This window comes from Alteromonas sp. G5_S2_22_S1 (assembly GCF_054968525.1).
In genome coordinates this window covers 1-115,343 of the sequence record NZ_JBQKUJ010000013.1, presented here as the reverse complement: position 1 = coordinate 115,343, position 115,343 = coordinate 1, and the positions used below count along the sequence as shown (strand labels likewise).

The 115,343-nt window shown below is 45.6% G+C and carries 101 protein-coding genes (1 of these 101 running past the window's edge); 57 read left to right on the top strand and 44 right to left on the bottom strand.

The features are described 5' to 3' along the window. From rnr to ACTRWF_RS14315, 3 genes are all read right to left on the bottom strand, one after another. On the bottom strand, positions 1 to 2,197 hold the 5' portion of the coding sequence (gene rnr / locus ACTRWF_RS14325; protein ID WP_024017082.1) for a ribonuclease R. 221 nt of this gene lie to the left of the window's left edge; only the first 2,197 of its 2,418 coding nucleotides appear in the window; it begins with the start codon at positions 2,195 to 2,197; its stop codon lies beyond the left edge, outside the window. Positions 2,198 to 2,636: 439 nt separating this feature from the next. Further along, complete coding sequence (locus ACTRWF_RS14320) at positions 2,637 to 2,996, bottom strand: HigA family addiction module antitoxin (protein ID WP_015068244.1); 360 nt, start codon at positions 2,994 to 2,996, stop codon at positions 2,637 to 2,639. Next, entirely contained in the window at positions 2,993 to 3,280 is a 288-nt protein-coding gene (locus tag ACTRWF_RS14315) for a hypothetical protein (protein ID WP_012519927.1), read from the bottom strand. Before ACTRWF_RS14315 ends, ACTRWF_RS14320 begins: the two co-directional genes overlap by 4 nt. A 237-nt stretch (positions 3,281 to 3,517) precedes the next feature. Here ACTRWF_RS14315 and ACTRWF_RS14310 point away from each other — a divergent pair, with 237 nt between their 5' ends. Continuing rightward, entirely contained in the window at positions 3,518 to 5,212 is a 1,695-nt protein-coding gene (locus ACTRWF_RS14310) for an alkaline phosphatase D family protein (RefSeq protein WP_462835752.1), read from the top strand. A 49-nt stretch (positions 5,213 to 5,261) separates the two neighbouring features. On the opposite strand, the gene ACTRWF_RS14305 is transcribed toward ACTRWF_RS14310, so the two are convergent. Continuing rightward, positions 5,262 to 5,501 carry a ribbon-helix-helix protein, CopG family gene (locus ACTRWF_RS14305; RefSeq protein ID WP_462835751.1) on the bottom strand — a complete coding sequence of 80 codons (240 nt, stop codon included), beginning with the start codon at positions 5,499 to 5,501 and terminating at the stop codon, positions 5,262 to 5,264. 232 nt (positions 5,502 to 5,733) lie between these two features. Beyond that, the gene (locus tag ACTRWF_RS14300; protein ID WP_462835750.1) at positions 5,734 to 8,097 is read right to left on the bottom strand and encodes a TonB-dependent receptor domain-containing protein; all 2,364 of its coding nucleotides are present in this window, start codon (positions 8,095 to 8,097) and stop codon (positions 5,734 to 5,736) included. A gap of 361 nt (positions 8,098 to 8,458) precedes the next feature. On the opposite strand from ACTRWF_RS14300, the gene ACTRWF_RS14295 reads away from it, so the two are divergent. Together ACTRWF_RS14295 and ACTRWF_RS14290 are read left to right on the top strand one after the other, a co-directional pair. Continuing rightward, the gene (locus ACTRWF_RS14295; RefSeq protein WP_012519922.1) at positions 8,459 to 8,740 is read left to right on the top strand and encodes a PepSY domain-containing protein; all 282 of its coding nucleotides are present in this window, start codon (positions 8,459 to 8,461) and stop codon (positions 8,738 to 8,740) included. 98 nt (positions 8,741 to 8,838) lie between these two features. Continuing rightward, on the top strand, positions 8,839 to 9,408 hold the full coding sequence (locus ACTRWF_RS14290) for a cytochrome b/b6 domain-containing protein (protein WP_020744403.1): 570 nt from the start codon (positions 8,839 to 8,841) through the stop codon (positions 9,406 to 9,408). A gap of 113 nt (positions 9,409 to 9,521) precedes the next feature. Here the strand turns inward: ACTRWF_RS14290 and ACTRWF_RS14285 are convergent, their stop codons facing one another. Next, a complete protein-coding gene (locus ACTRWF_RS14285) occupies positions 9,522 to 10,166 on the bottom strand; it encodes a tetratricopeptide repeat protein (protein ID WP_015068246.1) in 645 nt (214 codons plus the stop codon). 176 nt (positions 10,167 to 10,342) lie between these two features. Further along, the gene (locus ACTRWF_RS14280) at positions 10,343 to 10,594 is read right to left on the bottom strand and encodes a TIGR02647 family protein (protein WP_012519919.1); all 252 of its coding nucleotides are present in this window, start codon (positions 10,592 to 10,594) and stop codon (positions 10,343 to 10,345) included. 190 nt (positions 10,595 to 10,784) lie between these two features. Between ACTRWF_RS14280 and ubiD the strand changes: the two genes are divergently transcribed. Beyond that, complete coding sequence (gene ubiD, locus ACTRWF_RS14275; protein WP_012519918.1) at positions 10,785 to 12,251, top strand: 4-hydroxy-3-polyprenylbenzoate decarboxylase; 1,467 nt, start codon at positions 10,785 to 10,787, stop codon at positions 12,249 to 12,251. Positions 12,252 to 12,350: 99 nt separating this feature from the next. Next, positions 12,351 to 13,046, top strand: coding sequence for an NAD(P)H-flavin reductase (gene fre, locus ACTRWF_RS14270; protein WP_020744405.1), 696 nt, complete (start codon positions 12,351 to 12,353; stop codon positions 13,044 to 13,046). A gap of 62 nt (positions 13,047 to 13,108) precedes the next feature. Here the strand turns inward: fre and ACTRWF_RS14265 are convergent, their stop codons facing one another. Both ACTRWF_RS14265 and ACTRWF_RS14260 read right to left on the bottom strand, forming a co-directional pair. Then, positions 13,109 to 13,549, bottom strand: a complete 441-nt coding sequence (locus tag ACTRWF_RS14265) for a PIN domain-containing protein (protein WP_012519916.1) — start codon at positions 13,547 to 13,549, stop codon at positions 13,109 to 13,111. After that, the gene (locus ACTRWF_RS14260; protein WP_015068250.1) at positions 13,546 to 13,767 is read right to left on the bottom strand and encodes an AbrB/MazE/SpoVT family DNA-binding domain-containing protein; all 222 of its coding nucleotides are present in this window, start codon (positions 13,765 to 13,767) and stop codon (positions 13,546 to 13,548) included. Before ACTRWF_RS14260 ends, ACTRWF_RS14265 begins: the two co-directional genes overlap by 4 nt. A 182-nt stretch (positions 13,768 to 13,949) precedes the next feature. On the opposite strand from ACTRWF_RS14260, the gene ACTRWF_RS14255 reads away from it, so the two are divergent. Together ACTRWF_RS14255 and ACTRWF_RS14250 are read left to right on the top strand one after the other, a co-directional pair. After that, a complete protein-coding gene (locus ACTRWF_RS14255; RefSeq protein WP_020744406.1) occupies positions 13,950 to 15,356 on the top strand; it encodes a M28 family metallopeptidase in 1,407 nt (468 codons plus the stop codon). Positions 15,357 to 15,515: 159 nt separating this feature from the next. Further along, on the top strand, positions 15,516 to 16,541 hold the full coding sequence (locus tag ACTRWF_RS14250; protein ID WP_012519913.1) for a substrate-binding periplasmic protein: 1,026 nt from the start codon (positions 15,516 to 15,518) through the stop codon (positions 16,539 to 16,541). A 24-nt stretch (positions 16,542 to 16,565) separates the two neighbouring features. On the opposite strand, the gene ACTRWF_RS14245 is transcribed toward ACTRWF_RS14250, so the two are convergent. Further along, entirely contained in the window at positions 16,566 to 19,292 is a 2,727-nt protein-coding gene (locus tag ACTRWF_RS14245; protein WP_012519912.1) for an ATP-binding protein, read from the bottom strand. A 226-nt stretch (positions 19,293 to 19,518) separates the two neighbouring features. Between ACTRWF_RS14245 and ACTRWF_RS14240 the strand changes: the two genes are divergently transcribed. From ACTRWF_RS14240 to ACTRWF_RS14225, 4 genes are all read left to right on the top strand, one after another. Further along, positions 19,519 to 20,076, top strand: a complete 558-nt coding sequence (locus ACTRWF_RS14240; RefSeq protein WP_012519911.1) for a GbsR/MarR family transcriptional regulator — start codon at positions 19,519 to 19,521, stop codon at positions 20,074 to 20,076. A gap of 11 nt (positions 20,077 to 20,087) precedes the next feature. Then, the gene (locus ACTRWF_RS14235) at positions 20,088 to 21,461 is read left to right on the top strand and encodes a cytochrome ubiquinol oxidase subunit I (RefSeq protein WP_012519910.1); all 1,374 of its coding nucleotides are present in this window, start codon (positions 20,088 to 20,090) and stop codon (positions 21,459 to 21,461) included. A gap of 11 nt (positions 21,462 to 21,472) precedes the next feature. Next, complete coding sequence (locus tag ACTRWF_RS14230) at positions 21,473 to 22,480, top strand: cytochrome d ubiquinol oxidase subunit II (RefSeq protein WP_462835749.1); 1,008 nt, start codon at positions 21,473 to 21,475, stop codon at positions 22,478 to 22,480. 422 nt (positions 22,481 to 22,902) lie between these two features. Next, positions 22,903 to 23,067 carry a hypothetical protein gene (locus tag ACTRWF_RS14225; RefSeq protein WP_012519908.1) on the top strand — a complete coding sequence of 55 codons (165 nt, stop codon included), beginning with the start codon at positions 22,903 to 22,905 and terminating at the stop codon, positions 23,065 to 23,067. Positions 23,068 to 23,125: 58 nt separating this feature from the next. Here the strand turns inward: ACTRWF_RS14225 and ACTRWF_RS14220 are convergent, their stop codons facing one another. The 8 genes from ACTRWF_RS14220 to prlC all read right to left on the bottom strand — a co-directional run bounded on the left by ACTRWF_RS14220 (position 23,126) and on the right by prlC (position 31,069). After that, complete coding sequence (locus tag ACTRWF_RS14220) at positions 23,126 to 23,608, bottom strand: Lrp/AsnC ligand binding domain-containing protein (RefSeq protein WP_462835748.1); 483 nt, start codon at positions 23,606 to 23,608, stop codon at positions 23,126 to 23,128. A 117-nt stretch (positions 23,609 to 23,725) separates the two neighbouring features. Continuing rightward, positions 23,726 to 24,370, bottom strand: coding sequence for a hypothetical protein (locus ACTRWF_RS14215; RefSeq protein ID WP_015068254.1), 645 nt, complete (start codon positions 24,368 to 24,370; stop codon positions 23,726 to 23,728). Positions 24,371 to 24,633: 263 nt separating this feature from the next. Beyond that, entirely contained in the window at positions 24,634 to 24,843 is a 210-nt protein-coding gene (gene cspE, locus ACTRWF_RS14210; protein ID WP_012519905.1) for a transcription antiterminator/RNA stability regulator CspE, read from the bottom strand. A gap of 294 nt (positions 24,844 to 25,137) precedes the next feature. Further along, positions 25,138 to 26,766: a ubiquinone biosynthesis regulatory protein kinase UbiB gene (gene ubiB, locus ACTRWF_RS14205; protein ID WP_462835747.1), complete on the bottom strand. Its 1,629-nt coding sequence runs from the start codon at positions 26,764 to 26,766 to the stop codon at positions 25,138 to 25,140. A 23-nt stretch (positions 26,767 to 26,789) separates the two neighbouring features. Beyond that, positions 26,790 to 27,425: a ubiquinone biosynthesis accessory factor UbiJ gene (locus ACTRWF_RS14200; RefSeq protein ID WP_015068256.1), complete on the bottom strand. Its 636-nt coding sequence runs from the start codon at positions 27,423 to 27,425 to the stop codon at positions 26,790 to 26,792. Beyond that, positions 27,425 to 28,210 carry a bifunctional demethylmenaquinone methyltransferase/2-methoxy-6-polyprenyl-1,4-benzoquinol methylase UbiE gene (ubiE, locus tag ACTRWF_RS14195; protein WP_012519902.1) on the bottom strand — a complete coding sequence of 262 codons (786 nt, stop codon included), beginning with the start codon at positions 28,208 to 28,210 and terminating at the stop codon, positions 27,425 to 27,427. Before ubiE ends, ACTRWF_RS14200 begins: the two co-directional genes overlap by 1 nt. A gap of 114 nt (positions 28,211 to 28,324) precedes the next feature. After that, complete coding sequence (locus ACTRWF_RS14190) at positions 28,325 to 29,026, bottom strand: DNA-3-methyladenine glycosylase I (RefSeq protein WP_462835746.1); 702 nt, start codon at positions 29,024 to 29,026, stop codon at positions 28,325 to 28,327. Between the two features lie 6 nt (positions 29,027 to 29,032). Then, positions 29,033 to 31,069, bottom strand: a complete 2,037-nt coding sequence (gene prlC / locus ACTRWF_RS14185) for an oligopeptidase A (RefSeq protein WP_462835745.1) — start codon at positions 31,067 to 31,069, stop codon at positions 29,033 to 29,035. A gap of 303 nt (positions 31,070 to 31,372) precedes the next feature. Between prlC and ACTRWF_RS14180 the strand changes: the two genes are divergently transcribed. The 5 genes from ACTRWF_RS14180 (at position 31,373) to gorA (ending at position 37,443) form a co-directional block, all read left to right on the top strand. Further along, positions 31,373 to 31,933, top strand: a complete 561-nt coding sequence (locus tag ACTRWF_RS14180) for a response regulator (RefSeq protein WP_462835744.1) — start codon at positions 31,373 to 31,375, stop codon at positions 31,931 to 31,933. A gap of 21 nt (positions 31,934 to 31,954) precedes the next feature. Continuing rightward, the gene (locus ACTRWF_RS14175; RefSeq protein ID WP_012519898.1) at positions 31,955 to 32,779 is read left to right on the top strand and encodes a phosphate/phosphite/phosphonate ABC transporter substrate-binding protein; all 825 of its coding nucleotides are present in this window, start codon (positions 31,955 to 31,957) and stop codon (positions 32,777 to 32,779) included. Positions 32,780 to 32,790: 11 nt separating this feature from the next. Continuing rightward, on the top strand, positions 32,791 to 34,464 hold the full coding sequence (locus tag ACTRWF_RS14170; protein ID WP_462835743.1) for an ATP-binding protein: 1,674 nt from the start codon (positions 32,791 to 32,793) through the stop codon (positions 34,462 to 34,464). 73 nt (positions 34,465 to 34,537) lie between these two features. Next, positions 34,538 to 35,842, top strand: a complete 1,305-nt coding sequence (gene nosR, locus ACTRWF_RS14165) for a response regulator c-di-GMP phosphodiesterase, NosR family (protein ID WP_462835742.1) — start codon at positions 34,538 to 34,540, stop codon at positions 35,840 to 35,842. A 251-nt stretch (positions 35,843 to 36,093) separates the two neighbouring features. Further along, positions 36,094 to 37,443, top strand: coding sequence for a glutathione-disulfide reductase (gene gorA, locus ACTRWF_RS14160; protein ID WP_015068264.1), 1,350 nt, complete (start codon positions 36,094 to 36,096; stop codon positions 37,441 to 37,443). A 134-nt stretch (positions 37,444 to 37,577) separates the two neighbouring features. On the opposite strand, the gene ACTRWF_RS14155 is transcribed toward gorA, so the two are convergent. Continuing rightward, entirely contained in the window at positions 37,578 to 39,767 is a 2,190-nt protein-coding gene (locus ACTRWF_RS14155) for a molybdopterin-dependent oxidoreductase (RefSeq protein ID WP_462835741.1), read from the bottom strand. Between the two features lie 259 nt (positions 39,768 to 40,026). Between ACTRWF_RS14155 and ACTRWF_RS14150 the strand changes: the two genes are divergently transcribed. From ACTRWF_RS14150 to ACTRWF_RS14115, 8 genes are all read left to right on the top strand, one after another. Beyond that, positions 40,027 to 43,362, top strand: coding sequence for an amidohydrolase family protein (locus ACTRWF_RS14150; protein ID WP_462835740.1), 3,336 nt, complete (start codon positions 40,027 to 40,029; stop codon positions 43,360 to 43,362). Positions 43,363 to 43,585: 223 nt separating this feature from the next. After that, entirely contained in the window at positions 43,586 to 44,137 is a 552-nt protein-coding gene (locus ACTRWF_RS14145; protein WP_015068267.1) for a hypothetical protein, read from the top strand. Positions 44,138 to 44,158: 21 nt separating this feature from the next. Beyond that, positions 44,159 to 45,415 (top strand): hypothetical protein, encoded by a 1,257-nt coding sequence (locus ACTRWF_RS14140; protein ID WP_012519891.1) that lies wholly within the window; start codon positions 44,159 to 44,161, stop codon positions 45,413 to 45,415. A 63-nt stretch (positions 45,416 to 45,478) separates the two neighbouring features. Further along, complete coding sequence (locus tag ACTRWF_RS14135; protein ID WP_462835739.1) at positions 45,479 to 46,939, top strand: hypothetical protein; 1,461 nt, start codon at positions 45,479 to 45,481, stop codon at positions 46,937 to 46,939. A gap of 11 nt (positions 46,940 to 46,950) precedes the next feature. Then, positions 46,951 to 48,933: an SUMF1/EgtB/PvdO family nonheme iron enzyme gene (locus ACTRWF_RS14130; RefSeq protein WP_462835738.1), complete on the top strand. Its 1,983-nt coding sequence runs from the start codon at positions 46,951 to 46,953 to the stop codon at positions 48,931 to 48,933. A 125-nt stretch (positions 48,934 to 49,058) separates the two neighbouring features. Continuing rightward, positions 49,059 to 49,829: a MotA/TolQ/ExbB proton channel family protein gene (locus tag ACTRWF_RS14125; RefSeq protein WP_462835737.1), complete on the top strand. Its 771-nt coding sequence runs from the start codon at positions 49,059 to 49,061 to the stop codon at positions 49,827 to 49,829. A 15-nt stretch (positions 49,830 to 49,844) separates the two neighbouring features. Further along, complete coding sequence (locus tag ACTRWF_RS14120) at positions 49,845 to 50,903, top strand: VWA domain-containing protein (RefSeq protein ID WP_462835736.1); 1,059 nt, start codon at positions 49,845 to 49,847, stop codon at positions 50,901 to 50,903. Between the two features lie 13 nt (positions 50,904 to 50,916). Further along, positions 50,917 to 51,867 (top strand): VWA domain-containing protein, encoded by a 951-nt coding sequence (locus ACTRWF_RS14115; protein WP_012519885.1) that lies wholly within the window; start codon positions 50,917 to 50,919, stop codon positions 51,865 to 51,867. Between the two features lie 77 nt (positions 51,868 to 51,944). Here the strand turns inward: ACTRWF_RS14115 and ACTRWF_RS14110 are convergent, their stop codons facing one another. Then, entirely contained in the window at positions 51,945 to 53,489 is a 1,545-nt protein-coding gene (locus ACTRWF_RS14110; protein WP_462835735.1) for a hydroxymethylglutaryl-CoA reductase, read from the bottom strand. 454 nt (positions 53,490 to 53,943) lie between these two features. On the opposite strand from ACTRWF_RS14110, the gene ACTRWF_RS14105 reads away from it, so the two are divergent. The 7 genes from ACTRWF_RS14105 to ACTRWF_RS14075 all read left to right on the top strand — a co-directional run bounded on the left by ACTRWF_RS14105 (position 53,944) and on the right by ACTRWF_RS14075 (position 60,091). Further along, positions 53,944 to 55,197 carry an HlyD family efflux transporter periplasmic adaptor subunit gene (locus tag ACTRWF_RS14105; protein ID WP_462835734.1) on the top strand — a complete coding sequence of 418 codons (1,254 nt, stop codon included), beginning with the start codon at positions 53,944 to 53,946 and terminating at the stop codon, positions 55,195 to 55,197. 2 nt (positions 55,198 to 55,199) lie between these two features. Further along, complete coding sequence (locus ACTRWF_RS14100) at positions 55,200 to 57,371, top strand: peptidase domain-containing ABC transporter (RefSeq protein ID WP_041703625.1); 2,172 nt, start codon at positions 55,200 to 55,202, stop codon at positions 57,369 to 57,371. Further along, the gene (locus ACTRWF_RS14095; protein WP_012519881.1) at positions 57,368 to 57,679 is read left to right on the top strand and encodes a helix-turn-helix domain-containing protein; all 312 of its coding nucleotides are present in this window, start codon (positions 57,368 to 57,370) and stop codon (positions 57,677 to 57,679) included. Before ACTRWF_RS14100 ends, ACTRWF_RS14095 begins: the two co-directional genes overlap by 4 nt. 47 nt (positions 57,680 to 57,726) lie before the next feature. Then, positions 57,727 to 57,957: a hypothetical protein gene (locus ACTRWF_RS14090; protein WP_012519880.1), complete on the top strand. Its 231-nt coding sequence runs from the start codon at positions 57,727 to 57,729 to the stop codon at positions 57,955 to 57,957. Positions 57,958 to 58,075: 118 nt separating this feature from the next. Further along, positions 58,076 to 59,077 carry an ATP-grasp domain-containing protein gene (locus ACTRWF_RS14085; protein ID WP_012519879.1) on the top strand — a complete coding sequence of 334 codons (1,002 nt, stop codon included), beginning with the start codon at positions 58,076 to 58,078 and terminating at the stop codon, positions 59,075 to 59,077. Positions 59,078 to 59,285: 208 nt separating this feature from the next. Continuing rightward, positions 59,286 to 59,615 (top strand): type II toxin-antitoxin system PrlF family antitoxin, encoded by a 330-nt coding sequence (locus tag ACTRWF_RS14080; protein ID WP_012519878.1) that lies wholly within the window; start codon positions 59,286 to 59,288, stop codon positions 59,613 to 59,615. Between the two features lie 2 nt (positions 59,616 to 59,617). Then, a complete protein-coding gene (locus ACTRWF_RS14075; RefSeq protein WP_012519877.1) occupies positions 59,618 to 60,091 on the top strand; it encodes a type II toxin-antitoxin system YhaV family toxin in 474 nt (157 codons plus the stop codon). A gap of 192 nt (positions 60,092 to 60,283) precedes the next feature. On the opposite strand, the gene hslU is transcribed toward ACTRWF_RS14075, so the two are convergent. The 4 genes from hslU to priA all read right to left on the bottom strand — a co-directional run bounded on the left by hslU (position 60,284) and on the right by priA (position 65,447). Further along, entirely contained in the window at positions 60,284 to 61,612 is a 1,329-nt protein-coding gene (hslU, locus tag ACTRWF_RS14070) for an HslU--HslV peptidase ATPase subunit (protein ID WP_012519876.1), read from the bottom strand. Positions 61,613 to 61,694: 82 nt separating this feature from the next. Beyond that, positions 61,695 to 62,219 carry an ATP-dependent protease subunit HslV gene (gene hslV / locus ACTRWF_RS14065; RefSeq protein ID WP_012519875.1) on the bottom strand — a complete coding sequence of 175 codons (525 nt, stop codon included), beginning with the start codon at positions 62,217 to 62,219 and terminating at the stop codon, positions 61,695 to 61,697. A 327-nt stretch (positions 62,220 to 62,546) separates the two neighbouring features. After that, a complete protein-coding gene (locus tag ACTRWF_RS14060) occupies positions 62,547 to 63,125 on the bottom strand; it encodes an SPOR domain-containing protein (RefSeq protein ID WP_012519874.1) in 579 nt (192 codons plus the stop codon). A 132-nt stretch (positions 63,126 to 63,257) separates the two neighbouring features. After that, positions 63,258 to 65,447, bottom strand: coding sequence for a primosomal protein N' (gene priA, locus ACTRWF_RS14055; protein ID WP_462835733.1), 2,190 nt, complete (start codon positions 65,445 to 65,447; stop codon positions 63,258 to 63,260). Positions 65,448 to 65,801: 354 nt separating this feature from the next. Between priA and rpmE the strand changes: the two genes are divergently transcribed. After that, complete coding sequence (rpmE, locus tag ACTRWF_RS14050; RefSeq protein WP_012519872.1) at positions 65,802 to 66,014, top strand: 50S ribosomal protein L31; 213 nt, start codon at positions 65,802 to 65,804, stop codon at positions 66,012 to 66,014. Between the two features lie 167 nt (positions 66,015 to 66,181). Here rpmE and ACTRWF_RS14045 read toward each other — a convergent pair whose 3' ends face one another. Next, positions 66,182 to 66,499: a hypothetical protein gene (locus ACTRWF_RS14045; RefSeq protein WP_462835732.1), complete on the bottom strand. Its 318-nt coding sequence runs from the start codon at positions 66,497 to 66,499 to the stop codon at positions 66,182 to 66,184. Between the two features lie 550 nt (positions 66,500 to 67,049). Here ACTRWF_RS14045 and ACTRWF_RS14040 point away from each other — a divergent pair. Then, complete coding sequence (locus ACTRWF_RS14040) at positions 67,050 to 68,285, top strand: malic enzyme-like NAD(P)-binding protein (RefSeq protein ID WP_462835731.1); 1,236 nt, start codon at positions 67,050 to 67,052, stop codon at positions 68,283 to 68,285. A gap of 173 nt (positions 68,286 to 68,458) precedes the next feature. Here the strand turns inward: ACTRWF_RS14040 and metJ are convergent, their stop codons facing one another. After that, on the bottom strand, positions 68,459 to 68,791 hold the full coding sequence (gene metJ, locus ACTRWF_RS14035) for a met regulon transcriptional regulator MetJ (RefSeq protein ID WP_012519869.1): 333 nt from the start codon (positions 68,789 to 68,791) through the stop codon (positions 68,459 to 68,461). A 161-nt stretch (positions 68,792 to 68,952) separates the two neighbouring features. On the opposite strand from metJ, the gene metF reads away from it, so the two are divergent. Next, on the top strand, positions 68,953 to 69,840 hold the full coding sequence (gene metF / locus ACTRWF_RS14030; RefSeq protein ID WP_012519868.1) for a methylenetetrahydrofolate reductase: 888 nt from the start codon (positions 68,953 to 68,955) through the stop codon (positions 69,838 to 69,840). 238 nt (positions 69,841 to 70,078) lie between these two features. Further along, positions 70,079 to 70,963 carry a virulence factor BrkB family protein gene (locus ACTRWF_RS14025; protein ID WP_012519867.1) on the top strand — a complete coding sequence of 295 codons (885 nt, stop codon included), beginning with the start codon at positions 70,079 to 70,081 and terminating at the stop codon, positions 70,961 to 70,963. A gap of 210 nt (positions 70,964 to 71,173) precedes the next feature. On the opposite strand, the gene ACTRWF_RS14020 is transcribed toward ACTRWF_RS14025, so the two are convergent. Then, complete coding sequence (locus tag ACTRWF_RS14020) at positions 71,174 to 71,812, bottom strand: DUF2959 domain-containing protein (RefSeq protein ID WP_024017102.1); 639 nt, start codon at positions 71,810 to 71,812, stop codon at positions 71,174 to 71,176. Next, positions 71,809 to 72,051, bottom strand: coding sequence for a hypothetical protein (locus ACTRWF_RS14015; protein WP_014950983.1), 243 nt, complete (start codon positions 72,049 to 72,051; stop codon positions 71,809 to 71,811). The genes ACTRWF_RS14020 and ACTRWF_RS14015 overlap by 4 nt, the downstream gene beginning before the upstream one ends. A gap of 181 nt (positions 72,052 to 72,232) precedes the next feature. Here ACTRWF_RS14015 and pip point away from each other — a divergent pair, with 181 nt between their 5' ends. From pip to ACTRWF_RS14000, 3 genes are all read left to right on the top strand, one after another. Beyond that, the gene (gene pip / locus ACTRWF_RS14010) at positions 72,233 to 73,210 is read left to right on the top strand and encodes a prolyl aminopeptidase (protein WP_012519864.1); all 978 of its coding nucleotides are present in this window, start codon (positions 72,233 to 72,235) and stop codon (positions 73,208 to 73,210) included. Next, positions 73,207 to 73,644 (top strand): D-aminoacyl-tRNA deacylase, encoded by a 438-nt coding sequence (dtd, locus tag ACTRWF_RS14005; RefSeq protein WP_015068276.1) that lies wholly within the window; start codon positions 73,207 to 73,209, stop codon positions 73,642 to 73,644. Before pip ends, dtd begins: the two co-directional genes overlap by 4 nt. Before the next feature lie 205 nt (positions 73,645 to 73,849). Beyond that, complete coding sequence (locus ACTRWF_RS14000) at positions 73,850 to 74,764, top strand: bifunctional GNAT family N-acetyltransferase/hotdog fold thioesterase (protein WP_015068277.1); 915 nt, start codon at positions 73,850 to 73,852, stop codon at positions 74,762 to 74,764. Positions 74,765 to 74,862: 98 nt separating this feature from the next. Here ACTRWF_RS14000 and rpoH read toward each other — a convergent pair whose 3' ends face one another. Next, positions 74,863 to 75,717: an RNA polymerase sigma factor RpoH gene (rpoH, locus tag ACTRWF_RS13995; RefSeq protein WP_462835730.1), complete on the bottom strand. Its 855-nt coding sequence runs from the start codon at positions 75,715 to 75,717 to the stop codon at positions 74,863 to 74,865. 616 nt (positions 75,718 to 76,333) lie between these two features. On the opposite strand from rpoH, the gene ACTRWF_RS13990 reads away from it, so the two are divergent. Further along, on the top strand, positions 76,334 to 77,560 hold the full coding sequence (locus ACTRWF_RS13990; protein WP_015068278.1) for an EAL and HDOD domain-containing protein: 1,227 nt from the start codon (positions 76,334 to 76,336) through the stop codon (positions 77,558 to 77,560). 154 nt (positions 77,561 to 77,714) lie between these two features. Beyond that, positions 77,715 to 78,950 (top strand): EAL and HDOD domain-containing protein, encoded by a 1,236-nt coding sequence (locus ACTRWF_RS13985; RefSeq protein WP_015068279.1) that lies wholly within the window; start codon positions 77,715 to 77,717, stop codon positions 78,948 to 78,950. Between the two features lie 13 nt (positions 78,951 to 78,963). On the opposite strand, the gene ftsX is transcribed toward ACTRWF_RS13985, so the two are convergent. Genes ftsX through ftsY form a run of 3 tightly spaced genes read right to left on the bottom strand, consistent with a single transcriptional unit; the run spans position 78,964 to position 82,315 of the window. Then, positions 78,964 to 79,944, bottom strand: coding sequence for a permease-like cell division protein FtsX (ftsX, locus tag ACTRWF_RS13980; protein ID WP_015068280.1), 981 nt, complete (start codon positions 79,942 to 79,944; stop codon positions 78,964 to 78,966). After that, positions 79,941 to 80,645, bottom strand: coding sequence for a cell division ATP-binding protein FtsE (gene ftsE / locus ACTRWF_RS13975; protein ID WP_015068281.1), 705 nt, complete (start codon positions 80,643 to 80,645; stop codon positions 79,941 to 79,943). The genes ftsX and ftsE overlap by 4 nt, the downstream gene beginning before the upstream one ends. Before the next feature lie 26 nt (positions 80,646 to 80,671). Next, complete coding sequence (ftsY, locus tag ACTRWF_RS13970) at positions 80,672 to 82,315, bottom strand: signal recognition particle-docking protein FtsY (protein WP_462835729.1); 1,644 nt, start codon at positions 82,313 to 82,315, stop codon at positions 80,672 to 80,674. A gap of 66 nt (positions 82,316 to 82,381) precedes the next feature. Here ftsY and rsmD point away from each other — a divergent pair, with 66 nt between their 5' ends. Continuing rightward, entirely contained in the window at positions 82,382 to 83,053 is a 672-nt protein-coding gene (rsmD, locus tag ACTRWF_RS13965; RefSeq protein WP_020744952.1) for a 16S rRNA (guanine(966)-N(2))-methyltransferase RsmD, read from the top strand. Positions 83,054 to 83,141: 88 nt separating this feature from the next. Here the strand turns inward: rsmD and ACTRWF_RS13960 are convergent, their stop codons facing one another. Beyond that, complete coding sequence (locus ACTRWF_RS13960; RefSeq protein WP_015068284.1) at positions 83,142 to 83,720, bottom strand: YjaG family protein; 579 nt, start codon at positions 83,718 to 83,720, stop codon at positions 83,142 to 83,144. Then, positions 83,721 to 84,323 carry a YhgN family NAAT transporter gene (locus ACTRWF_RS13955; protein WP_012519853.1) on the bottom strand — a complete coding sequence of 201 codons (603 nt, stop codon included), beginning with the start codon at positions 84,321 to 84,323 and terminating at the stop codon, positions 83,721 to 83,723. It lies immediately after the preceding gene. A 456-nt stretch (positions 84,324 to 84,779) separates the two neighbouring features. Here ACTRWF_RS13955 and ACTRWF_RS13950 point away from each other — a divergent pair, with 456 nt between their 5' ends. Further along, positions 84,780 to 84,962, top strand: coding sequence for a hypothetical protein (locus tag ACTRWF_RS13950; RefSeq protein WP_012519852.1), 183 nt, complete (start codon positions 84,780 to 84,782; stop codon positions 84,960 to 84,962). 129 nt (positions 84,963 to 85,091) lie between these two features. On the opposite strand, the gene pepB is transcribed toward ACTRWF_RS13950, so the two are convergent. Further along, the gene (pepB, locus tag ACTRWF_RS13945; protein WP_462835728.1) at positions 85,092 to 86,375 is read right to left on the bottom strand and encodes an aminopeptidase PepB; all 1,284 of its coding nucleotides are present in this window, start codon (positions 86,373 to 86,375) and stop codon (positions 85,092 to 85,094) included. Between the two features lie 233 nt (positions 86,376 to 86,608). Here pepB and sfsA point away from each other — a divergent pair, with 233 nt between their 5' ends. The 7 genes from sfsA to panC all read left to right on the top strand — a co-directional run bounded on the left by sfsA (position 86,609) and on the right by panC (position 92,675). After that, the gene (gene sfsA / locus ACTRWF_RS13940) at positions 86,609 to 87,325 is read left to right on the top strand and encodes a DNA/RNA nuclease SfsA (RefSeq protein ID WP_015068286.1); all 717 of its coding nucleotides are present in this window, start codon (positions 86,609 to 86,611) and stop codon (positions 87,323 to 87,325) included. Positions 87,326 to 87,545: 220 nt separating this feature from the next. Further along, entirely contained in the window at positions 87,546 to 87,995 is a 450-nt protein-coding gene (gene dksA / locus ACTRWF_RS13935) for an RNA polymerase-binding protein DksA (protein WP_012519849.1), read from the top strand. 75 nt (positions 87,996 to 88,070) lie between these two features. Then, entirely contained in the window at positions 88,071 to 89,054 is a 984-nt protein-coding gene (gene gluQRS / locus ACTRWF_RS13930) for a tRNA glutamyl-Q(34) synthetase GluQRS (RefSeq protein WP_462835727.1), read from the top strand. A gap of 98 nt (positions 89,055 to 89,152) precedes the next feature. Beyond that, positions 89,153 to 90,472, top strand: coding sequence for a polynucleotide adenylyltransferase PcnB (gene pcnB, locus ACTRWF_RS13925; protein ID WP_287150788.1), 1,320 nt, complete (start codon positions 89,153 to 89,155; stop codon positions 90,470 to 90,472). Beyond that, a complete protein-coding gene (gene folK / locus ACTRWF_RS13920; protein WP_462835726.1) occupies positions 90,465 to 90,962 on the top strand; it encodes a 2-amino-4-hydroxy-6-hydroxymethyldihydropteridine diphosphokinase in 498 nt (165 codons plus the stop codon). Before pcnB ends, folK begins: the two co-directional genes overlap by 8 nt. A gap of 58 nt (positions 90,963 to 91,020) precedes the next feature. Then, the gene (panB, locus tag ACTRWF_RS13915) at positions 91,021 to 91,815 is read left to right on the top strand and encodes a 3-methyl-2-oxobutanoate hydroxymethyltransferase (protein WP_462835725.1); all 795 of its coding nucleotides are present in this window, start codon (positions 91,021 to 91,023) and stop codon (positions 91,813 to 91,815) included. A gap of 11 nt (positions 91,816 to 91,826) precedes the next feature. Next, on the top strand, positions 91,827 to 92,675 hold the full coding sequence (panC, locus tag ACTRWF_RS13910) for a pantoate--beta-alanine ligase (RefSeq protein ID WP_012519844.1): 849 nt from the start codon (positions 91,827 to 91,829) through the stop codon (positions 92,673 to 92,675). Positions 92,676 to 92,884: 209 nt separating this feature from the next. On the opposite strand, the gene panP is transcribed toward panC, so the two are convergent. Further along, complete coding sequence (gene panP, locus ACTRWF_RS13905) at positions 92,885 to 94,519, bottom strand: pyridoxal-dependent aspartate 1-decarboxylase PanP (RefSeq protein WP_012519843.1); 1,635 nt, start codon at positions 94,517 to 94,519, stop codon at positions 92,885 to 92,887. A gap of 548 nt (positions 94,520 to 95,067) precedes the next feature. On the opposite strand from panP, the gene ACTRWF_RS13900 reads away from it, so the two are divergent. Beyond that, entirely contained in the window at positions 95,068 to 95,799 is a 732-nt protein-coding gene (locus ACTRWF_RS13900; protein ID WP_012519842.1) for an EAL domain-containing protein, read from the top strand. A 93-nt stretch (positions 95,800 to 95,892) separates the two neighbouring features. On the opposite strand, the gene trmB is transcribed toward ACTRWF_RS13900, so the two are convergent. Genes trmB through ACTRWF_RS13885 form a run of 3 tightly spaced genes read right to left on the bottom strand, consistent with a single transcriptional unit; the run spans position 95,893 to position 98,335 of the window. Next, a complete protein-coding gene (gene trmB / locus ACTRWF_RS13895; protein WP_020746727.1) occupies positions 95,893 to 96,561 on the bottom strand; it encodes a tRNA (guanine(46)-N(7))-methyltransferase TrmB in 669 nt (222 codons plus the stop codon). Continuing rightward, positions 96,561 to 97,376 (bottom strand): ABC transporter permease, encoded by an 816-nt coding sequence (locus ACTRWF_RS13890; protein WP_015068290.1) that lies wholly within the window; start codon positions 97,374 to 97,376, stop codon positions 96,561 to 96,563. The genes trmB and ACTRWF_RS13890 overlap by 1 nt, the downstream gene beginning before the upstream one ends. Positions 97,377 to 97,402: 26 nt before the next feature. Beyond that, entirely contained in the window at positions 97,403 to 98,335 is a 933-nt protein-coding gene (locus tag ACTRWF_RS13885) for an ATP-binding cassette domain-containing protein (protein WP_462835724.1), read from the bottom strand. A gap of 661 nt (positions 98,336 to 98,996) precedes the next feature. Here ACTRWF_RS13885 and pdsR point away from each other — a divergent pair. The 5 genes from pdsR to ACTRWF_RS13860 all read left to right on the top strand — a co-directional run bounded on the left by pdsR (position 98,997) and on the right by ACTRWF_RS13860 (position 106,398). Further along, positions 98,997 to 99,686: a proteobacterial dedicated sortase system response regulator gene (gene pdsR, locus ACTRWF_RS13880; protein WP_012519838.1), complete on the top strand. Its 690-nt coding sequence runs from the start codon at positions 98,997 to 98,999 to the stop codon at positions 99,684 to 99,686. Positions 99,687 to 99,798: 112 nt separating this feature from the next. Further along, entirely contained in the window at positions 99,799 to 101,967 is a 2,169-nt protein-coding gene (pdsS, locus tag ACTRWF_RS13875; RefSeq protein WP_287151764.1) for a proteobacterial dedicated sortase system histidine kinase, read from the top strand. Between the two features lie 261 nt (positions 101,968 to 102,228). Next, complete coding sequence (locus tag ACTRWF_RS13870) at positions 102,229 to 104,535, top strand: TonB-dependent receptor (protein WP_024017111.1); 2,307 nt, start codon at positions 102,229 to 102,231, stop codon at positions 104,533 to 104,535. 72 nt (positions 104,536 to 104,607) lie between these two features. Then, on the top strand, positions 104,608 to 105,288 hold the full coding sequence (locus tag ACTRWF_RS13865) for a Fe2+-dependent dioxygenase (RefSeq protein ID WP_015068294.1): 681 nt from the start codon (positions 104,608 to 104,610) through the stop codon (positions 105,286 to 105,288). Between the two features lie 453 nt (positions 105,289 to 105,741). Then, on the top strand, positions 105,742 to 106,398 hold the full coding sequence (locus ACTRWF_RS13860; RefSeq protein WP_012519834.1) for a methylamine utilization protein: 657 nt from the start codon (positions 105,742 to 105,744) through the stop codon (positions 106,396 to 106,398). Between the two features lie 53 nt (positions 106,399 to 106,451). On the opposite strand, the gene ACTRWF_RS13855 is transcribed toward ACTRWF_RS13860, so the two are convergent. The 4 genes from ACTRWF_RS13855 to ACTRWF_RS13840 form a co-directional block, all read right to left on the bottom strand. Further along, positions 106,452 to 107,630 carry an energy transducer TonB gene (locus ACTRWF_RS13855; protein ID WP_020744424.1) on the bottom strand — a complete coding sequence of 393 codons (1,179 nt, stop codon included), beginning with the start codon at positions 107,628 to 107,630 and terminating at the stop codon, positions 106,452 to 106,454. A 52-nt stretch (positions 107,631 to 107,682) separates the two neighbouring features. Beyond that, complete coding sequence (locus tag ACTRWF_RS13850; protein ID WP_020744425.1) at positions 107,683 to 108,765, bottom strand: CNNM domain-containing protein; 1,083 nt, start codon at positions 108,763 to 108,765, stop codon at positions 107,683 to 107,685. A 149-nt stretch (positions 108,766 to 108,914) separates the two neighbouring features. Continuing rightward, positions 108,915 to 110,090, bottom strand: a complete 1,176-nt coding sequence (locus ACTRWF_RS13845) for an SO_0444 family Cu/Zn efflux transporter (protein ID WP_015068297.1) — start codon at positions 110,088 to 110,090, stop codon at positions 108,915 to 108,917. A gap of 254 nt (positions 110,091 to 110,344) precedes the next feature. After that, positions 110,345 to 112,030, bottom strand: coding sequence for a carbon starvation CstA family protein (locus tag ACTRWF_RS13840; RefSeq protein ID WP_012519830.1), 1,686 nt, complete (start codon positions 112,028 to 112,030; stop codon positions 110,345 to 110,347). A 277-nt stretch (positions 112,031 to 112,307) separates the two neighbouring features. Here ACTRWF_RS13840 and ACTRWF_RS13835 point away from each other — a divergent pair, with 277 nt between their 5' ends. Further along, complete coding sequence (locus ACTRWF_RS13835; RefSeq protein WP_012519829.1) at positions 112,308 to 112,826, top strand: membrane protein; 519 nt, start codon at positions 112,308 to 112,310, stop codon at positions 112,824 to 112,826. Positions 112,827 to 112,876: 50 nt separating this feature from the next. Here ACTRWF_RS13835 and ACTRWF_RS13830 read toward each other — a convergent pair whose 3' ends face one another. Continuing rightward, a complete protein-coding gene (locus ACTRWF_RS13830; protein WP_015068299.1) occupies positions 112,877 to 113,917 on the bottom strand; it encodes an alpha/beta hydrolase in 1,041 nt (346 codons plus the stop codon). A 316-nt stretch (positions 113,918 to 114,233) separates the two neighbouring features. On the opposite strand from ACTRWF_RS13830, the gene ACTRWF_RS13825 reads away from it, so the two are divergent. Next, positions 114,234 to 115,121: a TraB/GumN family protein gene (locus tag ACTRWF_RS13825; RefSeq protein WP_012519827.1), complete on the top strand. Its 888-nt coding sequence runs from the start codon at positions 114,234 to 114,236 to the stop codon at positions 115,119 to 115,121. The last annotated feature ends 222 nt before the right edge of the window (positions 115,122 to 115,343 follow it).

Sequence of the window (115,343 nt, the reverse complement as noted above, 5' to 3'; positions counted from 1 at the left end):
TCTTACCTTTAGTGCTGCGCAGCATAGACTTATCGAGTAATAAATCAATCTTTCTTTCATCAAGGTTTACTGCCGCAACGGTTACCTCGACTGTGTCGCCCAGTCTGAACTGACGATGGCCCGACTCGCCTACTAAGGCTTGTTTTACTTCGTCGTAATGATAGTAGTCGTCATCGAGTGACGTAATATGAACTAACCCGTCGATATGGTATTCCGTTAAGCGAATGAATAGTCCGAAATTAGTGACCGAGCTGACTACCCCTTCAAAGGTGTCGCCTACGTGATCGAGCATAAACTCACACTTGAGCCAGTCGGCCACATCGCGAGTCGCATCGTCGGCGCGGCGCTCGGTCATAGAGCACTGCTCGCCGAGTTGTTCAATTTCTTCTACCGTGTAGTTTTTAGCGCCGCTTACCGCTTTTTTACCTTTCTGCTTAGCAATGATGCCTTTTAACGCGCGATGCACCACTAAATCAGGGTAGCGACGAATAGGCGAGGTAAAGTGAGCATAAGCTTCGAGGGCCAAACCAAAGTGCCCTACGTTTTCACCGTCGTACACCGCTTGCTTCATAGAGCGAAGCAGCATGGTTTGTATAAGCTCTTCGTCTACCCGCCCGCGTGTTTTTAGTACTACATCGGTAAATGCGGCAGGCTCTGCATCTTCAACTATGCGGTGTGGAATACCAATTTCACTCAAATAGCTAGTGAAGGCGGTAAGCCTGTCAGCGTCTGGCTTATCGTGAACACGATAAAGCGCTGGCGCTTCGTGCTTTTCTAGCGTTAAAGCCGCACTTACGTTCGCCATGATCATGCATTCTTCAATCAGCTTGTGTGCGTCGTTACGCACCAAGGGCACAATGTTTTCTATTTTGCGCTGTGCATTGAACACGAATTTGACTTCTTGGGTTTCAAACTCAATGGCACCACGTTTAGCACGGGCTTTTTTAAGTGCTCGGTATAAATCGTGTAGATTGCGAAGATGGGGCACATGAGGTTCATAACGCTGATGCAGCTCTTTGTCGCCTTGTAATATGCCCCACACCTTGTTGTAGGTAAGACGGGCATGAGAGTTCATCACTGCTTCATAGAACTGAAACTCTTCTAGCTTCCCTTGGGCGCTGATCGTCATTTCACACACCATACAAAGCCGGTCGACTTCAGGGTTCAGTGAACACAGTCCGTTCGACAACACCTCAGGTAACATAGGGATAACTTGGTCGGGGAAATACACTGAGTTTCCGCGCTGCTGCGCTTCATCATCAAGGGCAGAGCCCGTTCTTACGTAATGGCTTACATCCGCAATGGCTACCCAGAGCTGCCAGCCGCCGTCATCGAGTGGTTCGCAATAAACCGCATCGTCAAAATCACGGGCGTCTTCACCATCAATGGTAACAAGAGGAAGCTGGCGTAAATCGATACGCCCTTCTTTGGCTTCATCTGGCACCTGATCGGTGAGTTTTTCCACCTGCTTGGTTACGCCGTTTGGCCACTGATGCGGAATATCAAAAGTGCGAAGGGCCATTTCTATTTCCATACCTGGCGCCATATGCTCACCGAGTACTTCAACAATTTTTCCCACGGGGTTCATTTTACGGCGGGGGCGTTGGGTAAGTTCTACCACCACCACCTGCCCCATGCGCGCACCGTTGGTACTTTCGGGCGGAATGACAATTTCATGCTGAAGGCGGCTATCGTCTGGCACAACCATGCCAAAACCTTGCTCTACGAAATAGCGCCCGACTATTGGCTCGCTTCTTGGCTCAATAACTTGGGTAATAAAGGCTTCTTTTCTACCGCGACGGTCGGTGCCGCTAATGCGCGCTTCAACCACGTCATCGTGTAAAAACAAATTCATTTGCCCGGCACTTATGAATAAGTCACCACTTTTATCTTCAGGACGCAGAAAGCCGTAACCATCTCGGTGGCCAATAATGCGGCCTTTTATGATTTCATCACGGTTTTGAAGTATGTATTTTTTCTGTTTGGTGAACTGTACTTGCCCTTCGCGCTCCATGGCGCGTAAGCGGCGCTGTATACCTATTCGGGCTTCTTCGTCGAACGCGTTCACCAAGTTACAAATATCAAGAAACGACAAAGGCTTGTCGTGTTCTTTTAGTAAACTCATTAAATATTCGCGGCTTGCTACCGGGTTGTCGTACTTCTCTTTCTCGCGCTGATAATGCGGATCGTCACTCATGTATTTATAAATTACCTTTTATTTTGTTTACTCAGTAAGCCTTAACCTGCCGCTGACGGGCGTTGCTCTGCTAGTTAATATTCAAACAACTCGTCGTCTGACATCTCAACTAACGTGCTCCTAAAGCTTACTTTATTTGTTCAAGACTTTTTTATTGTGGTACGCCTTAAAAAATACGTACAAGAAATTTTGATTCATAGATTGTTAGACACACTTACCAAATTTGGTTCATGTGGTTATTTGCTGCACAGTATAACAGTATTTACGGTAAAACATTGGGAGTAATTAAGGCGTGCTGAATTTTGCGGTTTATTGTAATGCAAGCGAAGTTATTACCGTGCTAGGCAATATCTTTTCTTCAATGTCTATAAGCTAATAAGGTTAAAGGGCGCAAGCTCACGTAAGTTATACATACACAGTATAAAAGTTGAAACACCCGCTAGTATATTGGTTTTAAGCTGGGTTTACTTTTTGCGGTTCGATACAAGTCGTAGGCAACCTGATAATGCATCCAAGCCTTGGCACTTATACCGCTTACCGCTTCAAGCTTGCGCGCGAACTCGACAGTTAAATTAGAATGCCCGTTAACAAATCGCGATAAATGTTTAGTCGAGACTTCTAAGCATTGCGCAACCTCTGATTGCTTCAAGGGTGACTTTGCCATGCATCTGCGTTTAAATACTTCGCCCGGATGGGGCCTCTTAAGATGCTCGGGCCGTGATGCTCGCTCTCCTGCTTCAATTAATGCGCAGCCCCTATCACCTTTAGATTCAATGCCTATGTGCATACTTTGTCTCATGGGTTGTACTCTCTATAATCCAGACTGAAACAGTCACCATCGTTGAAATAGCAAGTTACCGCTCCACAAGGCTCTACGCTATTAACTGTAATAGTCACGTACCAAAGTTCGCTTTCTTCGGATCGTACTGCACCGATATCTAGCAAATCAGATATTTGTGATGCAGCGTCTAAATCAAACAACGCATTCCAGACTTCATGACGATATGCTAACACAAGCCATTCATCGTAATCAGATAGCCACATTAAAAGTAGCTTTTGATGTAGGAAGCTTACAATTGCCATCTAACCACCCATAGAAGATTACCACAGAGGTAATCTCACCTCAAAAATATGTTTATATTTTAATCGAACAGGGTTGTGTAAACTTCGATCTAACGTCCAGTTATCGATTCAGTTCAGCCTGACATCTCGATGTCACAAACAATCAGTATAAAAATGGGTTTTCATTTTTGTTGTATGAGCGTTCAACAAAACAATTAATACACTATTTACCCTACCAACTTTATAAAGAGCAGGCATATGGATAGAAGAACGTTTATTAGGCTGTCGTCATTCGCGGGTGCGAGCGTGGCAGTATCTACTGGGCTAGCGGGGTGTACAGTTAGCACGTCAGCAAACAGTCAGCCTCAAACTAAATCGGAATTTACCCATGGCGTGGCCAGTGGCGACCCGTTAAAAGATGCAGTGATCATTTGGACTCGCGCGGTTCCTACATCAAGCTCGGCTTTAGTTAAAGCCGATATTTTGTGGGAAATGGCAAGCGATGCAGCATTTACCGACGTGGTAAGTAGCGGAGTCGTTGAGGCTAAAGCGACACATGACTTTACCGTAAAAGTAGATGTGTCAGGTCTTCAGCCTGCAAGCAAATACTTTTATCGCTTCAAAAGTGCGAATAATGTGAGCCCTGTTGGCGAAACTCGTACATTGCCGGAAGCAGACGTATCTAAGGTCACATTCGGCATATTTTCTTGCTCGAACTACCCTGCCGGCTTTTTCACGCCTTATATGGAAGCCGCCAAAGATGACAACATGGATTATGTGCTGCATTTAGGCGACTACATATATGAGTACGATGGAAAGGGTTACGCCACCGAACATGCCAAAGAGATTGGCCGAACCTATGCGCCAGATAACGATACCGAGCTTTATACGCTAACCGACTACCGAAACCGCTACGCGTTGTATCGCACCGACGAAGGGTTGCTTGCGCTGCATCAAAACAAGCCTTTTATTGTGGTTTGGGATGATCACGAAATTACTAACGACACTTACAAAGACGGTGCGGAAAATCACCAAGCAGACGAAGGTGGTTTTTATGAACGTCGCGCTGCGGCAGTGCAAGCCTATTATGAGTGGCTGCCTATACGGCCGCCATTTGGCACAGAGCGTTTAGAAATTTATCGCCAGTTTACCTTTGGTAAGCTTCTTGACTTATACATGCTTGATACCCGCGTTTTAGCCCGGGATAAGCAGCTTGAATACGCCAACTATCGCGACGCTGAAACTAAAGCTTTTGACCAAGCAGGCTTTATGAAAGATATCAGTAATCCTAATCGCGGTCTTTTAGGTGAAACCCAGCGCAACTGGCTGCATTCATCTATGCAGCAAAGTCAGGCAAAATGGCAGGTGTTAGGCCAGCAGCTATTAATAGGCCGCATGCTATTCCCTGTGTCTATTTTTAACGGCGTTGAGCGTAAAGAAATACCTGCTCATGTACATAGGCTTGCGAATATCAAACGCAAACAAAAGCAAGGTGCAGCACTCAGTGAGCAAGAGCTTGCACTTATCAATACGGTAATGCCCTACAATTTAGACGCATGGGACGGCTACCCCGTTGAACGGGAACAGGTGCTAATGCAGCTAAAATCCATCGGCAAACCCGTTATAGCTCTAGCAGGCGATACTCATAATGCATGGCACAATAAGTTAACCCTCAAAGACGGAACGGAAGTGGGTGTTGAACTTGCCACCCCTGGGGTGACGTCACCCGGCATGGAACATTATTTAAGTATGGATGATGAAATGGCAGAAACACTTGCTGATGACCTTCCCCTTCTTATTGATGATTTACAGTATTGTAATCTTCACCAGCGCGGCTTTATGACATTGACCGTTAGCGAGGATGAAGCTAAAGCGACCTGGCACTATGTGGATGCGATTTTGACCAAGGCAGGAAAAGTAGTTAATACGCATAGCTATGAGATTAAGGCATAGCTTTCTACAATTTTATAAGCGTGTATAGGCTTGAGTCTATGCACGTTATTTATACTGCACGCTTAGCCTCCCATTTAGCTTTGAGATCATTATGGTCGGTCAAGCGTCCCTCATCAGCGGCTTTCACTCCTTTTTCCACCTCTTGGATAAACCACTCTTCGCGAGCAACAAACTGCTTGATAGCTTCGGCCATCAGCCACGCCCTAGGTCTATCCATCGCCTTAGCCATTTCGCCTACACGTGCAAGTGTTTCATCATCTAATCTTACAGAAGTAGCTTTTAAAGGCATGCAGATTCTCCGAGGTTCTTAAAGAATCTTTATTGTAACTGCACTAGCATTAAATGTCTTCTTTCGCTTTTCATCAACAAAGACAGAGTGAAAGACATTATAGTTAAATTGCACCAACTAAAAACAGAGTCTCTGATACTCCTTCTTGTAATCCATATAATTTAAATTACGTCCTATTCCCATCAAAATAGGGGCATATTGACGGGAATAGGTACTCTCTTATTCTTTACTTCTAGAACGCGTAATAAACACGCACACCAGCAATGCGTGGCATGCCGCGAACAAAGGTCGGAATCCCCAAGCCACCGCCCGTATTACCAGCATCAATCAAGAATTCTTTATCAAACAGGTTGTTCACGTAAAACTCATAGGCAAACTTGCTGTTGTCTTGAAGCAGCTTCACCGATACATCAGTCAGTGAGTAAGTATCTTGAGAAAGACCAGGGTAATTGCTGCTTTCAAAAAACACTTCTGACTGGAAACTGGTAAGCCAGTTAACATCAATGTCGAAGTTATTCATGTTGAATACTTTGTTGATGTTAATTGCACCGCTTACCTCAGGTGCTAAACGGAACTTGTTACCGCCGTATTCAAATGGCGAACCATCGGCAGTGTCGTTAGCAAATTCTGCGTCTAAGAAACCAAGGCTTGCGGTTAAAGTTAGCGTGTCGCTGTAATTGTAGGTAGCCATACCCTCGATGCCCGACATGGTCGAGTCGCCCACTGTTACAGTAATCGACTGCAAGGTTTCTGCATCGGTAAAGCTTTGCTGATAATCGCTGTACTCATAAGTAAAAATAGCGCCCGAGAACAGGAAGTTGGCGCTTTGATACTTCACACCCAAATCGTAGCTGTCTACTATTTCAGGTTTAGTAACATTAACGCCACCCGCATTAGCATCAACCACTGGTGAACGGCGGCCCTTGGCGTAGTTCGCATACAAGTTCCAGTTATTGTTCACATCGTAACTTACCGCAAAGCGTGGCAGGGTATCGTCAAAATCGCGCTCTGCATCGAACGTAAATGCACCGTCTGCAGTAGTATAAGTATTGCGGGTATAACGTGTTTCGTCGATATAGCGCACGCCAGCAGTAATGTTGATGTCGTCGGTAACATAATACGACACCTCAGCAACATAAGACGCTATATCAAGTTCAGCTTCAAATATAAACGGCCCTTGTATCAGAATAGGCGGCAGTGCAGGATTAGAAATAGGAGAGCCATCTTCATTAAACAGTTGCGACACTAACATCGCACGCAGTGCTTCTATTTCTTCTAACGATGCATCAGTAGCGATATTCTGATTTAGCGGAATGTTTGAGGTGGCCTCAAGCTGTGCTTTTACCGCATCGAAGATACCACGTACAAATGGGTCGACCATTACATAATAGGGCAAAATAGAATCGTCTTGAGTAATAGACGCACCTACAAACGCGGCCAATTTATCACCCGAGTCATACACCAAACGCATTGATGCGCCTTGAAGCGTAGCGTCGTTATCAAAGTAGGCATCTTGAATACGCAAAGCAGAACCGTCGGCGTCAAATCCCTCGCTTACCTCTACATCTTTATAGTAGGCATCGGCATGCAGACTGAGCATTTGGTTGAAATCGTAGTTTACGGTTAAGTCATAAGCTTGAAGCGTTCGTTCAATACCTAGTTCACTGCCTAAGCTAAATTCGGCATCAGTAAAAGGGCTGGTGTCTCCGCCGTTAGGCGCAATAGAGCCAGATTTGAACGCAATACCCGGCTGGTCGTTATACTCCATGGCTGCGCGCGCAATGATTTCAAGCTGGTCGTAATTCGCTCGCCATGTTGCACGTAGTGCTTGTACTGAAACACCCTGAAGATCTTCGCTGTTGCACGGCACTTCTTCACCTAAATGGTTATACATGTTTGCATTGCCATAGTAAGAGTCTGCGCTACAGGCATTGTTTTCTACAATGCCGTCCATTTCGCGATAAAGACCTGCTATACGAAAACTGTGGTTATCGTTAATAGGCTGGTTATACATGAATTCAAGTTCTTGCCCTTGCTCTGAGTTATAGCCAACCTGCACTTTGCCTTCCTGTTCAAAGGTCGGAAGGTTAGAGTGAATGCTTACCGCACCGTTTGCTGCCGCCACACCGAAAAGCGTCGGCTGAGGGCCTTTTAACACTTCAACGCGAGCAATATCGTAAAGCGCGACACTGGCTACGGTTTTCTTGCTGATATCAAAGCCATCTTGATATACCGAGATGCGAGGCGTCGCCGATACCGATGACACATCGTCGGTTACACCGCGAATGTTGAACGACGGTAAGCTTACCGCTTGCTCCTGAATTTGAACGTTTGGCAATATACGAGAAAGCTCATCAAGTTCCATGATATTGGTGCGCTCTAAGAACTCGCTCCCAATGACATCCATAGTTACTGGAACATCCATAACAGACTGCTCACGCATTTGCGCGGTAACGGTAATTTCTTCTATGTAGTCATTCTCGTTTGCTGTATCGGGGGCGACTTCTTGTGCCATTGCCGCGCTCGATAGTGCTAAAGCAATGGTTGTCGCTAGCAAAGTGCGTGGGTAAACAGATAGTGGGTACAGAGGGCGCATCAAATCATTCCTTTCGTGTGCTTATTGGGTGCTTTATGTATTTTTATAAGCATTTCACCGACAGATTGGCGACATTGCTTATTGTTTAGATATATCAAAGCCAAAGAATGTAGAGCGCTTTTGAGACGGTTCGATGAACCATACATGACAAGTTGGAGGCAATTTTGTGACAGCGACTTCTTGCCTCGCTCTATACCAAAATTCAGTTGTTACGCAGTAACGGGTTATATAAATTTTGTGGAATTAATGCTCAACGAAAGTTATCACAAAAAACGCCCCTTTGAATCAAAAAGCAAACTAAGTACACTCATTCCACGTAGGACAGAAATAACTTTTAACTAAAAGCGAAATGGAGACTGCAATGAAAAAATTAATGATGGCTACAGCTATTGGCGCTGCGACCCTATTAAGTGCTTGTAGTGCAGAGCACGGCACTACGCAATGTACTACTGCACCTGAAGCTGAATGGCAAAATCAAGATGCGTTTCAGGCGCAACTGCTAGCGCAAGGCTACAAAATTAACGAGTTTAAAGTAACAGACGGCAACTGCTACGAAATCTATGGTTTTGATAAAGAAGAAAACAAAGTAGAAATTTACTTCAACCCAGTTGATGGCAGCATTGTCAAAGAAGAAAAACACTAAGTTTAGTAAACGACAAACACATCGTTTGCTTTAATGCTTGATAAAAACGTTGCAGGGATACTGCAGCGTTTTTTGTTTTAAACAGAGTAAGCCATATTATGAATACAACAAAAGACACGCCTTCAGATATTTATGTTTGGGATTGGGTTGTGCGCGTTTGTCACTGGGGTATTGTTGCTGCTTTTATTACCAACTACTTTATTGTAGAGCCGGGCCGGCTTTATCATGAAATAGCAGGGTACGCTGGGGTGTCGTTTATTCTACTACGACTTGCTTGGGGCACGCTTCAACAACAAAAGGCGCAGAATAAGAGTGGAGAAATCCCTTACGCTAGTTTTGCCAGCGTATCTTTGAGTAAAAAGGCTTTTATCGAGCACTTTCACCATTTACAGCAAAAGAAAATCCCCACCAGGCACGGTCATAACCCTTTCGGTTGGCTAATGATATTTGCCGTATTCACTCTATTCTTAGGTTTAGGCATTACCGGCTTTATGATGGAAGAGATAGACGCCATGTTTGGCAACAGCACGTTGGAATGGATACACAGCATTATGGCCGATGTGCTTTACGCCTGCGTTTTAGTGCATATTGCGGCAGTGTTTTTAGTACAGTACTTAGGGAATGTTCAGCTTATTCGCCCTATGCTTACCGGGTGGCGAAAACGATAGTGTCTACCCCTTCACCCTGCGGAACGTTTTTGCTCAGTATTTTCCGTGGGTTCACAATAGCTATGCATAACCTTTTAGGCTCAATAACAACAAGTGGACGGTGCGTGACAGCTCTAACTATCCATTGGGCGCTTAGCTTGACGCACCGCCTTCGGGTGCATTAGCTTTTCTAAACGCGCTAGATAAGATGAAATTTGTTGATGCTGTTTTTTATCGTTTGTGACCGAGTTATAAAGCCAGTGATACGCATCTTCATAATCGTAGGGGCTACCGTAACCTTCTAAAAACAACTCAACCAATCGAATTTGCGCTTTTAGGTTTTTAAGTGCAGCGGCTTCGCGTAAATACACCACGGCGCGAGACTTATCTTGTTGTACCAACGTGCCTTTTGCGTAATAACGCCCCAGTTGTTCAAGGGCGGCGGGCAAACCTTGGTTCGCAGCATCTTCCATATAACCAATGCCTCGCGACGGCGCCGCATCAACACACACACCCCAAGCCAACATGTCGCCCCATAAAAATTGGTACGCCGGAATTTTAAGTACGTCTGCTCGCGCTTCAATATCTTGTACTAGCTGGCACCTGTCAGCCACCACCTTGTCTAGATGCGTATTAGCGTTAATCATGTCAATTAACGCGTCTTGGCTGTATAGCTGAACTGCACGCAGCTCTTCTACGGTTTCCCCCTCAAGAGCGTGAGCAGAGAACCCCGTTACCGAAACACAGATAAATAAAGCGGTAGATAGAATACGTTTCATAGCTAAGGAGTAAATATTGATTGCACTGTCTTAGTTAACTTATCGGCTTAGTATAGATTATCTTAACTAAGACATGCCTTTCTTTACGAAAATTGTGTGCTATCAGCTACAACGTTTTTTACCCCTGCACTTTCCGTGGCGCCTATATATCCATATAACAGCAGGTTACGTGTTAATTAATGACTACTTTTCCTGGGGCACAATGCCGATTGGATATGGCGAGCGTGATCGGCAAGATCGATACCCAAGTCGGTGAGATAGCCGCCATCGGGCTGAGTTATAAGCCCCTTGGCATAAAGTCGAGACGCGGCGTTTACCATGCTTTGGCTAGCATCGTGATGAATCTTTAGGCCCTGAAGTAAACTGTCTGTAGGAAACTTCAGTAACAAATTTAGCTCGTCTAGCATGTCCTGATCGAATGAACTCATGTAACCACCTTAGGCGAAAGGGTTTGTTAATTTTTATAACACTTTGCTATCTCACACCTAAATAGCACCTCTGTAAAGATTAATTTGTCTATAAAACGTTTAATCTTGTATTCGTGTCGCTTACTGATCGGACTTTTACGCTAAATAGTATATTCTTGCCATAAATAAAGTGTGTGGATACGCCAAACAGATGAAGTACAAAGATTTACGCGACTTTATTCGCCAGCTCGAAGCTAAAGGTGAATTGGTACGCATTAGCCAGCCCATTGATACCGACCTTGAAATGACGGAAATTGCCGACCGTACGCTGCGTGCTGGTGGCCCTGCGCTGTTGTTTGAAAACCCTAAAAACCACGATATGCCTGTACTGGCAAACTTGTTTGGTACGCCTGAGCGTGTCGCCATGGGTATGGGGCAAGAATCGGTAGAAGCCCTTCGTGAAGTTGGCAAGCTGCTGGCTTACTTAAAAGAGCCTGAGCCGCCGAAAGGGCTTAAAGATCTCTGGGAAAAGCTGCCGGTATTTAAGCAGGTACTGAATATGCCTGCTAAAGTGCTAAAAAAAGCGCCGTGTCAGGAAGTGGTACTTACCGGTGACGATGTAGACTTGTCAAAAATTCCTGTGCAGCGCTGCTGGCCCGGTGATGCCGCGCCTTTGGTAACCTGGGGGTTAAGCGTTACGAAAGGGCCACACAAAAAACGCCAGAATTTGGGTATTTACCGTCAGCAGGTGATTGGCAAAAACAAACTTATTATGCGCTGGCTATCACACCGCGGCGGCGCCCTTGATTTTCGCGAGTGGTGTCAAACCCATCCGGGCGAACCCTACCCTGTGTCTGTGGCGCTCGGTGCAGATCCAGCCACCATTTTAGGTGCGGTTACTCCTGTACCGGATACGCTTTCAGAATATGCTTTTGCAGGCTTACTTCGCGGTGATAAAACCGAAGTGGTTAAGTCTATCAGTAACGATTTGCAGGTACCTGCCAGCGCAGAGATTGTGCTTGAAGGTTATATCGCGCAAGATGAAACCGCACCGGAAGGCCCTTACGGCGATCACACTGGGTATTACAATGAAGTCGACGACTTCCCTGTGTTTACCGTTACCCATATTACTCACCGTAAAGACCCTATTTATCATTCAACTTATACCGGTCGTCCGCCAGACGAGCCGGCTATTTTAGGGGTGGCGCTAAACGAAGTGTTTGTGCCTATTTTGCAAAAGCAATTTCCTGAGATAGTGGATTTCTACTTACCACCTGAAGGCTGTTCCTATCGCATGGCGGTAGTAACCATGAAGAAACAGTATCCTGGTCATGCGAAACGGGTGATGATGGGGGTATGGTCGTTCTTGCGTCAGTTTATGTACACCAAATTTGTGATAGTGTGCGATGACGACGTTAATGCGCGCGACTGGAACGACGTTATTTGGGCAATTACTACCCGCATGGACCCAGCCCGCGATACGGTAATGATAGAAAATACACCTATCGATTATTTGGACTTTGCCTCACCGGTTTCAGGGCTAGGCTCTAAAATGGGGATGGACGCTACCAATAAGATGCCGGGCGAGACCGACCGCGAATGGGGTGTGCCTATTGTAATGGACGAAGGCGTTAAAAAACGCGTTGATGATATTTGGGACAGTCTTGGTATTATGTAGCGACTATTTTAAACGCTATTTATTTTGTATTAAAACATGCGCTTTTCTTAAAGCGCGTGTAAAGGCGACACGCTAAGCAAGAAGGTTAGAAGAGAATACATGTCAGAAATTAAGTGTAAGGTTGCAAGCATCACGCCTTTAACCGAAGTGGTACAAAAAGTTGAATTAACGCCAGAGAGTCCTGTTGAGTTTAAAGCGGGTCAGTACGCTATGGTCGTAATGGGCGAAAAAGATATGCGTCCATTTTCTATTGCCAATGCCGCGTTTGATAATGGCCGCATTGAATTACATATTGGCGCAGAGCCAGGTAATAGCTATGCAGGCGAAGTGCTAGAGCGTATGCGCGCTGATGGTGAAATCACGGTAAATGTGGGTAATGGCAATGCCTTTTTGCAAAGCAACGGCCTGCCTATGGTGCTTATTGCTGGCGGTACGGGTTTCTCGTATACCTACTCGATTCTGCAAGAGCACCTTAATAGCGGCGACAAAACGCCAGTTACTCTTTATTGGGGTGGAAAGCACGCATCGGACTTGTATTTAGCCGATAAGCTAACTGCACTAGCTGATGCTAACGAGCACTTCACGTTTGTGCCAGTTGTTGAGTTTGCCTGCGACGAATGGAAAGGCAGAACCGGTTGGGTGCATCACGCGGTGATGGCTGACCACGCTGACTTTGCCAATATTCAGGTTTACGTTGCCGGTCGTTTTGAAATGGCGAAGGTCGTGCGCGATGACTTTACTCAGCGCGGCTTGAAAGTAGAGAACTTGTTTGGCGACGCGTTTGCGTTTATATAAGCCAATTATAGACGGGGCTTGTTAATACCTAGCGCCATCGAAATGTCGGTGGCGTTTTATTATCAGCAATGAGGTTCAATCATTCCTTCAATTTCCTGAGCCGCTTTGTCAAAGGTAAATACACTAGTAAGGTTGAGCTTATTTCGCTGCGCGTGACGCTTTGCTTTATTGATAACAAGCGCATCAGGGAAGTCTGCTTGTTTCGTTTTCCCACCCGCCTTGATCGGTTTCGCATTAGTAAAGTCTTTTAATGCAGCCCACACTGCCAGACTATCCTCAAACACAAGATTTGGCTCAGCAAATAACGCATGGATAACCTGTATAACTTTATCTTTATTAAGGTTATAACGCCTTCCTTTTAAGGTCCATACGGTTTCAATTAGTACTACATCTGTAATCAAGACTTTTTCAGAGCCCAAAATTAATTGGCTTGCTTGTATGGCTTGCTTCTCGTCATCTTGTAGCAAGTAACGCAGCAAGACATTTGTGTCTATCGCTATCATTTTTCAATTGCGCTCTGAAGAGATGCTTGGTCACTATAACTCCTATTCACAGTTATGTTTTTCAAAAGCCCTCTTGCCGCTCCAGCTTGTTTCTTAACGATTGAAATAACGCCTTGTCTATCAACAAAACTCTCAACATCGTCGCCCGCATTAATGTTAGCAATGCTGCATAGTTCTGCCGGCAGGGTTATTTGCCTCTTCATGCTTACTTTAGCCATAGTTCTCCAGCCTCAATGTCTATTCACTGTTTGCTAAGCATACACCATTCTTTACTTTTTACCAAAAAGTAAAGAATGTATAATTTTAGAGCTTGCGATAGTTGGTTGGTTTACGTCGTTTACTCCAATTGTAGCTTTGTCGCGTATTGGTTATGGTGAAAAGATAAACACTGGAGAGAATAATGATAAAAAACCTATCCCCACAGTCTAGACTAAGAACTAAAGCCACAAGTCTTCTGGCATCTACCGTATTGTTAAGTAGCGCTGTTTCTTTCACAGTTCACGCCCAAACCGAACAGCAGCAAGCACTTTACGATATAGCCAAAAACGTTTCTGCCGAAAACATCGAAAAAGACATTACTACGCTGGTCAACTTTGGCACTCGTCACACCCTTTCTGAAACCGAATCTGACACCCGTGGCATAGGCGCGGCACGGCGCTGGATAAAATCTGAATTTGATAAAATTTCCGCCGCGTGCGGGGGTTGCTTAGAGGTGTATTATCAGTCAGAGGTAATCAGCGGTGAAAAGCGTATTCCCGACCCTGTTGAAGTGGTAAGCGTCATTGCTATTCAGCGCGGTACGACCGACGCAGATCGCTATGTAATCATGTCTGGCGATATCGACTCGCGGGTGTCTGATGTGATGGATTTCACGTCTGATTCACCGGGTGCAAATGACAACGCTTCTGGTGTTGCGGGTACCCTTGAAGCCGCGCGCGTTTTATCGAAACACAAGTTTAACGGCAGCATTGTTTATGCTGCGCTAGCCGGTGAAGAACAAGGTTTATTTGGCGGGCGCATCATGGCGAAGCAAGCCAAAGAAGACGGCTGGCGAATTAAAGCCGTGCTAAATAACGACATGATTGGCAATATCGAAGGGGTAAACGGTGTAATTAATAACACCACTGCCCGTATTTTTGCTGAAGGTACTCGCGTAACTGAAACAGAAAAAGAAGCGCGCATGCGTCGCTTCACGGGCGGCGAAGTTGACTCGCCTAGCCGTAACCTTGCCCGCTACATTGATAAAATTGCCGATAAGTATATTGAGAACTTAGATACCATGGTGATTTATCGCTTAGACCGATTTGGCCGTGGCGGCCACCATCGCCCGTTTAACGATTTGGGTTATCCGGGTATTCGTATTATGGAAACCAACGAAAACTATACCCGTCAGCATCAGGACCTGCGCGTAGAAGACGGTATAGCCTACGGCGACACCCTTGACGGCGTAAACTTCGATTATGCAGCCAAACTCACAGGACTTAATGCGGTATCGCTTGCGGCCATGGCATGGGCTCCAAACCCACCCGCTAATGTGGAAATTGCTGGCGCTGTGCAGCCTTCTACTACCCTTAAATGGGATGCGTTAGATACCGAACAAAACCCGCAGTTAAAAGGGTATAAAATATACTGGCGTCATACTGATGCACCTCAGTGGGAATACAGTAAATATGTGGGTAACGTAACCGAAGCGACGCTTGAGAATGTTGTTATAGACAACTACTTCTTTGGTGTTGCCAGCGTCAACAAAGATGGCGTTGAAAGCGTGGTAGTGTATCCGGGCCCAGCCGGAAGTTTTGGTGAATAAACACACTTAACGCTCGGGTTCTGAAACTTAAGCACTTCAATATGCAAAATATTGATGCTGCTTAAGTTTTGTTAATTTAAAGCTTTATCTCTTTATTGGAATAAAGTGCTTAACTGCATTACAGTGTAGTAAATGCATAATGGCAGTAGGGAGATTTTTTTGGGTAAATTCAGCGCGTTCCCGTTTACTCGTTTTACTCGAACCTTAGGTACACTAGGGCTTAGCTGTGCGCTTTATTTTTCTCACACCTTTACACTTCACGCAGCACCCCTTACGCTCGCCGCGTCATCTTTTGAAACCTATATCAGCGATGATGGAGAGCCCGCCAGAATTAATGCACTCTTAGCAGCGATATTTCAAAAGGCTAACCTTGATGTTGAACTACGGGTTATGCGCAGCGCATTTTTAGGCAGTTCGGTACTTACCGGCAAAGTCGATGGTGAATTCGCTTTTGTAGATTTAGGGGAAACCACCAGCCACTTGGTACTTTCTGACATTTATCTGCCTATTTACCTGTACGCTGTCAGCAAGAGCCCCGACGTTGAAGAAGTCAGGTTATTCCCCCACTTGAAAGATAACCGGGTAGCTATTGAAAATCGCTTTGCTAATACGCCTTCATTTAGGTTACTTAAAAACATAAAGTGGTCGCGTAACCCCAGTACCTTCGACGCCTTCCGCCAACTAGCGGACGACCGGGCACCGTTTCTTATTACAACGCAGTTACTTGCCCGTGAGCTTAATATTTTACTAGCAAACGATAACGAGGAAACCTTACATTACTCGGCCAAGTCTTTAGCTAAAACGGGGTTTCAGTTAGCAATAAATAAAAACGTGGCAAACGCAGAACGTTTGATGAAGCAATTTAATGAAACCGTTTTAGCAATGCAAGATAGCGGTAAGTTTAACAAGCCTCTTGCCATCGCGTGGTTAACAAAAGACGTAAACAATGACGGCGCGGCCGACTTTATTGGTCACAGTAGTATTACTGCGGCATCAGATTTACTAAGCACCGCCTATTCGTTAGACGGTAAACCTACGTCAGATGACAGCGTGTTCTACATTGATGGTGAAGTTTTTGACTCATTTGATGAAGCTAAGGCTGCACTTAACATACAGAAAAGCCCAGTTAAGCAAGAGTCGCAGTTAGACAAAACCACCTACCAGCGGTTATTGCAACGCTGGTAGTGGTTGTTCGCGAATGTTTCTTTGTCACAAATTGGAAGTTTCGGGCATATACATTTCTAAAATAGTCAGTAGCTCTTCCCCGTCCACTGGCTTAGAAACATAGTTGCTAAAGCCTGCTTTGAGCGCTTTAACTCTGTCTGATGTATATGCATAGGCGGTTAGCGCTACAGCATTTAGCTTGGCAATTTCAGGATTTTGGCTAGCGCGCATTTTCAATACCAACCCCAAGCCGTCCAATTCAGGCATACCGATATCAGAAAGCAATAAGTCGAAGGCTTCAGGTATGTCGTTCAGCTCTTTCCACGCCAGCAGCCCGTTTTTCACCACGTTTACTCGAGCGCCATTAGATTCTAAAAATAGTTTTATGAAGTCGCGCGCGTCCTGTTCGTCTTCGGCAACCAAAATTCGAAGGCCATTTAAACGCAGTGACTCAGTCAAATCGCTAATTTCAGTATTTTTGGTTTCAACGATATCATCGTGCAAGCTTAACGGAGCGATAGGTAGCGTAATGTTGAAACTGGTGCCTGTATTGGGTCCATCACTGTGGACTTGAATTTCGCCGCCGTGCATCTCCACCAAGCTTTTGACAATTGATAAACCTAGCCCCAAGCCGTGCTTGTTATGCGAGTCTTTGCCTTGGTAAAAGCGCTCAAAAACATGGGCTACCTGCTCCTGAGTCATTCCTTTCCCATTATCTTTTACACGCAAAGTATAATTGGAATGCTCCCTCCTACCACGTACGTGTACCGTACCGCCTTTGGAAGTAAATTTAAGCGCGTTGCTCAATAGGTTGTTAATAACCTGCTTAATACGTAAGTTGTCGCCTAAAATCTGAGTATGCTCATCTTCACAGCTAATAGATAGCTGAATATTCTTACTGGCAAACCCCGCTTCAAACGATTTCGCAACCTCTGAGATAGAAGAAGCGATATTCAAAGAATGGGTGCTCAGTTTCATCGTGCCTGAAATAATGCGTGATAAGTCGAGAATGTCATTGATAAGCGCAGCTTGTGTAGAAGCAGCACGCTTAATCACCCCTAATGCATCAGTCATTCTATCGACGTTTGATACATCCATTAGCGCTAAGTCTGTCCAACCTACAATAGAATTAAGCGGGGAGCGCAGCTCGTGAGATATACTCGCCAGAAACTGATCTTTGGCTTTATCTAGCTCTTCTAGCTTACTTATCTGTTTGTCCAATGACGCTTTCAAGCTTAGCGCATAAGGAATAAATAGATGATCAAACCCTTCTATAATTAGCTTGTCATCTTCGCTCCATTCGACTGACTCATCAGCCACACTCTGCAAATACATGTCAAAAGAGTTGCGTGGTGTAAGCGACTTTCCAACGTCTTTTTTCGCCGCTTCTTTACCGGCCCAACGAATTGTTTTATCGCGCTGTTCACGGAACCACACTGTGAAGTACCCAAGCTTAGCCGACACGCAGGAGATATACATACCCCGTATACCATTTAAAGCACAACCATCCGACACTTCATTGGCTAAACGATTTACTGCTAACGACTGCTCAGAGTCGATAATTGAGTATTTATTGAGTAGCTGCGTAAGGGTTTTCTCTGACGGGGTTTTACCCACATAGTAATTACCCGTTGGCGTAATTACCGCCATACCACAGGCATCAGCCACGTCGAGTAAAGCGGTTTCTTTTTGAGAAATAGCCTCAAGCGGATTAGAGTAAGATGTAAGTTGATGCACGATATTGTTCAGCTTTCGCTGGCGCATCTGGAACTGCTCTTTTCTAGTGTGAAGTGCTTTGGTGTGCATTTGCCAAGCATAAAGGTGTCCAAGGGACTCACACACTAAGCGTTTCTTTTGATCGATGTACTTAGGCTCACTGTTGTGACATGCTAGCAAGCCCCATAGTTTACCCTCAAATACTAACGACACAGAAAATGAAGAGCGTATGCCCATATTTTTTAAGTATTCGATATGAACAGGAGAGACAGACCTCACCATGGACATAGACAAATCTAATGGCGGGCGCTCGGCTTCGAGTATTGAGGGTTGCAATGGTGTAGGCTGCTCCTCGACATCAAATACACATCGCACCCGGTTTTTCAGATAGAGTTCGCGCGCTTGTTTAGGAATGTCAGAGGCAGGAAACTTTAACCCCTTAAATGAACGAGAAATTGACTCACAGGCTTCACCTATGACCTCCCCGCAATATGCATCATCAAATTGATAAACCATCACCGAGTCGAAGCCGATATACTGTTTAAATACCTTCGCTATTGCATCTGCAACATCGCCAATCGACTCTTTATCGTCGACGTTAGGTAGTAGCGCGCGAATGTCAACATCCATCGGCACCCACTGCTGCGCGGCCTCATAACTTAGCTGTGGTGTTGGCTCTAGCTCTATCACTAATAGCCCGTTAGAGTCGAAGGCTACACCGCTGCCCTCTTTTTCCCAGTTATCAAGCCACAATGCATTTTTTGCAAACTTCCACTGATAAGCATGGCGAACACTTTCGCCTTTTAACGCATTGTGAATAGTTTTAAACGTGGGCGCATCCGGAGAAGGAATATCAATGAGTTCGGTAACAAGCGTTTCACCTGCAACAATCTCTACTTTGAATAAATCTTTTATGTTCTCACTGAATACTTGTACTTTTTTGGTATCGGGATTTATCGCGATTACGTAACCGAAACTTTGAACGCTTTCGATAAGATGAATAGCTTCGTCTTCGCAGTTTTGAAGTGAAGACTGAGAAATGTGATTTTGATGCATTACCTTACGCCGAGAAATAAAGAAAGCGTGCTTTCATGGTTGGAGTGTTGAACGTTGTCACGATAACAACTTACCAAGAAAAAATCATTCAATATCGAAGAAACTCGCCTAATTAAGAAACACTAATCTGTGAATTAAAAAAAGCTAACAGAGCCAAATAAAACTTGTATTTTTTGATCTGGCGCAATAAACTTTCAGTAAATTCTGAAACTTCTGGAATATAAAAATGAAGATGACGCCTTTAATTACTTCTGCTGTTATGCACTTTGGCGAAATGGGAAGTCGCTGGGGTTTTAATAGAACGGTGGGGCAAATACTTGCTCTTATTGTTCTTAATGAAGAGCCAATTTCGGCACAGGAGATTGCTGATGCGCTGAATATCTCCAGAGGCAATACAAGTATGGGCTTAAAAGAGCTTCAGTCGTGGCGTTTGGTTAAGCAGCACCATGTTCCAGGCGAAAGGAAAGAGTTTTTTGTGCCTGCAGGTGATATCTGGACATTGGCTAACCGGGTATTTGAAGAGCGCAGGAAGCGAGAGATAGATCCAACCATGAGCTTACTTCGGGATTTGTTACTTGATGCACCTGCCAATGAAAAAGAAGCAAACGCTCAACATAAACTGAACGAAATTCACGATTTACTCGAATCAATTACGGCATGGTCCGAAGAGCTTCAAAATCTTGGACCTGAAAAGCTTAACACGCTGATGAAGCTAGGTTCTGGCGTAGGCCGTATGCTTGAGCTTAAGGACAAGCTTCTTCCGGGAAAAAACAGCGTTAACTAAGGGGGCTCTCTGTGGATGCATTCTTGCTGTCTCGTTTACAATTTGCGTTAAATATTAGTTTCCATATTTTATTTCCAACCATCACTATGGCAATGGGATGGTTTTTATTTTACTTCAAACTGCGCTCTAACATTTCAGGTCATCCTGTATGGATGCGTATGTATCGTTTTTGGGTACGTGTTTTTGCGCTAAGCTTCGCCTTAGGCGTAGTAAGCGGCGTTACCATGTCATTTCAGTTTGGTACTAACTGGCCAGGCTTTATGGAAAAAGTCGGCAATGTGGCAGGCCCCCTGTTAGGCTACGAGGTACTTACCGCCTTTTTCTTAGAAGCTACTTTTCTTGGCATTATGCTATTTGGCATACGTCGGGTGCCCAATTGGTTACATACTGCATCTACTCTTATCGTAGCGCTTGGCACCACAACTTCAGCGTTTTGGATATTAGCACTAAATAGCTGGATGCAAACTCCACAAGGCTTCGAGGTAGTTGATGGCGTTGTGTATGCCACAAACTGGAAAGAAATTATCTTCAACCCCTCTTTCCCCTACCGCTTTGTACACATGATGTTGGCATCGGGCCTAACCGCTAGTTTCTTAATTGCCGGCTTGTCTGCTTATCGCATGTTAAAAGGTGACGACAAATTAGCCCCTAAACTTGCGCTTAAGACAGCAACTTACACAGCAGCAGTGTTAATTCCGCTACAAATATTTGCAGGCGACATGCACGGTTTAAATACCCTTGAACATCAACCGCAAAAAGTAGCGGCAATGGAAGGGCTTTGGGAAACCACTGAAGGTGCCCCCTTGCTACTTTTCGCCATACCCGATGAGGAAAGCAAAGAGAACCATTTTGAAATTCCCATTCCTTATGGCGCAAGTTTGATTCTTACTCACGAGCTTAAAGGCGAGATTAAAGGGCTTAATGAGTTCGAGGGAGAGCATCCGCCAGTTGCCCCTGTATTTTTTGGTTTTAGAGTCATGGTGGGCATGGGCATGTTGATGCTTGCTGTCTCGTGGCTGGGTAGTCTTTATCTTATGCGCAATAAAGCGTTTCCTCTGTGGCTTAAGCGCACGTTTGCGGGCATGGCGTTTAGCGGTTGGATAGCGACCCTTGCCGGTTGGTACGTGACCGAGATTGGAAGGCAACCTTACTTAGTCAGCGGCGTATTGAAAACCGCTGATGCGGTAACCCAGCTACCGCCTGGTAATATTGCCCTATCGTTTACGCTGTACTTGGTTATTTATACGGTCTTGCTAATAGCATACATGGGAACCTTAATGCTGATGTGTAGAAGAGCCGTAGAAATTGAAGAAATTACTACTGAGGAACGGGAAGTGGCTAAAGCAAAAATGCAGCCCAGCGAACCCGATCCTAGTACGGTTTAGGGAGAGCCATTATGTTTGAGGATGTATCAGCTGAAATGCTTGGTAATATTTACGTGGGTCTTCTTGGGCTATCGGTAATGCTGTATGCCATTTTGGACGGCTATGATTTGGGCGTGGGCGTATTAATCCCGCCTCGTACCGAGGCGTTTCGCGATGATATGATAGCGTCTATTGGGCCCTATTGGGATGCGAATGAAACATGGTTGGTGCTCGCTATTGGATTGCTCTTAATTGCCTTTCCTGAAGCACATAGCGAGTTTCTACAAACCTTGTACCTACCGGCCACATTTATGCTGCTAGGCTTAATACTGCGCGGGGTTGCGTTCGACTTTCGAGCAAAAGTGGTGCAGGTTAAAAAACGTAAATGGGACTTGGTGTTCAAATACGGTTCGTTACTAACCACTCTTGCTCAAGGTTATATGCTGGGTATTTACGTGACCGGGCTTCGCACTGATATATGGGCGCAAGGCTTTGCACTTTTAGCCGCTTTTGGTGTAACCGCGGCTTACGCTTTTATCGGGTCTTGCTGGTTAATTTTAAAAACCGAAGGTGAACTTCAGCAAAAAGCATACTACTGGGCACGCAGAGGATTAGGCGTTCTCGCCGTTGGCATTATTGCAGTAAGTATTGCTAATCTTACGCTGCATGATGATGTTAGGGCGCTATGGCTATCTGCGCCATGGGGATATGTGTTATTCGCTATTCCTTTGGCTAGCTTTGCTTTATTAGCACTATGCGGGGTGTTATTGAAAAAGTTACCCGATGCTAATGGTAAGGGCGAGTGGCTACCCTTCTTTATAGCGTTGCTTGTGTTTTTATTGTGCTTTAGCGCCTTTGCAATAAGTTACTATCCGTTCATTATTCCTGGGCAAATGACGGTTTCAGAGGCATTAAGCGATGCTAACTCTCTGAGGTTTCTACTAGTAGGTGTAGTCATTGTCGTGCCGATCATTCTTGCCTATACCGCGATGGTTTATAAGATCTTTTCAGGTAAGTCTGAAAAACTATCGTATTATTAACCGCAGGTTGATTGCCTGAAGAACGCAATGATCAAACGGCGTTAGGAAGATTGCTGCAGTTCGCGATCTTCAATCAGTTCTAGCAATAGTGAACATCACTGAGAGTCAGTGGTGTTCACTTTCTCTTCAACGCTATACTAAATATGTGTGATAGCGATCTCATACTTGCTTAAAACCCTTAATTGGCAGTGTTCACCCGCTGTGGTGTGTTTCCACAAACGCACCCCTTGCCTAATGTTTTAAAAATGATCCTTTCACCGAGATAAAGTATACCAATAACTAATGGTGTTAGATCTAATTAAGTCTACACTTAGGTGGTAAACAAAACTTAATGCTGAAAAGCTGCTAATATTTTGTTGACATCAAACTGTAATATTACTATATTTTATTTGGGGAATTTTTTAATAGAAGGAGCCAACATTATGGAAAACGTATTCCATTCAATCTCACGGTTCTTCAAGCGCGCGCACCCCTATCCGGTAGCTCATTATATCGGCCGCAAAAATGCGCAGCGTATCTTAGGATGTAAAATCAAAAAGAAATCCAAGATATTCGCCGAACAGCACGTTGAAGACCAAAATCATTAAATTTATATGGGGCCCGTAAAACCGGCCCCATTTTTTATGGTTTCTCATGTTCCTATAGCTAAAGGTGGTTGAGCGGCACCGATGTAGTATATTTGATTTGCTCCATAGCGAAGCTAGAGTTAACGTCTGAAAACTCAAGACCGTTCACAAGGCGTTTGTAGAAGTGGTCAAAGCAGTCCATGTCGGTTACCAAAACTTTCAGCAAGTAATCGTATTCCCCCGACATACGGTAGCACTCTACCACCTCATCAAAAGAAGCCGCGTGTTTAGCAAAAGACGCTAGCCATTTTCCATCGTGCCGCCCGGCTTTTACTTGTACAAACACGGTCATCGTTAGGCCTAACTGCCTGGCCTGCAATAGGGCTACTCGCTTAGAAATAATCCCCTTTTCTTCAAGCTTTTGAATGCGGCGCCAGCATGGCGTTACGGTTAAACCCACTTGTTGGGCAATCTCTGCAACGGGCATGTCGCCATTGTGTTGCAGCAACCCTAAAATTGCCTTGTCCGTAGCATCTATTCCGTTTTGTTTATCATTGCGCATGGTGATGTATTGTTCTCATACAAATATTATTGGGCGTACGTTGGCGTAGAGCTTACCCATTCTTTGATATGCCGGGCCTTTCTAAAGGCTTGCTAGCGGCTTTCTATACCCCCTATCTTAAATCCACCACGGCTGACTAAAGTCTATATTTTCCGGCGCAATCTCGTATTGAAACGGCGGCGTAAACACGCTCCAAAACGCGTCTTCAAGATCTTTATCTACTATCTGTAGTTGACCGCTTTCGCGATAGCCACTTAGCAACGCCTTATAGGCATCAATAGGCATTTGAGGGTTAGATTGTCGAAAGATAACGCGCCCGCCGAATTCCTTGAACATAGCTTTTTCTGCTTGGTACTGCATAACTTGTTTCGCCGCTACTTCTTCTATGGATTTAGACGCGCCTTCACCGGAGAATTGATCGCCAAACTTTTCTGTAAACTTGCTGACAAGCGCTTGGTTTAACGTGATGCCTTTTTGCGCAGCATAATCATTTAAAACCAATTCATAAATTCTATTAGACGCATTTACGCGAATAAGGTAGTTGAGCATTTCACCGTAACTTTCTTTGGCCTGCGCTTTTATTTCTTTACGCTCTTTTTCGCTAGGCATCACATCCGCACGTGTTACACGGGTTTTAAGCACAATGGCTAAAACATTTTTCTCTGCCTGTTGCTCTGCGACCGGTTCTGCGTTGGCAAACTGTGGGGTGAGTAACAAAGGCGCGCTAAGTAATGAAAAAAGAAAGCCAGATATAATGCGCATGACATACTCCCTTAAAATATCTGTAAAGAAGATAATTGGTACGGTGAGTAAAGCATTAAAGACTATCATCGCGCAACACTTGTAACCCGAAGGGTATAAACGCGGTAGATGAAGTGTCATTGAGAAAGGTGTTCAGGGCGTAGTTTGCGAGAAAGAATTTAAACCGCAACAAACCCGAGCTTTTATACTCGTGATGAGCAATAAGCCCTTTGAATAGGAATAGAAAGAAAAACGGCGGTCAAATGACCGCCGTTTTTGAATTCTTAGATAGCTTGCACGTTAGCAGCTTGAAGACCTTTTTGACCTTCTTCAACTTCAAATTCTACTCGCTGACCTTCTGGAAGCGTTTTGTAACCGTCAGAGATAATCGCACGGAAATGAACGAATACGTCCTTGCCGCCATTATCTTGTGTTAGAAAACCGTAACCTTTATCAGCGTTGAACCACTTAACTGTGCCTGTAACTTTAGACATGTCGTATAGACCTCAAATATCGTATTAAATTGCGCATAAGCGCGTGTAACTTAGTTTCTTTAGAGTCTTCAAATGGGCGGAGTATTGGGTCTTACTTACGAATGGACAAACAACTTACAACAAATTACCGGGTAACTCGAGTGGTTTTACATATAGCAAATAATACAAAATCGCGTCTATCTAAAGACTTTGGCTAAGAGCCAATAGCACTATAACACTCTTCGGGATAATTAATACACAAATTAATCACTAAACTGCGGATTTCATAAATATTTCACCGCAGCGTAACAAAAATTAGAGCCCTTTTCGCCAAGCCAAGTACCAACAAACAGCGCCAACAACGCCACTTATTGCAGGGAAATACCACGATAAGTCGTAAAGTGGCAATACTGCTGATATCAGAACAAAGGTCGCGCCCACCACACTAAGGTGAGTGGTCTGAGTTGTTTTCTTTTGCTCTTGAAGGAGTGCTAAATGTGCCCTTTGCTGCTGTAATGGCAGCCGTTTCATCTGCTGTAAACTGTCATAAAGCAGGTCTGGCATTTCAGGCAGTTTTTCCGACCAAAACGGCAGGTTGTCTTTTACCTTGCCCATCATGGCAGTAAAGCCTATTTGCTCTTTCATCCAGTTTTCGAGAAACGGCTTTGCGGTTTTCCACAAATCTAGCTGAGGGTAAAGCTGCCTGCCCAATCCTTCGATATACAGTAGCGTTTTCTGCAGCAGCACTAACTGTGGTTGAACCACCATGTTGAAACGACGCGCGGTATTAAAAAGCTGCAATAGCACGTTACCAAAAGAAATTTCGGCAAGTGGCTTTTGGAAAATTGGCTCACACACCGTGCGTATAGCCATTTCAAATTCATCAATGTTGGTATCTTGAGGTACCCACCCCGAATCGGCGTGAAGTTGCGCCACTTTGCGATAATCGCGATTGAAAAACGCAATAAAGTTTTCTGCCAGGTAGCGTTTGTCCTCGCGATTAAGAGTGCCCACAATACCAAAGTCGATAGCAATATACTTGGGGTTTTCAGGGTGCTCGGTTGACACAAAAATGTTGCCTGGGTGCATATCGGCGTGGAAAAAACTGTCGCGGAAAACTTGCGTAAAAAACACTTCTACGCCGCGTTCCGCCAGCTTTTTCATATTGGTATTCTGGGTAAGTAGTGCATCGATATTTGAAATGGGCAGGCCGTATATGCGTTCCATGACCAATACGTTACTTCTACAGTAGTCGCTGTATATCTTAGGTACATATAGTGCGTCAGAGCCTTCAAAATTGCGGCCTAGTTGAATACCGTTGGCTGACTCTCGAAGAAGATCTAATTCATCCACTATGGTTTTACGGTACTCCACTACCACCTCAACAGGGCGAAGGCGCTTCCCGTCAGGCAGCCATCGTTGCAGCACATTAGCCAAGCTAAAAAGTAACTCCATATCGGCCACAATGGTGTCGCGGATATCAGGTCGCAGCACCTTTACAACAACGTCTTCATTGTTGTGTATAAGCTTTGCCGCATGCACTTGTGCAATAGAAGCAGACGCGAGCGGAGATGTTTCAAACTCGCTGAATAATTCATTTAAATCTTTGAGGCCTAACGCCTGCCTAATAATGTCTTGGGCAGCATCTGATGAGAATGGCGGTACTTTGTCTTGTAATCGGGCAAGCTCGTTAGCGATGGCGGGAGGCAAAAGGTCGCGACGAGTAGAAAGCATTTGACCAAATTTGATAAAGACGGGGCCAAGATTTTGTAGCGCAAGGGTGATACGCTCCCCTGCTGATTTGCCTTTGTGTTTGTTTCTTACCCAGAAAATGGAATGACGCATAGCACGTGCGTACCAGGGTAACCACTTTGCTGGAATTAAATCGTCTAAGCCGTGTTCCAACAATACCTTGTTAATTCGGTATAACCTAACAATACGCATCTATGAGCCTGTTTCTTTTAATCTTACTTTAACTTTTCTTCGAGTCGACGTAATCGGGCGTCTGCGCTTTCGGTCCTATCACGCAGTGCATTAACTTCATCGCTAAAATGCATAACGGCCAGCTTGTGGGCCGCTAGCTGTTTTTCTTCTACTACAGCATTGCCCAATACACTTGCTACTGAAGACAGTGCCGATAGCGCTTTTTCGTGCACGGCTTTGGCCGTTTTCACCGTTTGATGCGCAACCACATCATTGGTTTTTTGCGCCAGTAGTTCTTCAACATCTATATCAAGCTGCTGAAACAGTGCACTAACCTGCTGGGCTACATTAAGCTCGCCCTCTAAAAATAGGGCTTTTTGCTGTATGAGGCGGGTTAACTGACTGGTTTCTTTAAGCTCGGGCAAGATTTGTAGCGATGTTTTAATGCAGCAATCTTTAGGGCCAAGGGCGGCAACGGCATCGTCGAACGAGCCTTGCTCGGTTAACACATCGACACGCTCTGAAAATGACAATGTTATGCCATAGGGGAGCGGCGAAATGAACGCAGACAATCTGGCCCCGTTGAGCGACTTTAGCCTTTTCTGGCTAGTCTCATCTAACGACAACAGCTTATTGATTATCGATTCAGCAGTCGCGGCAACAAGCGCAGAGGTAGGCATTAAAACTTATATCCTCTGTGCAGCGCTACGATTCCCCCGGTTAGGTTCTGATAATCGCACTGTTCAAAACCGGCTTGTTCAAACATGCCTTTTAGGGTTTCTTGATCTGGATGCATGCGAATACTTTCCGCAAGATATTGGTAGCTTTCTGCATCGTTCGCCACTAGCTGCCCCATTTTAGGCAAAATGTGAAACGAATACATATCGTAAAGCTTGCTAAGCTGCTCGGTAGTAGGCTTTGAAAATTCGAGAACGAGTAGCCTTCCACCCGGCTTTAACACGCGATAAATAGAATTAAGCGCATTTTGCTTTTCTGTAACGTTGCGAAGACCAAATGCCATGGTCACTACATCGAAATGGTTGTCTGGAAACGGCAAGGCTTCAGCGTCAGCTTGCACATAATCGATGTTACTTACCAAGCCGCGGTCGCGAAGTTTATCGCGCCCTACTTTAAGCATAGAAAGGTTTATGTCAGCAAGCGTAACCCGACCGGTTGGGCCCACAAGGCGAGAAAATTTAGCCGTAAGGTCGCCTGTTCCACCGGCAATATCCAATACTTTATTGCCTGCTCGTACACCACTACAATCAATTGTGAAGCGTTTCCACAAGCGATGCACTCCCATAGACATAAGGTCGTTCATGACGTCGTACTTCGCTGCAACAGAGTCGAAAACGTTGGCGACCAAAGACGCTTTCTGTCCCTTATCTACCTGTTTAAAACCAAAGTGTGTCGTTTGCTCGGTCGCAGTGTCTACTTGCGTAGCGGGAGTCTGATTGTCGCTCATGACAGTCCTGTAATTTGAATATTTTTCTTAATGCTGAAGTGTATAGGAATGTGTAGCCAAGCAAAAGCTTTATGCCCCACTTGTGCGTTAGGCATAGAGATTTGCGTTGGGCCTCTAAGCAGGCCTGTTATTCGTGCCCCAGCTAAAGGCCACAATAGCACTTATTTCTTGAAGCGAACGCCCACTTTCTTTATGCCACTGCGCAAACGCGGCATTAGCGGCAGTTAACGACTTTTTAGACGTTAGGCCGCCGTCAACAATATCGTGTTTGCGCAAATAATCTTCAACATCGCGAGAGAATAAAAAGGTGTCTATTCCCAATGCACGTAACATGTAAGGGCCCGTATTTCCGCCTAAGCGGGCGCCGCGCTTTTTCAAAAACGCCCAAAGCTCGGTTATGTTTTCTTTGCCAAAACTTGCAACAAACTTACCGAAGCTACCGTGCTCCATAGTCACATCTTTTATCATCATGGCGTTGTCGCGCACCGTCATGACTTTCTTGTAGTTGCGCACAATACGCTTATCTGATGCTTTTTGCTCTAGCATTTCATCGGGCATTAACAGTACTTTGTCGGTATTAAAGCCGAAAAATACGGTTTCAAAGTCTGGCCATTTTTGCTCGATCACCCGCCACACAAAGCCCGACTTGAAGACTTGCTTGGTCATGGCGGCCAGGAAACGGTCGTCGGGTATAGCTTCAACTTCAGCTTTTGAAAGCGGCGCTTGAAGCATAGCCTCAAGCGCCCTTTCTCCGCCCTTGCGCACACATGCACGGCGGTAAATAGATTGAAAAGACTCTGCCTTAGAACCTGCCATAGCTACTTAGCCCTTAATACCACTATGACGCAACAGCGCATCTACCTTAGGCTCGCGCCCTCTAAAGGCCACAAATAAATCCATGGGTGGTTTGCTGCCGCCCATTTCTAAGATGTTTTCCAGAAAGGCTTTGCCGGTATCTCGATTGAAGATACCGTCTTCCTCAAACTTGCTATACGCATCGGCAGAAAGTACTTCTGCCCACTTATAGCTGTAATACCCCGCAGCGTAACCACCGGCAAAAATATGACCAAAGCCATTTTGAAAACGGTTGAACGATGGTGGAATAACCACAGCGACTTCTTCACGCACTTTATCTAGCGTACCCTGTACATCAACGTCGCCGCCTTTTTCGCTATGCAGTAGAAAATCGAAAAGACTGAATTCAAGCTGACGTACCATTTGCATAGCCGATTGATAATCTCTGGCTGCGAGCATACGGTCTAACAAGTCCGCAGGTAATGGCTCTCCTGTTTCATAGTGACCTGAAATAAAGTTAAGCGCGTCTTCTTCCCAGCACCAGTTTTCCAAAAACTGGCTAGGCAGCTCTACGGCATCCCAAGGTACACCGTTTATACCCGATACGCCGGCAACGCGCATTTTAGTGAGCATGTGGTGAATACCATGGCCAAATTCATGGAATAGGGTAACCACTTCATCGTGAGTAAATAAAGCAGGCTTGTCGCCTACCGGCGCATTGAAGTTACAGGTTAGGTACGCTACCGGTAATTGTAATTCACCATTCATTGTTTCACGACGCACGCGGCATTCGTCCATCCACGCGCCGCCGCGTTTTTTCGCACGGGCATAAAGATCTAAATAGAAGCTGCCGCGTAGAGCATCTGCATCATCGGTAATGGTGAAATAGCGCACGTCTTTATGCCAAGTATCTATGCCAGGCTGTTCTATAATTTTTAAACCATACAGACGATGAACAACCTCAAATAAGCCCGACAGCACTTTGTCTTCTGGGAAATACGGGCGTAGCATTTCATCAGAGATGGTGTACTTTTCCTGCTTAAGCTTTTCGCTGTAATAGGGTAAATCCCATGCTGCAAGCTCCGTTATGCCATGCTTGTCTCTTGCATAGGCTTTCACTTCTTCAAGCTCGCGCTCCGCTTGTGGTTTAGACTTGGCGGCCAAATCGCGCAAAAAGCCAATAACTTGATCTGTCGAGTCTGCCATTTTGGTAGCCAGCGAACGCTCTGCGTAGCTAGAGAAACCCAGTAACTCAGCCAGTTCGGTACGCAGCGTTAGGGTTTCTTTGATGATATCTGTGTTATCCCACTTACCTGCATTTGGGCCTTGTTCCGAGGCTTTAGTTGAATAAGCGCGGTACATTTCTTCGCGCAGTTCGCGGTTGTCAGCATACAGCATAACGGGCAAGTAAGAGGGGATATCAAGGGTGAATAGCCAACCCTGAAGGTCTTTTTGATGAGCAGCTTGAGCCGCAGCCTCTAGGGCAGACTCTGGCATGCCGGCTAATTCAGCTTCGTCGGTCACATGTTTTGTCCAGCCCATAGTCGCGTCCATCACGTTATTAGAAAACGTCGATGACAGCTCGCTTAGCTTAGCTTGGATTTCCGCAAAGCGTTTCTTCTGTTCTACGGGCAATGCTACGCCAGAAAGGGTGAAATCACGCACAGCGTTTTCTATGACTTTTTGCTGCTCTTCGCTTAGGGATTCAAATTCGTCAGATGCCTTAAGCTCAGCATAAGCATTATACAAACCTTCATGCTGCCCTACCCACGTTCCGTACTCTGATAAAAGCGGTAGGCAGGCATCGTGCGCATCGCGCAGCTCATCGCTGCTTACCACACTGTTCATGTGAGATACCGGCGAAAACATTTTGCTTAAACGGTCATCGACTTCTTCAAGGCGAAGCACCAGGTTCTTGTAAGAATAATCTTTTGAAGCCACCACTTCCTCGATTTCACTCTTACATGCTGCAATAGCTTTTTCTACAGCAGGCTTAATAGTGTCTGGTTCAATCGCGGAAAAAATAGGTAGTCCATCTACCTTTTCAATTGCAGGGGTTGTCATAATCTTTTCACTCTTAACACATTGATAGAATAATGATGGGGCTTCACTGATTAAAAGCAAGCTATTGTTTAGCCTGCTGTTGACCTATCTTGATACTACTTCTAGTCTTACAGTTAGGATCAGGACATCGCGTTGCCCCTGTTGAGGGCATAGAGGTAACGCTCGTTATAACGAAATGCTTTTATATGTCGCGTTTGCGAAAACCAAAGCTGTCACAAATGTCACATTTCATCCTTTTGTCTACTTTGTCTCCTCCTTATATGCAGACTATAATTCCGTTTATTATTTCAACAAGGCAAAGCCATGAAAACGTTAACCTCAGGCGAGATAGCCTCATACTGCGACGTCAATCTACGCACCGTCATTCGATGGATTGAAAGCGGCAAGCTTAAGGGTTTTAAACTTCCCGGCCGTGGTAACAATAGAGTGCTGGTTGAAGACTTTGTTGAGTTTCTTGAGCGCCATGACATGCCAATTCCAGATGCGTTAAGAGGCGTTGCGTCACCGTCTATTCTTATCGTCGACGACGAAATGCCTGTTGCCAAGTCGATTCAGCGGGTTGCCCGGCGCGCAGGCTTCGACTCCTACATTGCTACAGGCGGCTTCCAAGCGGGAATAATGCTTAGTCAGTACGAACCCAAGGTTATGACCTTAGATTTAAGTATGCCGGGAATGGATGGTTACAGCGTTATCGAGTTTACGCGGGATCAAAGCAAGTACAAAGATTTAAGGATAGTCGTTATCTCTGCTTTAGATGATATTAGCCTTGAGCGCGCACTAGAGATAGGCGCAGACGCCACTCTTCAAAAGCCTTTCTCAAATCACGACCTAACATCAACACTAGAACAGTTTATGTCTATGTAGTGTAACAACAAAGGAGGTTATATGGGCAGTTCAATACACCGCATTGTCATAACGCTATGTTTTGTTTTTAGTACTTTTTCAGTAAATGCCAAGCCTCTAACATTCGGTGTAGTCCCCCAACAGTCAGCAAAGAAGATGGCTGAAAATTGGCAGCCGTTAATAGATTATCTCAGTACGTATACCGGTCTTAGTATAGAGTTTAAGACTGCTAAAGACATTCCTACCTTTGAAGCCAATCTGGCCAAAGGAGCATACGATATCGCTTACATGAACCCTTATCACTTCGTTGTTTTTAACGAAACGGCGGGCTACCGTGCGCTTGCTCATCAACGAAACAAAAAAATTCAAGGGCTCATCGTGGTAGAAAAAGACAGCCCCATACAATCTTTAAGTGAATTATCCGGTACTGAGATAGCGTTTCCTGCACCCGCGGCGTTTGCGGCTACTATTATTACTAGTGCCTATCTTCGCAAAAATAACATCGCATTCATTCCACGCTATGTGAACTCTCACGATTCAGTTTACCTAGCCGTTCAGCGCAAGTTCTTTAAAGCCGGCGGAGGTATTTTGCGCACGCTCAATGTAGCGCCCGACGAGGTACGAAGCGACCTTCGCGTGCTTTGGAAAAGCCAAGGTTATACGCCTCATCCCATCGCAACAAGCCCAAACATGGCGCAAGGTGACAGACAGGCTATTCTTAATGGGTTAATGGCGTTATCCAACGACACCAGCAAATCGTCAGTTCTAAAACGTATCGGGTTAAGTGGTTTTATAGCTTCCAACGACAGTGATTGGGACGACGTACGCGCGTTAGGTATTGCGTCGCTCTCTAGACCACACTTGTGAGTTATTGAATTATGAGGCTGTCGCTACGATTTAAAACAATTACCGGCGTTGCATCGATTGCAGCCCTGCTGCTATTGGTACTGATCATTACGGTATTTCAACTGTTAAACGATCTGGTTGACAATAATGTGCAAAAGTCTGCCGATACCAGCGTCGCTTTATTTGTTTCTACAACGAAAAACGCCTTTCTAAGTTACGACCTTGCTTCCCTTGATGCTGATGTATCCGAAATATTAACCAACCCCAATATTTCTTACGTAAAAGTTAAAGACAAGCTAGGTAACGTGTTTGTTGGCAAGGGGAATCAACAAGCGCTAAATCGCCCTTTCGTTGCGGACGATTCGGTGTCAGAAGCAGATGATGGCATCTATGATACGCGCGCGCCCATCATGGTAAATGATTCCCTTTACGGCTATGTAGAAATTGGCTTGAACATCGCCTCTGTTACCGAATCGGTATCTCGTGTTAAAAACTGGACGCTTATGCTAGCCCTCATGGAGTTTATCCTCGTTGGCTTATGCTCGTATATCTTGGGTTCATACCTGATGTCCCAACTTCGCCAGTTACATCAGGGTGCGAAGCATCTTGGCGATGCAGTAAAAGACAATGACTACAGGGAAGTCTTTGTTCCTGTTCGCGGTAATGACGAATTAAGCGAATTGGCTGAAGCCTTCAACCAATTAGTAGAGCGTTTAAAAGAAGAGCATGAGCAAAGGCAGCGTGCACAGGATGAACTGAAGGAACTCAACACCCTGCTTGAAGAAAAAGTGCAGGACAGAACCGCCCTACTGCACCAAAAGAATTTTCAGCTAGAAGAAGCCAACAAAGACCTTAAAGAAACACAGGTTCAATTACTTCAAGCGGAGAAAATGGCATCGGTCGGTCAGCTAGCTGCCGGGGTAGCTCATGAAATTAATAACCCAGTTGGGTTTGTTAGTAGCAATATTTCTACATTAAGCGAGTATGTTGCCACGTATCAAATGGTATTTTCTCAAATAAACGTGGTATTAGCGGCTGAAAATGAACAAGCGCGACTTAAAGCACTTACTGAACTAAAAAGCATGCTTGACAATCAAGACATGGCTTTTATTAACGAAGATATTGCAGAGTTATTAACCGACTCCCGTGAGGGGCTACATCGAGTGGCTGAGATAGTAAAAGGTCTTAAGATTTTTTCACGGGTTGATAGCGATCAAATGCAACAGCACAACATTAATGACTGCGTACGTACTACGCTGGCTATGGTTAACAATCAGCTGAAATATATTTGTACTGTAGAAACCCACTTGGGCAGAGTACCAGATATTCCCATGAACGTTGGCAAGGTGTCTCAAGTTGTTACCAACCTGCTGATTAATGCTGGACAAGCAATTGAAGCCACTGGCAAAAATGGTAAAGTGATAATTACTACCTGTACGTTAAACGGCTTTGTTGAACTGCGTGTTGAAGACTCAGGGTGCGGCATTCCCCCTAGCCATTTAGATAAGCTCTTCAACCCGTTTTTTACAACCAAGCCCGAAGGCCAAGGCACGGGGCTAGGTCTTTCCATTTCATTTGGCATTGCTCAAGAGCACGGTGGCACATTGTCAGCAAGCAGTGTAGAAGGCGAAGGTAGCACGTTCACCCTTGCACTCCCTGTTGAGCCTGCTCCGTCAGTTCCCCTCATGGAAAAAGAGAGTGAATAATGAGAAAGCAAATAGTGTTAACAAGCGCCATTGCATGTAATAGTTATTGCGTCGCCTATAAGGATAATGATTTATGACAGAGCCTAAAGAATCAGCCACAACCTATACGGTGCTTTTTGTCGACGACGAGCCTAACATTCTTCGTGCAATTAAGCGCGCGCTCTTCGCTATGGATATTACTCTGCTTCTTGCAGATAGTGGCGCAAAAGCTCTTGAGCTTATGAGTGCGAACGAGGTTCACGTGGTTATTTCAGACATGAAAATGCCACAAATGTCTGGTGCGGAGCTGTTAGAGCAAGTCGCCATCAACTATCCAGAAACCTTTAGGGTAGTGCTTACCGGTTACGCAGATATTGAGTCAACCATAAAAGCCGTAAATCAAGGAAAAATACATCGTTATTTGCAAAAGCCCTGGGACAACCAAGAGTTAATTTCGGTTGTTGAAGAGGGGTTAGAGCGAGTTAAGCTTAAGACCGAAAACTTGCGCCTGCAGAAGCTTACGCGACTACAAAATAGAAAACTAAGAGACGTCAATACCTCGTTAGAGCAAGTGGTACAAAAACGTACTCGGCAAATAAAAGCAGCACTCAATAAAATTGAAAAGCACAATATAGCGATGGAGCAAGTGCTGTTTAATGTGATAAGCATTAACCCCAACATTGACGGCAAGTTTGCCATTGAAGTAAGTGAACTGGCTTCAAAACTTGCGCGTATTGCACGCTTAGAAAAAGATGAGATAAAGCATGTCCGCTATGCAGGGTTAATATGCGAGCTTGGGCTTTTAGGGTTAGAAACTGAAGATTTCAAGGCGCCCTTTTCAAAGCTGAAATACCAACAGCAACAAAATTATTTATCGCAAACAAAACAAGCCGCTTTAATACTGGCTCCAGCCCATGAACTTCATCAGGTTTCAGACATTATTGAGTTTCAGTTCGAACACTATAATGGCTCAGGGTTTTACAACAAAGTAGCTAAAGAAATTCCAGCAGGGGCGCGTATTTTAGCCATAGCACGTGACTATTGGCGCTTAGTTACTGGGCGTATGAGTGGTATCGAAATGAGCCCGCGTGACGCTAAACTTGAAATGAAAAAACACAGAAATACCCGCTACGACGGTGAATTCCTAGATCTTCTTCTTGAAGCTGAAGACGTTACAACATCGAAGCTGCTTTCGACCTCGTTGAAAGCGTCACAATTAAAAGCAGGCATGACCCTTGCCCAAAATCTTTATAACGACAGCCATATCCTTATACTTCCTGAAGGTCATATATTCAGCGATGCTACAATACAAAAATTGGTACACTTTGAAGAAGAACGCGGTAAAGCCTTTAGCATTCAAATAGAACCAGAAGGCCCTTCTGACACTATAAGTGACTAGGCTTGAAATACTGCGTATTGCCATTGGGTAAGATAATGACGCACATAAAGATTATCTTGCTCGACCTTTTATTTGGATTGGCTATCCCCATTGTTAAATAAACTGAAATTCCTTGAAGCGAGTTCCGGTCTTTAGAATACTGTTCTAAATGAAGCGCGGATGCGTTGAATTTGCTTCGCGAGCATATTGCGTAACTACAACGCATTGCGTAAAGATTCATGCTCGCCTAACCCACAGAAAAGGCTTTTTGTATGACACATTTTGATTATATTTGTATTGGTGGTGGTAGCGGCGGTATTGCATCTGCCAACCGTGCGGCAAAACACGGTAAAAAAGCAGCCATCATTGAAGCAAAAGATATCGGCGGTACCTGCGTAAACGTGGGCTGTGTGCCTAAAAAAGCCATGTGGTACGGCGCGCAGGTCGCTGAAGCCATCCATCGCTATGCGCCAGAGTATGGCTTTGATTTGTCAGTTAACCATTTTAGCTGGGACAGCCTTATCGCTAGCCGACAGGCTTACATTGAGCGTATTCACGCTTCTTACGACCGCGCACTTACAGCAAACGACGTGACGCTTATTCGTGGCTTCGCAAAATTTATCGATAACAACACGGTAGAAGTCAACGGCGAACAATATACTGCTGATCATATTACTATTGCCGTTGGCGGTCGCCCGACTATTCCTGATATTGAAGGTGCCGAACACGGCATTGATTCTGACGGATTCTTCGCACTAAAAGAGCAGCCAAAGCGCGCGGTAGTTGTGGGTGCAGGTTATATAGGCGTAGAACTAGCCGGCGTACTTCACGCACTGGGTACAGAGTCTCATCTTGTGGTTCGCAAACACGCACCACTTAGAAATTTCGACCCTATCATTCACGAAACCTTGGTGGATATGATCCACGCCGAAGGGTGTAAACTGCACGATCACGCCAGTGTCGAGAAAGTTGAAAAAGCGGAAAACGGTGAGCTTTCTATTTATTTAACTAACGGTGAAGTACTTGAAGCCGACTGCCTTATTTGGGCTATTGGCCGCCAGCCGTCAACCGATAAAATTGATATAGAAAACACCGATGTAGAGTTAAACGACGACGGTACCATTAAGGTAGATAAATACCAAAACACTACGGCAAAGAATGTGTATGCGGTAGGCGATATAACCGGAGAAGCAGAGCTTACTCCGGTGGCAGTTAAAGCGGGCCGTTTGTTAAGCGAGCGCTTATTTAATGGGCAAAAAGATGCGCACATGGATTACTCGCTTATTCCTACCGTAGTGTTTAGTCACCCGCCAATCGGCACCATTGGTTTAACAGAGCCAGAGGCTATTGAAAAATACGGTGAAGACGATATTAAGGTGTATTCCTCAAGCTTTGCGTCTATGTACACAGCAGTCACCCGTCACCGTCAAATGACGAAGATGAAGCTAGTATGTGCTGGTAAAGACGAAAAAGTTGTTGGCCTACACGGTATTGGCCACGGTATGGATGAGATTCTGCAAGGTTTTGCTGTTGCCATAAAAATGGGCGCGACCAAAGCTGACTTTGATGCGTGTGTGGCCATTCACCCTACCAGCGCAGAAGAATTCGTTACCATGACCTAGGGCGTTTAAACTAAGGGGTTAGCTACCCCACCGACGCATGCTTGCGCTGTAGTGAGAACATGGGTTATTAGGTAAAAAATCGCATTTAAAAAACCGGCTTTTACCTTGTGGTAAAAGCCGGTTTTTTATGCGCATTAACTTACTTTTTCAAGTTCTACAGGTACACCGTTTAACACCGCGTTACCAGACAGTTCATCCACCTGCATGTGGTCGGTAAGAATATTGGTATTTACCCCCGGATGCTGACTTGCCACAGACAACTTAATGCCTTTTTTGTTGTGTCCCCACCCGTGCGGGATAGATACCACACCAGGCATGATCGCATCGGTGATTTCAGCCTCTATCGTTAACTCGCCAACCCGCGATTTCACCTTTACCTCATCACCATTGTTAATACCGTATTTAGCGCCGTCATCGGGATGCAGCTGCATCGTGCAGCGATTATTGCCTTTCACCATACGCGGGCTATTGTGAAGCCACGAGTTGTTGGTTTTAATATGCCGGCGGCCAATTAAAACAAGGGGTTGCGCGTGGCTTTGCTTATCAAAGAAGTGTGCGTTAACCCTGTCTATATCCGCCATAAAATAATCAAAATCTAAATTTATTTTTTTATTTTCATGGAAAAGCGCAAAAGGTAAAGACGGCTGAAGCGGGCCAAGATCTATACCGTGTGGGTTTGCTTTAAGCTTTTTAAGCGTTAGGCCGTGCGCAGTACTGCCTTCTTTTCCCGTATCGCTGTCATTAACACCGTTTTGAAAAGCACCACGCTTATCACCGTATAAACCGGTCTGTAACAAGTCGTCCACCACGCCTTTTGGCTGCTTGCTCCAAAGCGCAGCATAGTGCGCTGTGCTCCTACCGTTTAATTTGTCGATTCGCTCAGCTAACGATAAATAAATTTGCCAGTCGGTAAGTTGGTCTGCATCTGTATCCACCACCGCTTCGGAGTACTTCGCAAAGTTTCGCACCGCGAAGTTGTGAAACACAATGTCGTAGTGGTCTCGTTCAAGGGCTGTTACGGGGGGTAAAATCACGTCGGCGTGGCGAGAGGTTTCTGTGATGTAGAAGTCCACAGCAACCATAAAATCTAATTGTGCAAATGCCTTGTCGAGCTGTTCAGCGTTAGGCGTAGTGACTACCGGGTTTCCCGCCCCAATAACCATGGCTTTAATTTGTCCTTCTCCGGGGGTAAGGATCTCTTCAGCTAAACAGGCAACCGGATACTCGCCAGCAAAAGCTGGAAGGCCGCGCACCCGGGAGGTAAACGTGCCCAAACTGCCCTTTCCTGCAACAGGCAATGTGTCTGCCGCTGGCTGGGTAAACATCATGCCGCCACGCTTGTCTAAATTACCGGTAAGTATGTTAAATAGCATAATGAGGTATTGGGTTAGCGTACCAAATGCTTGTACGCTTGCCCCCATTCTACCGTAACACACTGCCGCTTCTGCTTCGCAAAAATCGGTAACGAGCTGGATTATTTGCGAGGCCTGAATACCGGTTTTTTCACTGACTTTTTCTGGTGAAAAATTGCGTACGTAATGCTCTACTTCCATTATGTCTTCAGCATAAGGAAGAAGCGCCTCTACATTGTATAATTGTTTATCAAACAGCACATGCAGCATGGCGAGTAGCAATAAAACGTCACTACCCGGGCGAATAAAGTGGTGTTCACAGCTAAGGTCCGCGGTTTCACTTCGCTTCGGGTCGATAACGACTACCTTGCCACCCCGTTTTTGTATGCCCTTCAAACGCTTTTTCACGTTCGGCACGGTCATAATACTGCCGTTTGACGCCAAAGGGTTCCCACCAATAATCATGAAATTCTGAGTATGATCGATATCCGGAATAGGTATTTGCGACATATGGCCGAATAGTCTGCGGCTGATGATGTGGTGAGGCAATTGGTCCACCGACGTCGCAGAATAGCGGTTATGCGTTTTAAGTGAGCGATAAAAGTAAGGCCCAAATAAAATAGCCCCCATGTTGTGCGCGTTGGGGTTACCTAAATACACACCCACCCCATCTTCGCCGTGCTCTTGTTGAATACCGTGCAGCTTATTGGCAACAAGGTCAAACGCATCCTCCCACGTAATCTCTTGCCAATTATCGCCCACTCTTTTTACAGGGCGTTTAAGGCGATCAGGGTCGTCGTACAAATCTTTTAGCGCACTGGCTTTAGGGCAAATGTGACCTTGGCTAAAGGGGTTATCTTTATCCCCTTTTATTGACAGTATTTGTCTGCCCTTCGTTGCCACTTCAATACCACACATGGCTTCGCACAGCGTACACGTAGAATAATGCAATTGTTGTTCAGTGTTGCTCACGATAATTCCCACACAACTTATTGTTAACGACTTGTTACGAAATTAGCCGCTATTGCTGTAATAGACAAGCATCACTGAAAGTGATGATAGAAGCGTTAACCGCTGAAATTGTACTTACAATCGCATAAGCTAAATAAATCCGTCGTACTTTGCAGTAAGATTAACCTAAGCTTTACAATTCGAGGGTACAAAAGAACCAGCTTAGTCATGTACTCTGATGTAGACAGAAAATAATTAAAAAGCAGTTGGAAACTCAATCATGATAACGACAAAGAAAAGCCTACTAGCAGTTACGCTAGTAAGCGCTCTTGGCTTGGGCATGGCGCCGGCCTCTTACGCACAAAACGACAGTGAAGAAAAAACCGAATACGAACTCGATAACTGGGACGTCAGTAACCCACCTTATGCGTTAAACGAAGTCACCATCAAAACAAACGAAACCACGTGGTCTAGCTTAGACGTTGCGCCAAATGGCGAGTTTATGGTTTTCGACATGCTTGGCGACCTTTATAAAGTAAACATGAACGGTGGTGATGCCACGCCACTTACCCAAGATTTTGCGTGGAATATTCACCCGTCTATTTCTCCTGACGGCAAACACATTGCGTTTATCTCGGACAAAGACGGTCTAAGCAACGTATGGGTAATGGACATTGACGGCAGTAATCTTCGTCAAGTAACCAAAGAGAAAAGCAATCTTATTCACTCTCCTAAATGGAGCCCAGACGGCGAATACCTAGTGGTTACTAAAGGCATTATGTCTAGCCGCAGTATTCCCGCGGGCGAGATTTGGATGTATCACAAATCCGGCGGTGACGGCCTGCAAATTAAAGCCCGAAACAGCGGTAAACGCGACCAGCAAAACATTGCCGACCCTGTATTCTCGCATGACGGAAAATACATTTACTTTACCGAAAATACGGTTCCGGGCGCTCGCTTTGAATATAACCGCGACCCGTTAGAAGGCATTTTTGCTGTCACCCGCTACGACCGCGAAACGGGCGAAGAGAGCCGCTATATCAGTGGTACAGGCGGTGCCGTAGTCCCTACGCCTTCGCCTGACGGTAAATACATCGCTTTTGTGCGTCGCGTTAAAGACAGAACGGGGCTTTTCCTTAAAGAGATAAAAACCGGCGTAGAAACGCCGCTTACCCTCGAACTAGAGCGAGACATGCAGGAAGGGTTTGGCTCTGAAGGCTACTTTGCCTATTTCGACTGGATGCCGGATAGCAGCGAAATCGTATATTGGACAGGCGGGAAATTCCACACTATCAATATCGAAGATAAAACCACACGCACCATGGACATCACTGTTGAAGGCACCGTGAAATACGCTGACGCCCTACGCTTTGACGTAGACGTAGCGCCTGATGAATTTGACGTTCGCATGATTCGCTGGTCTCAAATGTCGCCTAACGGTAAAACTGTACTCTTTCAAGCGCTTGGAAAGCTTTACGTACGCGACGTTAAGTCTGGCAAAATAAAACGCCTGACCAAGCAAAACGACCACGACGAGTACTACCCTCGTTTTTCTAACGACGGTAAGAAGATTGTTTACACCACGTGGGACGACCAAGATTTAGGTACGGTACGCGTAGTATCAGCCCGTGGTGGTAAAGGTAAAGTGATTACCGAACAGCCCGGTCATTACATTGAGCCTTCGTTCTCGGCCGATGGCGAAAAAGTGGTATTCCGCAAATTTACCGGCGGTTATCTGCTAGACCCGACCTACTCAGTCGAGCCAGGTATTTACGTTGCCGACCTTGAAGAAGACGCTGTAAGTAAGGTGACAGACAGCGGCTATAATGCCCACTTCGCGGGTGGCGACGACCGCGTATATTTCACAGAATCTGCCGGCGGCGAAGCGTATTATGAAACGCAACTTTCAAGCGTTAATTTGCAAGGTAATGACAAACGTACGCATCTATATGGCGCAGATAAAGTAAGTGAGTACAAACTTTCGCATGATAAAAAATGGGTCGCGTTTGTATATCAATTTAAAACTTACGTGGCTCCGTTTGTAGAAAATGGTAAGCGCATTACCATTGGCCCGAACATGACCTCGCTACCGGTAACACAGCTTTCAAGTCGAGCTGGTGAATACCTTACTTGGTCACCAGACAATAAAACCCTTAGCTGGTTTAACGGCCCGACACTTTTCAGCCGTTCACTCGATGAAGCCTTTGCCTTTTTAGACGGTGCACCTGAAACCTTGCCTGAACCGGTAGCTGAAGGTATGGATTTGTCGTTTACCACCAAGGCCGACAAGCCTTCAGGATACAAAGCCTTGGTTGGCGGTAAAGTGGTAACCATGCGCGATGCTGACAATACCCAGGAAGTCATTGAAAATGGCGTTGTACTTATTAAAGACAACCGTATTGAAGCGGTAGGTAAGCGTGGCGATATAGCTATTCCTGATGACGCTATGCAGATAGACACCTCGGGTAAAACCATTATTCCTGGGCTCGTTGATGCGCACGCCCATGGTTCACAAGGTCGTAATGAGATAATTCCTCAGCAAAACTGGAGTCAGTTCTCCAACGTGTCGTTCGGTGTAACCACCATTCACGACCCATCAAACGACACCACGGAAATTTTTGCTGCAGCAGAGCTTCAGCGCAAAGGTAAAATTGTTGCGCCGCGTATCTACTCTACCGGTACTATCTTGTACGGTGCAGAAGGACTGGGTTACAAAGCTATCATCAACGACTACGAAGATGCTTATTTCCACGTAGAGCGCTTAAAAGAAGCCGGTGCTATATCGGTGAAAAGCTACAATCAACCTCGCCGTGATCAGCGCCAACAGGTACTTTGGGCAGCTAAAAATCAAGCGATGATGGTGGTGCCTGAAGGGGGCGGTAAGCTTCAGCAAAACCTAACCATGCTGGTAGACGGTCACACCGGTCTTGAGCACAGCATTCCGGTTGAAAAAGGCTATAGCGATGTTACTCAGCTATGGAAAGCCACAGAGTTTGGCTATACCCCTACCTTTGTTGTGTCGTACGGCGGCATGATGGGTGAAGAATATTGGTACGATAAAACGGAAGTGTGGAAGAACCCGCGTCTATTGCGCTATACCCCTTCTACTATTTTAGACAAACGCGCTATTCGCAGACCGACCGCGCCAGAAAACCAATACAACCACCAAAACGTCGCCAGCTACGCTAAAGAACTCCGAGATAATGGGGTCAGTGTACATATTGGCGCTCACGGACAGCGTGAAGGCCTAGCTGCACACTGGGAACTGTGGATCATGGAACAAGGTGGCTTTACGCCTTGGGAAGCGCTGCGCGGCGGGACTATTGATGGTGCTAAACACTTAGGCATGGGCAAAGACCTAGGTAGTATCGAAAAAGGGAAGCTTGCTGACCTAGTGGTGATTGATGGCGATGTATTAAGCGACATTAGAAAGAGTGAGTACGTTGAGTACACGGTGTTAAACGGCCGTGTTTACGAGTCTGCCACCATGAACGAAGTGGGCAGTAAGGAAAAACGCGAACCTTTCTTCTTTGAGCAAGATAACGCGACCTTTATGCCACAGCAAACCGCGGATGAAGTGGAGGCGAAAGCCCACCACTATCACTGGGAGCATTAATCGCACGCAAACACGTTTGATGTAGTTTAACTACCACTAGGAAAAAGCCGATAAAGCCCTGTGTTTTATCGGCTTTTTTATTCTGGTTATGTTTGCTGGTAAGCCGCTTAAAACAAAATCAATGTTTTGTCTTTCGTAAAAGAGTGCTATAAATAAAAAAGACTAGGGCTTTACATGTATTTGTATGTATCAAGCCAATTAAAATAAAAGGACTTATTTGGCTATGCCGCATCATTTGCCCTTTGCACTATTACTTCTCACTTTTTTTCTCGCGCCTGTTTACGCACAAACAAGCGAGACGCCTACGTATTATCAAGATTGTTCCGTTCTCGACTTTGGTGACAAAGATATGTCTACCATGACAGAGGCTGAAAAAATTCAAGCTTTAGATGACTCTTTATTCGGTGCTTTAGAGCAAAGTGAAGAATGCATGGATGCCGCAGCGCAATCTAGCGCACAAAGTGTGGCTAGCGCCGCTGGCCAAGGTGCTGGTGCAGGAAATGGCGCAGCCTCGGGAAGCGTGTCTAGCGCTTCAGCAGCCAGTGGCGGCCAAGGGCAGTCAAATGCGCAAAACAGCGCCCAATCTCAAGAATCATCAACCCATTCACAAACGACTACCTCTAGTTCAGATCCTTCAAAGCAATCTACTGGAGGTAAAGCAAAAGGTGGAAGTTCAGCGGTATGTGATGCCGTAATTGCCGGTTTGCAAGGAGCGACAACAGAGCAAGAAAAAGCTCATTTCCAAGCATTAAAAGAGCAATACGGCTGTAAATAAAACTCAGAGGAAGGAAAGGAAATGTCTTCATTTAATCCAAAGGCCCTGTTTACAGTGGTCGCTACGGCATCGTTTATACTCTTAGGCGGATGTGGCTCAACCCAAACTAATGTAACTAGCGTAGGCCCGTCGATGGTTGGCCCTGGCGGTGGGCAACAGCTTGGCGCGAACTCGCACCGTTATCGCTACAACTCAGATATATATATGGATGTCGCTATTCCGGTTTTTGACCCCGGCTTTCCTACAGAAAGCGATGGTTCGATAGATTACGATGAAATAGAAGAAGAAGGTATCTGGCCGCAAGTAAGACGCTTAGAAGCAAATCGATTTGCTATTGCCACCAAAGAAGCGTTAGGTGAAACCAAATCGTTTGGAAGCATCAATGTAACCCCAGACGCGTCGGCACTCGCTGATGTTTATATTCTTGGTAAAATTAATTATTCGGATACGGAAACCGTAGAAATTGGCGTAAGGGTTATGGACGCAAAAAATACGGTATGGGGCGAGGAAGAATTTGAGTACCGCGTTAGCGAAGGTTGGTATAGAGATGCGATGTCTCGTGGAGAAAACCCTAATGCGCCCGTGTTTGAGCAAATTGCTAAATACGTCTACGACCTGCTAATGAAAAAATCAGAAGCCTACAAACAAGAAGTACAGATGGTGTCAGACTTGCGCTATGCACAAATGTATAGCCCTGAAGCGTTTAGCCAGTATCTTTCTCAAAGCCGTAAAGGTGAAGTTGAGTTGGTGAGTGCGCCGTCTGAAAGCGATCCCATGCTTCGCCGTGTTCGCGCTATTCAAGCAAAGGACGAGCAGTTTATTGATAGCCTTCAGGAAACCTACGATTCATTTTGGGTAACCACAGAAACGCCTTACAGAAAATACCAAAAAGAAACCCTTCCAGAGGCTAAGAAAATCAGAGAGCTAAAAGCTGAGCGCACCACTAAACAGGTGACGGCCGGTTTGTTTGCCGTAGCCTCAGTGCTACTGGGCTCAAACTCTAGCTCAACTGCTGGGCAAGTGGCAGCCGCCGGTGCAGGGATTGCCGCCATTGGCACCCTTAACGAAGCGATTAAAACGAACAAAGAACTTCACGCACAGCGGGATCTCTTTGACGAAATGGGCCAAAACCTTGATATTCAAGTTGCCGATCAAATTGTTGAAATTGATAACCAGCGTATTGAACTTCAAGGTAGCGCGAGTGAACAGTACTACCAACTGCGTTCACGCTTAAAAGATATCTATGAAATGGAAGCAACACCTATGACTGCGCTTTAAGCGTAGTCATATTCTGTTAAAACCGTTCTCATCTATTTATAAGATCATAGTAAAGGATTACGCATGCCAAGCGTTGAACAGCAAATTGAGCAAAGCAGAGCAAAGAAAAAAGCACTGATTAAAAAAAGTATATTGGGCTTTTTTGTTGTCCTCTTTGTTGGCGTGGCAGGCGTACTCCTTGTGTCTTTTTTACCCAATGTGTCCAACGAGGCGAAAAGCCCCATGGCACAGACCGACAACGCCACGCAATCCAACAACCGGGAAACACCAAACCCGCAGGTTACAGAATTTAGCGAAGCAGAGCGTAAAGCATTACAAGTCGCGCTTAGCGAGTCAAAACAACGGGTGACAGGCCTAGTGCAACGCGTAAGCCAGTCACGCCCTTTCGCCGTTAAAGCCGGTCAAATAGAAGCGTCGTTAAACCAAGCGTTTAATGAATACGGTGCCTCGAACTACGGCGAAGTAACATCGTTATTAAACGATATCGATAACAACACAGCAGCACTAAATAAAGAATACGAACAGGCCTACACAGCGCCTTATGAAAAAGCCCTCAACGCGTTTAATAACAATAATAATTCTGAGGCGTTTAACTTAAATCGACAGTCACTTAATATTAACCCCGACTTCGAGCAAGCCAAGATACTTCAGCAGCGAATTGATGTCTTTAATCAGGTGCAAGATGCCTACGAACAAGCCCGGGTGGGTAAGGTTGAAAACAACATTAATAAACAGCGGGAAGCCTACCGGAAGATAATTGCTCTAGACCCCTATCGAAGTGATACAAAACAAGCCCTAGCCACCATAGATAATCAATTAAAAAATAGCCGCTTCAACGGATTATTAGCAAAGGCCAATGACGCTATAACACAGCAAAACTATGCCGCAGCTAAACAATACCTAAAGGACGCCAAATCTATCAATGGGTCAAGCCGTGAACTTGAGACCATTAGCAAAAAACTTAACACGCTGGTAGCGAGTGAAGAGCAAAACAAGATTGAAAAGCAGGTTACGCTTTTTGCACGTGCTGATGAATGGCAGACGGTCGCCCTATTATCGAACAAAGGTTTATCGTCTTTTCCCTCCAGCCCCATACTGCAGCAGGCAAAACAAAATGCCGAAGCTATCTTAAGCACGGCAAAACGCCTAAAAGAATTTCAGCAGCGTCCTGAACGACTGACCGATAACACAGTGCGAAGCCTTGCGCAGCAAGAAGTTGATGACGCTCACGCATTAGCACAGAAAAGCCCCAAACTGCTGGCTCAGATACGCGCCCTTGAAGAGGTTATGGATGACGTTAATACGCCTCGTGATGTCACGATAACATCGGATAACGACACCTATATTAAAGTGTTAGGCGTAGGACTGGTAGGCGAAGTAAAACGCAAGACCATCAAGCTTAAACCTGGCACCTACCGGATTGAAGGAAGCCGTGACGGCTACCGCTCTACTATTCGAGAAATCGAAGTATCACCGTCAGCAACCAACCTTTCGGTACATATTGCATGTACTGAAAAAGTATAAGGAACACGTTAGTGAGTAGTATCGATGAAGCCATTGCGAAAGGGAAGAAACGCCGCAAAGGAATGGCTATCGCTTCATTAATTGGGCTAGCCGTGATCTTGGCCCTTTATTTTAGTTGGCTTTTTCTCACCAAAGGGTATGCGTTTGTGGTGTCGCCAGAGCGTGCGGCAAAAGCGCCTGAGTTTAACGTGGTAAGCGGCACTGCGCTCTTTATGGCCGACAAGTTATATGTTTTTGGCAGTGCGGCGGAAGTTACCGTGTCGGCGCCCAAATACAAAGCCGCCAGCGTGGTGGTTGATGAAACCTCGTCAAGCACGATAAACGTCACACTTGTGCCTTTACCTGCCACCTTGACCGTTACCACGTCTCCTCAGCTCGACGAGGTCACATGGAAGATTAACCAAGAAAAAGTCGCCGTTTCGCCCAGCCTATCCACTGAACTGGAAGAGGGAAGCTACACGGTTAATGCTAGCCACCCTCACTACCAAGATGCACAAATACAGTTTGATGCCGATATTGCACAAGACATTCAACGTAATATCGCGCTAACCGCTATTGAGGGGGTTATTAGTATTAATTCCACGCCTTCTGGCGCTAGCGTTTCGCTCGACAAAAAAGAAGTTGGCGTAACGCCTCTGAAGATAAATACACAAGGTGGACAATATCGCGTAAGCGTGACTAAAGCAGGCCTGGAACCTTTAGAAGATACTATCGAAGTCACTAATCAACGCCCCTTACCGACTCGAAATTATAACCTTCAGCCGCTACAAGCGGAAATTGCAGTATCGATGAAGCCACAAGGTGGCGTACTGACGGTTAACGGTAAGCCCGTGAAGGCGAATACCCGTTTAGACGCTAATAAGGCACACACAGTAAAGTATGAAAAGACCGGCTTTATTGCGCAAAGTCAGCGCGTAACACTCGCCCCGGGCGAAACGAAAGCGCTGTCATTTGAATTAGAAAAAGAGCTCGGTCGCGTGGTTATTACCGCCTCTACTGACGCCCTTGTTTCAATTGACGGAGTTAAGCAAGGACAAACGCCTTTAACGCTGACCCTTCAGGCTTTGCCTCATACAGTAACCTTTGAGCGCGACGGATACCGCAAGATACAAAAAACGGTGACACCTAGTGCGAAATCGTCAACCAAGGTACACGGTGACATGCTTACAGAGTTTGAAGCAAGGCGCCGAGACGGTACGCCGCTTTTCGCTACTAGGTTAGGTATTCAGCTGTCATTGGTGACCCCAAAAGCGTTCACCATGGGCTCGCCAGCTAACGAAAAAAATCGTCAGCGTAACGAACACCAAAGAGACGTTTCTTTTTCTCGTCAAGTATGGGTGTCGAAGCACGAAATCACACAAGCTCAGTTTGCCGCGTTTAAAGGGCAAGGTGGGGGAACTAAGCTTCCTGTCACAAATGTTTCATGGGATGAAGCGGCGGCCTTCACGAATTGGCTAAGTGAAAAAGAAGGGCTCACTGGGTTTTACATTATGCAAAACGGAAAAGTAAGGGGGGTTGATAAAGCCTCAAAAGGGTATCGTCTTCCCACCGAAGCAGAGTGGGAGTTCGTTGCCAAAATGCATCGTCGTGCATCATCTACAGCCTTCGTGTGGGGCAATCAGTTCCGACTCAGAGACAAGCAAGGTAACTTTGCCGACGCGTCGCTACGTGGCAAGCAGACATTCATCTTAAAAGACTATGACGATGGGTTTGCAGATAAAGCGCCTGTAGGTTCGTTTAAGGCAGACCGAGGTGGGTTTTACGATCTAGACGGAAACGTTCGCGAATGGGTTCACGACATTTACTCGGTAACGCCACAACATCAATCAGGCACCTACGCAGACTACATGGGCCCAGGCGGGCAAGGCAAACACGTTGTTAAAGGTGCGTCTTTTAAAACCGGTAGGTTGAAGAATATAAGAGCCAGCGTGCGCAGCGGCGAGAGCGCGCCAGCTGATGACATTGGTTTTCGAATAGCGAGATATGAGAATTAATATGAAAAAGAAACTAATCATTGCCGCCGTGCTATTAGCTATAGCGGGCACAGCCAGTGCGTACTTTGTTTCGTTAGATTCACCCCAAGACTTCCCAACAAATATTTAGGCAGCAAGGACTAAGAATGAATAAGAATAATACGTTGTCGATGACCCCCAGCTTTCTAGTTAGCGGCGGGGTGTTTCTACTTATTTTTGCGGTCGTGCACTTTTTATTTGCAGGCTTAATTCGCCCGGCGGCGGAAAAAGTGATGGCGACGGTGGGTACAGCCTCTCTGTCTTCTATTTGGGTCATTCTTAAAGATATCGAACAACAAGTGTGTATCTCACTTATGTTGTTTTGTATCTTTTTAATGGTGTACAAGTTATGGAAGCTACTTGATGAAGAAGAAATTTATTCAAGAGATTTGCTACCAGAACACGACAAAGACACGCCGCTAGATGTCGATAAAGCGCTGAACGAACTATCGTCTTCGTCTTATAGCGATACACCGGCGTACAGCACATGGATAAACTGCATAAGACGGTATAAAAACACCCAAAACGTGCAGCACGCGGCCGATGCTATTCACGCATCAGTAGAAAACATAGCGGCGCAGCTTGAAAGCGGCAATAACGTTATTCGCTATATTATCTGGGCTATTCCCTCGATTGGATTCGTGGGCACGGTTCGCGGGATTGGCGCAGCCCTAGCGCAGGCCGATGCCGCACTGGACGGTGATATAGCCGGAATGACAGCGTCTTTGGGCGTGGCGTTTAACTCAACGCTCGTTGCGCTTTTCATCTCACTTATTTTGATGTTGTTAATGCATTTACTCAATGGCCGTCAAGACACCATGGTTATTCGCACACAAGAGTCGTGTGAGCATCATTTATTGTCTCATCTGCACCATTAATTAGGCGAAGTAACTATGCCTAAAGTGCGTAAAGCCGAAGACGGATTTAACCTTGCCTTCTTAGACGTGATGGCCTGTGGCCTTGGCGCGGTTATTCTTATTTTTATTCTGGTCGACTTTAAAGCGTTTACCCCAGACCCGACCGAAGAAAAAGAGAAGCTAGAGCAAGAGCTCGCCGCGGCAGAGCAAGAACAACAAAAGCTCAAAAAATCGATTGATGAAATAAACGATAAGATAGCCTTAGAGTCGGCAAAGCAGGAGGACGCTGAACAAGCCCAGGCCGACACCACGCAAGACCAGTCTAAGCTACTGCAAGACATGTCAACGGAAATGGCGGTGGTGGCCGACCTTGAAAACCAGCTTGCCGCCTTGTCTAAAGAAGTCGAGAAATCAGCTAACATCCAAATGCAGGGAACTGGCGAGCAAAACTACATTACCGGGATGAAAATAGAAGGCCCCGAAATCGGCTTTCTCATCGATAAAAGCGCATCGATGATGGGCGACAACTTGCTCGATATTTTGGGCAAACTGGCACTAAGCGATGGGCAAAAAGTATCGACACCTAAATGGATAAGAACCAAGCGGGTAGCACAATGGATGCTAGCGCGCGTGCCACTGGAATCTCGCGTGACAATGGTTGCCTTTTCCGACACCGCAACCACCTTAGGTCTTCGCAACGTAAACAGCGCCAAAGTAAGCGGTTCGATGAACGCCATTGTGAAAGACTTGGGCGGCATTGTGCCTAATGGAGGCACCAATCTTCAGGAAGGCCTAACTACCCTGTTTAAAGCCAACCCCAGCATAACGGATGTTTACATTGTGACCGACGGGTTGCCGACGCTCGGAGATGGCCTTCCCATGAACTGTAAAAACTTCATTAACAGTAAAAAGTCCATTTCGTCGGATTGTAGAAGAAAACTATTTGTAGAAACCATAAAGCGAGCCAAAAAAGGGGTGCACTACAACGTTATTCTATTGCCTATCGAGGGCGACCCGTTTGCCTCACCCATGTACTGGGAATGGACCCGCGCAACCAGCGGCACCTTCCTATCACCGGCACCAAAGTGGCCTTAATGAGTAAAATACTGTGAAGAAGATTCAGCGCGCCCCCGTTGAGGTATTCAACATCGCCTTTCTCGACATTATTTCCTGTGCCTTCGGTGCGGTAGTTATGCTGGTGCTATTGGCTAAAAATGGCACCGAAGATACCGAACGAGGCCCCAGCAATGTAAGCGTGCTTATCGATCAGGTGCTGCAAGCACAAGCTGACGTAGAAACCCTTAAAGGAGCGCTATCGGATAAGCTTCAAGAGCTTAAGGCGGCGCAAAGCAAAACAGCGTCGGTCACAGAGCAAAAAGATAATCTAGACTCGTCGATACCCCGGGCACAGCAAACCATTAATCAGTTAAAAGACAAAGCGTCGTCCCTGCGTAATGAAATACGTCAGGCAACGGCTATGCTAAATACGCCTAATCCCACTGATACCCCTGATGATGACGTAGGCGGTATACCTACCGACGCTGAATACGTCATTTTCGCTATCGACAACTCTGGGTCTATGTCTTCTGGCAGTGGATGGAATCGCGTGATAACCATTGTGAACGACATTTTAAAAAATCACCCTAAAATGAAAGGTTTTCAGATAATGTCTGCCGACGGAAGCTTCATGTTTGCCAGTAAAGCAGGCCAATGGCTTGACGACAGAAAAACCATGCGAGATACGGCGATGAGCCAAATGAAAAGCTTTAAAGGGGGCGCAAGCCAGCCGGAGGCGGGGATCTTAAAAGCCATAAAGCTTTACAAGAACACCAAAGGCCGCGTGAGCCTATACGTGTTTGGCGATGACTACCAAAGATCAAACCTAGACCAAATTGTGGGTCAAATTACCCAAGCTAACCAAGGAGCCAATGGCCAGCCTGTTATTCGTATTCACGGCGTAGGCTTTAGCCGAAGTAACGGCAACGCACAGCGCTTTAGCGCATTTATGCAAGCGGTGGCGAAGCGCAATCGCGGTGCCTTTATTGGCCAGTATTTTTAGGTATAAAGGGCGCCTACAAGCGCCCTTAAGATTAATTAAATTAGCTTTCGCTGTGTATAATCCGTTATTGATGCACCCTACCTATTTCGGCCATACTGCTCGTGAGATGACACCCAGTCAGATGAGCTAATGGCAGAGGCCAGCGAAATTTCACCGGCAAGCACAACCGACGCCACAATTTCAGCAAACTTATACACCCGATCGCGCCCGTAACAGTCTAACAGCTCTAAACATTCACGCTGCGTACCTATGCCTGTACCGCCGCCATAAGTCGCTACAATAAGTGATGGAATGGTTATAGACACGTATAAGTCGCCGTCGTCAGTAAGCTCAGAATACATCATAGCCGCAGACGACTCAGATACGTTCGCCACATCCTGTCCGGTAGCGATAAACATGGCAGTGATGCCGTTAGGCGAATGTAGGCCCGTGTTATTCACACCGGACAAGAACGAACCCACGCCGGCAACACGCCCGTGGTAATCGATTTGTTTAGGGTCGACCCGCATAACTTCGAGTAAGTGCTCACGCTTAATGGTTGCCTCGGCGGTAACTCGCTTACCACGAGTACGCATTATGTTTATTTGTGAGGCTTTTTTATCGGTGGCAAAGTTAGATTCAAGGTAGAAATTCTCTATCCCCTCATAATGATCGAGTATCCACCCGCATGCTGCGAAGGTAGCACGGCCAACCATGTTTTGACCCGCTGCGTCACCGGTCTTAAAGTTAAAACGCAAAAACGCAAATTTGTTCGATAGGAAATGGTCGATATACGTCAGCTTAGCAATACTTGAGGTCGCTTCTGCTTCTTCCTTAATCTTTTCAAAGTTTGCTTTAATCCATTTAACGAAATCTCTAGCACCTCGTGCATTTTCAAAAATAAATACAGGGGCTCGCTGCATAGCATCGTCGACGACCGTTGCCGTTACGCCACCGCTCATGTTAAGCAGCTTCATGCCGCGGTTATACGATGCTACCAGCGTACCTTCGGTAGTCGCTAACGGCACAACAAACTCCCCTTGTGCGTGCTCTCCGTTTATCTTCAACGGCCCTGCAATACCGATAGGAACCTGCGCCACGCCAATAAAATGCTCAATATTCCCTTTAAGTGCTTGCGGGTCGATTGAGTACTTACCTACGTGATCAATTTTCTTTCCGGTGGCGCTTTCGAAATATTCTTGGCGTGTTTTTATAATACTTTCGCCGTAGTCATCCATGTCGTCACGAGGAATAAAAGCGCTGCGTTGTCCTGGCGCAGTAATATTGTCTTCCACTTCAAATTTAAACTTTCCAAAGGGGGAAGCAGAGAAGCAAATACCCAGTTTGCGCTTTTCGGGGCAAGGCGCTTCATCGATATCTAAATGTACGGTAATGGTTTGACGCAAGCCAAAGGGCTCGCCGTCTGATTGATTTAGCGCTTTGACAGAAATACAGGAGTCGGCAGTTAACTGGAGTGAAATTTTATGCTCTGGAATCTTTTCCCCATCAAGTGATATCCATTTTACTTCTTTAATCGTCGCATCCTTCAATCTATTTTTAAGAGAGAAAGATAAGCCTTTATCTGTTTTGGTTAGACTTGCGCGTGTATAAAGTTGCTTTAAAAGTATACTGGGTACAAACATGAGGCTACCTTCTGTATTTTTGCTGTGTTATTTCCCTATCCCTCTGCTTTTTATAGCACATTCTTTATACAGCTCTATGACTTCTTTCTATTTCTTCGCCAAACATTTGCGTCATATCAACTTTCAATTTTGAGCCAAGCGCTTATAAAAATGCGCCACCCCCTGAGAATTAAAGTGCTCCAGAGATTCGGACCTTAGCCATAATTCGCCCACTCCTAAACACTCCTATAGTGAATACCGTCACCGCAGTAATGATGACCACAAGGTATCTGGCAGTAGCATAAAGGAGGCGTCACGGATTGAGATGCCAAGGATAAATAGCCTACACGGAAGCGGCAGCCAGATACCTTTTATGTGCCCTATGCGTGATACGTTTTTGGCATTGATGTCGTGTTTATCCGGCTCCTAGTGCAACCACACGCACCGAATAATTAGCCCAGTACAAGGACAGAAAATGAGAACAGGACTGTTTAGAAAAGAAGCGATTGATGAGCAATCTAATGAGGTAGATGGGAGCTTTTTAATGACGCCCAAACCGGTTTACTCGGCTATTGCTTTTGTATTGGTTGTTTGGATAGCAGCTGCCCTTGTTTATTTAAACTTAGGCAGTTACGCGCGCAAGGCATCGGTAGACGGGTGGCTAGAACCGAGCCACGGAGTATTTAAACTGTACGCAGATGCAAGGCGCGGTAATGTCGTCGAGGTTTTAATTCACGAAGGGCAACATGTAGAAGAAGGCACGCCATTAGTAAAAATTAACTACAGTAGTAGCGACGCGTTGGGCAATCGCGTGAGTAGCCAACTGCTTATAGAACTGGAAGCAAAGCAAGCGCGAACACACCAGAGCATTTCACGCCTTCGCACACTACATCAAGCTCAGATCACCGGCTTAGAACAACGCTTATCTCAAGCTAAACGCGCTTTGGACGACCTGAATGACATTGTTGATTTAGCCAAAATACAGTGGGTTATGGCGACCGACCATTGGGAAAACGCTCAACTTTTATTGAACCAAGGGCATATAAGCCACACCGAGTTTGAGAATCACACAATTCAACGAATAACCGCGCAGCAACAGCTCAAACTGGCCGAGAGAGATAGCAGTACAGAACAGGCAAACATAGCCTCCCTCACCCATGAACTCGCAACTCTGCCTCAGCAACAAGCCAACGAATTGGCGAGTTTTGAAAATACGTATAGCGACCTTAAGCAACAGATTGTAAGTCATAAAAGCAATTATGAGGAAACCATTTACGCCCCGCACAGTGGCTATATATCTGGCCTTCACGTTAAAGCGGGATATACCGTCGATAGTTCGCGCCCGTTGCTTACTCTCCTTCCCAAAGATGCTGATATTCAAGCGCGCATCGCGGTTCCCGTTCGCGCTGCAGGCTTTTTGCGTGAAGGGCAAGCTTTACACATTCGCTACGACGCATTTCCCTACCAGAAGTTTGGCGTGCAGAAGGGCGAGATCCTCAATGTTTCCCCGTCACTTGTACTGCCGGGCGAACTTATCGACGCGCCTATTGCTATCAATGAGCCAGCCTATCTCGTTACGGCAGCCATAAGTACGAAAGAAATATTAGCGTATGGCAATCATATATCACTAAAGGCCGGCATGACCTTCTCAGCTGATGTGCACCTAAGTCAACGCACGCTAATGGAATGGTTAATGGAACCGCTTTACAGCATCTCAGGGAAGCTTTAATGATGATGAGTATGACAATGCCCCACGTTAGCCACACCCTGACCACTAAAAAACGCGTGCCTGTCATCTTACAAAGTGAGGCGGCTGAGTGCGGACTTGCCTGTATGGCTATGATTGCCCAGTACTATAGAGATAAACGGGATCTCAACGCCCTACGCCAATCTATGTCGGTGTCGTTACGTGGCACCACATTAAAAGATGTAATGAAAATTGCGAGTGATATGGGCTTTCAAACCCGGGCAATAAAGATAGAGCTTTCCCATATCACGCAACTTACCTGCCCAGCCATCTTACATTGGAATATGAACCACTTTGTTGTGCTGACGAAAGTGAAAGGTGACCGTATCACAATACATGACCCGGCACTTGGCGAAAGAAGGCTGTCCTATGCAGAAGCGTCTAAATGCATTACCGGCATTGCGCTTGAGGTATCACCTAGCGACAGCTTTAGCCCAATCAAAGCTGGCCCGCGGCTTGGCCTTACCCAGTTTTTCACACGTACCACAGGGTTTAAACGCAACCTTCTTACGCTATTCGCCTTATCCCTGGTGCTGCAGTTATTCGCCCTCGCTGCGCCTTATTACATGCAAACCGTGGTAGACGATGTACTTATCTACAATAACAACGCCCTACTCAAAGCGCTCGCTATTGGCTTTGCCCTATTACTGATGCTAGAAACCTTTACTAGCGGGGTAAGAAAGCTGGTTATTTTGTCGGTGTCATCGCGGCTTCAACTTCAAATGTCGGCGTCAGTATTCAAACATTTGCTGTCACTTCCTCTCGACTACTTCGACAAGCGCCACATTGGCGACGTGGTATCTCGATTTGGCTCACTGGCAAGCATTAGAGAGTTTTTAGCCACCGGCGTGGTAACGGCTTTATTAGATGGGCTAATGGCCGTCGTCACCTTAGCGGTAATGATGGTTTATTCGGTGAAGCTCTCCCTCGTCGTAGTGGCAATCATGGCCACATATTTAGCCATTCGCTTAGGGCTACTCCCCCTTATTAAACGCCTTACCACAGAGCGCATTGCCCTTGCAGCGTCCGAACAAAGTCACTTCATGGAAAGCGTGCGGGCTATTTTACCAATTCGGGTTTACGGGCAAGAGACACAGCGTCACGGACAATGGCAAAACAAACTCGTGGCCACTTTAAACAAAGACATAACACTGGGTAAAATCAATATTGGCAGCACGCTGACTAATCAGTTCCTGTTTGGCGCAGAAAACCTCATTGTAGTGTATATCGGGGCTAGCTTAGTCATGGAAAGCACCCTTTCCATTGGTATGCTGCTGGCTTTTATCGCCTATAAATCACGTTTTGTTAGCGCACTAGATGGTGTGGTTAATAAGTTGGTAGAGCTCAATATGCTGGGCGTTCACTTTTCTCGTCTTAGCGATATTGTACTCACGCCGGTACAAGTAAAACCTCATCGTTACCAAAATGCTGACCTACCCTATTACGCGAATCAATCTCTACCTAATAATACGGCCATCGCCCTTGAAACTAAATCGCTGGGATACCGATACAGTGAATCTAGCGAGTGGATCTTTAAGGACCTCGCACTCACCGTCAAATCAGGTGATATTGTAGCAATTGTTGGTGAGAGCGGAAGCGGCAAAAGTACCCTGCTTAAATGCCTAATGGGGCTTTACCCGGTATCAGAAGGCAAAGTTGAACGCCCCAGCGTTAAGCAGCCTGTTGTCGCATCGGTCTTGCAAGACGATGCCTGCTTAAGCGGTACCATAGCGCAGAACATTTGCTGTTTTGAGCAAGCGCCAGACCTACAAAAAATGGTTCACGTCGCACATATCGCCTGCATTCATGAAGATATCATGCATATGCCTATGCAATACCACACCTTAGTAGGCGATATGGGAAGCAGTTTAAGCGGTGGCCAAAAACAGCGACTGCTTCTCGCCCGAGCCCTTTATCAAGAGCCCGATATTCTGTTTCTAGATGAAGCGAGCAGCCACCTGGATATGGCCAACGAGGCTCGCATTAATCAGCATCTAACATCACTCAATATGACCCGAATTATTGTGGCCCATCGCCCACAGTCAATTGCTATGGCAGATAAAGTTTACCGCTTGGCAAACGGGACACTACACCCCTGCTCTCCTACCGAAGTATCAGGAAGCGCAATATCAGGTAACCACGGAGAAACACGATGAAAACCCATGAAATAAGAGAACCCGCAGTATTAATGACAGAAGATGAGCGTATGCAAATTAATGCCAATGGCATTACCGCTCGTGACAGTGTAGTTCCTATTAACTGCTTGTCTAAACGCGAGCTGCAAGTAGCTCACAAAATTATGGAAGGCCGCTCTAATAAAGTTATCGCCTCAGAGCTCTTTATCAGCGAAAGAACGGTGAAATTTCACTGCGCTAATATTTACAAAAAACTCAATATTTCAAGCCGTTCGGCACTTATTGCGGGTTGCTTTAGAACCCTTTACCACGAGGCGGTCTCGCTTTAAGCGAACGTGCCTTTTTACACAAAACGCCAATACAAGGAGCGTAAATTATGAAAAACCAGCAACATCAACTCACTGTAAAATCGTGTGCCAGTGCACAGCCAGTCACACTCGTTGAGGAGCAGCTGTTCGACGTATCAGGAGGACTACGGGCTCGCTTGAGTGATATTAACCCTGTAGAAGGTGGAGGACCAGTAGAAGATAGGGGGCCAAAAGAGCCCGTATATATCACCTTAGCGATTGGTGAAGGCGGTGGCAAACTACCCGATATTTTATCGTAGTTCAGGCCAACTATCCGTAAACACGGGCAGCGTATGTGCGAGCGATTTGACTCGCTACGCATGCGTTGCTTTGTTCCGTTCTAACCTTTCACTCTTTTAACGCTGGCAAGGAGGCCGAATGCACGTTGCATTATTAGGCAGTGAACAAGACCCACAAATTAAGCATATAGCCATGGCACTTAGCCAATCTGCTACTCCCTTCTATTACGCTAATACGGCGCAATTTGGCACTGAATGGACAATAAGCTATGACCCTGATTTTGACGATGGGTTGATTCACTTCAATTCCCCCTCGTTATGCGATCAACCAAGGGTCACTTTTTCAAATACTCAGGCGGCGTATTGGCATGAGTACCTACCTGGCACACTTAAACGTACGCACGCCACGCCCGACACAAAAGGTACTGCTGCACAAAGCACAGATACAGAAAGGGCTGATACAAGCAGCAAGAGTACTACCTTTGAAAGGGAGTTTGGTTGGATTGAGCAAGAAAGAGCCAGCACCTTATTATGCTGGTTTAGCTATACGGATATAAAGTGGGTCAATGCTATTGATGCCGTTCGAAGTCATCAATGCAAGCCCTATCAATCCCGTATTGCGGGCAAGCTAGGGGCTCATATTCCTTACACGTTTGTTGGCAATGCGCCTGAGGTCGCCTCTCAATTTTGCAACAATATGCGGGAGGTTATCTATAAACCTGTGCGCGGAGGACGAACAGCCCAATTCGTAAACAAACAGCCCAATATGCGCCCTCTGCTTAATACTTTGTTAAGTGAGCGCCCCGTTACTTTCCAAAAGTACATTGGCGGGGTAAACGTACGAAGCTACGTGCTGGGGCAAGACGTGTTGAGTGTTCAAATTGATTCTGACGAACTCGATTATAGAAACGATGATAAGGCAAGTGTGTCTATAACCATTGTACCTAATGAAGTACAGCAGCTTGCCATAGCCATATGCCAGGCGCTGGGCATGCACTGGTGTGCTATCGACTGGCGAAAAAGTGCAAAGGGTAAATACTTCTTTTTAGAGGCCAACCCTAGCCCGTACTTTTTAAAAGTAGAGCAGGATACGGGGTTGGATATTACAGGAAGGCTAGTAGAACTGCTTTCAAAGACATAATGATTAGTCATATTCAAACTCAAAGCACCTCGAAATTGGGGTTGCAAATTTACCATTTAAAGATGACTGAGGTGTGTGAGAAGTAGCATATCAGTGCAGAGTCACTCACGTCTTTTTAGCTTTCACCGAAAGAGATAATGCATTTGCATTACCTACATTTACAAACTAAGATTAGAACTAACAATATTAGTTAAAAATAGAGGTTGTTATGGCACACGTGGCTTTAGAAACTGAATCAACACTTACAGATCGCTTTCAAACTACAGTGCCTAGTTCTGTTCGTCAGGCATTGCGCTTGGGTAAAAAAGACAAAATTAAATACGCTATTCAGTCTGATGGTAGTGTTGTGATATCACGTGTAGCATCACAAGAAAGCGACCCCGTTATTGGCGAGTTTTTATCATTTATTGCACGCGATATGCAGACTCACCCTGAAAAGCTCGAGCCACTATCAGCGAGTATGCGTGAAAGTGTTAATACATTGGTTCACGGTGTAGAAATTGATTTAGATGCTCCCTTGTTGGACGAGGACGAGTAAGCTTGCAAAAAACGATACCAATGGTTGTAAATGGGTGGACACTTTACGCTCACCCCTTGTTTAAAGAACAGTACCTCAACCTTAAATTACAGGTTGAGTCCTTACGAGAAAAAGACCCAAAGGGTTACGTTAGAAAAAATGCCACTAAACGTTTAGCTGCAATTCAAAGGCTAACCTTCGAACTCATTCCCCATGATCCTACTAGCGCTGAGTTTCGCCAAGGAAGTGCGTTAGGTGATGACAATAAACATTGGTTTCGAGCGAAGTTCTTCCAACAATATCGCTTGTTTTTTCGTTATCACTTTGAGTCAAAAATCATAGTTTATGCATGGGTTAATGACGAGAATAATAAACGCGCATACGGAAGCAAAACGGATGCTTATAAAGTGTTCGAAAGAATGCTGAAGTCTGGTCACCCGCCTGAAACATGGGATGAACTTCTAGATGCAGCTAAGGAAGAATTACTCTCTTTATAAACGCCCGTCTTACTTTTCACTAAAAAGTAGTTTTTGTATTTCAAAATTATTTAAGGCGATTACGAAACCTTGTCTAGCAATACGGAACGCCTGTTTTACAGGGGCTTAAAAAAAAACAAGGGTAAGATAGTAATCGAAGCTTCCCTTCGCATTGGATAACCAATCGTCGGGGAAGCTTCTATTCAACGTTAATTAAAGAATAAAGCGCGATAAGTCTTCGTTATCTACCAAGGTTTCTAAGTGGTTATTCACGTAGTCGGCATCAATTACAAACGACTCACCGCTTTTTTCTGAAGCGTCAAAAGAGATATCTTCCATAAGACGCTCTAATACGGTGTGCAGGCGTCGAGCACCAATATTTTCAGTGCGCTCGTTGACTTGCCATGCCGCTTCGGCAATGCGCTGAATACCCGAATCATCAAAGCGAATATCAACGCCTTCGGTTTTCATTAGCGCAATATATTGCTGCGTTAGCGACGCATTAGGTTCGGTAAGAATACGTTTGAAATCGCCCACTTTAAGCGCTGATAACTCAACGCGAATAGGCAAGCGCCCTTGAAGCTCTGGAATAAGATCCGACGGCTTACTCATTTGAAACGCGCCAGAAGCGATAAACAGGATATGGTCTGTTTTTACCATGCCGTGTTTCGTTGATACCGTTGAACCTTCTACAAGTGGAAGCAGATCGCGCTGAACGCCTTCGCGTGACACATCACCTGAGTTATTGCCTTCGCGCTTACAGATTTTGTCAATTTCATCGACGAATACAATGCCGTGCTGTTCTACCGACTCAATCGCTTTTTCTTTCAAATCTTCTTGATTAACAAGGCGCGCCGCTTCTTCTTCAATAAGCAGTTTAAGGGCTTCTTTAATTTTCAGCTTTTTCTTTTTCTTCTGCGAACCAGACAAGTTCTGAAACATGCCTTGAAGCTGATTGGTCATTTCTTCCATGCCAGGAGGCGCCATAATTTCTACGCCAACTTGTGGAAGCGCCACATCAATTTCAATTTCTTTGTCATCGAGGTCACCCTGACGCAGCTTCTTGCGAAACGCTTGGCGTGTGCCGCGATCTTCAACGTCTTCTTTGTTACCCCACGCATCTTCTGGTGGTGGCAGCAATACGTCTAAAATGCGCTCTTCCGCCGCTTCTTCCGCGCGGAATTTCACTTTTTTCATTTCGTTTTCTTTCGTCATCTTAACCGCGATATCGGCAAGATCACGAATGATCGTCTCAACTTCTTTACCTACATAGCCCACTTCGGTGAACTTTGTTGCTTCTACTTTGATAAATGGCGCATTGGCAAGTTTTGCCAAACGACGGGCAATTTCTGTTTTACCCACACCCGTTGGACCAATCATTAAAATATTTTTTGGCGTAACTTCTTGGCGCAGCTCAGGCTCAAGCTGCATGCGACGCCAGCGGTTTCTAAGTGCAATCGATACAGCACGCTTGGCATCTTGTTGACCGATAATATGACGGTCTAACTCGTGAACAATTTCTCTTGGTGTCATTTCAGACATGAATAAACCCTTTTCTAACAATGCTTGTTGTACTTATCCTCAAACGGGCGACAACAAGCCGATAACAGCATTCAGCTATTACTTAGTAATCTAGTACATCAACCGTTTGGCTATGGTTAGTGAATACGCAAATATCACCGGCAATGGTCAGTGCTTTTTCAGCAATGTCTTTTGCACTTAATTCCGTATTATCTAAAAGTGCCGTTGCCGCTGCTTGCGCGTAATTGCCACCTGAACCTATGGCGATAAGATCTTGCTCTGGCTGCACCACATCGCCGTTACCGGTAATAATGAAAGAAGCGGTTTCATCGGCTACTGCCAATAAGGCTTCTAACTTGCGCAGCGCCCTATCAGTGCGCCAGTCTTTGGCAAGCTCTACGGCGGCTTTGGTTAAATGGCCTTGGTGCGCTTCAAGCTTAGCTTCGAAGCGCTCAAATAGCGTAAATGCGTCGGCCGTGCCGCCAGCAAAGCCCGCTAAAATTTTATCGTGGTATAAACGGCGCACTTTGCGTGCATTACCTTTCATCACGGTATTGCCTAGTGATACCTGACCATCACCGGCCATCACTACCTGATTCCCACGTCGTACAGATACAATCGTTGTCACGTTAATTCCCCGTTTAGCTGGGCGCTGCCGCGTTTTTATCATGCAAAGGCAGCAGCGTACAAATTCAATAACAAATAAGTGGGGGGAGGCTTTCTAATTTCAAGGGCAAGACAGAATAATGTGCGCCTAGCGGTGGCTGCGATAAGGGCTTAGCACATACATTGTTTATTGAATACGCTATTTGTTGCGTGCATACTTTCGCGAATGTGGTCTATGGCTAATTGTGTGTGAAGTAGTCGAGGCGCAGGCATTAGCTAAAGAAATTTAGCAAAACCTATACGCCTCAATGTCGAAACCACCACCGTGTTCGCAACCTAGTGCTAAGTACTACAAGTTCCAGTACCAAATTTGACAGGTCGCAATATTCACTTTACGCAGGCTGTGCTTCGCTTTTTCCGCATCTCGTTTAGACTCGTAAGGGCCTAAAATAACGCGGAACCAATCGCCGTTACTGCCGGTGCTGTGTCTGATAAGCGCCTCTAAACCTTGAAAGGCAATTTTGGCTTTCATCTCTTCAGCTTGCGCACGGGTTCTAAACGACGCGCATTGCATCAAGTAGCGTTTGTCAGATTTTTCTTGTTCTCTAACTTCTACCTCAACCTCATAGCCAGGCAAGGTTTTAATGTATTCCCACTCTTCTTCAGGTAGTTCTGGCAAAGACTCTTGTGTAGGTGCAACCGGGCGAGATGCCTGTGTATCCACATCATCTTCTACGTTATCTTTAATTGACCATAAAAAAGCACCAAAGCCAATTACGAGTGCTAAAACGCCGATTAGGCGAACAATAGGAAGCTTACTATCAACCGGTGCATTTTTTTGCGCATTGCCAGCGGGTTTTCTGCCTTTTCCAGCAGGCTTCTTTTTTTGAGTAGAGCGCCCACGAGAGACATAATCGCGTTGAGCCATAGTCGGCAAAATTCCTACTTGTTATCGTTGTTCGTATTCGTAAGAAAACGTCGTATACCAAACCTAGTTAAAGGGGAAAGATTCTCACACCTTTAGTCGTGGCGAAATTTTAACGTATTGCTTCTCAACAAGCTAACTGAAATCGGTAGGATCGATATCGATTGACCACCTTACCTTAGTGGCCTGCGGTAAAGCCTGTAAAAACGGAAGCGCCAAACGCAGCGCATTATGAAGCGGGGCGCGTTTTTGATGACTACACACCAGCATGAATCGAAATCGGCCTTGGCGCTTTTCAATTAGGCATGGGAACGGGCCGCTTATCTCAATGGCGTGCGCTTGCGTAAATACCTGCTTACAGTCTTGTAAAAATCGATAAGCCAAACTGCTATCAGTAGCTTCGGCGCGTATTACGAACTGACTAATAAACGGGGGCAAGCTTGCCGCTTTTCGCTCCATTAACGCATGCCTGGCAAAGTGCCCGTAACCATTATGCACCAAATCTTGTAGCAGCGGGTGATGAGGATTATGGGTTTGCAGCCACATTTCACCGGGTTTACTTGCACGCCCCGCTCTTCCAGCAAGTTGAGTTACCAGTTGAGCAAGCTTTTCAGGGGCTCTGAAGTCTGCGCTAAACAGTGCGCCATCGCAATCGAGAACCGCCACTAATGTAACGTGAGGAAAGTGGTGGCCTTTAGACAAAATCTGGGTGCCCACAAGCAGCTGATATTCTTGGCGGTTAATTGCATCGAGCGTTTGATGTAACTTATCTTTACCGCGCACCGTATCGCTGTCTATTCGCACCTGCGTTACCCCGGGAAACAAGCTAGCAAGCCCCTGCTCTACTTGCTCTGTACCGGTACCCGCAGTAACTAGCTCGTTGTAATGGCAAGCTTCACAGTTTGTTGGCATAGCACGCATGCCGCCGCAATGGTGGCACTGCAATCGGTTTTGCGCTTTGTGTACGGTGTAAGGTCGCTCGCAACGCTTACACGTTACTGTCTCGCCGCAATGATGACAAAGTAACGCTGGCGCATAGCCTCGGCGATTTACAAACACCAACACCTGATTCCCTGCGCTAATATGCTGGCGCATTATGGTTAACAGGCCTTGTGAAATACCGTAGTGAATTGGCTGGTCGCGCGCATCTAATACGTGCTGATGGGTACTTCGCGCGCCCCCGGCTCGCTTGGTGAGCTGTAAATGCGCATAGCGGCCGCTTAGCGCATTATTAAGGGTTTCAAGAGCAGGGGTGGCACTGCCAAGCAGTAAAGGAATATTATGCTGTTTCGCACGCATGGCCGCCAAATCGCGAGCATGATAGCGAAGCCCATCCTGCTGCTTAAACGACTCGTCGTGCTCTTCATCAACAATAAGCATACCCGGGTTATTAAGCGGGGTGAAAATAGCAGAGCGGGTACCTATAACAATACCGAGCTCGCCCGCTTTTGCTCGCTGCCATACTTGCAGACGGTCTTTGTCTGAAAGTTGCGAATGCAATACGCCCACGGCAATGCCAAAGCGCTTTTCGAAGCGGGATACCGTTTGCGGGGTAAGCCCAATTTCAGGCACAAGGATAAGCACCTGCTTTCCTTCGCGCAGTAAAGGCTCTATCGCTTGAAGGTATACTTCTGTTTTGCCGCTACCGGTCACCCCTTCAAGTAAGCTAACCGCAAAGTTGCCGTGTTGACGGTTAAGGGCGGCGATGGCAACTGACTGCTCAGTATCGGGAACAGGCTTATCTTCCATTGTTAACGTAGATAGCCAAGCGCCCGGCTTAAATTCAGGAGTAACCTCTTTGATAACGGCAAGCGACTTTTCTACCAAGGCTTTTACCGCTGGCGCACCAAACTGCTTACGCGCCTCTATCGCGAGCATCGCCCGTTTGGTCAAGGCGGTAAAACACGCTTTTTGCTTTGGGGCGCGAGATAGCGACGCTGACAGCGTTTTTTTACCCTCATCGGTAAGCATGAGTATATCTTGTGGAGTAGGGCCTGCCGACTCGCCTTTTCGCAATAATACAGGCAGCATGGCGTGTAACACTTCACCCGGAGCATGGTGGTAGTACTGCCACAGCCATTGCGCCATTTTTAGCAGCACCCCATCAATAATAGGTTGATGATCTAGCACCGTTTCAATGGCTTTTAGCTTGTTGCTATTGTCAATCTCGCTCTCTGATTTTTGTAGTGTTTCAACAACTACGCCCACAAGTTTGCGCGGACCGAAAGGCACCATTACCCGTACGCCTGCTTCTAGTGCGCTATCGTGGGTATATGTGAAAAGTTGGCGCAGCGGCACTGGTACAGCAACTTGAATGAAGGCCATTGCGAACGTTCTACCTTATCGTAAAGTTATTAAAGTCTATTGAGCTTTCGGGCGTAACCGTTACATAAGCGCACATAAACGTATCTAGAGTAAGCTGCATGGAAAAGTCACGCTTATTTTACCCGCCATTAAACTGAAATATTTAAACATACTTTGCGCTTTAGCATAAAAGGAATGTTTCGTTGTTTAGCGAGCATACAAAAACCGCTTGATCAACCCTCTGCCATCCTTTATTATGCGCCGCTCTTTTTGCGATAGGCTGTTCTTTGAACGACTTATCATTTGAATTAAGTAACGTATGGTGTGCGACTTCGGGTTGTATAGCGATACGGCCTTATTATGTGAGGTAATCCCATGAAACAAGATATCCACCCTAAATACGAAGAAATCACAGCAACTTGCTCTTGTGGTAACGTTATGAAAATTCGTTCTACGCTTGGTAAAGACATCAACCTAGACGTATGTTCATCATGTCACCCTTTCTACACTGGTAAGCAACGTAACGTTGACACTGGTGGTCGTGTTGATCGCTTCAAGAAGCGTTTCGGTGCATTGGGCAAAAAGTAAGCCTGATATCGAGTTCGAAAAAAGCGCCTATACGGCGCTTTTTTATTGCCTGTCATTATTTGCAGGTTAAATAATATCTGTGCTTAATTGGCTATCAGCGCGTGCCCCCTCGCATCACTGTAAACGAAAAAACCTCTCTGCGCCTTAAGCCTCGCCTGCTCGGCGCGTTAATGCTCGTTGTCTAGCTTCGATAAGTGCACGTCCCAGTCGCCGCCGCTACGTTGTTTACATGCTTCTTCGCTGTCAAAATAGACCCCAACGGGTTTAGATTTAATGGCCGCTGTTGCAATATTCACCCAACTTATAAAGTCCATATCCCACCCATTGGTTTGCGCTACCTGCTTTTCATGCTCGCGACTAAAAACAGCCACGACTTTAGGTGTACGCCAGTGGCCAGTATGCGTAAGCCAGGCAAACCCGCTATTGTCTTCTTTTACGCTTTCGCATACGTCTGTGAGTACTTCAATAAGTTTTCGTTCTGTCATTACGCTCGTCCACGCCGCAGTTTCGGTATCAATGTTTGAGATATTAACAAAACGACGCCGCAGACATAATCGTTTGGTGAAAATTTAGGCTGTGATCCCTACGCCTCACAATAATAGAAATTAAAAATACAAAGACATATTGAAATAAATGAGATGAATGATAATTATAGGCTTAATTTACTGGTCTAATTAGTGTGGCTCCCCTACATTGGTTAATGAGGATTCTGATCAGATATGTACACAATGAAATGCTGTGTTAGAGTTGCGATAGGCGTTCTGATAGTGGGTATTAATCTTATGAATATTGGCTTGCTATCATGCCTTGTAGCGCTTTCAGTTATTCGAATTCATATTGCGTAACTGAAAATGCAACAACAAATTAAGCTGGAACCTGTGGCTAGATTCGCTCAGTTTCAGTGTTTAAAACTTTTTGTAATTACTTGGTTAGAACGCGCTTGTGTTTATCTTCCTATAACTATAACGACATAAGATAGCGGCAAAGCGTGAGTAAAAACACCGATGAACCCTACATCTAAGGATACAATTTTACATGTCAGATTTTAGACAACGCGCACTCGATTATCACGCCTACCCCACCCCCGGAAAAATTCGCGTAGAGCTGTCTACGCCAGCAGATAGTGTTGACGACCTTGCATTAGCATACAGCCCCGGTGTTGCCGAACCAGTTAGGGAAATAGCTGAAGACCCCGATAATGCCTATAAGTACACCGCTAAAGGTAATATGGTAGCCGTGATTAGTAATGGCACCGCGATTTTAGGTTTAGGTAACCTTGGCCCCCTCGCTTCAAAGCCTGTGATGGAAGGTAAAGCCTTGCTGTTTAAACGCTTTGCCGGGCTAGATGCCATTGATATTGAAGTAAAGCATCGCACGACAGAAGAGTTCATTAATACTGTGGCGAATATCGCCGACACCTTCGGCGGTATAAACTTAGAAGATATTAAAGCCCCTGAGTGTTTTGAGATTGAACAAGAGCTTATAAAGCGCTGTAAAATTCCCGTATTTCACGACGATCAGCACGGTACTGCAATCGTCACGGCAGCGGGTATGCTAAATGCCCTTGAGATTCAGGGCAAAAATATCGAGAGTGCAAAAATAGTGTGCATGGGTGCAGGCGCAGCCGCGGTAGCTTGCATGGAACTACTCATTAAATGCGGCGCCCAGCGTGAACGCATTTATATGCTAGACAGAAAAGGGGTTATTCATACCCGTCGTGAAGAGCTGACTGAGCACAAAAAGCTCTTTGCTAACAACACCGACAAACGCACCCTTGAAGATGTTATGGAAGGCGCAGATATTTTTGTTGGCGTATCAGGGCCTGACGTTTTACCACCAGAAACGCTAGCGTTAATGGCCGAGAACCCTATTGTATTTGCTTGCTCAAACCCAGACCCAGAGATAAAGCCAGAGCTGGCCCATGAGGTGCGTAAAGACCTCATTATGGCAACCGGGCGCTCTGATTACCCAAATCAGGTTAACAACGTTCTATGCTTCCCTTTTATTTTCCGCGGCGCATTAGATGTTCGCGCCACGGCCATAAACGACGAGATGAAAGTGGCCGCCGTTGAAGCCCTTCGCACCATTACCAAAGAGCCGGTGCCAGAAGAAGTATTAGCGGCAAGTAAAAGCGACAGTCTGACCTTCGGTAAAGAGTACATTATCCCTAAGCCGATGGACCCACGCTTATGTGAACGTATCGCAACTGCGGTATCTAAAGCAGCGATAGCGTCCGGCGTGGCCCGGGTACCTGAAAACTCGGCCGAATAGGGGTAAATTAACAGTGGGGTTGCCGAAAACCAGACTAGCGAAAGGCTAACTTCAGTGATGTAGCATTAAACAAGAATTACTATGTTTAATATGCCATAAAAAACGGCGCTATTATTGTGAGATCACTTCACACTAATAGCGCCGTTTTTTGTTAGCATGGGTTAAGCTGAACTTTATTCATCTTCCGAGACGTTGTTTTCAAAGCTTGGATCTATACCCATTTCTTCCATAATGCGACGCGCTTCTGCTGGCACCCGATTAGGATTGTCTTTGCGCAAATCATCGTCGTTCGGTAAAGGTTGCCCCGTAAACGCGTGTAAAAACGCTTCGCAAAGTAACTCCGAATTGGTGGCGTGGCGCAAATTGTTTATTTGGCGGCGAGTACGCTCGTCGGTGAGTGCCTTCAGCACATTAATTGGTATAGAGACAGTGACTTTCTTTACCTGCTCGCTCTTTTTACCATGCTCTGCGTAGGGGTGAATATACTTACCGTTCCATTCTGCCATTGTACTAACTCGGTCTACTCTTTTTTATGTTATGAACAGAAATTCTAAACAAGTTCACGAAAAGGTCAATTGAGCAGTGTAAACCTCTTGACGTCTAGACATATATTATTTAATTTAGACGTCTAAACGTCTATAAAATTATATTTTCAAGAGAATAAGCCATGGTTTCTTACGCGCAAGGTATCGATGCATTAAACCAGTCCCTGTCGGAACTGCGTGATATTGATGTATCTTTTGAATTTTTTCCGCCTAAAACGGAAGCCATGGAACAAACACTATGGAAATCTGTAGAGCGCTTAGCGCCGCTAAAGCCAAGCTATATGTCGGTGACCTATGGTGCGAATAGCGGCGAACGAGACAGAACACACGATGTGGTTAAGCGAATTCAACAGCAAACCGGTGTTGCTGCAGTTCCACACTTAACGTGCGTAGATGCAAGCCGCGAGGAGCTTAAGCAAATTGCAAAAGACTACTGGGATTCAGGCATTCGCCGTATTGTTGCGCTTCGCGGCGATTTACCGCCAGGGTTAGAAAAAACAGAGATGTACGCCTCTGACTTAGTTGCCTTGTTGAAAGACGTGGCGGATTTTGATATTTCCGTTGCTGCTTACCCTGAAAAGCACCCTGAAGCCCCGAATGCGCAGTTCGACCTGCTTAACCTTAAACGCAAGGCTGAAGCAGGAGCAACCGAAGCCATTACGCAGTTTTTCTTCGACACCAGCGTTTATTTGCGATTTAGAGACCGCGCAGCCGCTGCCGGTGTAGATATCGATTTAGTGCCGGGCATTTTGCCAGTAACCAATTACCAAACCCTGGTTAAATTCGCTGGCTTTACTAACGTGCATGTTCCAGGGTGGCTACATAAAATGTTCGATGGCCTTGACGCTGACGACCAGGCAACGCGAAACCTTATTGGAGCAAACATTGCTATGGACCAAGTTAAGGTATTAGCGAAAGAAGGGGTTAAGCACTTCCACTTCTATACCCTTAACCGTAGCGAACTCAGTTACGCCATTTGCCATATGCTAGGCGTACGCAGTGGCGCATAATCTCCGTGGCACTCGCTTTAACAGTACCCTCTGATAATATGAATGCAGAACAGGCGCGTAAAAAGCGCCTTTTTTATATCACCTGCATAAAGCCTAATTTAAATTTTGCCACCAAGGCTTACCCCAGTTACCATTTGATATAGGTGTATTGAACTATCCACACCTATAGGCCTCCCATCATATGGCCACTATTTTTCGCACATTTTAAGCGACAGACGCTATCTTCAGGAGAAGTTGAGTGGATTTAGATAAGGTTAAAACCTTTTATAACAACGTTGCCCCACAATTAAGGGACCTTTTCGGTATTTTTATAAAACGCTGTAAAGAGGACAACATTACTATTTCTGCCGGGCACTTAGCTTATGTAACGTTGTTATCTTTAGTACCGTTTATCATGGTGACTTTTACCATCATGTCGGCCTTTCCCGCCTTTGCTTCAGTAAGAAGTAAGCTTGAACACTTTGTCTTTAGTAATTTCGTGCCTACCGCGAGCGATGTTGTGCACAAGTACATGACAGATTTTGTAGGTAACGCGTCTCAAATGAGCGCCATCGGTATTTTATCTCTTTTGGTTGTCGCATTAATGCTGATATCCAACGTGGACAAAACGCTCAACAGAATTTGGCGCACGCAAAGCGATCGTCCTATTGTTTATACCTTTGCTATTTATTGGATGGTTATCACCCTTGGCCCCATGCTCATTGGCTCAAGTGTGGTGGTAAGCTCCTACCTAACCGGGCTGGCAGCGTTTACTGAAGAATACACTCCTGGTTTAGGAACCTTTTTATTAAGCCTTGTACCTAGCGGTGCTGCCTTGTTGGCTTTTGCTATTTTATACATGGTGGTGCCGAACAGAAGAGTCTACGCCCGACATGCCTTTGTAGGTGCCATTGTTGCTACCATTGCCTTTGAAATTACAAAATCTGGTTTTGCCCTTTACGTCACCAACTTTCCTTCATACGAGCTGATTTATGGTGCGCTTGCCGTAGTACCTATTCTTTTCTTATGGGTGTACTTATCTTGGATAATCGTATTATTTGGTGCGGAATTTACCTGTAGTCTAGGCGAAGCTTTTGAAAATAAAAAAGCAGAACACGCGCCTCGAAAAGTCCCAAAAGAGTAATATTCTTTAGCACACCCGCGTTTATAGGCATCGCGTTTTTTCACCACGAGTAGTAAAGAAAAGCGCAGGCAGAATTAAAAGGTGACTACACCACTTCTGCTTACAAGCTTCACATTACAAGTGGTAAGAGCATTAACGCTATTTACGACAGGGAATAAGCCAATAAAAAAGGGAGCGTGCGCTCCCTTTTACATGAAATGTCTTCAACAACTAATTTTTCATAGACGCAATAAAGGCGTCCGACTCGGCAATTGCAGAGTTCATTTGCCCAATAAGTTGGGCTACATTGTTCTCAATAGTTGAAAGCTCGCCTTGCAACGCACCAATCGCGCTTGCATTTAAGTTGTGTTTTAAATACAGCACATTGTCTTGAAGCGCATTAAGTACTGGGGGCATTTTACTTTCAGCTTTGCGCATAGCTTTCATCAACGAGGTATAACGACGCTGGGTTTCGCGAAGCTTAGCTGCACTATCGCGTTTAAGCGAAGCATTCTCGTACTTATCAAGCTCTTCTGACCATTCGTCGAACAGCGCTTCAGCAACGCTTTCCACTTTGTCGATACGCGCGCTAACCTCTTCTGAGGCTGCCACACTGTCTTCGTACTGACCGTTCAGGCGGTCGTAAACCTCTTCTAACTCTCCGCCGTCAAAAGCAACCGCCGCACTAAAAGCTTCCAGGGCTGAACTGAATTGCTCCTGTGCGTCTTCCTGAGACTCTTTTGCGTTTTCTACGCGGTCAACTAAGATATCGCGTTTTTCAACGCCTACCTTTTCCCACGCTGCGTAATATGCAGACTGACACCCGCCAAGGGCAAGCATAGCAACAAATGCTGATGCAACTAGTTTCATGCGGTTACTCCACCTCTAAAGCGCGCTGCGCTAATGATACTTATCAAATGTAATATGGCGCCTAGCGGCCAAAAAACAATAGCAAGTACTACCGTTGCCGCTAGGGCATAGCAAACACCTACTGTTATAAAGTAAAACAGTGCGCCCAAAATTCTGCCTTGAACCAAGTGACCCAAACCAGGAATAAAAAAGTTACATATTGCGGCAATTACATTACCGCCCGATCCTTGACCTGCCATATAAACATCCTCGCATTTCTTACTATAATATGATTAGCTAGCACGTAATGACACTTATTCTAAAGTATACACTTAGCGTTTAAGGTTTAAGTATAAACAGCGTTGAAGCAGTCAGCATGCAAACGTTCGTATAACAATAAACTAAACTATAACAGGCACTCACACAACGCGCAGAAACAAAATGAAACGACTTTACCCCGATGTTACCTGCTATGAGAATGGATTTATCGAAGTAGGAAGTGGGCATTCGCTTTACTTCGAGCAAAGTGGTAATCCAAACGGTATCCCCGTGCTTTTTATCCACGGCGGCCCCGGCGCAGGCTTACCTCCAAATTACAAATGCTTTTTTGATAGCAATAAGTACCGCATTATCGGTTATGAACAGCGCGGATGCGGCCGCTCAACTCCCATCGCAGATACACTTAATAACGACACTTGGTTAAATGTTGAAGACATCGAGGCCCTCAGAACTCACCTTAACATTCCAAAGTTTCTCTTATTTGGCGGCTCGTGGGGCTCGACGTTAGCGTTACTTTACGCACTTAAGTATACCGCTCATGTTACCGGCCTTATTCTTCGAGGCGTTTTTCTTGCAAGGCAAGAGGACCGGGATTGGTTTTTATCTCCTTCAGGCTGTGCCGCCCAGTTGTTTCCCGAACATTACCGACGATTTACCAAAGACGTGCCAACGCCAGTCACTTCAAGCGCAGTTTGCGACTTTTATAGCGCGATGGTGCGCTCCAGTAACGATGTACTACGCCACGCCGCATTAAAACGCTGGTATCAATGGGAGGAACGCCTTTCACGACTATCTCTCCCACCTGGTGTGGGAGACTCCACGTCCAACTACCCTATGCATCTTGTCACCTGTTTAGCCACACTAGAGTGTCATTTCTTGTCTAACAAGTGCTTTTTAGATGAAAACTATATTCTTGAAAACATAGGTAAAATAAGTCATATTCCGGGCACGATCATACACGGTCGTTACGATATGATTTGTAAAACAGAAGCCGCGGAAACCCTTCATAAGGCGTGGCCTCAAAGTCAATTACAAATCATTCCCGATGCGGGACACAGTACCTCTGAGCCGAGCATTGGCTATGCCCTTTGTCGTGCTACCCGCGATATGTCACGCTTTCTTCAGGAGTCATCTAAGTGATAGGACTAATTCAACGCGTATCAGAAGCCAATGTTACTGTAGCAGGTGAAGTTATCGGTGAAATTGGCAAAGGCATGCTAGTCCTGCTGGGCGTTGAAAAAGAAGACGGCGATGCCGAGATTGAAAAGCTCGCCAACAAACTATGCCGTTATCGAATGTTTAGTGATGAAGACGGCAAAATGAACCTGAATATTGAGCAAGTCGGTGGGGAAATACTGGTTGTATCTCAGTTCACCCTTGTTGCAGATACGCAAAAAGGAAATCGACCTGGGTTCTCTCGTGGCGCGACGCCTGAGCACGGTGAAGCCATTTACAAAAAGTTCGTTCACGCCCTTAAAGCAAAAGGTATGGCTGTCTCTACCGGCGAGTTTGGTGCAGACATGCAAGTAGGCCTTGTTAACGACGGGCCTGTAACCTTTCAGTTTAACGTGTAGTAAACTTAAGCACAGAAAGAGCCGCTATTCACTTAAGCCACCCACACTTGCTTACATAATTAAGCTTGTACCTCTTGTGTTCTTACGTTTAAATAGACGCGGATATTGTTTACGCTTTTGCTTTGTATAATCGCCATGCAAATGAAAAGGTATTTTAAATACAACGTCTCCTACACATTCACTTTTTAAAAAAGGCCGGTTTATTTTGTACAAGGTAGTCACACCTAAAAGCGACGCCGAGTTTGAAGCCTATTTTCATTTTCGGTGGGAGCATTTGCGCCAGCCATGGAACTTCCCTCCAGGCTCTGAAAAAGATGAATATGAGCAAGTTGCAGAACACCGTATTATCACCAATCGAAAGGGCGACATCGTGGCCTGTGGCCGCGTACATTTGAATACCGCAGAAGAAGCGCAGATTCGTCACATTGCGGTTCATTCGGACCATCAGCGCAAGGGTTTAGGTCAGATGATCATGGCTGCGCTTGAAAATGTAGCCAAAGATTTAGGTGCTGAGCGAGCAGTAACGAATAGTCGTGAAATTTCCATCGACTTCTTCAGCTCCTGTGGTTTTGAAATTGAGCGTGAAGCACCTAATGAACTAGGTATGCTAAAACGCCAACAGATGGTAAAAAAGTTTACCGAAAATAACTCCCTTATTCTTCATCCTAAGTGGTGCAAATCACTACAGGAAACATGGTCAGAAACCATTCCGATCACCGAACACATGGGAATTAAGCTATACCAATACACAGGCAGAACCCTTGAAACCCGCGCCTCGCTAAACAAGAACATCAATATTCACGGTACCATGTTTGCAGGCAGTATCTTTTCTTTAGCCACATTAACTGGTTGGGGAATGATTTATCTACAGCTTAAAGAGCGCGGGCTAGATGGCGATATTGTACTGGGCGATGGTGATATTCACTATCACAAGCCTATTACCATGAAGCCAAGAGCAATCTGCAATATTGAAACCCTATCAGGTAAGTTTAAGCCATTGGAAAACGACAACAAAGCCCGCTTTGAACTTAGCGTAGCCATATTAGATGGCGATACCCCAGTGGCTGAATTTGAAGGCGTATTTTACGTACTACCTCCTTCAAAAAACGAGGAAGAGTAACGGCACTAATAAGCCCGCCGTTTTATAGCGTTTGATAGCAACCATAAAAAAAGCGCCGTTAAGGCGCTTTTTATTTAATTCAGTCTTTATCGACGTTGCTATGCGACCATAGCTGCTTGAAGTTTTTTCATCGCGTTCTTTTCGATTTGACGAACACGCTCTGCAGACACCTGATACTTATCAGCCAAGTCTTGTAGCGTGATTTTATTATCTGCTAACCAACGCGTCTCGATAATGTCTTGGCTGCGATCATCTAACGTTTTAATCGCTGAGTACAAACGCTTACTCGCCGCTGTATCCCAGTCATTATTAATTACGTCAGTTTCAACGTCTGAAGATTTATCTTCAAGAAATTGAACAGGCGCAAAGTTGCCCGTTTCATCTTCATCCGCACTTAGATCAAACGCTTGATCTTGGCTGCTCATACGAGCTTCCATTTGAAGCACTTCTTTTGTACTCACACCAAGTTCATTTGCTACGGTTTGTACTTCGTCGTGTGTGAACCAACCCAGGCGTTTTTTGGCCTTACGCAGGTTGAAAAACAGTTTGCGCTGCGCTTTTGTGGTCGCAACTTTAACTATTCGCCAGTTCTTAAGTACAAACTCGTGAATTTCGGCTTTGATCCAATGTACCGCGAAAGAAACCAAACGTACGCCCACTGTTGGGTCGAAGCGTTTAACGGCTTTCATCAGACCAATATTGCCTTCTTGAATTAAGTCGGCTTGGGGTAAGCCATAACCTGAGTAAGATTTTGCAATGTGCACTACAAAACGAAGATGTGACATTATCAGCTTACGAGCGGCTTGTAAGTCTTCGTCTTCGCGAAGGCGCACTGCCAACTCGCGCTCTTCCTCAGCGCTAAGCATATCAATGCTGCTTACAGCTTGGATGTAGCCTTCAATGCTACCGCTGTGTGGCACTGACAGGGCCATAGATTGCAAATTGTTGCTCATTGTTCACCTCATTTATTGCCGCTTCATATTAGCAAAGTAACCGAAGCTGCGCGAGACCTAATTAAGATACAAAGTTTAACCAATGTGTAGGTATAGTGACTATTCCTACAATATCAAGACTAGAACTATGAAAAAAAGTTCAATTTTTCAATCTTTGGCATTACTCTCGTAAAGGTAAGATTGGCTTAGGTTGCAGTAGCACTATAAATAGTGCTGTTAGTTAGCTAACACTTAGCCTGAAAAGCTTACAACCTCATATCGAATACCACCACAAAAACGGCCTTGTAGCGGTGTTGGGTCGGTCATTTAACCACGGGATCATTATACTTTAATTACACCCCTTAAGGTCAGAACTAATCTCACGGGTATGAATTCTAACGATTGTATTGCTTGCAAGGGTACCGAAACGCAACCCAGAAACATAAGATTTTACGCATAAAATTCAATTAACCTATGTTAGACCTTGCTTTTCATACTGGAAACTGAAAATAATAGATTGTATTAATCGATTTTGCACTACAACCGCTGTACAGCATTTTCCAGACAATAATTATAAGAAACTGGAAGGGAAATACTTAAGGAAAGGAGTAAGGCAAGTAAAGCAAAGAGGATTTGAATGTTTGCTTACGTCGCTAGACAGCCCATATTCGATGTAAACCGAGAAGTTTACGCCTATGAATTGCTTTTTCGCATCGGCGAAGACAACTGTTTTCCTGATATTCCGCCTGATGAAGCTACGTCAAAGATACTCACCTCGACGCATCTAAGTTTAGGTATCGAAGAGATCACCGGCGATAAAAAAGCGTTTATAAATTTTCATCGCGATACCCTTATGTTTCGCTTCCCTACATCTTTAGATGCCAGCAAGGTGGTGATTGAGATTGTAGAGACTGTAGACGTTGATGATGCGCTCGTTGCAGCCTGTAAACACATTCGTGGGCTGGGCTACCCTATTGCGCTTGACGACTACGATATGAAAGGTAAATGGGAGGCCTTTATTCCCTTTACCAGCATAGTAAAAATAGACATTACCGAAATTCCTCACGAAAAAATCCCTGCACTCGTAGAACGCTTTAAAGCTAACAACATTAAGTTGGTAGCAGAGAAGATCGAAACGTACGAAGAGTACAACACGTTTAAGGAAATGGGCTTTGACTATTTTCAAGGTTACTTTTTAGCAAAGCCAGAAATTGTTAAGCACAGAAAGTTAGGGCCAAGCAGCCTAACCATGATGGAGCTGCTCACGCTAAGCAGCCAAGCGAAGCTCGATTTCGATGAAGTGAACAAAATTATTGAGCGCGATCCATCGCTAACCTATTTGCTTTTGCGCTTTATCAATAATCCTATGGTTAATAAGCGGCATAAGATTACTTCGCTAAAACACGCGCTTACCTTTATGGGCGAAGTTGAAGTGAAGAAGTTTATCTCGCTGCTTGCCCTTGCCAATTTGAGCGATGGTCAACCCTCTGAACTTATGCAAATGGCATTAGTTAGAGCGAAGTTTTGTGAACTTGTATTTACCGAGCTAAAAGACTCCGATAACCCGTTAAAAGGTTTTTTAACCGGTCTCTTGTCGCTACTCGACGCCATGATGGAGCAGCGTATTGATGATCTAGTAAGTAAAGTTCCAATTAGTGATGATGTAAAAGGCGCACTGTGTGGCAACCCTGGCATGCTTCGCCATTGTCTGACCCTTGCACAGTTTTTTGAACGAGCTAAATGGGCGGGAATTCAACAATTCGCTGCCAAATACAATATTAAGCAGAGTCTTCTACACAGCTACTATAACGAAGCAATTAAGTGGGCCAAACACATCCATCAATCAGCACTAAACGAAAAGTAACTCCCCTTACATACTGTTTGATTGCAAATTAATGATTGAATAGTTGTTAGATAACGCTTACATATCATACACTAGAGCGTGGCTTAGGATTTCCTAAGCCATCTTAAAACCATCGTAAAAGCGATTTCAAACCGTTTTTCTTCAGGATTAGATTATGTTCGCGTTTATAGCTCGTCAGCCTATTTTAGATAAAAGCAAAAGTGTCTTTGCCTACGAACTGTTGTTCAGAGATGGTAAAGCTGGCGCTTACCCAGAACATAATGAAGAAAAAGCAAAGTACATTTCTGAGCATTTTCACCCTTTGGGTCTTGATGATATCAGCGGAGAAAAGACATCTTTCATTACGTTTTCCTCTGACACACTTATATCGCGCTTCCCTACCACGTTTAACCCAGAGTCGGTGGTGGTTGAACTTGCCGACCCTACAGAAAACACCAGCGGATTATTTGAAGCTTGTCAGCACATTAAACAGATGGGCTTCAAACTGGCAATAGACGACCCCATGATGGTTGGCGCGACACACGACATTTTCCCTCTTATCGATATCGTGAAAGTAGATGTAACCAAAACTCGCTTTGAAACCATCGAGAAGCACATTCCGCGCTATCACGACGCTAACGTACAGCTAGTGGCTGAACAGGTCGATACACAAGACAACTTTTCAACCTGTGTGGACTTAGGCTTCGATTTCTTCCAAGGCTACTTTTTCTCACAACCCGAGGCACGCATTTCAAGGCAGCTACCCGCCTCTAAAATGAACATCGTTGACTTAATGGGCGAAAGTTCGAACAACAACTTTAATATTGAGCGCATAAGCCACATTATTGAACGCGACGCAACGTTAAGCTTTTTGGTGCTTAAGTTTATTAATAACCCCACTATCAACAAACGTTACAAGATCACGTCATTAAAGCACGCGCTAAATTACATGGGTGAAGTTGAGATAAAGAAATTTATCGCCTTGCTGAGTTTGACCAACTTAGGGGATGATAAACCCTTAGAAATTATCCATATGTCGTTGGTGCGCGCTAAATTCTTTGACTTGTTAGCCGAACGCAGGGGAATTAAAAACAATCCGCCTATTTCGTTTTTAGTAGGTTTGTTTTCCCTGCTTGAAGGGCTGCTCGACCAATCTATGACCGATATTTTAAAGCAACTGCCTCTTTCTGACGAAGTGAACGACGCATTACTTGGCAAAAACCTAGAGCTAAATAGCTATATGACGTTGGTTCGCGCTTTTGAAAGCGCGCTGTGGATGAACGTTATTAAGCAGGCCAAAGTGATTAACATCGACCAGAAGCAGCTCCATATGCTTTATAACCAAGCTATTGTTTGGGGTAATGGTGTACGCAGTGCTATCTCTTCACACTATCCAAGAGCGACGGCATAGCTGCCGCTCTACGTTACTTGGGCTCTATATCTCTTACGTGACGCTGCACCGAGATAAGCGAGCCCAAGAGGCCAAGAAGTACAGACAACCCCAGCATGGCCAGTAAGGCGGTACCGGTTAAGCCTGTAATATTGAAGTCTTTCTGATACATAGCCGCAAACGTCGTTATACTGCTATCCATCCACCACAAAATGATAATCACCGCAAACCACGCCATTAACCCACCAAGTAGCCCATACCAGAAGCCTGTGTATAGGAAAGGGCGATGAATAAATGCATCGGTCGCACCAACGAGCTTCATAACGACAATCTCGTCATATTTATTGAGTATATTTAGGCGAATGGTGTTACCGATAATAAGCACAACGGCAATAAATAAGAGCAAGCCAATTAAGGTTACTAACTCTCTTGCAATATCAATAACGGCGTACAAGCGCTCCAGCCATTCTATATCCAATTTTCCTATGTCCACTTCCCGCTGTTGACGAAGTTTATCGAGCAAGGCTTGTGCTGCTGTCGGCGATGCATGCTTTAACGACGGTGTTACTAATACAACATCAGGTAGCGGATTTTTCTCTAAGTAGGCAATCGCATCACCTAAACCGGATAGATGCTGAAACTCTTTTAGGGCATCATCGGCAGGAATGTAAACCACGCTATCGATTTCAGACCAAGTGTTTAGCCTTGCCACCAACTGTTGCGAGCTTGCGGCATTAATAGTGGGTTTTAGAAATAGAGAAATCTCGGAGGCTTGATCCCAGCCTGCGGTAATCTTTTCCGTATTTTTTACCATAATATAAAGGGTACTCGGTAAAGTAATACTTAAACCCAATACACCAATAGTCATCAGTGAAGCGACCGGCTGACGCCACAACTCCCCTAAACTAGAGAGCGCTTGACGCACATGACTTACGAAGAACATAACAATAGATTGAACAACACCCACTTTGGCGGCAGTCGCCCCATGTGCACGGCCTTTAAACAAAATGCTCATGACCAATCTCCTTTAGCACTTCCATTTGAAAGATCATCGGTCAAGCCATCGGTAATCATTTGTCCATTTTTAAGGGTTAGCGTGCGATATCGCATGCGAGCAATAAGCCCTAAATCGTGGGTTGCAATTAAGACTGATACGCCTGCCTGATTGAAGTCTTCAAAAAGGCGAATAATCTCCATGGATAGTTTGGGGTCTAGGTTACCTGTGGGCTCATCGGCTAAAAGCAGAGGCGGCTTGTTGACCACGGCACGTGCTATCCCCACCCGCTGTTGCTCACCGCCCGATAGCGTAATAGGCAAACAGCGCGCTTTATCTCTAAGGCCCACCATTTCGAGAGCGGCTTCCACGCGCTTGCGAATTTCTTTGTGGGTATAACCTTCAATAACCAGAGGGAGTGCCACATTGTCAAAAACCGACTTATCCATCAAAAGCTGATGGCTTTGAAAAATCATGCCGATATCTCGTCGAATATAGGCAATGTCTCGGCGGGTAATAGTATTGAGATCGTGACCGTTAATCAGAACGCGACCAACTGTGGGTCGCTCCATAAGGCTGATAAGTTTGAGAAGGGTACTTTTTCCTGCCCCAGAGTGCCCTGTTAAAAAGGCCATTTCCCCTGGCGCAATGTGAAAGTTCACTTTACTAAGCGCGCGCTGACCGCCCGGATAGGTTTTGCTTACCTGCTCAAACTTTATCATTCTTGTTCCCTACCGCTTCGCTGGTTTTAGCTTTCAGGTGCTTCCATTTCGCTAAACAATGCATCGATAAATTCTTGCCCGTCGAACTGGCGCAAATCGTCGATGCTCTCACCTACACCAATATACCTTATAGGAATTTTGAACTTATCGGCAATAGAGAATATAACACCACCTTTCGCTGTACCATCTAACTTAGTAAGCGTAATGCCCGTTAGGCCTACTGCCTCGTTGAATAACTTGGCTTGGCTCACTGCGTTTTGGCCGGTTCCGGCGTCTAACGTTAGCATCACTTCGTGGGGCGCATTTGGATTAATCTTCTTCATTACGCGAACCACTTTCTTAAGCTCTTCCATCAAGTTGTTTTTGTTCTGTAAGCGCCCGGCAGTATCAGCAATTAAGATATCGGTTCCACGAGACTTCGCGGCTTCTAGGGCATCGTAAAGTACCGACGCACTATCTGCCCCCGTATGCTGCGCGATAACAGGAATATCGTTGCGTTCTCCCCATACCTGAAGCTGCTCTACAGCTGCGGCTCTGAACGTATCACCTGCAGCAAGCATCACTTTTTTGCCCTGCTGCTGAAACTGCTTAGCCAGCTTACCAATAGTCGTAGTTTTACCTACGCCATTTACGCCCACCATTAAGATAACAAACGGCCCCTCGCTTGCGTCATGCGCCTGCATAACATCAGACAATGGCTGGTTAACTTCCGACAGCATTCCAGACATTCGTTGCTTTAAAATTTCAAGCAGCGCTTCAGCGTCTTTAAGATCTTTGCGCGACGCGCTGTCGGTAAGATGGTTAATGATCTTCTGCGTAGTATCCATCCCCACATCTGCAACTAAAAGCTGAGTTTCTAGGTCTTCGTAAAGCTCATCATCGATAGCCTTGCCCTTGAAAAGACTTACTATGCCGCTACCTAAATTTTCCTTAGTACGCGATAAGCTTTCTCTTAACCGTGCAAAAAGCGATTTCTTCTCTTTAGGTTTGTCTTGGACTTGAGTCTGGGCGTCTGCCTCGGCCTTAGCGCGGGCTTCGGCTTCTGCTTTTAAGCGAGCTTCTTCTTCCGCTTGGGCTTTCGCCTGTGCTTCAGCCTCTGCCTTTAGGCGAGCTTCTTCTTCCGCTTGCGCTTTCGCCTGTGCTTCAGCCTCTGCCTTTAAGCGAGCTTCTTCTTCCGCTTGCGCTTTCGCCTGTGCTTCAGCCTCTGCTTTTAAGCGAGCTTCTTCTTCGGCTTGGGCTTTGGCCTGTGCTTCAGCCTCTGCCTTTAAGCGAGCTTCTTCTTCCGCTTGCGCTTTAGCTTGGGCGTCTGCCTCGGCCTTAGCGCGAGCTTCTTCTTCCGCTTGCGCTTTCGCCTGTGCTTCAGCCTCTGCCTTTAGGCGAGCTTCTTCTTCCGCTTGGGCTTTCGCCTGTGCTTCAGCCTCTGCCTTTAGGCGAGCTTCTTCTTCCGCTTGCGCTTTCGCCTGTGCTTCAGCCTCTGCTTTTAAGCGAGCTTCTTCTTCGGCTTGGGCTTTCGCCTGTGCTTCAGCCTCTGCTTTTAAGCGAGCTTCTTCTTCCGCTTGCGCTTTAGCTTGGGCGTCTGCCTCTGCCTTAGCGCGAGCCTCTTCTTCCGCTTGCGCTTTTTGTTTCTCTGCTTTTTTGTTCTTACTGAACCAGCCAAAAAGTTTCGACATAGTTAGGACAAATCCTTATAAATTCTTTGCAAATTCGGCTACACTTGCCGCCTATTGTATGAACGCATGATACCATTGTCAGCCACTATGAAGCGAGTTTCTCGCCCTACTCGGGCAACATCTTCTGCAAAAAAACGTCATTCTTCTGAAAATGCCAGAGCCCCCAGTGCAAATAGCAGCGGGCAAATCCGAATTATTGGTGGACAATGGCGAGGTAGAAAGCTACCTGTGCTTAATGCAGAAGGTTTAAGGCCCACAACCGACAGAAATAAAGAGACGCTCTTTAACTGGTTGATGCCGTACGTAAATAACGCCCGTTGCCTTGATGTTTTTGCTGGTTCTGGCGGTTTAGGTTTAGAGGCACTATCGCGCTATGCTTCACACTGCGACTTTATCGAACTCGATAAGCAGGCCGCTACTCAATTGAAAAGTAACCTCACCTTAGTTAACGCAAGTAATACCGCGGCAACAGGGGTGCATCAAGGTGATGCTTTGAATATATTAAAGGATATCAGTGACGCGCCTTACGATATTATCTTTGTAGATCCGCCTTTCGCAAAAGGATTAGTTGCTCCCACGCTAGCAGCTATCGTCGATAATAACCTAGTACAAAGCGGCAGTGTTATTTACCTAGAGCACGAAAGCGCTCTCGTTACCCCATTGCTGCCCGCCCACTGGAACATTATTAAAGATAAGCAAACCAGCGCGCTACGCTATATGCTTATAGAAGTGAATTAGGCCGCAACCGTTTATCTGTTACGCGGCGTAATTAAGGTGAAACTCAACGCTTTCTTGTAAAGGGTGGGGCTTGCCTACATCCCTCGAATTAAAGTTCTAGGCCGATATTAGAAATGCCCGCCTCAAGCGCCAGCGCTTTCATTTCATCTGCCGCTTTCGCTGGATACTTGGCTTGCTCTACGTAATCGAGCAATTCGTTTTGCACCTCGACTTCAAATTCCATGAGCGGGTGAACTTTAACGCTCTCGTCGTCGGCTTCTTCTGTGGCAAGTAAGTAGGCCTCTACACTACCCTGAGACAACTTACTAATTACGACGGCACCTTGAGGATCATCCCCCGCCATCAAGTTGAGTAACCCAGATAACCCAATTGCAGCGTCGATGGCTGGATACACGCCATAATTATCAAATTCACTGGTATCTGGTGTTGCCACCTCTACCTTCTCAAGCTGCACTGCGATATTGAATTTACTTTTAGGCGACTTCAGGGTCTCCCAAACTAAATTTAAGCAATTGCGCAGCGCACTTGCATCACCACTTTCGGTTAAGTCACAAAAAAGGGTGTAGTTAGGCAGCATTCGCTCAAGCAATGCAGCACCAAATGCAACGGCTTTCCAGCCTTCCAGGGCGCGTACTCGCCCAAATGTGTTTAGTTTTTGCTTTGCCATTTACAGTGCTCCAGTGGCATGCATGAAATATGAAGTAACGCCATCAAGCAGCATTTGAATAGCGATCATAACAAGGATCATACCCATTAATCGCTCCATAGCAACTAGACCTCGCTCCCCTAAAATTTTATGAAATACATTTGAAAATAAAAGGATAACAGCGCTTATCGACCACGAAGCGGCAAGCGCTATCGACCAATCAACCATTCTATCTGGTGCCTGATTCGCAAGCAGAATCAGCGCCGCTAATGTGGACGGCCCAGCAATCATAGGAATAGCGAGAGGTACCAGAAACGGCTCTTCACCTACCGCCAATCCGCTGGGGTTACCGGTTGAAGGAAATATCATTTTAAGTGCGATAAGAAACAAAATAATACCGCCTGCTATGCTGACGGTTTCCTGCTCAACGTTCAAAAAATTAAGCACAGATTGCCCGCTGAATAAAAATAGAAATAAGATACCTAGGGCAAACAGTAACTCGCGAATAAGAATAAATTGGCGTCGCTTTGGCTCAATCGATTTAAGCACCGACATGAATACAGGCAAGTTACCGAGCGGGTCCATGATCAAAAAGAGCATGATGGCAGCAGACCAGGTATCCATTTTTAACTATCTCCGGTGTAAGCGTTTGATTGCATAGGCCAACGAGTATAACCCAAGATTGGCTGTGATGGCGCGCAATGGTAAACCAAGCAGCCTAAGTTAAAAACACCTTTTCCTATCAATAGCCTCTTTTACTTAACTTTATATTTAACGTTCTGCCTTTCCTTCATGCTTTACTTGTAAAAAAATGCTCGAAAATTAGTAAAAATGCGCTTAACTTGAACCTAGGGATATTATAAGCGACGAAATATGTTAAGTATTTTCATTTTAAACACAGCATTAGCATAGTTACCCTAAAGGTGTAATTGAAGGTTTAGGCAAATCATCTGTTTCAGCATTTTACACCGTTTAGCTAATGTTCTATCGAATGGGCTTTTGATGTAATAGCGCTCATTAGCCCTTTTTTATAGGGCGTATAAACCAAAATAATAACAATCTAAATTAGGAAACTATGCAATGAGTTTGATGACAGTAAAAGAAGTGGCAGCATACCTTGGCGTGCAAGAGGTGCGTGTAGAGCGCCTTGAACGCGAGAGCTTGTTAGTATCTAAAGATAAGGATACTGATGGAAACCCACTTTTTGATAGTGGTGATGTAGAGCGCTACAAACAACTTGCAGAGCGCCTTGGTGGTATTTAAGTAGATGAGAAAAGCGCGAGTTTTTACCCGCCGCGCTTTTCAACCGTCACGTTTTTCGCCTTTAGTAGGTAAGCGTGCCATATCAATGTGCACGCTGTCCAAACTTAAGCGTTGAGTTTAAAAGTACGCTTAGGCGGTATAGTTATTAAGCATTCGCGCAATTGAACGAATACCCTTTGCCGTTGCGCCTACCGGCATTTCAGATGTTGCGCCGCCGTGATAGGCCGCCGCTAAATCTAGATGCACCCAGCCTTCTGGTTTTACAAAGCGTGACAAGAAACCAGCAGCGTTAGAAGCACCGCCGCCGCCGCCACCTTTCATGGGACGACTGTTCGCGGTGTCTGCGAATGCTGATGGACAGCGCTCTGCGTGGAAGTCTTCAAGCGGAAGTGGCCAGAAACGCTCGTTTTCTTCTTTTGCCGCTTTTAGCATTTGCTCGCGGGCATTATCATCTAGTGAGAATACACCGTGATAGTCAGAACCAAGCGCGACTACCGCAGCACCAGTTAGTGTGGCAGCATCAATAATTAATGGTGCGCCAGTTTCTGTCGCTGCCATCAGGCCATCTGCAAGTACCAAACGACCTTCAGCATCTGTGTTCACCACTTCTACCGTTACGCCATTTTTATAGGTAAGTACGTCACCTAATTTATAAGCGTGACCGCTAATGAGGTTTTCAGCACAACATAGAATTAGCTGAATACGCTTTTCACTGCCTTGGGTAATAGCTAGACCTAGCGCGCCGGTTACCGTCGCGGCCCCGCCCATATCGCACTTCATATCTAGCATACCTTCACTCGATTTAATGCTATAGCCGCCGCTATCAAAGGTAATGCCTTTACCAACAAGTACTGCATCTATCGGAGCTTCTGCATTACCTGTTGGGTTGTAGTCTAGAACAAGCATTGCAGGCGGACGCTCACTGCCACGACCCACGTTATAAATGCCGATCCAGCCTTGCTCTTTAAGCTCTTCGCCAACCGTCATCGAATATGAAACCTTGTCACCACCTAACGACTTAAGCCACTGGGCTGCACGTGTTGCTAAGGTGACCGGGCTTAAATCTTCAGGCGTATCGTTAACTAGCTGACGGGTGAAAAGTAGTGCTGCATATTCTTGCTCAAGTGCAGCTTTGTCTTGGGTTTCTGCCCAGTTAATTGATGCCGGCTTACGTGCGCGGGTAAAACTAAGTGCAAAGGCCCACTGCTGCTCTTTATGCCAGTCACCGCTTAATGACACGGCAGGCAAACCTAAGCCGTCTAGCTTTCGTGCCGCTTGTTGAATTAGACGCTCGTTTAGCTTGTCATCAGGTAAGTGAATTACAGCACCTGACTCGTTAAAAGAAAGTTTTGCACTTTCGCCCCATACAGCTCCTGCGCTGTTTTTCGAAAGGCTAACAGTAAATTCTGCCATTGGATTTTATTCCTTATACATCGTTGTGTTGCTGGAAAGCGCGTATTGCGCTTGCACAAATCTTTGTTATGCTTTGCCGCCATATTCTAGGTTTTTACCCCATTTGCCACCTTAACCTTACTGCACTTAGAAGTAAGTAAGGTATTAGCACTAAACGTCTTACCATCGAGGCATTGGCTTAGCAGCGATGGCATAAAACAAGGCCTAACATTCTCTAATTAAAAAGGCGACACATGAAGTTTTCACCTTCTTTACTACGCGGTACGCTTATAAAAAGGTACAAGCGTTTTTTTGCTGACGTCGAACTTGAAGACGGTACTATTGTTACCGCTCATTGCCCTAATACTGGTGCTATGAGTGGCTGCGCTGAGCCTGGCTATACGGTGTTTCTAAGCGAGTCGACTAACCCTAAACGAAAGCTTAAATACACATGGGAACTCGCGCAAACTTTTGACGGCCATTTCATCGGCATTAATACGCACAATGCTAATAAGTTGGTGGCGGAAGCACTCGATAACAAGGTACTGAAGGAATTTTCTGATATAACACGGTGGAAAGCAGAAGTAACACCACCGACAGCGAATAGTCGCTTCGACTTTGCGCTTGAGCGCGAAAATGCTCAACACCAAGGTATAATCGAGTATATGGAAGTTAAATCCGTCACCTTAGCGGAAAACTCGAAAGGCTTTTTTCCCGACGCGGTAACCCAGCGCGGCGCGAAACATTGTTTAGAGCTTGCTCGTCTTGCTGAAAGTGGTATAAAGACCAGCCTATTGTTTTGCGTTCAGCATACAGCAATAGAAAGTGTTCAAGTTGCTGAGTACATTGATCCAACTTACGCTGAAAGCGTAAAGAAAGCCGCTGACGCAGGCGTATCCTTACTTGCCGCAAGCTGCATAATAGACGAACAAAAAATCCTATTAAATCAAACACTCCCTTTAATTTTGTAAAAAATAGGTTGATTTTTTTCATTTCGCCTTCATATTTGCGCCTTGTTTTAGTGGGAGAACGCACTAATGCGTTTGCTGGTAGCCAGCTGGCTAAATGAAGAAAAGACACACCAGCATAATAATTACATAGACACGATTGATTGCCTGAAGTTGTCGAGTCTGATATAGATATCGGTCCAATCAGGACAAGATGGATGTCGTAGTGTAGGAGATGTGGCACATGCCAACAGGAAAAGAAACAAAATCCCTAGGACTATTAGCGCTGGCAGGTTTACAGCCATACGAGCCTAAAGCTGACGAAGAATACATGGGCGAGCCCCAGTTAGAACACTTCCGTCTATTGCTTAAAGCTTGGCGCAACCAGCTTCGCGAAGAAGTTGATCGCACGGTAACGCACATGAAGGATGAAGCGGCAAACTTCCCTGACCCTGTAGACCGTGCAGCTCAAGAGGAAGAGTTTAGCCTTGAGTTACGTACACGAGACCGTGAACGTAAGCTAATAAAGAAAATTGAAAAAACGCTTAAGCGAATTGAAGAAGACGATTTCGGCTTTTGCGATTCGTGCGGTATCGAAATTGGTATTCGCCGCTTAGAAGCGCGTCCTACAGCTGACCTATGTATCGACTGTAAGACTATGGCTGAAATCAAAGAAAAGCAGCTCCAAGGTTAAGTTACTAACCCAGAGTATGTTAATTCAGAAAGCCTCATCCCACAAAGATGAGGCTTTTTATTAACTCCCTTTATTATGCATAACCGTTATGTAGGGCGTTTTGCTCCCTCACCTTCTGGCCAACTTCACTTCGGTTCATTGGTAACTGCCGTTGCCAGCTATCTCGACGCTAAAAGCCACAACGGCAAATGGCTGGTTCGTATGGAAGACATTGACGAGCCCCGCTGTATAGCCGGCGTTGATAAAGACATACTTCGCACGCTGGAAGCCCATGGATTACTATGGGACGACGAGGTGCTTTATCAAAGTCAGCAGCACGCACGCTACCAAATTGTACTTGACGAGCTCATTGCGAAAGAGCGCGCTTACTACTGCACCTGTACGCGGAAGCAAATTAAAGCCATGGGCGGTGTTTACAATGGCCACTGTCGTAATAAACACGTGGGTAGTTCACTCCTCCCGTTAAACGATGATAGTGCAGTACGTTTAAAACTTGATGTGCCCCTTGACGCTTTCATCGATGTAATTATGGGTGAGGTTAAGCCCCACGCCGGGCTTTCACTTAACCACCAGCAAACTAACGCTTCTGAGGGCGGGCCTTTCGCTGATGCATTACATGCTGAGGACGTGGTGCTAAAGCGCAGAGATGGCTTATTTTCTTATAACCTTGTTGTTGTTCTTGACGATGTGTTTCAGCAAGTGAACCACGTTATCAGAGGATGTGATTTGATTGATGTTACCCCCTTACAACGGGCGGTGTATCAATCACTTGGTTTTACTTCGCCTGAGTATGGGCACATCCCAGTCGCTGCTGTAGCGCCTGGCAGAAAATTAAGCAAACAAAATCGGGCAGCCCCAGTCAACAACAGCATACCTATCGATAATATCGTGCGCGTAATGCACTTTTTGGGCTTTTCCTTTCCTGATGCAGCAACGTTTAATAACGTTGAGTCCGTGTTAAATGAGGCTATTTCCATGTGGAGTAGGAAAAAAATAGTGAAAACAGCCGAAATTATTGTTCCACAGCATGAATCAACTTATTATAACGAACCTTTATAGTCTGCGGAGATACCATCATCATTCATCGTGTTTTTAAATCTGTTAAGCGCGCTTTTTCAAAAGAGAGTTCGTCACCTAACGCTTTAAAGCCAAGGACAATGACCCGTGGAGAGCACGGAATATCTCGTGAAGACATAAGTGCAAATGCATTGAAAGTAATGTATCGCCTTAATGGAGCAGGCTTCGAATCGTATCTGGTTGGAGGCTGTGTGCGCGATATTTTGATGGGGCACGAGCCCAAAGACTTCGACGTGGCAACCAACGCAACGCCAGAGCAAATTAAAGGCCTGTTTAAAAACTGTCGCCTTATTGGAAGACGCTTTCGCTTGGCACATATCGTGTTTGGTCGAGAAATCATTGAAGTGGCCACATTCCGCGGGCACCATCAAGAGTCAGATGAAGACGAAAATGTACCTAAAGCGAAAGTCGTAGCGAAACGGGACTCTCACGGGCAGCTCGTAAGGGATAACGTATTTGGCTCGATAGAAGAAGATGCAGAACGCCGCGACTTTACCTTCAATGCCATGTACTACAGCGTGGCAGATTTTACAGTAACAGACTTTGCAAACGGCTTAGCCGCTATAGAAAAGCGTGAAGTTGAGCTTATTGGCGATCCTGAAACCCGCTACCGCGAAGACCCGGTACGTATGTTAAGGGCTGTACGCTTCGCCGTTAAGCTGGGTATGCGTATTGAAGAAAAAACCGCAGAACCCATCAAGTCTCTGGCTAACCTACTGCAAAACATTCCTCCCGCTCGCCTTTTCGAGGAAACGCTAAAGCTGTTTTTATCTGGCAAAGGGGAAGAAACCTTTTTGATGCTGCACGAGTACGGACTAATTGAGCCCCTATTCCCACAGTTGGCGCCATTCTTAAAAGACGAAAATAGCCGAGAAATGCAGTTTGTTCGCCGCGTGCTAGCTAATACCGATGAGCGTATTAATAGTAATCAGCGTGTTACGCCGGCATTTTTATACGCCGCTTTACTGTGGTATCCGGTTGAAGAACAGTCGCAGCGTTTACAAAGCGAATCTGGCTTAAATGCCCATGATGCATTCAATATTGCGTCGGGCGAGGTTATTTCCCGTCAAACACAGCGTATTATGATCCCTAAGCGCTTCTCCACCGTGGTGCGAGATATCTGGATTTTACAACAGCGTTTACCAAAACGTTTTGGACGCCGCGCTTTCCAACTGCTAACACATCCTAAATTTAGAGCTGGCTATGACTTTTTACTAGTAAGGGGCCAGGTAGAAGGTGGCGACTTACTAGAGCTAGCGCAGTGGTGGACGCACTTCCAACATGCTGATAACGGTAAACAGAAGGGCATGTTAAACGCCCTTCGCAAAAGCGAAGGTGGCGGCAAAGGCGGCCCTCGCAAACGCAAGCGTAAACCCGCTAAGCGAGGTCCCGATGCATAAAGAACACGTATATATTGGTGTAGGCAGTAACCTTGGCGATAGTGAAGGTAAAGCCCAAAAAGCATTCGACGCAATGGGCAAGTTAGAAGATACCCGCGTTTTAAAGACCTCGTCACTGTACTCTAGTAAACCAATGGGCCCACAGGATCAGCCAGACTACATCAATGCAGTATGCTTGATAGAAACTGCGTTGAAGCCTCATGGGCTGCTAAAGCAGCTTCAGCGCATAGAGCTTGAAGAGGGCCGTGAGCGCAAAGGCGAACGCTGGGGCCCTCGGACCCTCGATTTGGATATTTTGCTATACGGCAGTGAAAATATTGATACTGCCGACCTAATCGTTCCGCACTATGGAATGGCTGAGCGAGAATTCGTCATGGTGCCGCTGTTTGAAATTGCGCCCAATATGGTGATGCACGACGGCAAGCCGATTTCTGCTTGGGTAGCAAACTGCTCCCTAGATGGACTTCGACGCCTACGCTCTTCCAATTAGCCGCAAAATCCGTATAGTTCGCCACACGATATCAACCAATATCAATCTGAGACATGTCATGAAGAAAGTAACAGTTTCGGGTTTGCTTAAGAAAAAGCAGGCCGGAGAAAAGATCACGTCTTTAACCGCTTATGACGCTAGCTTCGCCAAAATGTTCGATGAACAAGGCGTTGACGCGCTTCTTATAGGTGACTCTTTAGGCATGGTTCTTCAAGGTGAAGACGACACCCTCCCCGTCACTATCGATGATATTGCGTATCACACTAAAAGTGTACGTCGCGGTACTGAGCGCGCGTTCGTCTTAGCCGATATGCCCTTTATGTCTTATGCCACGCCAGAGCAAACCTATGCAAACGCCGCCAAGTTAATGGCCGCGGGCGCTAGCATGGTGAAGATGGAAGGCGGCAGCTGGCTGTGTGACACCATCAAAGGGCTAAACATTCGCGGCGTGCCTGTTTGTGGTCATTTAGGCCTTACACCGCAATCGGTGCATGTATTTGGCGGGTTTAAAGTCCAAGGTCGTGAGGCAAGCCAAGCAGAGAAGTTATTAAGCGAAGCAAAAGCTCTTGAAGAAGCGGGTATTCAGCTATTAGTCCTTGAATGCGTACCTTCTTCACTAGGCAAAGCTGTTAGCGAAGCTTTGACCATTCCTGTCATTGGCATAGGTGCAGGTAAAGATACCGATGGCCAAATTTTAGTGATGCATGACATGTTTGGTATTAGCGCGAATTACATGCCTAAGTTCTCTAAGAACTACCTTGTCGAAACAGGCGATATGCGTAAAGCCGTGTCTAAATACATTGAAGACGTACAAAGCGGTGCGTTCCCATCGCCAGAACACAGCTTTCAGTAACGAGGTTAGATATGAAGGTGATTGATAGTATTTCCACATTGCGCCAAACCGTTAATGCGTGGCGTCGCAATGGCGAGAGTGTAGGGTTTGTTCCCACAATGGGCAACCTGCACGATGGTCACCTTAAGCTTGTTAAAAAAGCTAAGGCGCACAACGACAACGTTGTGGTAAGCATTTTTGTTAACCCAATGCAGTTTGGCGCTAACGAAGACTTAGACGCTTACCCCCGCACCATTGAAGAAGATAAAGCCAAGCTTATTTCAGTAGGTGCAGACGCCGTATTTTTACCGAGTGTAGCTGAAATGTACCCTGCGGGCCTCGATGCCCAAACCTTCGTTGAAGTACCGGGCATTTCAGATTCTCACTGTGGCGCAAGTCGCCCTGGTCACTTTCGCGGCGTCGCTACCGTGGTGACTAAACTGTTTAATATGGTGCAGCCAGACGACGCATTCTTTGGCGAAAAAGACTTTCAACAGTTGCAGGTTATCCGTGCATTGGCCCGCGATTTGTCTATGGCGGTTACCATTCACGGTGTACCCACAGAACGCGAAGCCTCGGGGCTGGCCATGAGCTCTAGAAATGGCTACTTGTCAAAGGAAGAAAAGGCCACCGCGAGTGCTATTTATGAAGAGATGCAGCGCGTTAAAGCAGGTATCGAGGGTGGCAATATTGACTTTTCAGAACTTGAAGACGCGATGGTTACCAACCTTGAAGCCAAGGGCTTTAAAAAAGATTATTGTCAGGTAGTCAACGCAAGCACGTTTAAGGCAGCCACCGCAAACGACAAGGAGCTCGTTCTGTTAGTTGCCATGTTCATGGGAAAAACACGCCTTATTGATAACCTTCAGATTACTCGATAGGGCCTTCTTTTACAGACAACCCAAAGCGGCATGTTAACTCCCACCTCGGGTAAGCGTTCCCAAATACCGCTTAATGACAAAATGGAAATAATAAAAAACGCCCGAGACAGCAGTCTCGGGCGTTTTTTATTTGATTTAAATTGGTTGCCTAACGAACCAGCATCCGTCTAATCGAGCAAATACTCCGGCCCCTGTTCTGCTTAAAATAGCTAGGACGCCACCTTTTCAGAATCGCGCACGAAGTTCATCAACTCTGCCCACGCCTGTGTTTCTTTCGCAATAAGATGCTGTTCAGCCAAAATAGCCGCTAAATCGTTATGGCTGGTCAACGGGTTCGCTAACACAACACGAAATACCGTAATACATTGGGAAGGGTAATCAGGCGCTTCTAAGCGCGTACGTGACACAAACGACTTACCCGCTTCACGCTGCTGCTTTTGAACAGCCACAACAAGGGCGTCCACTTTCTCATTAATCGCATTGCGCATGTTGGCATCGGCGTGTTTAAGCTTTTCTTGCACTTCTTCAGGGCACACTCGATAAGTCAGTAGTGATAATGTCGGGGTGGTGGTTAATTCAAAGTCACCCGCTTTGTCTATCATGTGCGAGAAGTCTTTCGCTTTATCAATACTGCGGTCGATAAGTAACTCGTACCCCTTCCGCCCGAAAATATGCAGGGCAGAATAGACCATCATCGCCATACCGTTACGAGAGCCTTCTAGCGTTGTGGCCCCCAAATCCTTCGAACCAGCGCGCAAAATATACTGTGCGTGATGCCTTACTGCATTGGCATTTTGAGGGTCTTTAAATAGGGCCATGCCTGCCCCCATTGGCACATACATTTGCTTGTGAGCATCTATCGTTACCGAATCAGCGCGCTCTATGCCTTTTAACCTATCGCGATAGCGTGAAGAAAACAGTGTTGCTCCCCCCCACGCGGCATCCACATGGAACCAGCAGCCTAACTCGTTAGCAACGTCTGCTAACTCGTCAAGAGGGTCTACGTGCCCGGTTTCGGTAGTACCGCCCACACCCACTATAGCAAGAAGTTTGTTGCCTTCTTCCTGATAACGCTTACCAATACGAAGGGCTTTTGCCGGATCAAGGGTTTGTCGCGGCGCCGGGATTGTCAGAAGCTGATCACGACCTAAACCTAGCACATCAACGGCTTTAGACAGAGAGTAGTGGCCACGCTTAGAGCACATCACGCCTAAGTTGTTTATATCGAGATGTCGGTATGCCGCTGCCAGACCGGCCTTCGCGACCCCACAGAAACCGTCTTGTGGGCCAAGCAACTTGTTGCGCGCTACCCATAGTGCAGTGATGTTCGCGATGGTTCCGCCTGAGCAAAATGCGCCTAATGAGTGCGCCGCGCTGTGTAAGTGATTATCGTAAAAGCGTTGCGGTTGGTCGTACACTAAGTTGTGCATCATGCCTAGCACTTGACGCTCTAACGGCGTGAAGGCTTTCGATGTTTCAATTTTCACCAAGTTCTGATTAAGGCCCACCATTAACTTAGATAGCGGCAGATGAAAATAAGGTAGCGCAGAGGTCATATGACCAATAAAAGTCGGTGAATAGGTATTTACAGAATGCGCAACCAGCTTATCAAGTAAGCTTTCAGCATGCGTAGACACAAACTCTGGCGACTCAGGTACTTTCGAGTCTGAGAAGTCTTTTTCAATTTCTTCTAACGATGTCTTCTTTGTCACCACGTGCTGCGACAGAAAATCTAAGATATTGTCAGATAAATGCTGCTCAATTTGAGCCAGCTTTGAGTCTTTGTGTTCAGGTTTGGTAAAGACCCTAAACAGGTGCTCTAAACTAACTTGCGCTTCACCCACTCAACACACCTCATACTTAAAACATTCACACCTTTCGCACTACGTTTATTAGGCGAAATAAACAGGCGGTTTTGTAGGACACCGGCCTGACACTTACTTTTCCTTTCAGCCATCTAGCGTGCACTTATCAGTGCAGCTATTTACTAGCTTATCCGAAAGCGTTACCGGTTAAGCTGAAGTATATTGGCGCGGTCCATTCGTTGCCAAACCTGAAAACTTATCACAACACTTTCAGGGTGTCGCACTTTACATCAGATTGCCTAGCTCGCCAAGAGGCAGCGCTAAGCAATTCGTTGCACAAAACCAGCGATGCAGACTGATTAGTCAGCTTTAATATACAAACCGGCTAACCGTGGAACTCGGTTTACCGATAACAAGCGACCAGAGTGACACACATTACTACTTTAAAATTAGCGCCGCAAAGTTTCACACTCTCTACTATATTTAATTTGTGAATAGTGTTGATGTTGAACGTGCTATACAAATCGAGCGGTATAGGCAGTTAACCCAGCAGTTAATTTATTACGACAATGCAAGGAGGTCGGTTTATGCCCATACGCGAAATATCCGAGGATTTCTCCATTGAAGATATCGTGCCATATTTTCAGCCTATCGTTGATTTAAACAGTCAAGGAGTGTGGCGTTATGAATGTCTAGCGCGCCTCATTACCCAAGGCGATAAGACGTTTCTTCCCAGCGAGTTTTTATATCTTATTGAGCGTGAGCAGCATGTAAATTCACTGGCTGCAAACATGTTTGTACAGTGCGCGAGCTATTTTCACGACGTAAATATTCCATGGAACATCAACATTACCGCGAAAGATTTAGAGAACAAGGAATTAACCCATACCCTTATTACACATTTAGCAAGCTACCCAACGCCTGAGCGAGTTAGCATAGAAGTGAGCGCATCAACGGCCCTTTCTAACCCCAAAAGTTTAACTACGTTTATAGAAAAAAGCGCGCATGCTGGGCTAGGTGTGTTCGTAGATAATGTGGGGTCGTGCCCGGGAAACATACGTGCGCTAATGAATTTGCCGATAAGGGGAATAAAATTAGCTGGCGGATTAATAAAACATTACGACCAGCAAGAAGCCGTGCGAGAGTATGTGGATTATTTACTGTCGCTGTGTGAACGCCACGGCGTGAGTACTATTGCCGAGCACGTTGAAGACGAGGCTCACTTAGAAAGTGTGAAGCGCTTACCTATTCGCTATGCTCAAGGCTATGTGTTTAGCCCACCACTGGCAAATGTACGAAGCGCTAAAGCCCGTCATTAGACTCGGAGGGTGCGAGCGTTTTCTGTTATTCGCTAATAGACGGCAGATGCCTTGGCATCTGCCTAGTGCATAAAAAAGCGTTTTTGACGTATATCAGCTTTCTTCACTTCGACAATGTAGTTGCCAACATGCTTGCCCACTGCCTCGATATTTTCTTTCAAAGGGGGTCATGTGAACGCTGCCCGTAACCTCAGTTAAATCAGAGATTAACCCGTAGTGCTTTGCGGCCTGCGCAAACTCCATTAAGTAAACCAGCCAGTTGCTGCGCACTTCCACATTGGGCGTTATCGCCATTAAATCGACCATTGCCGCACTGGCATGCCAACGCTTTTGTACCTGAGTTTTCTTTGGATACGGATTGGGGTAAAGCAAGAAGTGTTGGGTAACATTCCAATTCGATTGCTTAACTAAACGCCACAGGTCGTTCACATCAGCGCGGATCACTTTGTAGTTATCCTGCGCTGCGCTGTAGTGTTCATGTTTATCAACGCGAAGCGCTGATTTATCCACACCAATCACGCGGGCATCGGGGTTTGCCCGCGCTATATTGGCCGTGCTTTCACCCACGCCGCAGCAAGAGTCTAAAATCACCTCACCGTCAAAGCCGTCAAGCCACCTACTCACCTCGTCAAACGCCGCTTGGGTATGAGCACTGATAGGCCGCTTATTTTCACTAACCTGATACTTTTTCACCAAGTCGTCCAGCTTGTCGTGAACGCCTACCTGCGAGGTAGTGATTTCTCTTGAGTTGCCGCTAGCCATTAACTGCGAATACCTTTTCCAGTTTTAAGTAAGTAGTAAGCTACGCTAAATAGCAGCGCATTAAAGCCCACCAGCAAGCTTAAAGACAGGGTGATATCCACGTCGGATACACCTAAAAAGCCATAGCGGAAGCCATTCACCATATACACAACAGGGTTCGCTTTACTTACCCACTGCCAAAATTCGGGTAACAAAGTAAGAGAATAAAATACCCCGCCTAAATAAGTTAACGGTGTTAAAACAAACGTAGGCACAACGCTAATATCATCGAAGGTTTTCGCAAACACGGCGTTAATTAAACCTGCTGTAGCGAACAAGGTAGAGGTAAGCAATAAGGTTATCGCAATAATGCCAAGATGGTGAATTTGCACGTCGACAAAGAAAAGCGATACCAAGGTCACAATAATACCAATGAGTATAGCCCGGGCGACACCGCCACCGACGTACCCTAAAATAATGACCGATGTAGGCACCGGAGAGACTAATAGCTCCTCGATATTGCGCTGAAACTTAGCGCTAAAAAACGATGAAGACACGTTCGCATATGAGTTTGTGATAACAGACATCATTATCAGCCCAGGAACAATAAACTCCATGTAGGTAAAGCCGCCCATTTCGCCTATACGGTTACCAATAAGGCTTCCAAATATGACGAAGTACAAGCTCATCGTAATGGCCGGCGGTACAAGGGTTTGTACCCATATGCGCAAAAAGCGCGTGCATTCTTTTATCCAGATAGTGGTTAGGGCCACGTAGTTTTGCTTAAACCACCCTACGTTTTGTTCTGTATTCATTTGTGTACTTTCAGTTTTCATTAATTCTCACCTTTCCCGTTTTTCGCTTAGCCGGCTTGCTTAGCCGATTCAACTAAACGTACAAACAACTCTTCAAGGCGATTTGATTTGTTGCGCATGCTCATAACCTGAACGCCTTTTTCACTTAACTGAGTGAACACGGGGTTTAGGCCTTCGGTTTTCTCTACGTCTACTTCAAGGGTGTGGTCGTCAATCAGCCGGTGTTCAAAACCGGCCAGTAAGCCACTAGCCTTTACGGCGGTTTCAGGTATTTTGATGTCCAGCACAAAGGTTTCTACGTTCAGCTTCGAAAGCAACGCTTTCATACTGGTATTTTCTACAATGGTGCCTTTGTTAATAATAGCGATGTTACGGCACAGCATTTCTGCTTCTTCAAGGTAGTGGGTAGTGAGGATAATAGTGATGCCTTGACGATTGATCTCTTCTAAAAAGCCCCACATAGAGCGACGAATTTCAATATCAACACCCGCGGTTGGCTCGTCGAGAATAAGCAATTTAGGTTCATGCATAAGCGCGCGAGCTATCATTAGCCTGCGCTTCATACCGCCAGATAATTCGCGAGCCCGTGCATCGCGCTTTTCCCATAAGTCTAGTTGGGCCAAGTATTTTTTAGCGCGTTCCTTGGCTACGCTACGCGGAACGCCATAATAGCCCGCTTGGTTGAGCACAATTTGCAGTACGGTTTCAAACTGATTGAAGTTGAACTCTTGCGGCACTAACCCTATACAGGCTTTAGCTTGTTCTTTCTGCGCTGTGAGGTCGTAACCAAACACAGAAACGCTTCCATTTGTTTGGTTAACCAATGAACTGATGATACCAATAGTGGTAGATTTACCCGCCCCATTCGGACCAAGTAGTGCGAAGAAGTCTCCTTCTTGCACGGTGAGATCTACGCCTTTTAGCGCTTGCACACCGCCTTTATAGGTTTTCGTTAACCCCTGAATATCCAACGCTTTCATGATTTACCTGTATTGAGAGTGTGACATCTAACCCGCGTAGGTAAGATTTGGTTATCTTAATTGACAAAGTGTAACCTAGTTCATGCTATTAAATGAATACACTCGCGCTTAGTGGTTGCTTTAAACGGTTTAAGGAGTAGTAAGTGATAGCAAAAGCGCCAATTTCAACCTTAGCTGTAGATACAGGGTTAAAAGCGAAGCAACACTTTTTTTAAAGGTGAGGCTTAAACAAAAACGCGCTGTGCACCGTTGGGGTAGCACACAACGCAAAGGGTAGTTTTTTAGCGTAGAAGTTCAGCCTTATCGCTTCTACGGTAGAATCAGTTAGCTTATTGACTACAGGGCTTTACGGCCATGATGTCTAGCAAGCTAACCTTCATCAGACACGAGATATTTAACCCCACATTCATGGCATAAAAAGCCGTCAATTATGGAAATGTTATGATGCTTTTTAAAGGCCGCTAATCTGTGGCGGGGTCTAGCCCAGCACGCCGTACAGCCTACAACGCTTAGGGGGAGACTGGGGTGAGGGCGTCTAAATACGTATCTCAAATATGGCATAAATGAGGCGGGCTTATGGATTTTATGTCGAACTTAAGCAAACCGCCGTTTTCACAGGTATAGTGTGCGCTCTATAACATTTTAAATTGCGGATTAATGTATGCCAAAGACAATCGCATTAGTAGAAGATGACGCAGCCATTCGAGAAAACTACATTATGGCGCTAAAAGCGCAGGGCTATAGCGTTAACGCATATGAAGATAGGCCATCTGCTGCTGAGGCGTTTAACCATACGCTGCCTGATTTGGCCATTATAGATATTGGCTTAAAAGATGAAATAGAAGGTGGTTTCATGCTGTGTCAGCAGCTTAGAGGGCTATCGCAAACGCTGCCTATTATCTTTTTTACCGCCCGAGATAACGATGTGGATACTATAAGTGGCCTTAGAATGGGTGCAGACGACTACCTGACTAAAGACATTAGTATGGCCCACTTATTGGCGCGTATCGCTGCGTTATTTAGAAGAACAGACTTACTTGCTGCCCCCTCTGAGCAAAAAGATGAGCTTAAAGTAGGCGATTTGAAAGTGGATGTGTCGCGAATGACCGTAAGTTGGCAGAACCAAGCGGTTTTGCTTACTGTTACCGAGTTTTGGATGTTGCACGCCCTTATTAAGCGACCGGGGCATGTAAAAAGCCGCCAACAGTTAATGGACGAGTCTCGCATGGTGGTAGACGACACCACCATTACTTCCCATATAAAGCGTATGCGTAAAAAGTTTGTGCAGTTAGACCCTAACTTTGATCACATCGATACGGTGTACGGCATGGGTTATCGCTGGCAGCTTTAAGGGGCTAGTGGCACAGCGTAATACAAAATAACGGTATCTAGGGGGCAATATGATAGGGCGAGTAAACGAGTTTGTGTACCAGGGCTAAATAACAAGGCAGTGTATTAAAATCATGGGATTTCGCTTTTCTATTCGCCTTCAGCTTATGGTGCTGTCGCTGTTTTTGTTCACCATTCCCTACCTGGGTTACAACTACGTGTGGGAGCTTGAGCAGTACCTACGTAACGGCCAAGAACAAACCATGATTGGCACCGCCCGCGCTGTTGCCACCGCACTTCATGAACGTCCCGCGCTTTTTGATAGCCAATCGGCATACCTTCAAGACGTACGCCCCGGCACTGATCTTTACGCCCCGCCTATTCCGTCGCCCATTCGCCTTGATGGCGAACTCAACGACTGGCAGCAAGTCAGTGAGTTAATGAGTGAATATGATGGTGATGAAGTTATCGAGTATTACAACGGGTACGACGGCAAGCCGACCAGCTTGTCTTTTACACACATGGTAGGCCGCTATGGGCAGTTTCTTTATGCCATGTTTGAAGTTAGCGATGACACTCTGTTATGGCGTCAGCCCAATAGTTTAAGCGTCGAAACCGGCGACCACCTGCTGATTGGCATGGAAACGCCACAAGGTGAATTGGCAAGATATGTTGTTGCGCCGTATGAAAGCGGTTGGGTTAACGCCTATAAGTTAGCGAAAAACACTACAACGACGCGAGCGGTAGAGAACGCGCTATCGATACAAGGCCGCTGGCAAGAAACCGCGACAGGTTACAACATTGAGCTACGCTTTCCGCTGTCGATGACCACTGGCGGTTTAGCTTTTACCCTCGTCGATGTAGATAATAGTACGAACCGGCTTAAGCAGTACGCGTTAGGTAGCGCTAACACTAAGGTGCTTAGTGAGCTTGGCACGGTTATCACCCCCTCCCCCGAAATAGAGCGCATACTGGCTGGGCTAAAATATGCCGACTCTCGCGTATGGGTGGTAGATAAACACAAGCGAGTACTCGCCCGCGCTGGCGATATTCAGTCAGCAACGGGTATTGAAGTGGATAAAAAAGAATCACCGTCTAACCCCGTTTGGCACTGGGTTGAAAGTAAGTGGTTACTTCCTCTTTATTACCAAATTCTTACACGCCCACCGGCTGACTTTATTGACGAGCTTGACGACGCATACGCCCTTGTAGGGCAAGACTTAGGCACCGTACTGAACGGTCAGCCCGAGTCATTATGGCGCTTGTCACCTGATAACAAAGCCATAGTACTTTCCGCCGCCTACCCTATTTTTATTGAAGGTAACGTAATGGGCGCGGTTATCGTTGAGCAAACGACAAACGGCATACGCACGTTAAGAAACCGTGCATTAGAACAGTTATTTCACGTGATATTAGCGGTGATGAGTATAGGTACCTTAGGCCTGCTGCTGTTTGCTACGCGCATTTCCAATCGCATTCGCTCGCTGAGAGATGATACTGAAGCCGTTATTGACGATAACGGAAAAATTATTGGCACCTTGCCGGCATCTAATCAGCGAGATGAAATTGGCGACCTATCCCGCTCTTTCGCCGATGTTCTTTCACGCTTGCAGCAATATAACTCCTATTTGGAAAATATGGCGTCACGTTTATCTCACGAGCTAAGAACGCCTATTGCAGTGGTAAAATCGTCACTAGATATGCTTTCTCATGTTAACGACACGTCGCAACAAGCGGTATTCGTAGAGCGCGCTCAGTCTGGTGTGAATCGCTTAAGCACTATCTTAAACAGCATGAGTGAAGCGACCCGCCTTGAACAAGCCATTGCTCAAGAAGATATGGCCCAGTTTAATATTGTTGAAGTAATACAGGGGTGCGTTGAAGGTTATAAACACGCTTATGCGCAAAGGATTTGGCGCTTTTCAACGTCAGATAATACGCTACCCGTTTATGGCTCTGCTGAGTTAGTGGCTCAACTCTTTGATAAGGTTATTTCAAACGCGGTAGATTTCAGCCAAGACAACGACGAAATTGTGATTTCTCTTGAAAAAAAAGACAAGCAGGTGTTTTTGAGCGTAAGCAACCCTGGTCCGTTATTGCCACAAGGTATGAAAAGCCAGCTAACCCAGTCTATGGTATCGGTTAGAAAAGAAAACGAGATGCAAAATACCACTCACTCCCCCCATTTAGGTCTCGGCCTGTACATCGCTAATATGATTGCAAATTTTCATAAGGGCCAGCTTTTACTGAACGACAAGACAGATGGCACTGGGGTTATTGTCACTATTACTTTCCCATTATGATCATTGATGCTTGGCACGAGACCAACCACAGTGACTTGCAAATAGCATCCCTTTTGTTAGTTAGCCCCCTTATTAAAGCCTTTAAAAAAACTGGAAAATCAGCAACTTGTGTTATAGCACCCGAGTCTACTAACCCTTCAGTTTAGCAATATTAAAATCTCCTTTTAAAATGCAATAATGAGAATACTTATCATTTATATTTACATTAGCCGTCTGATTACATAAACTTCGTCGTCCTTACACACACTCAAGGGAAACAGAATGAAAAACACTAAATTAACGATGGGTGCACAAACCATCGCCGCGGCGCTGGCATTTGGCGGCGGTGCAGTTATGGCACAGGAAAATGTAGAGAAGTGCGAAGATGCGACATCTGCTGAATGTAAAGCAGCATCTGATGAAGCCATAGAGCTCATTCGCATTCATGGCGTTCAGCAATCTATCTACCGCTACAACAAGTCTGGCGATCCTCGACGCTTAGCGGACTTAGTCGATACACCACAAACCATTAGTGTTCTTACTCAAGACCAAATTCAAGAAAGCGGAAGAACCGACCTTAAAGACATTTTACAAGCGCAAGCTGGTGTAACGTTAGGTACTGGTGAGAATGGTAATGCTTTTGGTGACCGCTACATCATTCGTGGCCACGAAGCGCGCAGTGACGTATTTGTTGATGGTCTGCGCGACCCGGGTATGACAACACGTGAAAGTTTCGCAACCGAGCGTGTTGAAATTACTAAAGGCCCGAGCTCTACTTTCGCAGGCCGTGGCTCTTCAGGTGGTGCGGTTAACTCTATCACCAAAAAGGCGTCTACCGCTTATAACTTCGGCCGTGTTGATGCCGCAGTTGGTACCGATGAGCACACGCGTTTAACCGTTGATTTAAACAAAACGCTTAGTGAAACCAGCGCAGTGCGATTAAATGGCCTTTATTCTTCTGAAGATAAGCCAGGACGTGAAGGCATTGAGCGTGACCGTGAAGGTGTGCAGCTTTCTTATGTGAATCAGCCTACTGACCGCTTGTCGTTCACTGGCGACTTGTATTACCTCAATGCAGAAGACATTCCTGACCTAGGTAGCTATTACGATCGTGATGCAGGCTACCCGCTTGAAGATATACCTGTGTATGCACAAGACGAGGACTTCCAGAACTCGGAAGTGACCACATTCACCTTGCGTACTGAGTATGACATTAGCGATAACGTGCGTTTTTATAACGCAACCCGTGTAGGTAAAACGGAAAACGAATATATTACGACAGGTATGCGCGGCACGAACCGTGACGCAACAGACCCTACTGCACCAGGGGCGTATACGCTTTCATTGAGCAACCACCAAGGTTGGCAGGAAGTTGACTATGTAACTACACAGTTTAACCTTTTTTGGGATACGGCTTTCGCAGGCGTTGACCACCGCTTTGTATTCGGTTTTGAATATACCGATGAGTCGGTAGACAACGGCGTGTTCAATATGGATTACACCAATCCATCAAACTGTTTAACCAGCGGCCGCCGCGGTGTATCTGAAAGCTATTGCTTGTTAGATGGCAGTGGCAACGAAGTTGAAAACATCAGTGGATTAATGGGCAAAGCCTTCACACGTGGTGATGCAGATGCGCTGTTTGATATTGAAACCTACTCACTCTATGTTATGGACACCTTTGAACTTACCGATGACCTTAACGTTTTCGCCGGTCTTCGTGTAGATAGCTACGATTACACCAATGCAACGTCAGGACGCAGTGGTGATCAGCTTTATGCCTTCGAGGATGAACTGTACAACGGTCATTTAGGCTTAGTTTACGACGTAACTGAAAACGGCAATATCTACGCCTCGTATAGCACGGCAACCAACATAAACGGCGGTGAGTCAGATCTTGGTGCTAACTGTGGTTATGGCGGTATTTGTGGTACACCAGAACAAGCATCTCAAGCAGACCCAGAACAAGTAGAAAACATTGAGTTAGGTACCAAATGGTCACTGTTCGATGAAAAGCTAGTCGCCAATGCAGCACTTTTCCGTATCACCAAAAGTGATGTACATGAAAGTGTAGGTGATGCCTACTCAACGCTTGGCACATTGAATACCGGTGAAAACCGCGTAGAAGGTATTGAGTTTGGTTTAAGCGGTGACATTACCGATAAGCTTAGCATTCAGGCGTCTGCTGCGTTCATGGACTCAGAAGTGCTTAAATCATACAGTGAAGATAACCTTGGCTTAGCACTAAGTAACTTTGCTGATGAGAGTTTCTATATTCAAATGCGTTATCAGCCTAACGAGAAATTTGCCTTTGGTGGAGACTACAGCTATCAGTCAGAAATGTATGGTGGTCAACCAGATACTGCAGCTGGCTATAGCGCTGAAACCGGAGAGTACTCTATCGTAGTTCCTGATTATCAAGTGGTTAATCTATTCGCCAACTACTATCACTCAGAGTCACTAACTTTCCGTGTTAACATTGGAAACTTGTTTGACGAAGAATACTGGACGGCAGCCTACCGTTCTGGCGCCTTCATGTATATCGGTGATGGTCGCAACATTACAGGTACCGTTAGCTACGAATTTTAATGCTAGCATGACCTAGGCAGGCAACTGCCTAGGTCTTTTTATATTAAAAACACCCTTAAAAGCGTTGAAAACATGATTATTATTGATGACCTACTGACAAAAGACGAAGTGGCTCAGTTTCGCCAGCAGTTAGCGAGTGTTCCCTTTAATGACGGGAAGAGCACGGCAATGGGTATGGCGGCAGGTGTTAAAAATAATGGTCAGGCAGACGCCCAAGACAGTCGCGTTCAGCAGCTTGCTAACGCGTTACTAAGTAAGCTGGGCAATAACCCTACCGTCATCTCAGGCGCGTTGCCTCAACGTATATTTCCACCTTGCTTTAACCGCTACAGCGAGTCGCAAACCTACGGCTATCACGTAGACGCCGCCATTATGCGTATTCCGAACACGCCAGATGTATTAAGAAGCGATATGTCGATGACCGTTTTCTTAACGCCTAAAGAAGACTATGAAGGCGGAGAATTAGTTATTCAAACCGGGTTCGGGGAACAAAAAGTTAAGTGCGATGCCGGAAGCGCCATTTTATATCCCTCATCGAGCCTCCATAAAGTCACGCCCGTCACGAAAGGCGAGCGCATCGCGGCCATTACATGGATACAAAGCATGGTGAGCGACCAGCAAATGCGTGAAACCCTTTTCCAGCTTGATCAAAGCATTCAATCATTGGTTAACGCAGGCACCGCAGAGCGAGAGCAGCTTGATGGACTTCATCATGTTTACCATAACTTGGTAAGAAAGTTTTCTCAGCTTTAACCGCGATTAAACTCAAGCACAATCTGACACAAGTACTATCGCAAAAGTTTTCTTGAGAGCGAACGAAATAAACACCTAGTCAACAAGGTCTTATACTAAAGGTGTAGCGCAGTTGTATATTACTGGGTTTATTCTATGACTAATACCAATCCGCATAGATAAGTGCCCACTCAGAAGGCGCTGGCAAGTTTCCTAGCAAAGCGTGGGAATGCAGGAATGGCTGCTCCCTTTCAAATTCCCAGAATGAAGCTAGGAAGCTTGCCAGACCTTCCCGAAGGGCGAGTTTAAAATGTCCGTACTCTTTGTTGTGTCACCTTGATGTAGAGCCACTATACCTGCGGTAACACGCCGCGATTACGAACATTTTAACTCTCGCTGAGTGGGTAATTATCTATACGGACTGGTATAATTCAATCGATGCTCTCTTTTAACCCTAACCTTTGTGGTACTTGGATGAAATATAAGACACTTTTTACCGCCCTTCTTCTTATGGCTTGTTCAGGTATGGCCTTAGGACAAAATGCCCAAACCGCTAGCTTTTCTATCACGCTGAATGATAGCGATGGTGAGCCTGTCGATAACGGCGTATTTCTATTTGAGCCGCAGTTTGAGGTGGATGAGCATCAAATGCCACACCAAAAGCCAGCCGTAATGAATCAAATAGATAAACAGTTTGAACCTCACGTGCTTGTGGTAAAAGCGGGTACTGAAGTGACTTTCCCTAATGCGGATAATTTGTTTCACCACGTCTATTCATTTTCACCTACGAAACAATTCGAACTAAAGCTTTATAAAGAGTTTACGGCAGAGCCTTTACGCTTTGAAAATGCAGGTATTGTGGATATTGGCTGTAATATTCATGATTGGATGTTAGGGTACATTGTTGTATCCGACTCGCCGTATTTTGGAAAAACCAATACAGAGGGGCAATCTTTAGTCTCGCTACCCCACGGTGAATACACCGTCCGTTTTTGGCATCCCGAAGTGGAAGGTGAAAAAGCGCTCCCTCCACAGTCCATTTCTGTGTCTACCGATACTCAAGTAACATGGGCGCTTAATACAACCATAAGCCTTGACGATGAGTTTGATTCAGCTTTCGGCGACTATTAAATGCGACTTGCCACTGGCGCATTCACATCACTTTAAGCTAAAAAAGCCGAAGCTTAACCTTTGGCAACTTCGACTAGATCAAATTTTGTTTCACTGTCACCTTTAACCATAACCTGGCATTGCCCCCAGCTCTGTGGAATATGCCAAACATGAGCCTCGGCTACGGTGAACTTTTCTCGGTGAGAGTCACAGCGCACTTCTACAGTATCAAGTTCGCCTTGTATGTTATTAAAAGCAAACTTGTTTCTTACCAGCGTATGGAACCAACGTCCATTGTCCCCTATGCTCACAGGTACCTTTAGGTTATTTTCAGACGCAATTGATGTTTCGATCTTTTGTATAATTGCAGCGATCTCGTCAACGCGCGCTTGTTGCTCTTCCATTTCTTGAAGTGTGCTGTACGACTTTAACGCCTCCGCATAGTACCCGCGCTGAGCATCCAGAAGGATTTTTCTTTGAAGCGCGTAAGCCACGTAGTCGTCATCAAACACGGCATTGTTAAAGCGCTTTTGTCCATTGCTAGCAAGCAACCGCGATAAGCTTTTCGCTTCCCTTTCGATGTCGCCTTTAGCACCTGCAATCTGTGATTCCAAGCTCAGCAACCAAGCATTCTCGTAACGATTTAACGTATCCCAACTTGATAGCTCTTTAAAAGCTTCGTCTGCCGCTTCAACATTACCCGCTTTAAATATCTCATCTACGTTTTTATACGCTTTAATAAATTTACGTGTGGCGCCCGTTTTTCCGACTAAGGCGAAATCCATTTGAACAGCTTGGTGACATTGCTGAGTAGGTTCACCGTCCTTTATTGCTGGATTATACTGCCACTTCTTAACGGCTGATAGCGCACTGCGCTTAAAAGAGGGGCTTCCGAAAAAGTCTTCTACCACAGGGTCTTTCACTCTGCCTTCCTCATCAATAACGTAGCTCAGCCTAACCCAGCCTTCACGGCCTTTTCTCGCTGCAGAAGAAGGATATCTAGGGTCAACGCGCTCTAACGGGGTCGCAGGTTTAAATGCACTTATCCGCTCCACTTCGTTAGTCTTGGCTTCTGCTAGTGCTTTTTCTTCAACTTCATCACAGGGAATGCTGAGTTCTTGGGCTACTGCGCTGGTTGCTAAAAGCGACGTAAACAGTGTTGCCAAAACGAAAACCCGCTTGTTTTGCTTAGCAGTATATATTTGCGTATGAGAGAAGGAATTGCGTTTACTTTTCCATTGTACTGCTTTCATATAAATCATCCTTAATCATGGGTTTGTACATCATTACGCCTATCCCACTAGCTTAGTTTTTTTTCGATGAGTTCTCAAGAGACGCATCGGGCACATTTTTAATCATCATCTGCTCTTTGCGTTTCGTCATCATCTTGGCCAGCCGGCGCATGCTTACTGTGGTGTCTTTCTCGTCAATAATATCTACGCCTAACAAACGCTCAAGCAAATCTTCAAGGGTTAGCACCCCTTCCAAGCCGCCGTACTCATCCACTACCAGCAGCATGTGTACGTGCTTATTGATAAAGTGTTCGAACGTTACCGACAAGGGCATAGTGTTAAGTACCGTGACCATATCTTTAGCATATTCAGAAAGCGGCTTCTCGGTATTGCCCCGCGCCTGTGCCACCAGTAAATCTGAGCGCATAACAAAGCCCGTAATGTTCTCTGAATCTTTGTCTTCAAAAACGGGAATACGGGAAAACTCTATACTGGCGTGCTTATGAAAAAACTCCTCTACTGTCATGGTCTCGCAGACTTTGAACAAGGCGGTTCGGTGGGTGATTGCATCCTTTATTTTAAGCTCATGCAGGCTCAGCAAGCTTTGTAAGAACGCCGCTTCATGGTTAGCAAGTTGGCCTTCTTGCCCTGATAATTCAGCCATAGCATGTAGCTCGCTGCGACTTAAGCCTCGAAGTGGGCTGTCTTCCTTAAACCCTTTAGTCATAAGCTCTGACATTTTCACAAACGGCATGAGAATAAGCGAAAGGTACTTAAGAAAATAAGCCGTAACCGGAGCCAACGTACGCCAGTATGTTGCCCCTAGTGTTTTAGGAATAATTTCCGAGAAAATAAGGATAAGCAGCGTCAGTACAGCTGAGATCACGCCTAAATATGCATCGCCGAACACCGCTGCTGCCTGGGCGCCAGCCCCCGCCGCACCCATGGTATGAGCGATAGTGTTCAGCGTTAATATAGCCGATAGCGGCGTATTTATATTATCAGTTTGACTGCGCAATAGCGCGCCGCTTGGTTTGCCGTCTTTTTCCAATACCGAGATATACGCTGACGAAACACTCAGAATTACAGCCTCTGCAATGGAGCACAAAAAAGAAAAGCCCAGTGCAATGAAGACGTACACAATAAGTAAAAGCATGTAGTTGTTCCAAGCGTCCTTGTAGGTTAAAACGCATTTTAGTTTTAATAAGTTGAGCGACTATTATGGATAATAGAGCGGGATATACAAGCGCTCTGTTCACGACAAGTGAGCGCCTGTATCGAAAATGGGAAAGCGCACAGTATAGCCTAGCTGCAACACGCCGAGTGCTGCGAGTGATTTTGGCGATAATTCTGCAGTTTTTTAACTCCTAGTCTTAGCATTAAACCAGCGAGTAAAACGGCACAAATGCCGTAAATAACTTGCACATTAGCACCGTGCTCGTGCATGTGACTTTGGGTTTTTATCATCGATGCTAAAGAGAATGACGAAACAAGCTGGTTTAGGGCGTAGCCAAACCCAATGCTGGCAGACATAACGCTAAACAAATAAAGTATTAAGGTTCGTGCGCCCATTTCCTGCTTTATCATGCCCATTGTCGATACGTTTGTTGCTGGGCCTGCCATTAAAAATACCAACACGGCGCCTGGCGATAGCCCTGCGGCAAGAAAGCCAACCGCGAGCGGTGTTGAAGCCGTCGCGCATATGTACATTGGAATACCTATCAGCGCCATTACCAACATGGCAACAAGTCCATCTCCCCATTGCGTTAAGAAGTCGGTAGGTACCCAAGTTTTAATGGCTGCCGCTAGCGCTAAGCCAATTAACAACCAAACGACGATGTCTTCGAGTAGCTTTCCACTTGCGTACGAGAGCACCTTTGTCACTTTTGAACTATTTGTACCCAGAGCCCCTTGCGTGGTGTTTACATCATTGTGGCTATGCCCTTTGTCACTCGCACAGCAACTCGCTTCAAGCTGAGGCTCTGGTTCTCGCGCTGTTTTTGAAGAACAACATGATGAGGTTTCATTCGTCGACAGCGGTTTCGTTACTTGCTGTGCGGTTACATCGCGCTCTGCAAAAAAACGTACCATCAAGCCTGCGTAGATTGCGCTGATAATAGCCGCGATTGGCCTTACGATGGCGTAAAGCGGGCCGAGTAACGCATAAGACACTGAAACACTGTCTACGCCAGTTTCTGGTGTAGACACAAGAAATGAAATGGTAGAGGACTTTGATGCGCCACTGCGGCGCAGACCGAGGGCAGCAGGAATAACGCCACATGAACATAGCGGTAAAGGCGCACCGATCACCGCCGCCTTACTAATAGAGCTAAACGAGGCGCTTCCCATGTGCTTTTCTAAAAAAGAGACAGGCACAAGTTCGTGCATAACCCCGGCCACCAACAAACCTAAAAGCAGCCATGGCGCAGATTCAACGAAAAGCGCTAGGAAATTTTGCCCAAGTAAAATGATATCTGACACTGTGCCTCGCTTGCTATTTTAACCTAAGGTAGCTTTACCCCTACGACAAAATAACGATGTTTAAATTCATAGTGAATAATAACAGATATGAGGTATGACAGAAAATCAACTAAACCGATTAGTCTGATTAAACGTGCGTAAAAATGGCCAGTACAAATGTACTGGCCGAATGTTGACTGTCTCGTGAGTGTGCTTTTAAACCCCGAGGTCAACCATGAAAAATAATATCGGTGCCCATTTAATTATTGGGCTTGTTATTCTTGTGTGGCCTTGTTCTGCGACTCCTTTTTAAGCTTAGAGACTACAGAGAACGCTTCTAGCATTACAAGTACTGAGACAACGAGCACAACTGCGTCTAAGAACACCAACAAGTAGTTACCTTCTACGTAGTACTCTTTAAGCTTTATCAGTCCAGCGAAGAAAGCCATGATCAACACAAATACCATGGGTATAAGCGTATACCTTGCAGGACGTCCTAACTTAATCAACATCACTGATATAACCAATAGGGTAAGACTAGCTAGAATCTGGTTGGTCGAACCGAAAAGAGGCCAGATGATCATACCGCCGCTTCCTGAAGCACCGCCTGCACCAAATGCGAGTAACAAACAGCATCCCACTGCAAGTAGCGTTGCTACCACACCGTTTCTAAGCGCTTTGATTGAGTAGATATCGCCCCACTCTTGTATAATGTAACGCTGAAGACGTACACCAGAGTCCATGGTGGTACCGGCAAATAGCACGACCATTACCGCAAGTATCGTTGAAGAGAAATCTACCGGTAGCCCCCAGCCTTGCTGTATAAGGTTCGCGCCACCTGTGATAAACGCGCCAACGCTGCCAGCGCCTAAGTGACTGTATACTTCATGCCACTCTTCTGGTGAAGCAGCAAAGGCGACGCCACTTACCGCAACAATAGTAATAAGCGCAAGTGAGCCTTCGCCTACTGCGCCTAAATACCCGACAAAACGTGCGTCTGTTTCTTTATCAAGCTGCTTCGAGCTGGTACCTGATGACACTATGCCGTGGAAGCCAGACACAGCACCACAGGCAATGGTAACGAACAACAAGGGAATAATACTTGGTGAGTCAACTGCAGTTTGCATGTTAAACGCAGGGGCCGTGATATCCGGCATAGCAAAAAATACGGCGCCGTAAAGTAAGAATAAGCCAACAAGCAATTGCATACCGTTAATGAAATCACGAGGCTGCAGTAGCATCCAAACAGGAAGCAAAGATGCAATGGCCGCATAAACAAAGAGAATAATTATCCAGTTTGCTTTATCGGCTAAGCCAAACATGGTTTCCGGCAAGCTGAGTGGAATATAACTCCCTGCATACACAGAAGCGTATAAAACAAAGATTCCCACAATACACAGTGGAATGAGGCTGAAGTTACGCTTAAGTAACTGACCTATAATGAGTGCTACAACAATTGCGGTCCAAGCTGGAAACACCGCGTTTGGTTGGGAAACAAAAGAGTTAGCAATAACAACACCGAAAACGGCATTTACCATTAAAAGAACAAGGAAAATCACTATCATAAACAATGCACGAGAGCGTTTTCCTATGACACTTTCAGACAGCGCCCCCATGGACTTTCCTTTGTGCCGGGCACTTGCCCATAAGGCGCCCATATCGTGAACACCCGCGAACAAGATAGTACCGAAGACCACCCAAAGCACTGCGGGAACCCAACCCCAATAAACGGCGATGGCAGGCCCAACAATGGGGGCCGCTCCAGCAACAGAAGTGAAATGGTGCCCCCACAGCACCACTTTGTTAGTGGGCACAAAGTCCACCCCATCTTGCATTGTGTGGGCAGGTGTTACAAAACTATCATCCAGCTTGAATATACGGTTCGCTATGAATTTCGAATAGACGAACCAACCAAACATCATTCCAATGATGCCCAGTATTACAATGGCAATAGACTGCATCTTATTATCCTACTGTCGTTTTTCGTTATTTAGTCTGTCGTTCTTAATTAAACCATTTGTCGCTATGGCTTGCCTTCATTGTAAGACTAAAGTCTAAGCAAGGAGCAGTGTTTTATTACTCTTCCTACCACTTTGCGCTTTTCGATTAGAGATTGAGGTTTTAACAAGTGTGAAAAATGCTCTTCATCTCAATTTTTGATCAATTAAGAACACAACTCTTTAAATAAGATGCATTCTCGTTTATAAATACGCTTCCTTTTTTCTAGTAGACAAAACAATGGCATCACCTAAATTTCACATGGCTTTTCGTAAATATCACCGTTGGCTGGGCTTTTTTCTTGCCGGTATTATGGGTGTGTATGCAGTAAGCGGCATTCTTCTTATTTTTCGACCTACTGATATTTTGAAGTATGAACAAACGCAAACACGGCAATACGAAGCCAATCTTTCAGGTGTAGAGTTGCTGCCCTTACTCAAGATGCGAGGCAGTAAAGTCACCAGTGAAAATGCCGATAAAGTTGTGCTTAATTATGGGGAGTATGACAAAGATACGGGACTGGCGGTAATAACTAAGAAAGACTACCCCATAGTGCTTTCAAAAATGGTGAAGCTTCACAAAGCCACTAACAACAGCCCTTTGTTTTGGCTAAATATTAGCTTCGGCTTGGGCTTGCTGTTTTTTGTGATTTCAGCTTTTCTCATGTTCATACCTAAGCTTCCAATGTATAAAAACGGGCTTAAAATTGCCGGTATTGGCGCTGTCGTTACCGTATTAACCGTGATCTTTGGCTCTTAATTGAAAAATGTATAGCGTACGCATATCTACATATATGCGTACTTAGCTAGTCACAAGTAGGAAAGAAAAAACGACTTCATTAAATGATAGGTCGTTTCCGACTCAGGTGTCTTATAAAAAATCAGATATTCAGCGTGAGACAAACCTTCGAAAACTTCTAGCTGCGTAACGCCTTTACTATCCCTTATAGCGCGATTAACCCTAACCGTATCACTTAAAAACAGGTCTCTGGTGCCGGTAACCAGGAAAGTGGGAGGGAAATGTCCGAATGAACCGTAAAGTGGCGATATAGCAGGGTCAGTCAATGCTTTTTTGCCCGCGTATAACTTAGCGGCAGCTTCTAACTGCCCATCATAAGTCACCAGCACATTGTCTATACCCTCGTTTGTGTAAAGAGAATCGCTGGTTTTGGTAAGATCGGCCCAAGGGGTACCTGCATAAACCGCGTTCGGTAAAGGTGTTTCACTTTTAATGAGCGACTGTACCAGTGACAGCACCAAGCCACCTCCAGCAGAGGTTCCCCCTACGAATATATTCCCCTCACCAGCTTGGTCGAGTAAAGCATTGTAAACTGCCACTACGTCATTCAGTGCAGCTGGAAAAGGAAACGTTGGAGGCATTCTATAATCAACGCTGTACACCACGATGCCTAACCTTTCAGCAACGAGCAGCCCTTCTTCGATACTAGGCAAACCGCCAAACAGGACAAAAGCACCGCCATGAATATCTAAATAAACTTTATCTTTAAACTCCGGCGTAATCGCTTTAGGCGTCAGCTTGCGCACGACTACATCATTTAAGTTCATAAGCTCAATATCTACATTAAGCGCTTTCTTCATCTTTTTGATTTTTTTCTTTTGCTCGCTATTTCTAGCGTGAACATAGTTTCTCCACGCTTCATTAGTACCAGGCGTACTTGCTTTTACCTCTTCTTTCGTGAAGTGCGAGAACGCTGAGATGCTGTTTATCAGTGCCTCACTGGCTGCTTGGGGTAATGGCGGCTTGTTATCGTGCATAGGGTCTGTAGTCGCTAATGTAATAGGAGCAAAAGAGAATGTAAGTACGTACATTAGCATGTGTATATACTTCATAATGCACTAGCTCCTAAGATTGGTGAGTAATTATCTATGAGACGTTAAGGTACGTGAAGAGTGCTGTAGGCGCAAAGCTTAGTATAAGTAGCAACTTCAATTACTCGCATTCATCCGCTTTTCTAAGGTAGATTCATCTTATCTGGTGTTTTTGAAAGTTCCCGCATTAAGTACAGGTTATATCTAGATTGCATTTTGCTATGCTAGATTATAATTTAGTCACTACCGCTCGAATTATTACGATTTTTTTCACAAGCGAAGGGATACTACATCGCTTGCGTTAACTAATAATAAGTACATAACCTTAGGGATTAAGATGAAAAACTTTTCTATACACAAACTCCTGTTCTCATTAGGACTCGCTGTATCTTCGGTAACCACTGTTGTTGCCGACACTGATAGCCAAACGTCCGTTTGGAAAGTGTCTAATGGTGAAGATGCCGTATATGTAGGCGGCACTATCCATATTTTACCTATTTCTGAATTCCCCCTGCCGAGTGAATTTACCGATATTTATGAGCAAGCAGACACATTAGTTTTCGAAGCCAAAATGCCAGACCCATCAGATATCGAAGGTCAGAAGAAAATGATGGCCGGGCTCGCGTACGCAGAAGGCAAGTCTCTCAAGGATGATGTTTCAGAAGAAACCTATCAGGCGCTTAATGCTTATTTAAGTAACTTCGGCGCTACTGCGGATCAGTTAGCTCGATTTAAGCCAGGTATGGTTGCATCAATGCTAGTTGCTATGGAAGCACAACGCTCACAGATGGCAGGGCAAGGTGTAGATGCCTATTTTATGCAGTTAGCTGCACGTGATGGTAAGGCAAGCGAATACCTAGAGTCACTAGATTTTCAAATCAACATGCTCGCGAACATGGGTGCCGGTGAGGAAGATCGCCTTATATCTGAAACATTGGAAACCTTACCAGAGCTAGAAGACATGCTTAAAAGTACCATAAAAGCTTGGAGAGAAGGCGACACTGAACAAATTGATGAGTTGGTGGTAGATACATTCAAACGTGAATCTCCTACCTCTTATGATGATGTGTTTACCAAGCGTAACCAAAATTGGCTTCCTCAAATCGAAGCGATGTTCGGCGATGAAGACCAAGAGTTTGTTTTAGTAGGCGCTGGACATTTAGTGGGTGATGACAGCGTAATTGCCCTATTAGAAGCTAAAGGTTACAAAGTAGAGCAAATGTAACTCGACCTTGGCTCAGAAACAATAAAACTAAAGCTAGGCAAATGCCTAGCTTTTTTATGGCGAGTAAAGGGAGTGAGTGTATGCCCTCTGAATCCCTACACCGCAGGGATGCGGAGTAGGAGCCCCCATGGATGGGTTTACGGCGTGTTTCAGAGGGCACAACAATCACGAACTAAATCGCAGGCATAAAAAAAGCGCACCTGAGTGCGCTTTTTTGGCTTG

What these genes read in the sequence shown, in the direction of transcription:
- ACTRWF_RS14320 (WP_015068244.1), bottom strand. Translation starts at nt 2,996, where the DNA reads ATGAGACAAAGTATGCACATAGGCATTGAATCTAAAGGTGATAGGGGC.
- ACTRWF_RS14315 (WP_012519927.1), bottom strand. Translation starts at nt 3,280, where the DNA reads ATGGCAATTGTAAGCTTCCTACATCAAAAGCTACTTTTAATGTGGCTA.
- ACTRWF_RS14310 (WP_462835752.1), top strand. Translation starts at nt 3,518, where the DNA reads ATGGATAGAAGAACGTTTATTAGGCTGTCGTCATTCGCGGGTGCGAGC.
- ACTRWF_RS14305 (WP_462835751.1), bottom strand. Translation starts at nt 5,501, where the DNA reads ATGCCTTTAAAAGCTACTTCTGTAAGATTAGATGATGAAACACTTGCA.
- ACTRWF_RS14300 (WP_462835750.1), bottom strand. Translation starts at nt 8,097, where the DNA reads ATGCGCCCTCTGTACCCACTATCTGTTTACCCACGCACTTTGCTAGCG.
- ACTRWF_RS14295 (WP_012519922.1), top strand. Translation starts at nt 8,459, where the DNA reads ATGAAAAAATTAATGATGGCTACAGCTATTGGCGCTGCGACCCTATTA.
- ACTRWF_RS14290 (WP_020744403.1), top strand. Translation starts at nt 8,839, where the DNA reads ATGAATACAACAAAAGACACGCCTTCAGATATTTATGTTTGGGATTGG.
- ACTRWF_RS14285 (WP_015068246.1), bottom strand. Translation starts at nt 10,166, where the DNA reads ATGAAACGTATTCTATCTACCGCTTTATTTATCTGTGTTTCGGTAACG.
- ACTRWF_RS14280 (WP_012519919.1), bottom strand. Translation starts at nt 10,594, where the DNA reads ATGAGTTCATTCGATCAGGACATGCTAGACGAGCTAAATTTGTTACTG.
- ubiD (WP_012519918.1), top strand. Translation starts at nt 10,785, where the DNA reads ATGAAGTACAAAGATTTACGCGACTTTATTCGCCAGCTCGAAGCTAAA.
- fre (WP_020744405.1), top strand. Translation starts at nt 12,351, where the DNA reads ATGTCAGAAATTAAGTGTAAGGTTGCAAGCATCACGCCTTTAACCGAA.
- ACTRWF_RS14265 (WP_012519916.1), bottom strand. Translation starts at nt 13,549, where the DNA reads ATGATAGCGATAGACACAAATGTCTTGCTGCGTTACTTGCTACAAGAT.
- ACTRWF_RS14260 (WP_015068250.1), bottom strand. Translation starts at nt 13,767, where the DNA reads ATGGCTAAAGTAAGCATGAAGAGGCAAATAACCCTGCCGGCAGAACTA.
- ACTRWF_RS14255 (WP_020744406.1), top strand. Translation starts at nt 13,950, where the DNA reads ATGATAAAAAACCTATCCCCACAGTCTAGACTAAGAACTAAAGCCACA.
- ACTRWF_RS14245 (WP_012519912.1), bottom strand. Translation starts at nt 19,292, where the DNA reads ATGCATCAAAATCACATTTCTCAGTCTTCACTTCAAAACTGCGAAGAC.
- ACTRWF_RS14240 (WP_012519911.1), top strand. Translation starts at nt 19,519, where the DNA reads ATGAAGATGACGCCTTTAATTACTTCTGCTGTTATGCACTTTGGCGAA.
- ACTRWF_RS14230 (WP_462835749.1), top strand. Translation starts at nt 21,473, where the DNA reads ATGTTTGAGGATGTATCAGCTGAAATGCTTGGTAATATTTACGTGGGT.
- ACTRWF_RS14225 (WP_012519908.1), top strand. Translation starts at nt 22,903, where the DNA reads ATGGAAAACGTATTCCATTCAATCTCACGGTTCTTCAAGCGCGCGCAC.
- ACTRWF_RS14220 (WP_462835748.1), bottom strand. Translation starts at nt 23,608, where the DNA reads ATGCGCAATGATAAACAAAACGGAATAGATGCTACGGACAAGGCAATT.
- ACTRWF_RS14215 (WP_015068254.1), bottom strand. Translation starts at nt 24,370, where the DNA reads ATGCGCATTATATCTGGCTTTCTTTTTTCATTACTTAGCGCGCCTTTG.
- cspE (WP_012519905.1), bottom strand. Translation starts at nt 24,843, where the DNA reads ATGTCTAAAGTTACAGGCACAGTTAAGTGGTTCAACGCTGATAAAGGT.
- ubiB (WP_462835747.1), bottom strand. Translation starts at nt 26,766, where the DNA reads ATGCGTATTGTTAGGTTATACCGAATTAACAAGGTATTGTTGGAACAC.
- ACTRWF_RS14200 (WP_015068256.1), bottom strand. Translation starts at nt 27,425, where the DNA reads ATGCCTACCTCTGCGCTTGTTGCCGCGACTGCTGAATCGATAATCAAT.
- ubiE (WP_012519902.1), bottom strand. Translation starts at nt 28,210, where the DNA reads ATGAGCGACAATCAGACTCCCGCTACGCAAGTAGACACTGCGACCGAG.
- ACTRWF_RS14190 (WP_462835746.1), bottom strand. Translation starts at nt 29,026, where the DNA reads ATGGCAGGTTCTAAGGCAGAGTCTTTTCAATCTATTTACCGCCGTGCA.
- prlC (WP_462835745.1), bottom strand. Translation starts at nt 31,069, where the DNA reads ATGACAACCCCTGCAATTGAAAAGGTAGATGGACTACCTATTTTTTCC.
- ACTRWF_RS14180 (WP_462835744.1), top strand. Translation starts at nt 31,373, where the DNA reads ATGAAAACGTTAACCTCAGGCGAGATAGCCTCATACTGCGACGTCAAT.
- ACTRWF_RS14175 (WP_012519898.1), top strand. Translation starts at nt 31,955, where the DNA reads ATGGGCAGTTCAATACACCGCATTGTCATAACGCTATGTTTTGTTTTT.
- ACTRWF_RS14170 (WP_462835743.1), top strand. Translation starts at nt 32,791, where the DNA reads ATGAGGCTGTCGCTACGATTTAAAACAATTACCGGCGTTGCATCGATT.
- nosR (WP_462835742.1), top strand. Translation starts at nt 34,538, where the DNA reads ATGACAGAGCCTAAAGAATCAGCCACAACCTATACGGTGCTTTTTGTC.
- gorA (WP_015068264.1), top strand. Translation starts at nt 36,094, where the DNA reads ATGACACATTTTGATTATATTTGTATTGGTGGTGGTAGCGGCGGTATT.
- ACTRWF_RS14150 (WP_462835740.1), top strand. Translation starts at nt 40,027, where the DNA reads ATGATAACGACAAAGAAAAGCCTACTAGCAGTTACGCTAGTAAGCGCT.
- ACTRWF_RS14145 (WP_015068267.1), top strand. Translation starts at nt 43,586, where the DNA reads ATGCCGCATCATTTGCCCTTTGCACTATTACTTCTCACTTTTTTTCTC.
- ACTRWF_RS14140 (WP_012519891.1), top strand. Translation starts at nt 44,159, where the DNA reads ATGTCTTCATTTAATCCAAAGGCCCTGTTTACAGTGGTCGCTACGGCA.
- ACTRWF_RS14135 (WP_462835739.1), top strand. Translation starts at nt 45,479, where the DNA reads ATGCCAAGCGTTGAACAGCAAATTGAGCAAAGCAGAGCAAAGAAAAAA.
- ACTRWF_RS14125 (WP_462835737.1), top strand. Translation starts at nt 49,059, where the DNA reads ATGAATAAGAATAATACGTTGTCGATGACCCCCAGCTTTCTAGTTAGC.
- ACTRWF_RS14120 (WP_462835736.1), top strand. Translation starts at nt 49,845, where the DNA reads ATGCCTAAAGTGCGTAAAGCCGAAGACGGATTTAACCTTGCCTTCTTA.
- ACTRWF_RS14110 (WP_462835735.1), bottom strand. Translation starts at nt 53,489, where the DNA reads ATGTTTGTACCCAGTATACTTTTAAAGCAACTTTATACACGCGCAAGT.
- ACTRWF_RS14105 (WP_462835734.1), top strand. Translation starts at nt 53,944, where the DNA reads ATGAGAACAGGACTGTTTAGAAAAGAAGCGATTGATGAGCAATCTAAT.
- ACTRWF_RS14100 (WP_041703625.1), top strand. Translation starts at nt 55,200, where the DNA reads ATGATGAGTATGACAATGCCCCACGTTAGCCACACCCTGACCACTAAA.
- ACTRWF_RS14095 (WP_012519881.1), top strand. Translation starts at nt 57,368, where the DNA reads ATGAAAACCCATGAAATAAGAGAACCCGCAGTATTAATGACAGAAGAT.
- ACTRWF_RS14090 (WP_012519880.1), top strand. Translation starts at nt 57,727, where the DNA reads ATGAAAAACCAGCAACATCAACTCACTGTAAAATCGTGTGCCAGTGCA.
- ACTRWF_RS14085 (WP_012519879.1), top strand. Translation starts at nt 58,076, where the DNA reads ATGCACGTTGCATTATTAGGCAGTGAACAAGACCCACAAATTAAGCAT.
- ACTRWF_RS14080 (WP_012519878.1), top strand. Translation starts at nt 59,286, where the DNA reads ATGGCACACGTGGCTTTAGAAACTGAATCAACACTTACAGATCGCTTT.
- hslU (WP_012519876.1), bottom strand. Translation starts at nt 61,612, where the DNA reads ATGTCTGAAATGACACCAAGAGAAATTGTTCACGAGTTAGACCGTCAT.
- ACTRWF_RS14060 (WP_012519874.1), bottom strand. Translation starts at nt 63,125, where the DNA reads ATGGCTCAACGCGATTATGTCTCTCGTGGGCGCTCTACTCAAAAAAAG.
- priA (WP_462835733.1), bottom strand. Translation starts at nt 65,447, where the DNA reads ATGGCCTTCATTCAAGTTGCTGTACCAGTGCCGCTGCGCCAACTTTTC.
- rpmE (WP_012519872.1), top strand. Translation starts at nt 65,802, where the DNA reads ATGAAACAAGATATCCACCCTAAATACGAAGAAATCACAGCAACTTGC.
- ACTRWF_RS14045 (WP_462835732.1), bottom strand. Translation starts at nt 66,499, where the DNA reads ATGACAGAACGAAAACTTATTGAAGTACTCACAGACGTATGCGAAAGC.
- ACTRWF_RS14040 (WP_462835731.1), top strand. Translation starts at nt 67,050, where the DNA reads ATGTCAGATTTTAGACAACGCGCACTCGATTATCACGCCTACCCCACC.
- metJ (WP_012519869.1), bottom strand. Translation starts at nt 68,791, where the DNA reads ATGGCAGAATGGAACGGTAAGTATATTCACCCCTACGCAGAGCATGGT.
- metF (WP_012519868.1), top strand. Translation starts at nt 68,953, where the DNA reads ATGGTTTCTTACGCGCAAGGTATCGATGCATTAAACCAGTCCCTGTCG.
- ACTRWF_RS14020 (WP_024017102.1), bottom strand. Translation starts at nt 71,812, where the DNA reads ATGAAACTAGTTGCATCAGCATTTGTTGCTATGCTTGCCCTTGGCGGG.
- ACTRWF_RS14015 (WP_014950983.1), bottom strand. Translation starts at nt 72,051, where the DNA reads ATGGCAGGTCAAGGATCGGGCGGTAATGTAATTGCCGCAATATGTAAC.
- pip (WP_012519864.1), top strand. Translation starts at nt 72,233, where the DNA reads ATGAAACGACTTTACCCCGATGTTACCTGCTATGAGAATGGATTTATC.
- rpoH (WP_462835730.1), bottom strand. Translation starts at nt 75,717, where the DNA reads ATGAGCAACAATTTGCAATCTATGGCCCTGTCAGTGCCACACAGCGGT.
- ACTRWF_RS13990 (WP_015068278.1), top strand. Translation starts at nt 76,334, where the DNA reads ATGTTTGCTTACGTCGCTAGACAGCCCATATTCGATGTAAACCGAGAA.
- ACTRWF_RS13985 (WP_015068279.1), top strand. Translation starts at nt 77,715, where the DNA reads ATGTTCGCGTTTATAGCTCGTCAGCCTATTTTAGATAAAAGCAAAAGT.
- ftsX (WP_015068280.1), bottom strand. Translation starts at nt 79,944, where the DNA reads ATGAGCATTTTGTTTAAAGGCCGTGCACATGGGGCGACTGCCGCCAAA.
- ftsE (WP_015068281.1), bottom strand. Translation starts at nt 80,645, where the DNA reads ATGATAAAGTTTGAGCAGGTAAGCAAAACCTATCCGGGCGGTCAGCGC.
- ftsY (WP_462835729.1), bottom strand. Translation starts at nt 82,315, where the DNA reads ATGTCGAAACTTTTTGGCTGGTTCAGTAAGAACAAAAAAGCAGAGAAA.
- rsmD (WP_020744952.1), top strand. Translation starts at nt 82,382, where the DNA reads ATGATACCATTGTCAGCCACTATGAAGCGAGTTTCTCGCCCTACTCGG.
- ACTRWF_RS13960 (WP_015068284.1), bottom strand. Translation starts at nt 83,720, where the DNA reads ATGGCAAAGCAAAAACTAAACACATTTGGGCGAGTACGCGCCCTGGAA.
- ACTRWF_RS13955 (WP_012519853.1), bottom strand. Translation starts at nt 84,323, where the DNA reads ATGGATACCTGGTCTGCTGCCATCATGCTCTTTTTGATCATGGACCCG.
- ACTRWF_RS13950 (WP_012519852.1), top strand. Translation starts at nt 84,780, where the DNA reads ATGAGTTTGATGACAGTAAAAGAAGTGGCAGCATACCTTGGCGTGCAA.
- pepB (WP_462835728.1), bottom strand. Translation starts at nt 86,375, where the DNA reads ATGGCAGAATTTACTGTTAGCCTTTCGAAAAACAGCGCAGGAGCTGTA.
- sfsA (WP_015068286.1), top strand. Translation starts at nt 86,609, where the DNA reads ATGAAGTTTTCACCTTCTTTACTACGCGGTACGCTTATAAAAAGGTAC.
- dksA (WP_012519849.1), top strand. Translation starts at nt 87,546, where the DNA reads ATGCCAACAGGAAAAGAAACAAAATCCCTAGGACTATTAGCGCTGGCA.
- gluQRS (WP_462835727.1), top strand. Translation starts at nt 88,071, where the DNA reads ATGCATAACCGTTATGTAGGGCGTTTTGCTCCCTCACCTTCTGGCCAA.
- pcnB (WP_287150788.1), top strand. Translation starts at nt 89,153, where the DNA reads ATGACCCGTGGAGAGCACGGAATATCTCGTGAAGACATAAGTGCAAAT.
- folK (WP_462835726.1), top strand. Translation starts at nt 90,465, where the DNA reads ATGCATAAAGAACACGTATATATTGGTGTAGGCAGTAACCTTGGCGAT.
- panB (WP_462835725.1), top strand. Translation starts at nt 91,021, where the DNA reads ATGAAGAAAGTAACAGTTTCGGGTTTGCTTAAGAAAAAGCAGGCCGGA.
- panC (WP_012519844.1), top strand. Translation starts at nt 91,827, where the DNA reads ATGAAGGTGATTGATAGTATTTCCACATTGCGCCAAACCGTTAATGCG.
- ACTRWF_RS13900 (WP_012519842.1), top strand. Translation starts at nt 95,068, where the DNA reads ATGCCCATACGCGAAATATCCGAGGATTTCTCCATTGAAGATATCGTG.
- trmB (WP_020746727.1), bottom strand. Translation starts at nt 96,561, where the DNA reads ATGGCTAGCGGCAACTCAAGAGAAATCACTACCTCGCAGGTAGGCGTT.
- ACTRWF_RS13890 (WP_015068290.1), bottom strand. Translation starts at nt 97,376, where the DNA reads ATGAAAACTGAAAGTACACAAATGAATACAGAACAAAACGTAGGGTGG.
- ACTRWF_RS13885 (WP_462835724.1), bottom strand. Translation starts at nt 98,335, where the DNA reads ATGAAAGCGTTGGATATTCAGGGGTTAACGAAAACCTATAAAGGCGGT.
- pdsR (WP_012519838.1), top strand. Translation starts at nt 98,997, where the DNA reads ATGCCAAAGACAATCGCATTAGTAGAAGATGACGCAGCCATTCGAGAA.
- pdsS (WP_287151764.1), top strand. Translation starts at nt 99,799, where the DNA reads ATGGGATTTCGCTTTTCTATTCGCCTTCAGCTTATGGTGCTGTCGCTG.
- ACTRWF_RS13870 (WP_024017111.1), top strand. Translation starts at nt 102,229, where the DNA reads ATGAAAAACACTAAATTAACGATGGGTGCACAAACCATCGCCGCGGCG.
- ACTRWF_RS13865 (WP_015068294.1), top strand. Translation starts at nt 104,608, where the DNA reads ATGATTATTATTGATGACCTACTGACAAAAGACGAAGTGGCTCAGTTT.
- ACTRWF_RS13860 (WP_012519834.1), top strand. Translation starts at nt 105,742, where the DNA reads ATGAAATATAAGACACTTTTTACCGCCCTTCTTCTTATGGCTTGTTCA.
- ACTRWF_RS13855 (WP_020744424.1), bottom strand. Translation starts at nt 107,630, where the DNA reads ATGAAAGCAGTACAATGGAAAAGTAAACGCAATTCCTTCTCTCATACG.
- ACTRWF_RS13850 (WP_020744425.1), bottom strand. Translation starts at nt 108,765, where the DNA reads ATGCTTTTACTTATTGTGTACGTCTTCATTGCACTGGGCTTTTCTTTT.
- ACTRWF_RS13840 (WP_012519830.1), bottom strand. Translation starts at nt 112,030, where the DNA reads ATGCAGTCTATTGCCATTGTAATACTGGGCATCATTGGAATGATGTTT.
- ACTRWF_RS13835 (WP_012519829.1), top strand. Translation starts at nt 112,308, where the DNA reads ATGGCATCACCTAAATTTCACATGGCTTTTCGTAAATATCACCGTTGG.
- ACTRWF_RS13830 (WP_015068299.1), bottom strand. Translation starts at nt 113,917, where the DNA reads ATGAAGTATATACACATGCTAATGTACGTACTTACATTCTCTTTTGCT.
- ACTRWF_RS13825 (WP_012519827.1), top strand. Translation starts at nt 114,234, where the DNA reads ATGAAAAACTTTTCTATACACAAACTCCTGTTCTCATTAGGACTCGCT.